A 115343-nucleotide genomic window follows, 5' to 3' on the forward strand; every position below is an offset into this window, starting at 1 on the left:
CGCCCCAGGCGGCTTCCTGGCGCAGCTTGGCAAATATCTGACGCACTGAATCGGCATTGATGCGTGACAGCTCGGCGGCAATTCTGCCCTTTAGAATGGGTGTATCCGGGGCTTCTTCAGTCAACAGGGTATCACCAATGACAAGCTCGCCTGTGACGCTTAACTCGCGTTCATCCAGATGCATTTCACTATGCACATCAATGGGTTCAACTTTAAGGTTAAGATCCGGGTGAGCTAGGTTCAAGGTGCTGATATGCAGATGGTCGCGCTGATTGAAGTGGTAGGCATCTTCAATGTAGGTATAGCGGCTTTTAAGTTCGACAGGGCCAATCTTCAGGCTGGCATCGCGGTCGGTAAAGGTGAGTTGATCCAGGCTGGCGTTCAGACGCCAATCGCCATAGACGCCTTCAATACCCATTCTGGCACCACGCACATTCAACTGACGGCCATTTTGTTCAACAATCAGCGGCGCCAGCGCAAGGCGCAATTCGGTACGCCCCCCCAGGGTGTGATAGCGCCCCTGCCAACGTGGGTAAGAACGCACGGATACATCCCCCACTGCCCGCTGCAACTGGGTATCCAGCCTGGGCAGCAAGGCGCCTTCAACGTCGGTGCTCAATAACCCATGGCGAGCCTGATAAGAGACTTCCAGGCGCCAGGGCCGTCCCAGTAGCGGCGAAATCACAATTCGCCCGTGGGAATTAAGCCAGCCCGGGTGGCTTTCCACCCGCTGCATCCGCCATTCTCCACGGGCATTCAGGCCATTCAGTGCCTGGCGAAGGCTATGTTCAAACAGGATGCTGGAAAGCAACTGGGCTGCCATCCATAAAGCAGCCAGCGAGGCAATTATCGGGACAACAAGTCGTTCCTTGCGCATGATGCCACTCCTGGGAACACCGCCAAGACGGCAAAACGAATCAATGCAGCCAGAACCATAGATGCATGGTACTCCAGGCATACAAACCGGCCATCACATCATCAATCATGATGCCAAAGCCGCCCGCTACACGACGGTCAGCCCAGCGGATCGGCCAGGGTTTGAACACATCAAAAACGCGAAATACCACAAACCCCCATAGCGCAGACTCCCAGGAAAACGGTACCGCTGCCATGGTGATCCAATAGCCGACAAACTCATCCCAGACAATCCCGGAATGATCATGAACCCCCAGATCCCGGGAGGTCTTTTCACATAGCCATACACCCACAATAAAGGTGACGACGATAATTCCCATGTACCAGCCAAAGGGCAGATCTGCCATCAGCCAGTAAAAGGGAATAGCCGCCAAGGTACCAAAGGTACCCGGGGCAAAAGGCACGGCACCACTGCCCAAACCAAAGGCAAAAAAATGCGTGGGGCGCCGCCAAACGCTCGCGGGCGCTTTATTCATGGCGTTTCTCCCACAAAGTGTTGCCAGCCATCCTGGCTTTCAGACATTACACCGCTGACCCCTGGCGTGTCGATACATTGGCCAATCGCCGTCAAGGGCACGCCCAGGCTGGCTAAGGCTGAACATGCTTCAACCCAATGGTTTTGCGGGATGCTGACCAGCAACTCATAGTCATCGCCGCCGCTTAATGCCGCCTGCCGTGCGCCTGAAAGCCCCAGTGCTTCCGGCAGGCCTTCGGCCAGGGGGATGGCATCCGCATCAAGCTCGGCGCCCACGCCTGACGCTCGGCGCAAATGGCCCAGATCCGCCAGCAGGCCGTCAGAGATATCCAGGGCAGCGGAAGCCAGCCCCGTCAGCGCCTGACCTGCCGCCAGACGTGGCGTGGGCAGCAGGTAACGCTTCAATAGAGGATGTTCAAGGTCACGTTCGCCCTGCTGCCAGAGCGCAAGCCCTCCTGACCCGCCCCCCAGGGCGCCGGTCACGGCAATGATATCCCCCGGGCGAGCGCCGTGACGAGTCAGCGCCTGCCCACTGGCCACTTCGCCCATCACGGTCACACTGATCGCCAGCTGACCGGCGGTGATATCGCCACCCACCAGCCCGGTGTCATGCTGTCTACACAGTGCCAGAAAGCCGTCTGAGTAGGCTTGCATCCAGGCGCTGCCACTAGCGGTATCGTTCCAGGTGCGCTGATCAAGCGCCAGCGCCATCAGACACCAGCGTGACTGCGCGCCCATCGCCGCCAGATCAGAAAGAGCCACAGCCAGCGCCCGGTGGCCCACTGCATGGGCCGGCGCATCGGCGGGGAAATGCACATCCACCACAGAGGTATCCACGCTGACCACCAACTGCTGGCCAGGCGAAGGAGTCAACAGGGTGGCATCGTCACCCACGCCAAGGGCAACGCCGTCCCCCGCAGCGGTCGTAAAGAATTCTTGGATCAGATCAAATTCGGCTAGCACCTTGCCCCCTTGATCATCCAGGCAGGTGACGATCAGCGCCGACGCGCGCTGACCTCAGCGCTGCGCAGACGGCTTGCCAGTTTATCCAGAATACCATTGACGTACTTGTGACCGTCCGTGGCGCCAAAGGATTTGGCCAGCTCGACCCCTTCATTGATCACCACGCGATACGGCACCTCGTGGCGCTTGGCCAGCTCATAGGCACCCAGACGCAGAATCGCCAGTTCGACCGCATCCAGATCGACCAGGCGGCGATCCAGCAGCGGCGCGATATCACGATCCAGCTCTTCCTTGAAGCGTGCCGTGTTATGCAGCAGATCATGGAACAATGCCTGATCGGCGATCTGCATCACCTTGGCCCAGTTCTCGTGATCTTCCAGGTCATCATCCGGCTTCTGGCTGCGAAACTCGGCTTCAATCGAGGTCATCGACTTACCGGTCATGTGCCATTGATAGAGCCCCTGCACTGCCAGCTCACGCGCCGCATGGCGGCCTTCCTGAGCGGCAGTCGGTTTACGGGGTTGGCTCATTGCGCCGCCTCCGGAGAGAGCGCGCGCAGCAGAGAGACCATTTCCATTGCCGCCATGGCCGCTTCGGTGCCTTTATTGCCTGCCTTGGTGCCCGCGCGCTCGATAGCCTGTTCGATGGATTCAACGGTCAACACACCGTTGGCAACCGGCGTATCAAACTCAAGCTGCAGAGAGTTCATCGCGGTATTGCAGCCACCGGCAACGTATTCAAAATGCGGGGTTCCGCCACGAATGACTGCACCTAGCGCAATCACTGCATCCGGCTTGACCGTCTTGAGCACTTTCTTAACCGCCAGCGGCAATTCCCAGGCGCCCGGTACGTGAACAATCTGGATCTGTTCGCTGTCAACGCCATGGCGCACCAGGCTGTCCACGGCGCCTTCTACCAGGCTATCGACCACATGATGGTTGAAGCGGCCAACCACGAGCACATAACGGCCATCAACATCGAAAAAGTTGCCTTCAACTTGAGAAAGGGGTTCCATCAAACGTTACCTACCTAAAATGAATCCTGCTAAAAATGGGTCTGACTGAACGTCAGCCTTACTGCTACGTCTATTCGCTGGTGTCGTCCGGATTCAGACGCTCAACCACTTCAAGGTCAAAGCCTGAAAGCGCTGAAAATTTCCACGGCGAGCTGAGCAAACGCATCTTGCCAACACCCAGGTGACGCAGAATCTGCGACCCCGTACCAATGGTCAGATAGTTGCCCGCACCATCCGAATCGCTGGTACGCGGCTGGCGCATCCGGTCAAGCAGGATATCCAGCTGATCTTTCAGATCCTGATGCGGGCGCGCATCATCAATCAGCACAAAGACACCGGGCGCTGAACCGGCAATCTCGGCCAGTGAGCGCTGGGCATCCCAACGCACCTTGCCATCCTTCATCAGCCCCATGATATCGCGTAGGGTATCCGCCAGGTGCACGCGCACCGTGGTGGGCTGATCTGGAGTTGGCTGGCCATTCACCAGCGCAAGGTGGTGGGCACCCTGAATGCGGTCACGAAAAACATGCAAGGTCATATCACCGTAAACCGTCGGCTGGGGCAGTGCTTCCAGGTGATCAACCGTCTGCTCGTTGACGATACGGTAATGAATCAGATCGGCAATCGTGCCCATCTTGATACCATGGGTCTGTGCGAAAACCTCAAGCTCGGGGCGCCGTGCCATGCTGCCATCGTCATTCATGATTTCACAGATTACACCGCTGGGGTCACAGCCGGCCAGCGCTGACAGGTCACAGGCAGCCTCGGTATGCCCTGCGCGCCGCAAAACGCCGCCTGGCTCTGCCATCAGCGGAAAGATATGCCCTGGCTGAACAATATCCGTCGGTTTGGCATTGGCGGCAACGGCTGCCTGCACGGTGCGTGCACGATCTGCGGCAGAAATACCCGTCGTCACCCCTACGGTTGCTTCAATCGAAAGAGTGAACTTGGTGCTGAAACCTGAGCCGTTGTCCCTGACCATCAGCGGCAGGTTCAACTGCTCGCAACGCTCACGGGTCATCGGCAGGCAGATCAACCCGCGGGCATGACGTGCCATGAAATTGATATGTTCGGCCTGAACCTTCTCAGCCGCCATGATGATATCGCCTTCGTTTTCGCGATCCTCATCATCCATGAGAATCACCATCTTGCCCTGGCGAATATCGTCGATTAGTTCTGCGATAGGGGCCAAGCCCCCAGAGGAGTGCGCCATGAAATCTCCCAGTCTGAGTCGCATTAGTGCGATGTGCGCGTCAGGGTACCTTGCCTCGGCCCACTGCGCTAGGCCCTAGTGATTTGAGCACCATTGCCTGGATCACCATCTTGAATAACGGGCGAAGCAATAATCCGCCAATCGCGCCCTACCGCACGAATATCATGAATAGTCAGTTGCCGCTGATCCGCCATACGCGCAATACCCGATAAATTGAACAGGCCGCGGGCATCTCCGCCTAACAGGGTCGGCGCCATATAAAGGTGCATTTCATCGACCAGGCCAGCATCCAGAAAGGCACCGGACAGGGTGGCACCGGTTTCCACCAGCAGTTCGTTGATCTGTTCGTGTTCAGCCAACCAGGCCAGCATGCCAGCCAGTTCAACGCGGCCATCCTCACCGGCGGGCAACACCTGCACCTCGGCACCCGCCTGCTCAAGCTTGGCGCGCTTTTCAGCACTGCCCGCCTGTGTCGTCATGATCAGGGTGCGGCCCGGTGCCATCAGGCAGGCAGCAGCCAGTGGCAAGCGTAAATGGGTATCAAGAATGACCCGCAGCGGCTGGCGACGCACAATATCATCGGCGTCTGCCAGCCCTAGCTCTGCGCTACGCACCGTCAGGCGTGAATCATCCATGATCACCGATTCCACCCCGCTCAGAATGGCGCTTGAACGTGCCCGCAGCTGTTGCACCTGGCGGCGTGCCTCGGGGCCAGTAATCCATTGCGATTCCCCCGAGCCCATGGCCGTACGGCCATCCAGGCTCATCGCCATCTTAAGGCGCACAAAGGGGCGTTGGCGTTCCATACGCGACACAAACCCCGGATTAAGGCGGCGAGCATCGTCTTCCAGCAGCCCGACATCCACCGTCACACCGGCATCCCGTAACAGCTGGATACCCCGTTCGCTCACCTGCGGGTTAGGGTCTATCATGGCCACCACCACTCGCCGGATACCCGCCTTGTGCAAGGCCACCGCACAGGGGCCAGTGCGACCGGTATGCGAGCAGGGTTCCAGCGTCACATAGGCGGTTGCCCCTGTAGCGCGCTCACCGGCGTCGTTCAGGGCATGGACTTCAGCGTGAGGTTCGCCTGCGCGCTGATGATAACCCTCTCCGACAATCTCACCGTCACGGGCAATCACACAGCCAACCCGAGGGTTAGGGGCCGTTGTGTACAGGCCACGCTCTGCCAGATGCAGTGCCCGGGCCATATAGGTATGATCCTGCTGGGTAAAGGTGGTCACTGGGTACCTCGCGGCGCCTTTCCAGAGGTGCTTTCCTCCTCTTGCGGCTCCTGAGAGAGGCGGTCTATTTCAGCGCGGAATTCATCCAGATCCTGGAACTTGCGATACACCGAGGCAAAGCGGATATAGGCAACCTGATCAAGGGTCTTCAGCGCCTGCATCACAAACTCACCGATATCCAGTGCATTGATTTCCCGATCGCCCCGCGCACGCAACACCTGGCGAATGCGTTCGATCGCCGCTTCGGTTGCCTCAGCGCTGACCGGGCGTTTTTCCAACGCCCTTAACATGCCAGCGCGCAGCTTACGCTCATCGAACATTTCCCGGGAGCCGTCGGATTTCACCACACGAGGCATGATCAGCTCAGCGGTTTCATAGGTTGTAAAGCGTTCATGGCAGGCCGCGCACTGGCGGCGGCGGCGAACCTGGTCGCCATCAGCGACCAGGCGGGAGTCTGTGACTCGGGTATCGTGAGCACCACAAAAGGGGCAATGCATGGCATCAACCTGTTATCGAAAGTTGCGAACGGATGTCGCTGACATCCAGGCATACGCGACTGGCAAACCAAATATGACCGTATTGTATCGATTTAGCCGCTTTAATGCAGTCTTTAGCATTGACGACGTGATAAACGCCTCTACATATAATCGGCACATAACCTCACATTGGCACAATAAGATCATTAACGAACCCTAACCAAAATACTGATCAGCCAGCGCCCACATGCTGTATCTTGATTTACACACTTGCAGATTCCATTGATGAGCAACCACCTCATGCTGATATCGCTTTCATCGCTTTTCCGAACATCACCGCTGCTGATATCTTTCAGCTTGCTGGCAGGCCATGTGGCTGCCAGTGAAACGTCACTCCCCGCCCCCGTTAAAGCCCTGACTGAAAAAGGCATCGAGATACACAGCCAGTTCAGCGCCCCCGGCGGATTGAAAGGCTTTGGTGCCAGCGCTCAGGGGCGCGAAATGGCTGTCTACCTGACCCCTGACGGCGAACACGCCATCGTTGGCACCCTGATGGACAGCGCAGGCAATGACCTGACCGCCCCCCAGCTGGATGAACACGTACGCGCCCCACTGGAAGCCCAGACCTGGCAACTGCTGGAAGATAGCCACTGGATTCAGGATGGCGACCCACAGGCACCACGGGTGGTGTACACCTTTACTGACCCCAACTGCCCTTACTGCCAACAGCTATGGGAAGCCGCACGCCCCTGGATTGAGGCAGGCGAAGTACAGCTGCGTCATATCATGGTCGGCATACTCAAGGCCCAGAGTCCCGCTCAGGCGGCTGCGTTATTGGGTGATGACAACCCTGCTGAAGCCCTGAAGGCACACAAGCTGGGTGAGGAAGTTGCCGCCAGCGCCCAGCCCCGTGATATCGAACAGCAGGTATTGGACAATAATCAGCTGTTTGAGGAACTGGGCCTTTACGCCACGCCAACCAGCGCCTTTCAACGCCGTACGCAGGAGGGCGTCATACGCATCGAACGGATTGAAGGCATGCCAAGCCAGCAACGCCTGGAAGAGATGATGGGTGGAGCGAGGTGAGTGGTGAGTGGTGAGTGGTGAACCAAAAACGCCTGGTGGGTTGCCCCGCCAGGCGTTTTTTCTGGCTTATTCTTAGCGTTTCGTGATCAGTCTTCCAGGTCTTCAAAACGTGGCACGCCGACATTCCAGGGCACGACACTGTCGCCTTTCTCGCCCCAGTTGGCGTGATCCGCCAGGCGATGATTATCTTCCTCGCGAATCTGTCCGTAGCTTGAGTTCTTGTGGAAGGTCGGGCCAAAGCGCTCCAGCACTTCGTCAACATCACCCGCATAGCGGGGATCCTGAGGACGTTCCTGCTGCGTCATGTAATAGGCCACATCCCAGGCGTCCTGATCAGACAGCGATAGCGGCTGCCCCAGCGGCATGTTGTTCTTGATAAAGCCAGCCGCTGTGTGGGTACGTACGATGCCAGCCCCCCAGTTATTGGAGCCATCTCCCCACGGGGCTGGAAAGACGTACTTGCCGTCTTCATAGTGCCCTGAGCCATCTTCCTGATGACAGATAACGCACTGGTCCTGATAAACCGCTTTACCGTTGGCATAGCTGAGTTCTTCCGGTCGATCAGGTGCCGGGAAACCACGCCCGTAGATGGGCTGATCAGGATACATGGGCGCACCGGTCGCCAGCCACTGATGGTAGGCAGATAGCGCCAGCATGTCATCACTGCCGTATTCCGGCGGCGTACCGTTCATCGAGTAGGCGAAGCAGCCGGCAATGCGCTCCTCAAGGTTGTTGACGTGCTGATTCTTGCCACGAAAATCCGGCAGGGTGACCGCAGCAGGCCAGATCGGTGCGCTGAACGGCTGGCGGCCTTCACCCAGGTGGCAGCTGGAACAGTTCATGTCGTTAAAGACATTTTTACCGCGCAGCTGTTGGGTGTCGGTAAACAGCTCATACCCGCGGCGAATGACTTTCTTGAGCTCAGGATGAATATCCGCTTCTTCCAGGTCTGCCATGGTAGGCGGCACATGCACCAACTCGTTTTCCTTGGGCGCCGGGTAGCCCAGCTCCACCAGCGTCTGATAAGGCGCCTCAGCTTCCTGTTGCTCACTGTCATCAGCGGCTTGTGCCATCATGCCGGTTGCCAAGGCAACAGATACCCCGGATACGGCCAGCGCCAGGCTTTTCTTGGATATATTCATTTTTTATTACTCCCCCTCTTCTACGTCTGGCGCCTGGCTGGCATACCAGGCCGATACGGCGGCGATGTCATCATCGCTCATACGCTTGGCAATCGCCCCCATCAGATTCTGAGGGTCATTGGAGCGCTCGCCGTCTTTCCAGGCATGCAGTTGGGCGCTGATATAACCGGCATGCTGACTGGCAACCCCTGGAAAATCACTGCCTACCCCAGTGCCCCCCGGGCCATGGCAGCTGGCACAGGAAACAATGTAATCATCCCAGTCGCCGCGGTTAGCCAGTTGCTCTCCGCGTGCCAGGATGGCATCGCTGGCTTCTTCGCCCCCTGACGCCGGCGTTATCTCCATCTGGCTGTAATAAGCTGCCACATCGGCAATCTGCTGATCGTCCAGCATGTTGGCGAAAGGCATCATGCTAGCGTTCTGGCGGCGGCCCGACTTGAAATCATGCAGCTGCTTTTCAATGTAACCAGCATCCTGGCCTGCCAAACGCGGCCAGGATTCCCCTCCGGGTACATTCATCCCGCTACCGTTGGCCTGATGGCAGGCAGTGCAAGTCGCCGCTGCTGCCTGACCACGCTGTGGGTCGCCAGGTTCCAGTGCCAGTGTGCTGCCTGCACTCAAACCAGCGCCGAGTAGCAGGCCTAGCCCGCCTAATATCCTCTTGCTCATCACGGTTTCCCCTGTGGTGTTATGATTATGAACCCCTTGAAATTCCCTACCTGCCTTATGAACATAGCCCATAGCAGCGCATCAAGGAGTGAACTGTGCCTTTCACTCGCGGGCAGCGAGCAAAGACGCAGGCACAACAAATTCGGCAACCAGACCGCCGCCCTGGTCATTGTGAAACGCCAGACGACCGCCAAAACGCTCGGCAATGGCCGCCACTATCGCCAGGCCAAGGCCGCTACCCTGCTCCTTGCTGGCACGCCAGAAACGCTGGGGCAGTTGCTCCAACGTTTGCTCAGAGACACCTTCGCCCCTGTCTCTTACCCGAAAAGCCACGGCCTTTTCTCCCTCAAGCCAGCGGGCATCCACATCAATCGGTTGGTCTTTCGGGCCATGGCATAGGGCGTTATCCAGCAGATTACGCAGGGCGGTGATGGCAAGCTCCCTGGGCATTGCCAGCACCGCCCCAGGCCACTGGCCGAGCACCACAAAACGAGTGGCATCCGGCGCCCGAGAATCCGCCATGGCGCAAGTTGCCACATCGGCCACATGGCTTTCCTCGCCATCATCAAAGCGTAGCCGACCTTCTACCCGTGCCAGCATCAATAGCTGATCCAGCGTTCGGCTTAACCGCACAACGCCCTGCTCGGCATGGGCCAGCGACGCTGCTGCCGCCTCCCCGTCTACCCGCCGCGCGACCTGAAGGTGCGTCTTGATCGCCGTCAGCGGTGTGCGCAACTCATGGGCAGCGTCGTTAGTAAAACGCTGCTCACGAATAATCGTCTGCTGCACTCGGGCCAGTAGCCCGTTCAAGGTTTCAATCAGTGGCTGGATTTCAGCGGGCACGCCATAGGTAGAAATCGGCGCCAGCGCATCCGGATGGCGGTTTGCCAGCGATTCGCGCAGGCGCGTCAAAGGAGCAAGGCCGCGCCAAACCACCAGCCACAGCGCCAGAAGGCTGCCCACCAGGGCCACCACAAAGGGCACGACGGCAACGCGCATGACATCACTCAGCAGCATGTCGCGCTCGTCCATACGGTCGGCGGTGGTAATCGTCAGCCCGCCCCTTTCATAGGTGAACACTCGCCAGGTCATGTCGCCTTCCTCGCGGTAGGCATGGCCACGCTCACCTGGGGTCAGAATGTCTTCCATATCGGTATGAGTGCGTGCCATGATTTCTCCACGCGGGGAATGCACCTGACAGGCCAGCCCTTCAATCGGTGGAATCGACAGCGCCCGTTGATCCGCCTGTTCCCATACTTCAGGCGGGAGTTGCAGCATCAGCCCGGCCACCATCCGTGCCGACTGGGCCAGACGCTGATCAAGGGTTTCTACCACCTTTTCTTCCAGATCCCACATCAGCCAGGCCGCCGCGCTACCCCACAGCAGCAGCAGAGTCGCCCCAAGGGTCAACAGTAGACGGACGCGCAGGCTCAAGGGGTATCTCCAGGAACAACAGATGCCTTGCCCAGGCGGTAGCCGAGGCCACGCACGGTTTCAATCACACCGGCGCCTAACTTGCGGCGTAAATGATGGATGTGAACATTCAGCGCATTGCTTTCCACATCGTCATTCATGCCATAAAGGCTGTCTTTCAGCTGATCGGCGGTGAGGACACTGCGGGGCGCATGGAGGAAGGCTTCGAGCAAAACCAGCTCACGACGGGACAGGGTGACGGGTTCTCCGTTGAGCATTACCTCGCGGGCCACCGGGTCCACTGCCAGCGCGCCGTGCTGGATGATACCGCTACTGCGCCCTGACGCCCGTCGAAGCAAGGCATGTAAACGTGCCACCAGCTCATCAAGATCAAACGGCTTGACCAGGTAATCATCAGCCCCGCTGTGCAACCCGTCGACCCGATCACGCACAGCATCCCTTGCGGTCAGCACCAGTACCGGGATCTGCACGCCCTTGCTGCGCCACTCTTCCAGCAGCTGCAGGCCGTCACCGTCAGGCATTCCGCGATCAAGCACCACTACATCGGTGGTCACCGTGGCCAGTGCCTGGCGCGCTGCCTGCAGGGTTACCACATGGTCGACCACAAAATCATAGGTCATCAGGCCAGCGCGGATGCCAGCGGCCACCAGAGCATCATCTTCAACCAGCAAAACATGCATAACGGATCCTTTCTGTTAGCTTCAAGCATGACAAGGCGGCATTAACCAAACGTTAAGTCTTGGCCCATCATTTGCCTCACAACAAAAAAAGCCCCTGCTAACAAGGGTCAGCAGGGGCATGATTACGACTAAAGAACCAATTATCGGCGGCGCAAAAGGCTATTTTGCAGCCCGCGCAATCCTCGGCATAGGCCTTAACGGCTTAAACGCTGTGCAGCAAACCAGCCCACCACCATGGTCACTAGCATCGCCGCCAGAGGCAAGGAAATGCCGCCAATCGAGGCAATCGCAGGACCAGGACAATACCCGGATAACCCCCAACCAATCCCAAACAGGGCGGCGCCTCCCAGCAGTTTGCTATCCAGATCCTGTCTGGTTGGCAACTGGAAACGCTCACCCAACAGAGGAGCATTCTGCTTGAACACCAGACGATACCCCACAAAGCTGGTCACCACGGCCCCGCCGAGAACAAACATCAGAGTGGGATCCCAGGCACCGGCAATATCCAGAAACCCCAGCACCCGGGCCGGGTCGGTCATTCCAGATATCGCCAGGCCTAAACCAAACAGCAACCCGGCCACATAGCCCATCACCATCCTCATGCGCCACCTCCAATCACATGGCGAACCACGTAAACCGTAATGATGGCCGTGACCAGGAAGGTCACGGTGGCTGCCAGTGAACGCACGGACAGGCGCGCCAGGCCACACACACCGTGACCGCTGGTACAACCACTGCCAAGGCCTGTCCCTACACCCACCAGGAAACCGGCAACCAGCATCAACAAGACACCCCCGGCCGGTTCGCCGATGACCATTCCCGGGGCATTGGCCACGTTACCCAGACCACCACCCAACGCCATCACCAACAGTGGCCCACTAATCAGGCCCAACAGGAAGGTGATACGCCAGGCGCTGTCGCCTTTCGGCCGCTGGGTAATCAGGTTACCCACGATGCCACTAATGCCCGCGATACGCCCCATGGTGCCCATCAGCCAGACGGCTGACAGCCCAATCAGAATACCGCCGACCAGCCCTTGCAGGGTTGCCGTCCAGTCCACTCTGTTCTCCTTGACTTAAATGCGTTTTGCTAAGCGGCTTACTTGGTTTTACAGGTGTTGATACCCAGCAAGGAATACGCCGGGCAGGTGTTCAATAAACCGGTTGCCAAGGGCACCACACCAATCCAGCCCCAGACACCGATCGTGCCGGTCAGGGCGAGAACGATCAGCAAAGCGCCAATAGCGATACGTGCAATCTTATCAATACCACCAACGTTAGTTTTCATAGTTAACTCCTTGATTTTATGACGTTATAAAACGTCGACTTGATATCACTCCGGGTAGCCAGTACACCCTGGCCCCTAAAGCGAGCGTGTGTGTACCGGTTCTGCTGTCACGCCCTTCACCGTCAATCCCGGAGATTTGGGCGGATTACTTTCAAAAGAAAGCGGCAAAGATGTCGCCTGCGGGCAGATTGCCTGTTCAGGGTAAAGTGCATTTGAGGGCTGAGTGAGGGCTACCCAGGCGCTGTAGGTGCTTAAAAATACAAAGCCAGTCAATTCCTTACAGAAAGCCGTCGTCTGCAGACGATCCATCACCGGCCCCTTGACCTCCGCCAGATGCAGAGATACACCCGCATCCTGCAAACGATGGTTGATGGTCTCAAGGCTTTCCAGTGCCGAGGCATCAATCACATTGACCGCCTGACAGGCCAGCACCACGTGCTTGACGTCAGGCTGGCGGGTGACCACTTCCATCACGGTATCTTCAAGATAGCGCGCATTGGCGAAATAGAGGCTTTCATCGACGCGCAGAATACATAGAAAAGGCACGGTCTCGACGCTATGGCGCTCCACGTTCCGGAAATGCTCGCTGCCCGGCACCCGGCCAATCACCGCACTATGCGGGCGGCTGGTACGATAAAGGTGTAGCGCCAGCGATAACCCGACACCAGCAAGAATGCCGCTTTCCACCCCGTTACCCAGAGTTACGACGATAGTGGCGAACATGGCCGCAAAATCGCTGCGCGAATAGCGCCAGGTACGCACAATAATGGGCAGATCCACCAGGCTGAGCACGGCAATGATGATGGTCGCGGCCAGGGTTGCTACCGGCAGGTAGGCAATCAGAGGTGTGAGCAGCACCGCCGCCACGCCAATCCCGACGGCCGTGAAAGCCCCGGCTGCAGGCGTCTGGGCGCCCGCATCAAAATTCACCACCGAACGGGAAAAGCCGCCGGTCACCGGCATGCCTCCGGAAAACGCTGCTGCCAGGTTAGCGCTACCCAGGCCGATCAACTCCTGGTTGGGGTCGATACGCTGGCGGCGCTTGGCGGCCAGCGTCTGGCCCACCGATACTGACTCAACAAAGCCGACAATGCTGATCAAAAGCGCCGCCATCAGCAACTCCTGCCACAGGCCAACTTCAAACCCCGGCAGGCTGATCGGTGGCAAGCCAGCCGGAATCGAGCCGACAACCGCCACTCCCTGCTGATCCAACTGAAAGCCCCAGGTCACTAGCGTAGTGACAGCAACCGCAACAATTGGCGCCGCCTTGGTCAGCAGGTCTGCCACCATGGCAGGCGCGCCGAAATTGAGTAAAATCCCCTTCAACCAGCGCCGGGTGGAGTACAGGAAAACCAGGGTGCCTAAGCCAATCAGAAACGTCGCCAGATGAATATTGCCAACTTCGCGACCCAGCCCGATCAATAGTTCAATCATGTTATGGCCGCTTGCCTCAACGCCCAACAGGTGACGCAACTGGCCAGCGGCAATGATCAGACCCGAGGCAGTAATAAAACCGGAAATGACCGGATGGCTCAGAAAATTGGCTAGAAACCCCAGACGTGCCAACCCCATCAGAGTCAGGATCAAGCCGGACAGCAATGCCAGCACCAGGGCAGCGCCCACGTACTCAGCGCTCCCCGGCGTGGCAATATTGCCTAGGGCAGCCGCCGTCATCAGTGAGACCACGGCAACCGGGCCCACCGCCAGCGTTCGGCTGGTACCAAAGACGGCATAGGCCACCAGTGGCAGCACACTGGCATACAGCCCGACTTCCGCAGGCAAGCCCGCCAACATGGCATAAGCCAACGACTGGGGGATCAGCATGATGGTAACGATCACCGCAGCCAACAAGTCGCGCGTCAGCGTGTCCCGCTTATAATGCGGTAGCCATTGCAGGATGGGTAGATAGCGTTTCACGTTCACTCTATCTCCTTATCAGGGCTTGAGAAACCAACACATAAAACGCTCAACCGCGTTACCTTTTGATAAAAACCTATGATAAAAACCTATGGCGAAAGCCTGTTATCTGGTTAACGCTTAAAACTTGTTGATAGGAACTTTCAGATACACTTGGCCGTTATCCTCGGCCGGCGGCATATCGCCTCCGCGCATGTTGACCTGGACTGAAGGGATAATCAGCTTGGGCATGGCCAGGGTGGCATCACGCTCGGTGCGCATACGCACAAACTCTTCCTCGCTCACCCCGTCGTGTACATGAATATTGGCAGCGCGCTGTTCGGCAACCGTGGTTTCATGCTGATACACATCACGCTGCGGTGCCTTATAGTCGTGGCACATAAACAAGCGGGTGTCAGACGGCAGAGCCAGGACTTTCTGAATGGACTGATAAAGCGCTCGCGCGTCCCCACCGGGGAAATCACAGCGTGCGGTGCCAAAATCCGGCATGAAGAGGGTATCGCCGACAAAGGCAGCATCACCGATCACATAGGTCAGACAGGCCGGAGTATGCCCAGGCGTGTGCAGCACGCGGCCCTCAAGCCCACCAATGGTGAAGGTATCGCCGTCCTTGAACAGCGCATCAAACTGGCTGCCATCCCGGGCGAACTCGGTGCCCGCATTAAATGCCTTGCCAAACACGTCCTGAACAATGGTGATATTGGCACCAATCCCGGTCTTGCCACCCAGGCACTCATGCAGGTACGGCGCCGCTGAAAGATGGTCGGCATGAACGTGGGTTTCCAGAATCCACTCAACGTCCAGGCCGTTCTCACGCACATAGGCGATGATCTCATCGGCTGAACGCACATCCGTACGGCCTGCGGCGTAGTCGAAATCCAGCACTGAATCCAGAATTGCACAGGCTTTACTGCCTGGGTCTTGAACCACATAGCTGAACGTATTGGTAGGCTCATCAAAAAAGTGCGTTACCAGCGGGGAAGTCATTGGCGTCTCCATAAGAAACCGAACCCTGGGTGTCATGCCACCAAGAAAGTAAACATTGTCTTTAAGGGCTGTTCGTAAAAACCGTTCTTAAAGACCATCGACCTTAAAAACCATTAGTATGCTGACAGGATAACGCAAAATACGTTATATATTTATATTTTTTTGAAATATAAAACCCAATGATTAAAACATTGGTAACTGGGTGCGAGGTGAAGAGCGGAGAGTGCGACGTGAGGATAGCTACATTTGTTTACAAAAAAAGTGATACAAAGCCTTGGCAACAGTTCATAAATAGCTATACTCGAATTGTACCCATTGGCGATCTTGTACACCCCTCCCCCTTAGCCAATGGGCTGCAGTGAGCCAAGCCCTTTGATGCCCGCCTCCCCCCGGCGGGCTTTTTTTTATTCTGGCTTTTTTTATTCTACATTGATCAAAACTTCTACACGGCGGTTTCTAGCGCGCCCTTCCTCAGATTCATTGTCCGCTAGCGGCTGGGTAGCAGCGCGTCCTACTGCCCTTAGGCGGCTCGGTTCCACCCCGGCTTCAATCAAGGCCTCAACAATGGCAATCGCCCGTGCACTGGACAAAGCCCAGTTGGAAGGGAATTCCGGCGTATTGATCGGACGGCTGTCGGAATGCCCCTCAACGGAGACTTCCCCCTGATAGCGCTGGATTGTCGATACCAGCGAATCAACCAGCCCGCTGCCGTCCTCGGTCAATTCAGCCGCTGAACTGGGGAACAACAGCTGATCCTGAACGCGCAGATTAATACCTTCTGCCACCCGGGAAACCTCTACTCCATTCAGGTCAGGCAGATAGGCAGACTCTTCCACCCGCTGGGAAAGCACCTGTTCCAGCGCCACCGCCGACGCCACCGCATCATCGTTAATTTCTTCAACATTCACCGGCGGCCGGTCGGTCAGCACCACCATGAACTCCGCCAATGGCTGCTGCAGATCAAACCCGGAGGGCAGCATCAAGCGTGGCAAGATAAAAGGCTGCGTCTCATCAACGAAAACGTCCTCTGACTGAACCACCGACGGTTTAGCCAACAAAGGCGGAACACTGCTGAGCGGCGCAGGCCGTGGCGGCAAGCCTGCCACGCCCAGTGCTGCACTCACCGCCACTGGGTTCAAAACACCAGGGTCAACGTAGCGGGATTCATGCCCCTTTCGCCATTCACGCAGCTCTGCCAGAGGCTCGGGCAAGGGCACTTCAAAATATGGCGTGGGTGGCTCTACCGGTTCCGGCTGACGCGATTTTACCAGCCAGCCGGGGTTTGCTGCTTCAGCCGCTACGATTACAATCACAAATAGCGCTACCAGCAGGGTCATAATATCGATGTAACTAACCATCCAGGCACTATCACTGTCATCCTCACCTTGCACCTTGAGCAGTGAGTCATGACGCGGGCCACCACGGTGATCTTCAAGCATCCGGTTTATTACTCATTCAAGAAAAGCGCCTCATAGCCGATGGGTGACAAGCATGACACACTGGCTGTCACACTGAGACACCATTAGAAGTTCTTCATGCATTGAGCCTACAAGCCATGACCTCTTTACATGACTTCTTTAATCGCCGATTTTTTGTTTCACCCAAGAGATGACACCCATTGGATAATGCCGTTCACTCACAGGCGCAAACCGTCCTGATTACCGGAGCAACAGGGGCGATTGGCAGCGCGCTGGCCATGGCCTATGCGCAACCTGGCGCCCAGCTGATTCTCCATGGCCGCCGCCATGGCGTGCTGGCAAACCTTGCTGAACGCTGCAGAGAAAAAGGCGCTCATGTCGAGACAAGCGGCGTCGATTTGACCGATGATAAGGCACTGGCCGAATGGTTAGTTCAAATCAGCACCGATAGCCTGCCGGATATCGCCATCTTCAATGCCGGGCAGAATGCCCACCCTATCAGCACTGGCTACCTGGAACCGCAGGATAGCGTGACGGCCCTGATTGACATCAACCTCAAAGTACCCATGGCCATGGCTCAGCATCTGGTGCCTGCCATGCGTGCGCGGGGTAGCGGGCAACTGGCTTTTATCAGCTCACTCGCGGGTTGGCATGGGCTCCCCAGCACACCCGCCTACAGCGCCACAAAAGCCGGCATCAAGGCCTATGGAGAAGCCTTGCGCGGCTTGCTGGCACCGGTGGGCATTGGTGTCAGCGTGATCTTGCCTGGCTATGTTACCTCCCCCATGTGCGACGCCATGCCTGGGCCAAAACCGTTCGAGATGCCTGCACACAAGGCGGCTGCCCTGATCCAGCGCGGTATTGCTGGCAACAAGGCGCGCATCAGCTTTCCTTTCCCACTTAATTTTGGCACCTGGTGGCTGGCGGTGCTTCCTGCCGCCATTTCGCAGCGAATTATCCGCTTGCTCGGATTTGGTCGTATTAAAAGAGAGGCCAAATGATTGAAGCTTTGTCTGTTGTAAGCCTTCCTCTTCTTCTGGGAGGATTGGGCACCCTGCTGATCGAATATCTGCTGCGTCCTCGGCCATTGTCTCCCTGGCGGCGTGGTACTGCGCCGGGTTTGATTCATCTGGGCAGCTGGCTACTGCTTTTCGGTCTATTTACCCTGATCCTGCAGCGCCCCTGGTTTGCGGTCGTCTTTATTTTATCGCTTCAGTTGGTCGTTGTGCAGTCCAGCAATACCAAGTCGCGGACACTCAACGAACCTTTTATCTGTCACGACTTTGAATACTTCTGGGATGCCATCAAGCACCCAAGGCTCTATGTACCCTTTTTCGGCATTGGCCTTGCCATCGCCGCCAGCAGTGCAGGCGCGCTGGCCATCGGCGCCTTCCTGTTCTGGGAGCCATCGTTAATGACTCAGACGGGAGTAACACATTTCATCACTCTCACCCTGAGCATTGCAATCACAGGTGCCTTGATACTGGCAGGTACCTTGCGAGCGCTGCCGCCGCCCAGCCTGGCGCCTCAGCAGGATATGCACCAACTGGGGCTGTTTGCCAGCCTCTGGGCCTATGGCATCGCCCTGTTTAGCGCCCCCTCAACACCGCCGCCCTCACCCTTCACTCAGCGCCTGAACCGCCAAGGTCAGGCAACTGATTCCCAGCTACCTAACGTCGTGATGGTACAGAGCGAGTCATTTATGGACCCCCGCGGCTGGTGCGCTGAGATTAGCCCGCAGTTGTTACCCCACTTTGATGTCACCTGTCGGGAGGCCTTGCAACTCGGCCAACTAAAAGTCCCCGCCTGGGGCGCCAACACGGTGAGAACCGAAGCGGCGGTGTTGACCGGCATTGCACCTGAAGCCTGGGGAGCCTGTCAGTTCAACCCTTATCGTCGCCTGGCCCGTCAGTCGGTTGCCAATCTGGTTCAGACATTTCAGCAGGCAGGCTACCGGTGTATCTGTGTGCATCCTTATCCTGCCAGCTTCTATCTGCGCGACCAGGTAATGCCTAAGATGGGGTTTGATCAATTCCTCGATATCGACGCTTTTGAGGGGGCTGAAAAGGCAGGACAGTACATCGGCGATGCCGCTGTGGCGAGAAAGGTTGGACGACTGCTCAAAGATGACGATAATAGGCCACTGTTTATTTTCACGATCACTATGGAAAATCACGGCCCGCTACATCTCGAATCACCGTCCCGTTCAACGCTGGGAGAGACATTACCCGAAGCACCATGGCCATTATCTGAACATCAGCGCGACCTGGCGGTTTATCTTAATCATCTGCGCCAGGCTGATGACATGCTGGGCAGGGTCAAACGGCACCTGCAATCATCGACACGCTCTGGTGTACTGTGCTGGTATGGCGACCATGTTCCCATACTCCCTGACGCTTACAGGGTTTATGGTGCCCCTGATGGCACGACCCCTTATGTGATATGGTCGACTCAAAACACCCTGGACAGCGAGTCACACCACTCGCCACCAGCAGTGTCTTCTTCACTTTTCAAGGAAGGTTCCCAGGAACGTCCTGAACTGAAGACAGCGCTACCGGCCGAAGAACTGGGCATCCAGCTGTTTAAACAGGTGTTCGAACGCGGTATAAAGTAGAGATGCGAGCAAGGCGATACCAGAACATCAGGAGTAAGAATGACTAAACGCGTTGCCATTATCGGTGCCGCCCATCGTTTCCCTGGCACGACCCCTGAAACGTTCTGGCAAGATCTGCAAGCAGAAAAGGACTTTGTGACCCAGGTTGCCCCCGACCGTTGGGGCCAGGAAGCATTCTGGCACCCCAACAAGCGCAACCCAGGTACCAGCGTCAGTTTTGCAGCAGGCAGCTTGGGCGATATCAGTGGTTTCGACCCCGAATTCTTTGGCATTTCACCCCGTGAAGCGGCCAATATGGATCCTCAGCAACGCATGTTGCTGGAGCTTACCTGGGAAGCCATGGAAGATGCGGGAATCAAGCCTGGCAGCCTGCGCGGCAGCCAATGTGGCGTGTTTCTCGGCGTTGCCAGCCTGGATTACTCCTATCGAATGGCCGATGACATGGCAGCCATCGATGCCTCAACCGCGACGGGCAATACCTCAAGCATTGCTTCCAATCGGGTTTCCTACGTATTTGACCTGCATGGGCCAAGCATGTCGCTGGATACGGCCTGCTCATCGTCCATGGTGGCCTTTCACCAGGCCTGTCAGGCGATTCGCAGCGGTGAAACCAATATGGCACTCGCAGGCGGCATAAGCCTGCACCTGCACCCCTATGGCTTTATCATTTTCTCCAAAGCCAGCATGCTTTCTCCAACCGGGCGCTGCCAGGTGTTTGATGAAGCGGGCAATGGCTATGTGCGCTCGGAAGGCGCCGGTCTGTTCATGCTCAAGGACTACGACGATGCCGTGGCCGATGGCGATCAGATTCTGGCCGTTGTGGCAGGCTCAGCCGTCAATACTGATGGCCACAAGTCCGGCCTGACAGTCCCCAACCCCAGTGCCCAGATTGACCTGATGCGCCGCGCTTACCAGCAGGCAGGTATCACACCGGACGAAATCGATTATCTGGAAGCCCACGGCACCGGCACCGCTGTGGGAGACCCGATAGAAAGCCGCGCCATTGGCGAGGCCCTTGGCATGCATCGCCAAACACCGCTGCCGATTGGTTCCATCAAAAGCAATCTGGGTCACCTTGAAACCGCCTCTGGAGTGGCAGGCCTTGCCAAGGCGCTTTACAGCCTCAAGCACCGTGAGGTGCCCGCCACTATTGGCATTCGCAAACTTAATCCCAAGATCAAGTTTGACGAATGGAACATTAGCGTTGTCACCCGGGCCCATGCGCTGAAAAAACACGGCCGTCTGGTGATTGGTGTCAACTCCTTCGGCTTTGGGGGCGCCAACGCCCACGTTATTCTGGAAAGCCCGCCTGAACGCGCTCCGCGCTCGGCTCCTGCACCGCAACCCTCAGCACAGAGCCCTTATCCTATACGCATCAGCGGGCGTAGCGACGGCGCATTGACAGACAACATTGCGCGTCTGATTGCCCAGCTGCGCGATGGCAGTTCAGATGCTTTCTACGATATTGCCCATACGCTCTATCGGCATCGAGAGCATCACACCAAGGGTGCTTTGGTATTTGCTCATAGCGCCGAGCAGGCGGCTGATGCTCTGGCATGCTTTATTGAGGCTAGTGACAATGAGTCGGCCTCCGCGCCCCTGCCATCAGTCACTGCTTTTGACAGGCTCAGTGATGCGCAAGGCCCAGTGTTTGTCTACGACGGTAACGGTTGCCAGTGGGAAACCATGGGGCGTGACCTGCTCGACAACGACGCGATTTTTGCTGCGGCGATTGATCAGGTAGACCAGCTTTTCAAGCCATTAGGTGGTTTTTCTCTCGCGGATGAATTGCGCGGCAATAACGGTGCAGAGCGTTTAGAGCGCACTGAAATTGCCCAGCCAGCCCTCTTTGCTCTACAGGTCGCGTTAACTCAGTGGCTCGCCGCTCACGGCGTGCAGCCGGTGGCGGTGTTTGGCCACAGCGTTGGCGAGGTGGCAGCAGCCTGGGCGTCAGGCGCGCTGTCGCTTGCGGATGCCGTCAAGGTGATTCACTACCGCAGCCACTTCCAGGGCCAGACGCGCGGCCAGGGTGAAATGACCGCCGTTGCCCTTGGCGCCGGAGAGATTCAACCCTGGCTTGAGCAGCCCGCCTATGATGATGTCCATCTGGCGGGTATCAATAGCCCTAACGGTGTGACGCTGGCAGGTAACCCCGCTCAGCTGGCGTTAATGGAAGCCGCCCTGGCTGAACAGAGCATCTTTGCCAAGCGCCTGCCGCTGGACTACGCCTTCCATAGCCCTGCCATGGATGCGATTGCGCCAGGCGTCATTGATGCCCTGGCTTCCATTACCCCAGGCCCGACCCGGATTGCGTATATCTCCACCGTGACCGGTCAGCCATTGGAAGGCACTGCACTGGACGCCACCTACTGGTGGAAAAATATCCGCGAACCGGTGCGTTTCCATGCCGCCGCCGCCGATCTGATCGCACAAGGTTTCAATGTCTTTGTTGAAATAGGCGCTCACCCGATTCTGCGCCGTTACCTGACGGAAACCCTGCGCGAGCAGGACATCAACGGCATTGTGCTCAGCAGTGTAGAGCGCGCCAAGTCGGGCCCTGATTGCATGGCAACCGCCTTGGGCAACTTGCTACTCAGCGGTGTCGATGTTGATGAGCAGGCCTTTTTCCCGGTAGAGGGCCAGCGGGTATCATTGCCGCGTTACGCCTGGCAGCGCCAGTCGCTCTGGGTCACGCCGAGTAGCGATAGCCAAGGGCTGCTTGACCGCTACTACCAGCATCCATTACTTGGCTACCCACTGGCTCAGCAGGAGCGTACCTGGGAAAGCCAGTTGGATATTCAGCGCCAGCCCTGGCTGGCGGGCCATGTGGTCGGCGAAGGAGCGGTGTTCCCCGGTGCAGGCTTTGTCGAACTGGCGTTGGCCACCGCGCTGCAGCGTCAGGATGCGCCGGTGGTAGATATCGAAGAGCTGGAAATTCGCGCGCCTTTATTGCTGGACACACCCCATGGCCGCTTGATGCGCCTGCATATGGGTGAGCACGATGGGCGCATGGAAATACGCTCCCGGGAGCCTGCCGTCGGTCAGGAATGGCAATTGAACGGCGTGGCCCGCATGCTGCAGGAAACCTGTGGCTCACTGCTTGAACGCCCAGCGCCAAGTCGCCCGAAGCGAACACCGGACTACACGCTTGAGCACCACCTGGCCATGGCAGAACGCCTTGGCCTGCATTACAGCGGTGCGTTCCAGGCCATAGCTCACGGCTGGATCGAGGGTAACCGTGTGATTGGCGAGATCATTGCCAACGATGCACTACTCTCCTCTCAGCAAGGTCTGCACTTGCATCCCGGCATTCTCGACAGCGCTTTCCAGATGTTTATCCCGCTTCTGGCGCATCAGGCGGATGCCACTCCCCTGGCGTTCGTGCCTGTGCGCGTCGGGCGCATTCAGCTGGATACCCAGGCCGGCATGCCCGCACTGGCTCATGCGGTCATGGGCAAACGCTCGCCACACTCCTTTACCGCCGATTTCGAGCTGTTTGATGCCCAGGGCAAGGCCGTCGCCATCCTGTCAGAAGTGCGTTTCAAGGCCATTCGTCTGAACCGCTCCCAGGATCATGGATTAAGCTATCTCGATATCCAGCTGACACCGGCCCCCCTGGAAAGCAGCGGCTTTGCCACCCCGGATGACGCCATGGCCCGCCTGGGCAATCTGGTCAGCGCCTACGGAACGCAAACCGGCGAGCGCTATGCCAATGAAGTCGCCCCATTACTTGACCGCCTGAGCGAAGCGTTCAGCGAGGCACAACCGGACGAAGAGCAGCCGACACCACAGGCCATCTGGCAGTTGCTGGTGCAGGATTACCCTGATTACTTTGCGCCGATCCACCTGGTGGGCCGTCTGGGTTTACACCGTCAGGCGTTGCACTCAGGTGCCACCGATATTGATTCCCTCGGCATCAATGACGAACAGCTCAGCCGCCTTAACCGGGTACTGGTGGGCGAAAGCGGCTGGCAAAGTATCGCCCAGCAACTGACTGACCTGCTCGACATCCTGCTGGCCAGCCAGCCTGCAGGGCAGCGCCTGTGCCTTTTGGAAGCTGGCTGCTGTGTCCCCGCCCTTGGCGAGCGGTTGCTTGAACATTTGGGCCATTCAATGCAAGGCTCCATGCTGGAGGATGTCTTCCATCAGCGCATTCTGCCCATCACTGAGGCAGGTATGCATCAGGCAGAGCAGTTGCAGGAAGCCTATCCGCTACTGGATATTCATCCTCTCGATGCGGCCATGCCCTGCTTGAAGGATGGTGAAAAAGCCCAACTGGCGCTGGTCAGCCTGGATGTCACTCATCCCGAACGTACCTTCCAGTTGCTTGAAACGCTGCCTGCGCTGCTGGCACCCGGCGCACAGGTACTGTTGTTGGGTATTCACCCCAGCCGTTGGCTGGATGACCTCCTCGCCACCCCAGGCATTGATCGTCAGGTGCTGGAACCGGCCATGCTCAGCCAATGGCTGACGGATACCGGCTGGCTTGCCACACCAGCCACTGCACTTGAAGGCAATGACAACGGCGCCTACCTGATTCACGCGACCGCCTTGAGCAGTGGCCAAGCCAACCAGACGGCTGTGCCAGGTCGTCGTCACCTGCTGATCACGGATCACCCGGATGACCCACTGGCCCAAGGGCTGGCAGCTCTGCTTGAACGGCGCAATGAAGCAGTTTTACTGATCGATACCCAGGATTCACCGGCCAGCCTGCTGAGTGAGGCACTTGAACAGCCAGTACTGGCCGAACACGCCGAGCTGGCTCTGAATGTGGTTGATCTGCGTGGCATGCATGGCATCAACGCTCAATACCAGACAACCGTCGACACTCAGACACAGCGCTGTAACCTCGCCAGACAATGGACTTTGGCCCTGGAGGCTGCCCGCATTGAGGCCACCCTCTGGCTGATCACGCAAAGCGTAGGCGCGCTATGGCAGCCTGATTCAGTCACCCAAGCGACTGACCATGCCGTCGCTGCTGACGCCGCCCTTTGGGGGTTTGGGCGCTCCCTGGCCAACGAGGCAGTCGAACATGACGTTCACCTGGTTGACCTGCCTTACGAGCCCAACACGGTTGCCTTGGCCTGCTGGGCCGCCTCACTGAGCAGCCCGGACGCTGAGAGCGAACTGGTGATTACGCCGCAAGGCCAGCGCTTTGCCACGCGCCTGCGCACCCTGCCAGCGCCTAACCCCGATGCTACCGGGCAGGCAGCGGAGAACGCTGATGATTTAACCCATCAGGCCATGACCCTTGGGTTTGCCATGCCGGGCCAGCTTCGCCAGCTGCAGTGGCGCCCTCGCGCCCTGCCTGCTCTGGGCGCCGATGACGTGGAAATCAAGGTCAAGGCGACCGGGCTTAACTTCCGTGATGTGATGTATACCCTGGGTCTGCTGTCTGATGAAGCTATTGAAAACGGCTTTGCGGGCCCGACACTGGGGCTGGAGTTTGCCGGTGAAGTAGTCGCGGTGGGTGATGCCATCTCCCATCTGGCGCCCGGCGATGCCGTGGTGGGCTTTGGCCCGGCCAGCTTCAGTGATCGTCTGATTGCCAGCCAACATGCGGTTGCTCCCTTGCCGGAAGGCATCAGCTACGCCGCTGCCGCGACGATTCCGACCACCTTCTTTACCGTCTACTACGCACTCAAACACCTGGCCCGCCTGGAGCCTGGGGAAAAAGTACTGATTCACGGAGCTGCAGGCGGCGTGGGTATTGCCGCTTTGCAGATTGCCCAATGGCTGGGTGCCGAGATCTACGCCACCGTCGGCTCTCAGGAGAAGCGCGATTTCCTGCGTCTGATGGGCATTGAAAACCTCTACGACTCCCGTTCGCTGACCTTTGCCGAACAAATCCTTCAGGATACCGGCGGTGAAGGGGTCGACGTGGTGCTCAACTCCCTGGCCGGTGAGGCCATCAACCAGAACCTGCGCGCGCTACGCCCCTTCGGGCGTTTCCTCGAGCTGGGCAAGCGCGATTTCTACGAGAACACTCACATCGGCCTGCGGCCCTTCCGCAACAACCTCAGCTACTTCGGGATTGATTCCGACCAGCTGATGAAGGTACAACCCGCCCTGACCCAACGCCTGTTTGGCGAGATGATGGCGCTGTTTAACGATGGCACCTTAAGCCCGCTGCCGTTTACCGCCTTCAATCATAGCCAGATCATTGATGCCTTCCGCTATATGCAGCAGGCACGCCAGATCGGCAAGGTGGTGGTCACCTACGAACAGCCGATTGCTGCCCAGACCAAACAGCCTCTGGGTAGCGGGGAGCTGTCCTTGTCCAGCGAGGCCAGCTATCTGGTCACCGGCGGGCTGGGCGGCTTCGGGCTGAAAACCGCCCAATGGCTGGTAGGTAAAGGTGCTAGGTCTCTGGTACTGGTCAGCCGCAGCGGCCCCACCAGCGAGGAAGCGCAAACAGCGATAGCCAAGTTTGAGGCCCAGGGTGTCACTGTGCTGGCTGCAGCCTGCGATATTACCGATCGTCAGGCACTGGCAGAAGTGCTGGCCGATGCCAGTCAGGTATTGCCACCCCTGCGCGGTATCGTGCATGCCGCTACTGTGATTGACGACAGCCTGATCCGTAACCTGGACGCTGAACGCATTCAAAAGGTGCTGGCGCCCAAGATCGACGGGGCGCGCCACCTTGATGCCCTGACCCGCGACTGCCCGCTGGATTTCTTCGTGGTCTATTCGTCAGCCACGACCCTGTTCGGTAACCCCGGCCAGGCTAACTATGTGGCCGCCAACCACTGGCTGGAAGCCTTTGCGGCGACCCGCAGGCAGCAAGGCCATCCGGCGACCTGTGTCCGCTGGGGAGCGATTGAGGATGTTGGCTTCCTGGCCCGCAATACCCGGACTCGAGATGCGCTGCAGGAGCGCCTGGGCGGCTCTGCTCTACGCTCCGACGATGCCCTGAAGGTGCTGGAACAGATGCTGCTGTCACCCCTGGCAACGCCCAGCCTGGGCGTGCTGGAGCTTGACTGGAATGCCTTGGCACGCTTCCTCCCCACAGCCAACACACCGCGCTTCAAGGAAATTGCCCGCACCAGCGATGATGATGGGCAGTCAGACAGCGACAGTAGTGATATTCTTGCGCTGCTCGAAACGCTCTCGCCAGACGAGTTGCATACCGCTGTTGTCGATCTGCTGCGCGCTGAATTGGCCAGCATTCTGCTGATCGAGGAAGACAAGATCGACCCTCAGCGCTCTGTCTACGAAATGGGTTTTGATTCATTGATGGGCGTTGAGTTGATGACGGCCATCGAAAACCGTCTTGGCATTGCCATCTCCGTCATGGTATTGAGTGAAGCCTCTACCTTGGACAAACTCGCTGCCGTGCTGATTCATAAATTGCAGCAAAATGACGAAGATGTTGAAGAAGCCCCGCAGGATGCGTTAGCCTCTCTCGCCGCTCGTCATGGAGCGGAGGGCCTGGAAGCCGATCGAACCACTGCCACCCGAGAAATAACATGACCGCGAAGCGCTCAGAACTAAAACGGCAATTGCTTGAACAGGCTCGACAACGGCCCACTCCTCGCACCGCAGGCAATGTGGGATTGGGGCTGGCCGGGCAATCGTCGCGGCCTGCATCGCGCAAGGTGCCTGAGCGCTACACCCGCTTTGATGCCCACCCTGGCTATCAGCAGATTGCACTGATGCGCCAGGGCGCCGAACAGCTGGGTCTCAAGGACCCTTTCTTCAAGGTTCATGACGGCACGGCAGGTGCCACCAGCGTGATTGACGGGCGCACCTGCATCAACTTTGCCAGCTATAACTATCTTGGCTATTCCGGCGACCCAAGAGTCAATCTTGCCTCAACCGAGGCCGTACAGCGTTATGGCACCTCGGTATCCGCCAGCCGGGTGGTATCCGGTGAGCGCCCGATTCATCAGCAGCTTGAGCAGGCCATCGCTAAGGCCTATCAGGTCGATGATGCTGTGGTATTCGTCAGTGGTCACGCCACCAATGTCTCAACCCTGGGTTACCTGCTAGGGCCAAAGGATCTGGTCATTCACGATGAATATATCCATAACAGCTCACTGGTAGGCGCTCAGCTATCGGGCGCCAAGCGGATGTCTTTTAGCCATAACGACCTAGCGTCATTGGATGCCTTGCTGGAACGTCATCGCCACCAGTTCGAACGCACCCTGATCGTCGTCGAAGGCCTCTACAGCATGGACGGCGACATTCCTGACCTGCCCGCCCTGATCGCATTGAAAAACCGCCATCAGGCGTGGCTGATGGTTGACGAAGCCCATTCATTTGGTGTGCTGGGAGAAACCGGTCTCGGTTTGCGTGAGCACTTCAATATCGATTCTGGCGATGTGGATATCTGGATGGGCACCATGAGCAAGACGCTCTCGGGTTGCGGTGGCTATATCGCCGGCAGCGTGCCTTTGGTCGAGACATTGCGTTATTTCGCCCCTGGCTTCCTGTATAGCGTTGGCATGCCCGCTCAAGTAGCGGCACCCTCGCTCAAAGTGCTGGAACTGATGCCCGAGGAACCCGAACGGGTCGATAAACTGCAGACTATTTCACGCTATTTTCTCGAACAGGCCAATGCCCGCGGCATGGATACCGGCCACAGCATTGGTGCGGCCGTGGTACCAGTGATTGTGGGCAGTTCGCCGCTAGCCGCCCATCTCTCCCATGCATTGTTCGAGCAAGGCATGAATGTTCAGCCCATTCTGCACCCGGCAGTGCCTGAAAAAAGCGCTCGCTTACGCTTTTTCATCTCCTGCGAGCATACCCAAGCCCAGGTTGACCAGACCCTGGATGCTTTGGCAGATTTATTAAGTAACGCTTGAAACCACAAGGATTGTCCATGTCCGTGTCTATCAATAACCCGGAACCCGCCTGGTACGTGATTCAGTGCAAAGGGGGAGAATCATTCCGGGCGGCGGAAAATCTGGGCAACCAGGCCTACGACGTTTTTCACCCGGTGCTGAATACCCAGCGAAAACGCAGCGGCAAACTGACCACCGTCTGTGAACCGCTGTTTCCGCATTATCTGTTTATCCGCCTGGATCAGATTGCCAGCAACTGGCGTCCGATTCGCTCAACCCGAGGAGTCCTCAGGCTGCTGACCTTCGGCGACACCCCGGTGCCCGTGTCCGATGCGCTGATTGAAACTCTCAAACAGCAACCCCACAAGCAGGAAGGCATCCACAGCTACTTCTCCCCGGGGCAAAAGGTCACCATTACGGAAGGGCCGTTCAAGAACCTCGAAGCCATCTTCAAAAGCACCAAAGGCGAAGAGCGCGCCATCGTGCTGATCAACATGCTCCAACGTCCCCAACACATCGAAATGGGTGTACATCAACTGAGCAAGGTGTGAGGCGGATAAAACCGCTATTCCCGATACCTGCCACACCCCACTCGTCATTCTCGCTACTCCCCACCCCCGTCATTCCCGAAGGGGGTTATCGGGAATCCACCTTCGAAAGGTAACGACAGGTCAGTTAGCCACGAACCCTCACAGACGGCACGGACAAACCCTTTTCGTTTTTTATTGGTATTTTTAGTTTTGAAATTGTTCGTGTTTTCCGTGAGAGTCCGTGGCCATTTTTACTCACCATGCCGCCGCAACGTCTTGACATCCGATTCGCTGAGCCCTGAGGCAGTGGCAATCTGGGCATCAGTCAGCAGCCCCATATCAATCAGGTTTCGCGCCACTGTTTCGCGTCCTTGTTCCAATCCTTGTTTCAAGCCTTCTTGCCTGGCATCGCTCAGCAGCGAGACTTCATCATGTAGGGCCCGTTCCCGCACAAAAGCAAGGCGACGGGTTTCTTCATCTGCACTCAGTTCTCGGATACGGCTCATGGCCCGTTTAACCGGTTCATGCGACACATTGGCCATGGTAAGTTCCTCCTGCCAGTGTTTGAAGAAAATGATCCAAGCGCCGAGAGGGCCTTCTGCCAGACCCAGACGATCCGCCTTATTCAATTCGATCAGGTTCATCTGCAGCGTGTTCCCAAGCGTTACCTCAGGTTGGTGTTCATCACGCATTTCAAACCGCCAGATGGCTTGCGCCTGCTCATTTTCATTCGCGGTAAACAGATCAAAGTCGAGCAGATGTAAACCCACTGAGGCACGCAGATCCTGATAATTCTCACCGGTGCTCAATTGGCGGCTCAAGGTACGGGCCAGATAGAATAAGCCGCGTTTGTGCCAGGCGTTATATCGGCGTACCTGCACCTCAACATTATAGCAGTCCCCCGCATTATCACGCGCCAGCACATCGAGGATAATGTATTTCCCCGTCAACTCGACCGGCTCAATGTTGGGATTAATGATCTCGACGGAAACAATACCGGGCAGATCAGGGCGCAAATCGTTAATCAGCTCGACCAATAACGTGGGAGCCTCAGCAAATAACCGCTTGAAGACATAATCATTGGTAGGGTCCAGTAATTCGTTCATACGCATCCATACTTTTATAGTTTTCACTAATATTAACACAATACCGTATGATAACGGCACCAAACCGTCATTCCCGAACACCCCCAGTACCCGTCATTCCCGAGTGGGGTTATCGGGAATCCACCTTGACCTTTTCAGCCTAAGCCACCAAACCCAAGGTCAAAATGGATTCCCGCTAAAAGTCTGCGGGAATGACGGGGCGGCAGCAGTCTACGGGAATGAAAGAACGGCGGAGTATGCTGGAATGACATAGGGCGGGGCATACTCACCACTCACCATTTACCACTCACCCTTCACGCCTCACCACAGCCCCATACAATAAAATGCGGGTTGAGTTTTTCAGCGGGTGTGGCGTAGCTCAGTGGCGTGCCTTGCAGGGTTTCTACCCGGCCACCGGCCTGTTCGACGACGGCGTGGGCGGCGGCAGTATCCCACAAACAGGTGGGGCCTAAGCGTGGGTAAACATCTGCTTCCCCTTCGGCGATGGCGCATAGTTTAAGCGAGCTGCCCATCGGCACCATTTCATGCGCACCGAGCTGATCCAACCAGGCGGCCAGATCCGGGCTAGGGTGAGAACGGCTGCCAACCACACGCCAGGAGGAGCCAGCGGCGGGCTTGCCTGCCACCTGAATCTCATAGCGCTGGCCATTGTCATCCACCTTGACGGCACCAAGGCCCTGAGCGGCCAGGTAGGCGGTTCCCAGAGCAGGCGCGATGACGACGCCCAGCACCGGCTTGCCATGCTCAATCAAGGCGATATTGACGGTAAACTCACCGTTACGCTTGATAAATTCCTTGGTGCCATCCAGCGGGTCAACCAGCCAATAGCGGCCATCGTTATCTACCCCTGTAAAACCCGCTTCGTCTTCTTCCGACAGCACGGGGATTCCATGAGGCAAGGCGTTCAGGCCTTTAACGATAATCTCATTGGCGGCTTTGTCAGCTTCGGTCAAGGGGCTCTTATCTTCTTTCTCTTCGACACTGAATTCCCGCGCGTAGACGGTCATGATCGCCTCGCCTGCCTCGCGGGCAATCGCTTCAATGCTTTCCAGCAGCGCCTGGTCAATTATTGCCATGTTCTTGTCCTTGCGATGGTGTGTCGCTCAACCCATAAAAAACCCGCCAGCCAGGGGCCAGCGGGGAAAGTCAGTCCGCTATCAGTTAATCAGACCGCGTTCACGCAGCGCCTTGATAACCGCATCTGCGGCTTCTTCCGGCTGCATTTTTTCCGTATGCAGGTGAATTTCCGCAGACTCAGGTGCTTCGTAAGCAGAATCAATCCCGGTGAAGTTCTGCAACTCACCGCGACGCGCCTTCTTGTACAACCCTTTGGGGTCGCGCTCTTCAGCAACATCCAGCGGCGTATCAACGAAGATCTCGATGAATTCACCCTCGTCCAGCAGGTCGCGCGCCATACGGCGTTCGCTGCGGAACGGTGAAATAAAGGCTGTCAGCACAATCAGGCCAGCATCCACCATCAGTTTGGCTACTTCAGAGACACGGCGGATATTCTCGACCCGGTCTGCGTCGGTAAAGCCAAGATCGCGGTTCAAGCCATGTCGCACGTTATCGCCGTCCAGCAGATAGGTATGCTGACCCTGAGCATAAAGCTTCTGCTCAACCAGGTTGGCAATGGTTGACTTGCCTGCCCCAGAAAGGCCGGTGAACCACAAGACCGCTGGCTTTTGCACCTTGGCTTCAGCGCGCTGCGGCTTGCCGATATCCACGTGCTGCATGTGAATATTCTGGCTGCGGCGCAGAGCAAAGTTGAGCATGCCCGCCCCGACCGTATTGTTGGTCATACGGTCGATCAGGATAAAGCCACCGGTGTCCTGATTTTCCTTGTAGGGGTCAAACGCCACCGCCTTGTTCAGGCTCAGGGTGCACACACCAATGGCATTCAGATCCAGCTGCTTGCTGGCGGTATGCTCCAGGGTATTGACGTTGACCTGATACTTGATGTCCGTGACGGTCGCCGACACCGTCTGAGTGCCCAACTTCATCAGGTAAGGGCGGCCAGGCAGCAGCGGCTCGTCATGCATCCATACCAGCGAGGTTTCAAACTGATCAGCAGTTTGCGCGGGCGAATCCACACCAGAAATGATATCGCCACGGGAGATATCAATTTCATCTTCCATCAGCAGCGTGACCGACTGCCCCGCCACGGCCTGCTCCAGGTCGCCATCATAGGTATAGATGCGCGAGACCTTGCTGGTACTACCTGACGGCTGTACGCGAATTTCATCGCCCGGCGTGATCACACCGCTGGAAATCATCCCGGTAAACCCACGGAAATCCAGGTTCGGACGATTGACCCACTGAACGGCCATGCGGAAGGGGTTGCGCTGCAGACGCTCGTCATCCACTTCCACGGTTTCCAGATACCCCATCAGGGTCGTGCCGTGGTACCAGGGCATTTTCGCGCTATGCTCGATAACGTTATCGCCCTTGAGCGCCGACATCGGGATGAAGGTAATATTCTCCAGGCCCAACTGCTTGGCAAACTCGCGGTATTCTTCAACAATTTCATCGAAGCGCGCCTTGGAGTAATCGACCAGATCCATCTTGTTGATGGCCACAACCACCCTGCGCATCCCCATCAGCGACATCAGAAAGCTGTGGCGACGGGTCTGGGTCATGATGCCGTGACGCGCATCCACCATCAGGATGGCGGCATCCGCATTGGAGGCACCAGTGACCATGTTACGGGTGTACTGTTCGTGCCCGGGCGTATCCGCGACGATAAACTTGCGCTTATCGGTGGAGAAAAAGCGGTAGGCAACATCGATGGTAATGCCCTGCTCACGCTCTGCCGCCAGGCCATCCACCAGCAGAGCAAAATCCATATCCCCGCCCTGAGTGCCATACTTTTTGGAGTCCGCTTCGATGGAAGCCAGTTGGTCTTCAAATAGAAGCTTGGATTCAAACAGCAGGCGGCCAATCAGGGTGCTCTTGCCGTCATCAACGCTGCCACAGGTGATAAAGCGCAGCAGCCCCTTACTCTCATGGGACTTCAGGTAGCCCTCGATGTCGGCGGCGATCATATCGGATGAATGTGCCATTAGAAGTAGCCCTCCTGCTTTTTCTTCTCCATCGAGGCCGCGCTGTCGTTATCGATCACGCGCCCCTGACGTTCTGAGGTATTGGTTAACAGCATTTCCTGAATAATCGCCGGCAGCGTGTCGGCTTCCGACTCAATGGCGCCGGTCAGCGGGTAGCAGCCCAGGGTACGAAAACGCACCTTGCGCATCATCGGCACCTCGCCCGGCTCCAACGGCATACGCTTGTCATCGACCATGATCAGGGTGCCATCACGTTCAACTACCGGACGCTCGGCAGAGTAGTAAAGCGGCACAATCGGAATGTTCTGCAGATAGATATACTGCCAGATATCCAGCTCCGTCCAGTTGGACAGCGGGAAGACGCGAATCGACTCACCCTTGTGCTTGCGGGTGTTGTAGATTTTCCACAGCTCAGGGCGCTGGTTTTTCGGGTCCCAGCGATGCTGGGCGGTACGGAAAGAGAAAATACGCTCTTTGGCGCGGGATTTCTCCTCGTCGCGGCGGGCGCCCCCAAAGGCCGCATCAAAGCCGTATTTATCCAGCGCCTGCTTGAGGCCCTCGGTCTTCATGATTTCAGTATGAATGGCCGAACCATGGGTAAACGGATTGACGTTTTTCTCAACCCCTTCAGGGTTGATATGCACAATCAGCTCCATGCCGATATCACGCGCCATATCATCACGGAATTCGTACATGGCACGGAATTTCCAGCGCGTATCGACGTGCATCAGCGGAAAAGGCGGCGGGGAAGGCGCAAACGCCTTACGTGCCAGGTGCAGCATGACCGCACTGTCCTTGCCAACAGAATAAAGCATCACGGGATTATCGGTCTCGGCGACCACTTCCCGCATGATCTGGATGCTTTCTGCCTCCAGACGTTGTAAATGGGTAAGGGATGTCATCGTTTTACCTGCTTGCTATTGGAATCAGGGTTGTTGGAAGCCCGGTTATTAGAAACACAGCCATTGGAAATACGGTTATTAAAAACAGCACTTTTTGAGCCAGCGCGAACAGATTCGCCAGGCACCAGGCCAATATCGGCGGGTACAGGCACCAGCCAGAAATCCCGCTGAGCGGCCAGCCACGCCGTTAGCTCAGGGGCAGCGCTCAAGGCAGCACCGTGAAACACCAGCGCAGCCGGGCCATTGGCGGCCAGTGCCTTCAGCGTTGTCAGATAATCCTCGGCCACCGGCGGACGCCTGAAACAGCGCATCCACAACCGGCCACGAGAACCATGTAAATAAATTTGATAGAGGGAGCCATCAGGATGTGACAGATGGCGTACCCCGCCTTGCCAGCGCTGCGCGGCGCTGTTGAGCTGTTTGAACACAGGGGCGACCGCCTGGCGATACCAGCGGCCACGTGTTGAGCGCTCCTTGCTCAAGGAACCCAGCGGCCAGGCCTCGCGCTTCAGATGCTCTTCCTCCCACCAGTGCTCCACCGCGCGCTGGCTAACCGGATGGCCATGCGCTTTTTCCAGGTACTGCGCCAGATCGGCACTATTCCAACCGGGTTCGCCTACAGGTGGCAACTCATACAGGCGGTGCCATAGCGTTGCCTTCAATGCAGCCGCCAGCACATTGGCCTGCCCTTTATGGCGACCGCGAGGCTGAACGGGTACCGCCGCCCATCCTCCTTCACGAAACGCTTTCCAGGCAGCAGAAACCGTTGGTGCAGAAAGCCCCGTGCGTTCACATGCCTGCACTACAGTGAGACCGTCCAAGCGCAGCTGAACCGCTTTGATGCGGCGCTCATTCAGCTTTTCAGGCGGTAAATGTTTAGTCATTTAAAATTCTTTAACTTACTGTTATGCGTGCATAAAAATTACAAATAAACGCTATTTCAAATCAACTGTTAGACACCATCATAAAAGGCTGCGTAAAATTGAGCAAGTCACTCGTTTACATGCAAGGATAATGACCAATGACGCCCTGGGCGGTTCTCGTTTCCATCGCTGTGCTGCTTGCCAGCCTGATCAGCGGAAAAGTCAAGCCAGCGACAGCCTTTGTCAGCCTGGCAGGCGCCTACCTGGTCGCTGGCCTGGTGGATACCTCCGTTCTGCTGGCCCAATACACCAATCCGGCGTTGGCAACGCTATTGCTCTTGTTGCTGGTATCGCTGGCCCTGGAACGTTCCCCGCTGCTTGACTGGCTCTCCAGCCACCTGCTCAAGGGCAGCCCACGCTTTGCAACGGCGCGCCTGATGGGCACCACAGCGGTGCTCTCTGCATTTCTGAATAACACGGCCGTGGTAGCGGCCTTTCTGGGGGCCATATCGCGCCAATCGCGTATCGCCCCTTCGCGTTTGCTGATTCCGCTGTCCTATGCCTCCATTCTCGGCGGCGTCACCACCCTGGTCGGTACTTCCACCAATCTGGTGGTCAATTCTTTCTATCTGAACGCCAACGGCAGCGAGCTGGGCATGTTCCAGTTTGCACTGGTCGGGCTGCCCGTGGCCCTGATCACCTTTGGTGTATTACTCTGGCGCGCTCAGAAACTGCCTCACCATCACCCTGAAGACACCGATGAAAAGCTCTCCTATTTTCTGGCCGCCGACCTGCATGCCAACTCCCCTATGGTGGGTAAAAGCATTGAGGACAACGGCCTACGCCGCCTGGAAGGGCTTTACCTACTGGAAATCGAGCGCAATGGCCGCCTGATCAGCCCAGTGGGGCCGGATGAACTGCTGCAACCCGACGACACCCTGGTGTTTACCGGCGAAACCAACAAGGTTCAGGCCCTGCAGCGCTTTCCCGGCCTGACTCTGTTTGGGCATCAGGCCGACGATGTGCTGGCCACCAACCTGGTGGAAGTGGTGATTTCCCATGAATCAGAACTGCCCGGCAAAACCCTGCAGGATGTGGATTTCCGCAGCATGTTCAGCGCAGGCGTGGTGGGCATCAGGCGGGGAGAAAAGCGTCTTGAAGGGCAGCTGGGCAAGATTCCACTGCGCGTGGGGGATTGCTTACTTCTAGCAGTCAGCGCCGACTTTCGCCAGCATCGCAATCTGGACCGCAACTTCCACCTGCTCAGCGGCAGTTTCAAACGCCCCCAACTCAATCGGCGTGAGAGCCTGCTGACGCTCAGCGGTTTTATGGCCGTGATCGGGCTTGCGACTTTCAACCTTTTACCGTTATTCCACGGCCTGATGCTGCTACTTGGCGGTTTACTGGTAGGCAAGGTGCTCAGCGTCACCGAATTGCGCCGCCGCTTTCCGTTTGAGCTATGGCTAATCATTGGCTCAGCACTGGCCATCGCCCAGGCGCTGGAAGCCTCAGGCGCTGCGGCCCTGCTCACGGAAGGCATGCAGGCCATGTTCAGCGGCTATGGGATCTATGCGGCCTTTATTGGCTGCTACCTCCTCACCCTGCTATTGACCGAAACCGTCACCAACAACGCCGCTGCAGCATTGGCGTTTCCCGTGGCCTGGAGTACCGCCCAAGCCTTCGGCGCCGACCCGCTACCCTTTGTCATGGCCGTTGCCTACGGTGCCAGCGCCTGCTTTCTGATTCCCTTTGGCTACCAGACCCACCTGATGGTCTACTCGCCGGGGCGCTACCGCATCAGCGACTTTCTAAAAACCGGTTTGCCCGTCAGCCTTGTCTACTCCGCCGCCGTGCTGATCCTGACCCCACTGGTGTTTCCGTTTTAGTGAAAACCTTATTGGCCACGGATGAACACGGAAAAAACCGGATAAGGTCAAAATCTAAAAATTAAACGGTTTTAAGGATTTAAGGTTTTATCCGTGACTATCCGTGTTCATCCGTGGCAAAAAATCCGTGGCTAAAAAAGTTTGCGTGAAGGCTAAACATGCAAACCACATTCACGCTGCAGGCCGAAGAAGCGGGTATCTTCTTCCTGCATGCCGGGGCGTAGGGGCTGGCTGGTGTGCCAGTCGCCGACGGTCACGTAGCCTTCTTCCCACAGTGGGTGGTAGGGCAACTCATGGCGGGTCAGGTAACGGTGGATATCGCGGTTATCCCAGTCAATCAGCGGGTAGACCTTATAGCGGCCATCCTGACGCTGCTCTACTACCGGGCGGGCCTGACGGGAACCGGATTGTTGGCGACGTAACCCGGCGAACCAGGTGCCCACCTGAAGATCTTCCAGTGCCTGCTCCATAGGCGTAACCTTCATCAGCTGGTTGTAGCCGTTAATCCCCTCGGCACCCTGCTCCCAGAGTTTGCCGTAAAGGGTTTCCAGCCGCGCGGGCGACATCTGTGGGGTCACGACCTTCAGATTCAGCTGCAAGCGCTCAGTGAGGGTATCAATAAACTGATAGGTCTCTTTGAACAGGTAGCCGGTGTCCACCAGTAACACCGGCAGGTCTGGCTTGATCCGAGTCGCCAGATGCAAGAGAACAGCTGACTGGATACCAAAGCTGGAACTCAGTACAAAAGCCCCCGGCAGGTGTTCCAACGCCCACTCAACCCGCGCCTCGGCAGGCTGCTGTTCCAATGCTGTATTAGCAGCAGCCAGCTCAGCGGACGATGGCTCAAAACGGGTGATGCCAGAAACAGGTAATGCATGTTCAGTGTGATGGGCGGAAAACGCCATGATCGCACCTCCTCTGTTGAAAGATGGAGAATGCCACCATCATAGACCGCCAACACAAAGAACATAAAAGAATAAAAAATAATTTTATGATTCTTTTAAAGAATATAAATAAATGGGGTCAGATCCGAATTAATTATCTTACGTTCTTTGCCAGAGCTAAAGTCTTTAAATTAATTCGGATCTGACCCCATTTATTTCTTGCATTTATTTCCTTTATTTCCGCCACCCAAGCGGTCTGCCACGCTTACCCTCACTTAATTTTTTACCGGTAAGAGCTTCAACTTCTTCAACAAAACGCCCATTGCCTAACACTAGCCCTTTGTTTGAGGCATTTCGAATATCCTCCAACAACTTGCCCTCTACCTGATACCTGAAAAGCTCCCGATAATTTTGCTGCCGCTGTTCGTCTGTGTTGCCTAACGTCAGGTACAGCGGATGAGGTGTCAGCAGCTTTATTCGCTTTCCCAAACCATTACCTTGGTAGCTTGACCAGCGGTAATCAGCGGGATCCACCACCATTCCTGCTCTAACCGGGTTTAGCTCGATATAACGGTAAAGCTGTAACAAATAGGATTCTTCCTGAACCAGGCAAGACCTGAAACGCCCTTCCCACAAGGTCCCCGAACGCTGATAACGGCGGTTGAAATACTGAACATAACGACGCCCAACAAATTGCATTAATTGCGAAACAGCATTCGGTGTTTGAGGAGTGCACAGCAGATGGACGTGATTACTCATCAACACCCAGGCATGCACTGCCACATCAAACTGCTTTGCATAATCCTGTAACCAGGCTGCATAAGCCTCCATATCCTCATCGCTGGTAAAAATAACCTGACGGTTATTGCCCCGCTGGATAATGTGTTCCGGTACTCCCGGCAATGACACCCTTGGCTTTCTTGGCATAACGCTCAACCTCCATTACAAAAAATAAAGAGGGTCAAAATAAATAGAAATAGAAATAGAAATAAATAGGGTCAGATCCGAATTAATTTAAAGATTTTAGTCCCGGCAAAGAACGTGAGATAATTAATTCGGATCTGACCCTATTTATTTTGCTATTTATTTTCTCCCCAAACGCTGCCAGAAATCTGCGGCGTGGTCTGGGTCACCCAGGCGTCTGGCGTCCGCAGCGGCGGTGCGGGCCATTTCAGCGGTCGCAACAGGATTATCCAGTAATTCCTCAATGGCGGCTTGCCAGGCGACTGGGTCATCCTCCACCAGGAGCCCATTTTCAGCATGCCTGACGATCTCAGTGTAAGGGTAACGCTTGGAATAGATCCCCACCCCGCCCATGGCTGCTATATCCAGAAACTTGATAAACGACTTGCCTTGGTTGAAGGGCGAGTCCAGCAGCGGCGCCAGCCCAATATGCACCTGATGACTGGCCTGATAGCGACGAAAAGCAGGCCAGGGAAGTGGCTCAGGGGTTGCTACACCTGGCAGCTCACGCAGCGCCTTGGGCGTATATTGGCCCAACATCACCTCCAGCGCGGTATCTTCCCGCTGTTGCTGAATATTCTCTAACCCAGGCGCAATATGCTCCAGGTCACCAAGGTGGGCACGGGTGCCATAAAAACCAATACGCCAGGGTGTCTGCGATGAAGGCGGCTGTTCAAGATGTGTCTGGTAAGGCAAGGCAGCAATCAATGGCGGCGTCAGCACGGAGACCGCCCCGTGGCGCGCACGAAAGCGCTCAGCCAGCTTTTCACTACAGGCAACCACCTCATCACACAGCGCCAGCAAATCAGGCTGGCACCGGGCAATGCCTGCCATACGCCGGCGATAATGCTCAGGCAACTTAACGTCGTTGGCCGCCGCTTCGATATCATCATCAATCAGATACACCACACGCCCGAACTGCTCCCGGTGTGCCTGAAGCCAGGCGATCCAGAGCATCGGTAAAGAACGGCAGATAATCAGGTTGACACCCCACATCCTGCGCATCAGCTTCTTGGCCAGAAAGCCCCGCCAGCCGCGCACATCCAGGCGCCCTGCGTCTATTTCCCACGCACGCAAAAGGGGCGCGGCTGATTCAAGGAAGTAGATATCCTCGGTCGGCCGCGCCCCATCGCTTAACACTAACCAGCGCTCACTCCTCACTCCTCACTCCTCACTCCTCACTCCTCACTCATTATCCAGCCTAACGCAGCGAAAAATCCTCATAAGCCAAGGTAAGATTAGGGTTATAGGCAGGATCATGATTCAACAGATCACTCCAGGTTCGACGCATATAAGCCATTTCCCTCAATCTTCGAGTGCGCTTTTTAGGCGTATTATCAGCCCCACGCGAAATCGATTCATGATGATAAAGTTCCGCATAGGGCGTCCACAGATTTCGATATCCCGCTTTGTAAACCTTCAGGCATAGGTCCACATCATTGAAGGTAACCGCCAGTTTCTGCTCATTTAGCCCGCCCACTTCTTCGAATACGTCCCTTCGCACCAAAAGACAGGCGCCGGTAACCGCCGTCAGATTCTGGGTCAGTTTCAGTCGGCCGCAATAACCCTCCGCCTGACGCGGGAAGAAGCGATGCGCATGGCCAGCCACGCCACCCAATCCAAGAATAACGCCACCGTGCTGCAGGGTTCCGTTCGGGTAATACAGCTTTGCCCCGACACAGCCTATGTCAGGGCGTAATACCTGCCCGACCATCTCGCTCAACCAATCGCCATTGATCGGCTCAATATCGTTATTCACCATGCCAATGATGTCACCATTAGCGTGACGTACACCGAAATTATTAATCGCCGAATAGTTAAACGGATGATTCCAGCGCAATACCCTGACACGTGAATCTCGCGCTTCAACATCAGCCAGATAAGCCAATGTTTGCGGGCAAGTGCTCTGGTTATCAAGAATTAAAAGCTCGAAGTGACGATAGCTTGTCAGTTGCAGAATACGATCAACACAGGGCCTGAGGATATCGACACCATCGCGGGTAGGCACCAACAAGCTGACCAGCGGTGGCCTTTCACCGAGGGGCCAGCGGACATGAGCGCTGAAAGGTAACTGGCCATTACTCACCCTGGCATTACATCCTGGTAAAACGAGCTGTACCCAGTCTTCTACCAGTGAAGGCGTATGATCCGAGCGCTTCTGGTCTGCTTCATGATGAGCAATATGGCGATGATACAGCATCCAGGGTAAATGCTTGACCGCTCCCACTGTCGAGGTTTCCCGTTGAGACAGCCAAGCCAAAAAACGCAATGCCCGAGCATAGTCCAGATCATCACGCCGCATATCACTACGCACACGCCCACCGATCTCCTGATAAACTTCAAGGCGCCATAAGATACGTCGTTTATAGACCGTCATTCTGCCAACGTAATGGGTCGAGAGTAGCAGATCGGGATTCCATTCAGGCTTGAAGGACGGCTGGGATCGCCGCTCTTCATTATCGACAACATCCTCATCGGCATAGAACAGCTGGCAGCTCGGCGCTTCAAGCCAGGCATCCGCTACACGGCTAAGTGCCTGCGGTGCAAGAATATCACCCGGCGATAAAAACAAGGTGCCTTCACCAAAGGATTGAATAAATGCATGACGCGTCAAGGCAGCTAACGAGGCTTGCTGACAAAGGCTCACATAGGCCGCGCTGGCGCATATATTGTGAGCCAGCAGACGAATGGCTGCTACCTGTTTGGCATTCAGCGTAGCAGGAAGCGCAATGCTGACCTCCCACTTGGAATAACTCTGAGCCATCAACGAAAGCAGTGTTTGCTTAAGGCCCGCCATACCAACGCGCTCAAACTCAACTTCATGCAAAGGCAAAAGAATGGCGAATGTAGGAAAAGTCTCCTTATCGAAACATAACCAATTTTCAGTCAATCGACATAAATCTGGCTCAACGTTGCTAATCCAATGGGTATAGCTATATTGGGTACTGGCACGCATGAAAGTCTGGGTATGTTCCGCCAGCGCCACACTCTTCCACCTACAGCCGCGCGCAACAGATTCACGGTGCAAGGCGCGTTTAACCTCACTAACCCCCATGCCTTTGTAATCAGGATGAATACTTGATAAACGTCGCGCCAACCGGTCATGAGCAAACCATGGCGTCAGCCACACCCAACGCAGGCGCTTCATCTTCAAGGTATTTGAAGCATTAGAGGTCGCCAGTGAAATACGCTTCACACCTAAAGGTATGAAAACAAGCCGTTTAGCTATTTTCCCCGGCTGAACAGGAATACCCAGTTGGAACTTTTTGTGGCGCGTTTCTACCAGAATGATAGCCACGCCATACATGGCACCTTCATCAACATGCAGTTCAATCATATTCCAGCCTGGCCAGGGCCGCTCGCCAACCAGATCAAATTGTAACTGATCCCCCGGCTTGCCAGGCTGAAGCGCAGGCTCACGATGCCAGAAAGGCTTTCCGGAGAATTGCTTGCTCAACCACCACTGTGCCACATCAGATGCCTTTACCGCCGTTCTAACCAAGCCATTTATAGCGATTTTTAGCATCGTCTGTGTTTACTCACTTCATTGCATAGTCAATCGATAAGCGTAACTCGCTCTATTTTGCAGGAAAGACTTCCTCGCTGTCACTCCACCGTCACACTTTTGGCCAGGTTACGGGGCTTGTCTACGTCAGTCCCTTTAACCAGAGCAACATGGTAAGACAATAGCTGTAGCGCCACCACATGCAATACAGGTGACAGCAAGCCATAATGCTCGGGCATCTGCAGCACATGGATGTTGTCACTTATCGTTACCTGACTGCCGCCATCGGCAAACACATACAGTTGACCACCCCGAGCGCTGACTTCCTGCATATTGGCCTTGAGCTTTTCAAGCAACTCATCATTAGGCGCCACGACCACCACCGGCATATCCGCGTCCACCAGCGCCAGCGGGCCATGCTTGAGCTCGCCAGCCGGATAGGCCTCCGCATGAATATAGCTGATTTCCTTCAGCTTAAGCGCACCTTCCAAAGCAATCGGATAGTGGCGACCACGCCCCAGAAACAAAGCATGGTGCTTGTTGGCAAAATGCTTGGCCCAAGCCTTAATGCTGGGTTCCAGTGCCAACACGTTTTCCACTGCGACCGGCAGATGGCGCAATTCATCAAGGTAGGCCTTTTCGTCCTGTTCGCTCAAACGCTGATTGGCCTTGGCCAGTAGTAGCGTTAACAGGAAAAGCGCGCTTAATTGAGTGGTGAACGCCTTGGTGGAGGCCACGCCGATTTCCGGCCCTGCGCGGGTAATAAAACGCAGCGCGGTTTCACGCACGATCGCGGATTCCGGCACGTTACAGATCGCGAGCGTGTGCGTATGCCCTTGCGCCTTGGCATGTTCAAGCGCTGCAAAGGTGTCGGCCGTTTCACCGGATTGGGAAATCACCACCACCAGATGGCGCGGGTTGGCCACACTCACCCGATAGCGATATTCACTGGCAATCTCGACATTGCATGGCAAGCCCGCCACCTGCTCAATCCAGTATTTCGCGGTCATGCCCGCATAGCTGGAGGTACCACAGGCAATAATCAGTACCGAATCTACCTGCTGAAACACCTCAGCGGCCTCAGCGCCAAAAATACCGGGCTCCAGCTTGCCCGCCCCACTGATCATCTCAAGCGTATTACCCAGCGCCTGAGGCTGTTCAAAGATCTCCTTCTGCATATAGTGGTTGAACTCACCCAGTTCGACCGCATTGGCAGAAAGGCTGGAAGTAACGACCTCACGCTCCACCGGCTGGCCATTAGCGTCTATCAGATAAATGGAATCGCGGGTCAGTTTGGCCACGTCGCCGTTTTCCAGGTACATCATGCGCTTGGTCACCGACAACAAAGCCGACGCGTCCGATGCCGCATAATGTCCATCGTCTGCAACACCCAGCATTAACGGTGAACCTTGACGGGCCACTATCAGGGTATCCGTTTCATCCTCACTGATCACCGCCAGTGCAAAGGCCCCCTGCAAATGCGCCACAGCACATTGCACCGCAGAGAAAAGATCAGCCACCGGCTCTGCCCCTTCAAGCTCACCTTTCAGGCAGGCACGGATCAGGTGCGCGATGGTTTCAGTATCCGTATCAGAGGTAAATTCATACCCCAGCGTTTGCAGCATGGTGCGCAGCGCTTCGTAATTTTCGATGATGCCGTTATGCACCACCGCCAGGCCAGCAGAAATATGCGGATGCGCATTATGCTCTGCCGGCACACCATGGGTGGCCCAGCGCGTATGCGCAATACCCACCTGCCCCTGAAGCTGCTGCTCAGCTACACGCGCCTCAAGCTCAGCCACACGCCCCTTGGCTCGGGCACGCTGCAAGCCGTTGTTAAGCACCGCAAGCCCTGCAGAATCATAGCCACGGTATTCAAGTGTTCTCAGGCCCTGAAGCAAAAAGGGAGTACATTCCGTTGCGCCGATCGCGCCGACAATGCCGCACATAGTTATTCCTGTTGGTAGTGAATGGTGAATCGATAATTAATGTGGATCTGACCCCTTTTACTTACAAGTGTTCTCAGCCCCTGAAGCAGAAAAGGAGTACATTCCGTTGCGCCAATCGCGCCGACAATGCCGCACATAGTAATTCCTGTTGGTAGTGAATGGTAAATAAAAGGGGTCAGATCCACATTAAATTTTTCAGTCTCTTTCCTGGCTCAGCAGCATCCATTAATTAATGTGGATCTGACCCCTTTTATTTAGAGAACAGCACCTTGCCGACGCGTTGGATATGCGTTCTTAGTTCATTGTTCTCAATCTGATCGTAGATAGACAGATCAATTTTATAAGGTAGCAGCAAGTCATCAAGCTCCATTTCCAAGCGATTAAATGCCTGCCAATCCAAGTTTCCTATCAAGGTGATGTCGATATCTGACGAAGCACGGTAATTACCCTTAGCACGTGAGCCATAAATCACTGCCTTCTGAATGCCCGGGTACCGTGCGAGTACGGATTGCAGTTTTTCAATATCGCCGAGCGATAGGCCAAAGCGAGAAGTCATGATGGCTTTCCTTTAAACCTGTCTGGCCACGGACTCTCACGGACGACACGGACAAGGACAAGAACAAAAAAGGTTTTTAGGTTTTCGTCCGTGTTTTCCGTGAGGGACCGTGGCCAAGAACCGTGGCTAAAACATTATCACCCCAGCGCATCGGCAATTTCACGGGCGCAGCGGTGCGCCATCTGGGCATCTTCGGCTTCTACCATGACCCTGATAAGTGGCTCGGTGCCCGATTTACGCAACAGCACACGCCCCGTTTCTCCCAGGTGCTTCTCAACATTGGTAACGGCTGCTTTAACCGCCTCGACATCCAATGGATCAACACCCTGTTCGGCCTGATAGCGTACGTTGATCAATGTCTGTGGCAGCTTGCGCATCCCCTGCTTGGCGGTATGTAGGTTAATGCCGCGCTTCTGCAACGACGCCAATACGCGTACTGAAGCAATAATCGCATCCCCGGTTGACGCATGATCCAGGCTCAACAGATGCCCTGAACCTTCCCCACCAATCCGCCAACCGGTTTCATTTAACTGCTCCATCACATAACGGTCGCCTACCTTGGCTCGCTTGAACGGAATGCCACGCTCAGCCAGCGCCAGCTCAAGCCCCAGGTTACTCATCTGGGTGCCTACAATGCCACCGGTGTAACCTTCTGCCTGAGCCTCACGCGCCATCAGAAACAGCAGTTCATCGCCGTCTACCTCGGCACCAGTGTGGTCCACCATCATCAGGCGGTCAGCGTCACCATCCAAGGCAATGCCCAGGTCCGCGCGCTTTTCGATAACTGCAGCCCGCAGGCTGGCCAGATCTGTCGCACCACACTGATGATTGATATTCACGCCATCCGGATGGTCGTGCAGGCTGATCACCTCGGCACCCAATTCACGATAGACGGCCGGCCCGACTTTATAAGCCGCTCCATTGGCGCTATCCACCACCACCCGCAAGCCGTTAAGATTCTGCTGGCCTGGAAAGTGGGATTTGCAATACTCGATATAACGGCCAGCAGCATCATCAATGCGCCGCGCCTTGCCCAGTTTTTCAGAGCTGACGCAGGTCATGCCCTCTTCAAACGCACGATCCAACCACAGCTCGATTTCATGCTCCTGCTGATCGGTCAGTTTCAGGCCAGATTGCGCAAACAGCTTGATGCCGTTATCGTAAAACGGGTTATGTGAAGCACTGATCACCACCCCCGCATTGGCACGAAAGGTGGTGGCAAGGTAGGCAATCGCAGGCGTCGGCAGCGGCCCGACCAAGGCGATATTCACACCAGCGGCAGAAAAGCCCGACTCCATGGCCGACTCCAGCATATAGCCACTCGCTCGGGTATCCTTGCCGATCAACACCTCACTAACACCTTCCGCCCCCAACACCTGGCCTGCCGCCCAACCCAGCTTCATGGCAAAATCCGGCGTCATCGGAAACTCGCCAACACGCCCGCGCACACCATCAGTACCAAAATACTTACGCATAAAAATCTAGCCTTAGAGTATTTTTGCTAATTGTAAACAAGTTTTGCAACGGATACACACGGAAAACACGGACGAAAGCCTAAAACCCCAAAAAATCTTTTAGTGAATTGTTCCTGTCCGTGTCGTCCGTGAGCGTCCGTGGCATAAAAAAAGGTTTTATCCGTGGTTATCCGTGTTCATCCGTGGCTGAACTAACGGTCACTCGCTACCCAAGTTCCCAGCCGATAACGAAGCTGATGTAGACGCGCATCGGAAAGTGTTCCTAACTGCCCCAACAGGAGAGCACCGTCTAACACCGCAAGCCGCGAGAGACGGAATACGCTAGCGACCTTTAAACCCGATGCAGAAAACGCTTCATCATCGGGCATCAGCACCCAGTCCAGGCTTGGATTACCCTGATGTAACTGAGACGACACCATGCACACCAACCAGTCATCCCAGGTGTCATTTAATTGACGCAGTAGAAGTACGGGGCGCTTCTTACTGCTTTTCAAATTCGTGTAAGGAAACGGCATCAACTCCGCAATCTGTCCGGCACGCTTCATTGCCAGCGTTCCTTCAAGTCATACTCGGAGTAGAGTTCTGGCTCCTCTTCAAGCCCACGCATGGCTTGATCCAAGCTCATGGCTTAAAACTGGTTCTCCGACCAATCGGCTTCGGCACTCTCAGGGTCTTCTCCATAGCGCTGCTCCAGAAAAGCGACAAAATCCATCACCTCTTGTTGGCGAACAGCGGGAAGACGGCTGACCTTAGCAATAAGCTCTTCAAATCGCATGACAACGACCTCGAAACGATATCACTTAATTAACATCAGAATAGCATAGCGGTAGCGCCTTCCGCAGACTCCACATGGCCGCGCTTAAGCCATAAGTTAGAGGTTTATGGCCGAGTGGACATAGTTGACATTCAGCCGCCTGCCAACTAGAGTTGACACATGATTGAGCTTATCAAAAGTGATGTCTTTGACCGATGGCTGCACGGCCTTCGAGACACTCAGGCCCGCGCCAAGATCTCGGTGCGGCTAAGACGCCTGAGCCTCGGCAACCCCGGCGATGTCAAACCTGTGGGTGAAGGCATCTCAGAAATGCGCATCCCTCATGGCCCCGGCTACCGAATCTACTACCTCAACAGAGGCCCTATCGTGGTGGTACTACTTTGCGGAGGAGACAAAAGCAGCCAGCCTAGCGACATTGAACAAGCCAAAGCCATTGCCAAGCAATGGAAGGAGTAAGCAATGACAGCTCAGCATCATGTAACATTTAGCCACTACGACGCCGCCGAGTACCTCCAAACGGAAGAGGAGATTGCCGCCTACCTGGAGGCCGTGATGGAGGAAAATGACCCTTCACTGCTCGCTGCCGCTTTGGGTGACGTCGCTCGGGCACGCAATATGAGCCAGCTGGCCAAGGAAGTTGGCATGAGCCGCGAGGGTCTCTACAAAGCACTCTCTGGAGAGAGTAACCCTGCCTTCTCTACCATCAACAAGGTTGCCAATGCACTGGGGCTGCAACTAACCATAAAACCGATGTCCCAGCCTCCGATTTCTTAAAGAGCCTCTCCCTTCCTGTCATCCCCACACCCGTCATTCCCGCAGGCTTTTAGCGGGAATCCATCTTGACCTTGGTTTTCGGGCTGCGGCTGGTAAGGTCTATATAGCCACGGACCCTCACGGAAAACACGGACGAAAACCTAAAACCCTAAAAAATCTTTTAAGGTTTTGTTTTTAAATTGTTCTTGTCCGTGTCGTCCGTGAGCGTCCGTGGCATAAAAAAAGGTTTTATCCGTGGTTATCCGTGGCAGGGTTGATAAGGGCTACACCTCGTACCCGGCCTCGCGGGCCAGCAGCGTATTTGCCTGCAGCCAGCCTTCGATATGGCCGCAATCAAAAGTGCGCCCGAGCATGCGGAATGCCTGCACGGTCTGGCCTTCCTGCATCAAGCGGTCGATGGCATCGGTCAACTGGATCTCGTTACCCGCGCCGGGCGGCTGATCGCGTAACAGTTCCATAATGCGATACGGTAATACATAGCGGCCAATCACAGAAAGGCAGGAAGGTGCTTCCTCAGGCGTGGGCTTTTCAACCACACCGCGCATATCAGCACTTTCACCGGCGGCAGGTTCATCACAATCCACAATGCCATAACGCTGAACGTCTTCTTTCGGCACGGCTTCCACCATGATCTGAGCCGCCTGATGAGCATTCCAAAGCCCCACCATATCGCCCAGGTCACAGGCGCTGCTTGCCACCTGAGGCTTGACCAGCACATCGGGCAAGATCACCGCAAAAGGCTCGTTTTCATCCAGCAAGTGAGCCGCACAGTAAATGGCGTGCCCAAGCCCCTGAGCATTAGGTTGACGCACGCTAGTCACTTTCAGCTGTTTGGGCGAAATGGCCGACAGCGTTTCAAGCAGGGCATTCTTACCCTTGCTGGCCAGTGAATGCTCAAGCTCAAAATGCGCATCAAAATGATCCTCAATGGCAGACTTGCCCGCCCGAGTCACCAGGATAATCTCGTTGATACCCGCTGCCAGCGCTTCTTCCACCACGTGCTGAATCAAGGGGCGATCCACGACCGGCACCATCTCCTTGGGAATAGCCTTGCTGATTGGCAATAGCCGAGTACCAAAACCGGCGACTGGGATAATGGCTTTACGCACTTTGGTCATGTGAACACCCGTCATTCAGCTACATCCTTTTTTCATCTGCTGTATTGCGCCACGCATTCACCTTGTCAAGAAGCTGAGTCGTGCCGGTATCGTTTATGTTTTCATGTATGACTGGCTCATCTGCCAGCGTCTGATAGAGGCTCGTCGCCAGTTGCTTTCCTAGCTCTACTCCAGGCTGATCAAAGGGATTCAGGTTCCATAGTACCGATTGCACAAACACCTTGTGTTCATACATCGCCATCAAGGCCCCCACCGACCAGGCATCCAGGGTTTTCAGCAGCACCACAGAATTAGGCTGATTCCCTCTATACCCCTGTGCCATATAGCCGCGCAGCGCCATAGGTATCGCATCATCACCCAGCGCAAAAAGCTGCGACTGCGCCAGACAATGCGCCAGCGTCAGCTGCTCCTGAGCCTTCAGCCTGCGGCTAATCTCTTTATTAGTTGTTACATCATCAACTGCATAGCCACGTTCTGCCACCGCAATAAAATCAGCGCTCACCGTGTGCTTGCCTTGATGCAACAACTGATAAAACGCATGCTGGCCATCAGGGCCAACATCCCCCCACAAAATGGGACAGGTGGCATGATTAACGGATCGTCCATCCAGCCCGACACTCTTGCCGTTGGATTCCATCTCCAACTGCTGAAGGTAGGCGGGCAAATGCTTCAAACGGCCATCGTACGGCAAGACCGCATGAGTCGGAATGTTCAGAAACTGACAGTTCCATGCCCCCACAAGCGCCATCAACGCCGGAAGGTTTTGCTCAGTGGGAGCATCCAAAAAATGCCTGTCCATGGCATGTGCGCCTGCCAGCAAAGCATCAAAGGTATCCATCCCCAGCTGAATGGCCACACTCACGCCAATCGGTGACCAAAGCGAAAAGCGCCCGCCAATCCACTCCTTGAACACCAGCTGCTGAGTCTCAGGAATACCAAAGGCCGTCATCTTATCCGGCTTGGTCGAAACACCTATCATCTGATGCCGGCAGATCGTTGCTTCGTCGATTTCCAGCGCATGACTTAACCAGGCAAGCGCCGTGCGGACGTTGAACTGGGTATCTGCCGTTGTGAAGGACTTTGACGCCAACACCAACAAGGTGGTTGCCGGGTTCAGACGCTCCATCAATGGCAACAGCTGAGAACCATCCATCGTCGATACATAATGCACGGCCAGCCGGGTACTGCTTGGCCGGTTCGCCAGCGCCTCACTGACCAGTTTTGGCCCAAGATCAGAGCCACCAACGCCAATATGCACCACATCAGTGATTGCTTGACCCGTTGCACCATACCATTGGCCAGCGTGTATGCAATTAACCATTTCTGTCATACGCATACGCTGCTGCTGGCAAAAAGCCACAGCCTCTTGCATACCGGCAGGTGGCGCTTCATCGTTTGGCCATCTGGCCGCCATATGCAACGCAGCGCGCTTTTCTGACGTATTGACCTTTTCACCGGCAAACAAAGCACTACGCTTTGCGGCCAAACCGCGGCTTTCAGCCCACTCCTTTAAAAGCGCAACGGTCTCAGCGGTTAGTCGCTGTTTACTGAAATCAATATGCAAACTGCCAAACGTAAATGCCAACGCCTCTGCACGCTGCTGCGCAGAAGCCGAGTGACTATCCAGCAAATCACTTAACGAGTGCACCTGCATCTTTTCAGCATGAGCTTCTAATGCCCTCAAAGGGGTATAAATATGATCGCCGGAGGCGGAGATTGAACTCATAAACTTTCCGTAAATGTCATATCAGTGTGCTGGGCCATCTAAAGACCGTCCATACATCATCAATAGCCCCATAAATCATCTATAAGGACACGCAATTTTCAGGCCACAGCCACTATCAAGGCTAAATATTTCAGCCGTATTGACGCTATCAAGAAAACCGCAGGAAGCTTTGCCTATAAGGATGCAAAGACGCTATCAAGCAGCTCAGTGGCACTTTCAATTAGCTCATTCAGGTGTTCTTCGCCTTTAAAGCTCTCTGCGTAGATTTTATACAAAGCCTCAGTGCCACTGGGGCGAGCGGCAAACCAGCCGTTTTCAGTGGTGACTTTCAAACCACCTATAGCAGCGCCATTGCCTGGCGCGTTCACCAGCGCCTGAATAATCAGCTCTCCCGCCAGAGTGGTTTGGGTAATACGCTCAGCGGTCAGCTTTTTGAAGGCGGCTTTCTGCTCAAGGGTGCAGGCTGTATCAACGCGTTTGTAGCAGGGCGCAGCGAAGCGCTGTGTCAGCATGTGATAATACTCACTGGGAGTCTTACCGGTGACAGCCGTCATTTCAGCCGCCAGCAGGCACAGCACAATGCCGTCTTTATCGGTCGACCATGGCAGGCCATTCAGAGTCAGCAGGCTTGCCCCGGCACTTTCCTCACCTCCGAACGCCAGCCAGCCCTCATGCAGGCCCTCAACAAACCACTTGAACCCTACCGGTACTTCATACAATTCACGCTGATGGGCCGCCACGATACGATCAATCATCGAAGACGACACCAGGGTCTTACCTATCTTGAGCGTTGTGGGCCAGTTCGAGCGGTGCTGAATCAGGTAATCAACGCACACCGCCAAAAAATGATTGGGGTTCATCAATCCCGCCGCATCGACAATGCCATGGCGGTCTGCATCAGGGTCATTTCCAAACGCCAGGCTGAAATGATCCTTGATAGCGAGCAGGTTCGCCATGGCGGCAGCACTGGAACAATCCATACGAATCTTGCCGTCATGGTCAGGCGGCATAAAGGCAAAACGGGCATCTATGGTGGTGTTGACCACATCAATATCAAGGCTGTACGCATCTGCAATCGCCTGCCAGACCGGCAAGGCCGTTCCGCCCATCGGGTCTACCCCCAAGGTAAGGCCAGCCCGCTGAATCGCCGCCATATCGATGACATCAGCCAAATTGGCTACATAGACAGCCGTAAAGTCATACCCCTGTACAACCGCCAGTGCCGCTTGCAGATCAACAACCGCCACCCCTTGCAGATCATTGAGCAGATAATGATTGGCGCGCTGTTCAATCCAGGCAGTGGCTTCTGAACCAGCAGGGCCACCGTGAGAGGGGTTGTATTTGATGCCGCCATCTTCAGGCGGGTTATGGGAAGGCGTAATAATCAAGCCATCTGCCAACTTAGCTTCCGGCTTGGCGTTGTGCTGTAAAATAGCGTGGCTAACCAGAGGCGTTGCCGTTACACCCTGATCTTTTTCAATCCGCACCGACACATTATTAGCTGCCAATACACATAAAGCCGACTCCCAGGCAGGGCGAGACAGCGCATGGGTATCAAAGCCTAAAAAAAGCGGCCCCTGGTAACCTGCTTCATTGCGATAATCCACCACCGCCTGGGTAATCGCCATGATATGGGCGGCATTGAAGGTATGTTCCAGCGAACGTCCACGATGGCCAGAGGTACCAAAGGCCACACGTTCCGCAACAACATTCGCATCCGGTGATTCTTCAAAAAACGCCCTGATGACAGCTTCCATGATCCGTTTCCTAATTGATTATCAATATCCGCGACGACCTGCCTAAAGCGTTACAAAAAAGCACCTCAACGCAGCGAAAAGTCCTCATACACCAACGTCAGGTTCGGGTTATAAGCAGGATCATTATCCAACGCCTCTTCCCAGGTTCTACGCATATAGGCGGCTTCCCTGGCGGCACGTTCGCGCTTCTCTGGGTTATCTTCTCCGCCACGAGAAACAGACTCATGATGATAAAGCTCAGCATAGGGCGTCCACAGGTTACGGTACCCTGCTTCGCGCACTTTCAGGCAGAAGTCCACATCATTGAAGGCAATGGTCAAATCCTGTTCATTTAAACCGCCCACCTCATCAAACACCTGTTTGCGTACCAGCAGACAAGCGGCCGTGACCGCTGAGAGATTATGCGCCAAATGGAGTCTTGAGAAATACCCGATGGCATGGCGGCTAAGGTATTTATGCGCATGCCCGGCGACCCCACCAATACCCAGGATAACGCCAGCATGCTGGATGGTATCGTTCGGGTAATACAGCTTGGCGCCGACGCAGCCAATTTCCGGGCGGCACGCTTGGCGCACCATTTCTTCCAGCCACTCAGGGTTAATCGGCTCGATATCGTTATTAATCAGGCCGATCAGCTCCCCCTTGGCATGGCGAATACCAAAGTTATTAAGCGCCGAATAATTGAATGGATGATCCCACTCAACCACACGCACTCGATCATCACGGGCTTGCACCTCCTGCAGATATGCAAGCGTCTCCGGGCAACGGCTACCGTTATCCAGAATCAGCACTTCAAATAGGCGATAAGAGGTACGGGCCAGTATGGCTTCTACGCAAGGCTTAAGAATTTCCACCCTATCTCGAGTGGGAATCAACAGGCTCACCAAGGGCATAGGTGACGGCAACGGCCAATGAACCCGATAGGTATTGGCAAAGGCCCCATGGCTTGCCTTGGCATCAGGGCGATTAACCGCCAGATAGTCAGCAACAGCTTTAAGGCCAGCTTCAGCTGTATAATCTTTTTCACCGCTGTTCTTGGCAGTAGATCCTTCCCCGGCCCGCCAGTGATAAAGCACCTTCGGCACGTGCACAATCTGCTCAGCCGTTAGCCTTGCTGTTACGCGCAGCACCAGGTCGTGATCTTGGCTGCCCTCAAAACCTTCACGGAAGCCACCCACTTCGCGTACCAGATCAGTGCTATACATACCGAGATGAGAAATATAGTTCTGCGCCAGTATAAGATCCGGGTTCCAGTCCGGTTTGAAGTGCGGATCAACCCGGTGCCCAAACTCATCCAACTTGTCTTCATCACTGTAGAAGAGCTTGGCCTGCGGGTTCTTGACAGCGGCTTCAGCCATTTCAAGCAAGGCGTCTGCCGTTAACAGATCATCATGATCCAACAGGCAGACGTACTCCCCCTCCACAAGGTTCAAGGCGCTATTACTGGCCGCACAGATATGACCATTGGTTTGGCGGGTCACCACATGAATGCGACGATCCTGCTCAACGTAGTCAGCCAGCACGCGGGCAACCTCAGGGTCGGTTGAGGCGTCATCGGCGATACATAACTGCCAGTGCGGGTAGTGCTGCTCTATTGCCGAATCCAGGCAAGCCTTTAGCCACTCAATACGCGGGTTATAAACAGGCACCAGCACAGAAATAAGCGGTGCGCTGGCCATCAACTCCAACCGCTTGGCAGACTCTGCCTGGCTGGGTTCGCTCTGCTCAGCCAGCCATTCATGGTAGCTACGCTGAATGACAATGCGCTCAAAGGTTTCATCATAGGCGGCCATGGCAAAGTTGCGCCAATCTTCGTTAGCTTCTGCCGCCTTGGCTTTCAGGCTCGCCAACAGAGCACCTTTTTCGATGCTGCGCCATTGGAAATGCATGCTGGAAAGACGCTGAGCCAGCCTATCATGAGCAAACCCTGGCGTTAGCCAAACCATACGAAAATGATCAATAGTGAACTGACCAGCGCTATCGATAGGGTCAAGGCGAATCGCTTTCACACCCCAAGGCAGCCAGAATAAGCGTTTGGTCTGCTGGCCATTTTTTAACGGCAGGTAAACACTGCCTTCCTCCTGAAAACCCTTGCCCTTATCCAGATAAAGCTTTACGGCAGCACTGGGCTGATCGTGCTTGATATTCACTTCAAGCATATACCACCCCGGCACACGGGGTGGCTTCTTAATCATGAACTGGGGATCGTCACCTATGGCTAGCCATTCAAAAGATGCATTGACATTGTTAGCCTCTAGTTGACTACCAGGTAGTAAGCGAGGAGCCTTGTTTAAAAAATACATTACCATACTATAAATTCAGCTCCTGAAAGACTATCCATATCATTGCATCTTTTTTTCATTTAAAAGCTTTGCATCAAGGCGTTTTTTTATCTGAATCAACCCCTTTCCAGTTGGACGAATACCTAGAGCCATATCAATTAGCACTACAGATTCATTCAGATAGCCAAGACGCTCTAATACTAACGACATTTCACGCAGATAATCTGGGCCAGAATTCTTTGGCCTTTTTAATCTTTGCAGAATATCATTATCGAAAACGCTAATGGGTATATCCACTTCATCAAAGTCGAGTCCCAAGACATCCATTAGCTTCAAAAAAACATAATCACGGCGGCCCTGGGTATGCTGCCTCAATGCCTCCGTACTCACCAATCGCAACGTATCCGGAAGCTCTTCTGCCAATGCGGCCAGCGGACCTTGTAATCCAAAGCCGTTTTCTAGCTTGCCAAGGTGTAATGCCTTCTGATTCAACGTAGCTACTTCTGATAATTGAGGAAAGCGCAAACTAACCTCTTTCATCTGTTCAGAAAGATGGCTTGAAAGCTTTAACATGAGTGTTTCTGGAACATCAGAGTGTTGATAAGGATATTCATCAACCGCTCGATCAGAGTATCCTTGCAAACACCAATCCACTTTATTAGCATGGCTGACTGGCAACTCCGATAAAACAGTATTCAAGAGACGTTTAAACTCAAGAGCTGATTTAACGTAGCTTCGATTGGTTACTAAAACATTGGTTACTTTGTTTTTTGCCTCCTGCTCACTGGTACCCAGCGCTTTCAAAAAAACAGTTTCTAGAGGCAAGCCGCTTCCTGGCGCCTGATAAGCTGCAAAATAACAGTTATCGTCTCCAAACTGGTTAGCCCAATGTATAAAAGGCTTACCCACAAGATGCGGCGTGGGTTTTGAAACCATCTCGGCAACGGCTTGATTAAGCCGGTGTGTTACCATATGCCGCTTAATACCTTGATTATGGTTGCCTAGCAAATAATCAACAGGGTGGCGCAAGAAACCAATAACTTTAACGGATAGCCCTTGGCATAACTCAGCCATGCTTTCATGCTGACCATAAAAAGCTTCTGCTGATAACAACAGTGTCATATCATTTTTTTTAGCTTTTCCTAGGTAACGGTGAAAGCGCTGTCCGGCAGTTGATTTATCGTTATTAATCAGGGCCCCTGCAATTTCAGTATGCCCTCCAGAAACACCATTCTTATCAAGCGGATGCTCTGGGTAATAAAAACCTAATGTCTTAAGATAGCTACGATTTTCAACACAAAAACGCTGAATAGCAGAAGAACCGGTTTTGGGGGCACCTATATGCACGATAACATCATAACTACCGACTTTCTTCTTTTTAGACTTCAGCTGAGACATAGTACGTTTAATCATCATTAACCTTACAAAAATTTATTGGCTTTCGAACACTCAGCAATACACTAATACAAAGACTACCTCTGACCAGATAAAATTTTCTAAAAACCACTTTAACCATTCTTTCAAAACTGGGATATATGTTTTTCCCACGCCCAGGCATGTTGAACAATCGTTTCGAGCGAGGCAAATTGTGGTTGCCAGTGCAGCTCCTTGCGAGCCAGTGTGGCATCCGCCACTAATCGTGCCGGGTCGCCTACCCTTTTGGCACCTTCTTCAACCACAAGTTCGCATTGATCTTTGGCGACAACTGATTTAACGACGTCAATCACTTCCTGAACGGAATAGCCCTGACCATTACCCAGGTTATACGCCAATGCACCTTGTTTGTCTCCCGATGCCAACGCTTCCAACGCCAGAGCATGAGCACTGCATAAGTCTTCGATATGAATGTAATCACGGATACAGGTGCCGTCTTCTGTAGCATAATCACGCCCGAATACGGTAATGGACTCACGCCGTCCAGACGCTGCTTGAAGAATCAACGGAATCAAATGGGTTTCGGGGTCATGGCATTCGCCTATCTTTCCTTCAGGATCCGCGCCACAGGCATTGAAATAACGCAACGCCACTGAATTAAGCCCATGCGCAGCATAAAAATCCTGAAGCATTCTTTCGATCATCAGCTTACTGGCACCATAGGGGTTGATAGGCCGCTGAGGGTGCGCTTCATCAATGGGTACATATTCCGGCTCACCGAACGTCGCTGCCGTAGATGAAAAAATAAAGTTTTTAACGCCATGACGTACCATAACTTCCAGCAGGTTTAACGTATTCACCACATTATTGCGGTAATACTTACCCGGGTTCTGCATGGATTCGCCCACCAGGCTGGCGGCAGCAAAGTGCATAACGCCATCAAAATGGTACTTACTGAAAAGCCTTTCCAGTAAGCCAGTATCCGCCAAGTCGCCCACTATTAACTCACCGTTGCAGGCCAGCTCACGGAACCCAGTGGTTAAGTTATCCAGTACCACAGCATTATGCCCGGCATTTGAAAGCTGCTTGACCATATGAGAGCCGATATAGCCCGCGCCGCCTACCACCAGAATTTTCATGGCCTACTCCGTTAATGCCTTAATATTGTGCTGTAGCGATATGTCTTCAAACGCTACCCAGCTTGCCCAATCCGCTACCTCGCTCCATCCACTCAAGAACAGAAAATCCAGCCCAGCGGCATCAGCGGCCTGGTAGTCGTATTTGCTATCACCCAGAAAAAGCGCAGGCTGCTGGATATTATCAGAGCAAAGTTCTCGTGCCAGAATCTCGTCTTTTGTATTAGGGCTGCCAAAGATGCCCCCATCAAACCAGCCTGCGATGTCGCGTTGTTGAAACACGTCACGCAGTTCAGCTTGGTCACCGCCAGAGACAATCAGCCAACGGGCTTCGGGTGTCTTCTTTCGCAAGGTTTCTAAGCCAGGAGCTATATCACAGTTCAACAGCCCTTCGCGTACATGGATGGCATAGGCGTGCAATAGGGCTTCCAAGTCGGGCCCTTGTTGTTGACTGGTGTAAGCAGGAACGATCTGCTCCAGAAAGTAAGCGAACTTTTTGTAGCGCGATATGCCGCCGTTGGCGACGTGATAATCGACCATGGCTTGGGCAGCGGCTTCACCATAGGGCAAGGTGGCCCGATAGAAGGCCTCGGTCTTGACCTTGTTGGAATCCAGCACCACGCCATCACAGTCGAAAACCAGGGTCGCGTACTCGATGACAGGGTATTTCATTCGGACACCCGCCCGGTACGACGCAGCGCGTTTTCGACCTTGGCCACATCCTCAGGCACATCAACGGCCAGGCTACCCGGCTGGGTTTCCACCATACGCACGGTCTTGCCCAGTTCGAGAAAGCGCAGAATCTCAATATCCTCATTGTGCTCCAGCGCACTTTTGCGGCCAAAACCGCGAAAAGCGCTCAGCTCCTCTCTGGTAAACGCGTAGATGCAGACCTGCTTCTTGTAGCGGCTAGGGGCGTACTTGGCGTCCTTGAAGCCTGGCAATGCTACGCGCGACATGTAGACCAGCTCGTTACACTCGTTGGTGATTACTTTGGGAATATTAACGCTATGCGGGTCTTCGTTATCGCCGACCCAGCTAAACCCGTTAATGATGGCATCCATATGAGCCCGCTTGGCGTCACGCACCTTGAGAATATCCGTAGGGTCTGCCAGCGGTTCATCACCCTGTACGTTGATATAGATATCTGCCTCGATCTTTTCGGCCGCCTGGGCCAGGCGGTCGGTGCCCGTCAGGGCGTCATCGGATGTCATCACTGCCTGAAACCCCGCCGCTTCAACCACATCAGCAATGCGTGGGTCTTCGGTAGCAACATAAATATTCTCGGCGCCGACGGCGCGGGCCGAAAGTTCTGCGACCCATAGCACCATCGGTTTGCCTAAAAGTGGCACCAGGGGTTTTCCCGGATAGCGGCTCGAGCCATAGCGGGCGGGAATCATCACAACACTGCGCATAGTGAACTCACTGTCAATATTGATAAAAACAGGACCCTTGATAATGCTTAAAGCGCGTAGACCGAAGCGCTATTTATGGCATAACGGGTGGGCGTGATGGCCGTCATGGGTAAGGCATTTTCTGCTTGCTGATATTGTTCAAAGAGCTGGTGCATCTCTCGGCTACGCGGATCGTCAGCACTGTAACCGTCAAACCCTGCCATGACGACTCGCTCTGCCTGGCCGCTGCTGGCAACCGCAAGCGCATAGGCCACCACCAGCGACGTGGGGGCAGTACAGTGTGTCTCAGCAAAGGCAAAGCTATTTGCTTGTACGTTCAAACCAAAATCCAGCACTTCTTTACTGGCCAAGGAGTCACGCACATCGGCTGGTAACATCGAATAAGGTGTGATCAACGGCTGGGGTAGCTGGGTATGCGCCTCACAGTCTGCCAGCAGTCGCACCGGGTGACAGGCCACACGTAGATCAATCAGCTCGGCGTTAATCGCACTCTGGGTGTTAAGCGCCAACACCAGCGGTTTATGCTCGTGGATGTAGCGCTCAAGCGCCAAACGGTGGCGAGCAACGCCAGGCCCGGTGCCCAACAGCAGCACCTCACGCCCGGCAAAGCGCTCCTTGGGTGACCATTGGCCCTTGGGCTCGCCGTGATAGAAATGACGCGCTGCATCCAGGGTGTTGAGGTTGAATTTCTTGCCGCCTTCTACTCTCAGGTGCTCAATCACTGCCAGTACGTCTTCCTCACTGTAGCGCGAATCGCTGAGCATCTCCTGGATATAGGTGGGGTGGATGCCGTACTTACCTGCCAGGTAATAGTAGGGGTTGGTGCCCCAACCGTAATGGGCCTGCATGGGCTTGAAGTGCTCACGCAGCAGCGCCATCAAGGGCACCATATTGGTGGGCTTTCCACGCCGCTCAGCCATTTCGATGGCCAGTTCCTCGGTACGGGCATTACCTGGCCCCCGGCCCATGCCTGTCACGGTGGAATCTACCCAGGTCACGCCTTCATCCAGCGCGCGAAGGGTGTTAGAAAGTGCCAGCCCCAGATTGTCATGGGTGTGAATACCCATAGCGCCGCTCCACTCACTACGGAACCACTGAATGATCTGCGCCGCCTGATCTGGGTTCATGCTGCCCATGCTATCGGCGAAGTAGAGCGCATCCATCGGGTAAGCCTTGGCCACGCGCGCAAGGGCTTTCACCTCCTCTTCGGTGCGGTCTGCCACCTGCATCAAGTTAAAGCCGACCTGATAGCCACGCTCTTTCAGCCAGGTAACGGCTGGCAGTGACTTTTCAAATTCATGCACATGGCAGGCAATACGTACCAAGTCTACCGGTGAATCTGCGGCTGCATTGGGAAAAAGACGTTCAAGCGCTTTTTGCTGAGGTACCTCTCCAACTAACTCGCTGCCGTTGACCATCACGCCCACAATCAAGCCAGCAGGAATCGTCAGACCGCGAATAAAATCATCCGTAGTAAACGCGCAAGGGCCTTGGAACCCCTGGTTCTTCAATGAGCGAAGGCCCAGTTCTACAATATCAACTCTTGCGGCTTGCATGGCATCAAGGTATTGATTAATTAACTCGAAAGAAAAATTCCAAGCGTTATAGTAGCCGCCGTCTCGCAAGGTACAGTCAAGGAATAAAACGGTCATAGTTTACGGCCTCTTTCTTGAAGAATTTGGTGATATTTATCAATTTTCTTTTTTATGAAAGGCCCTTCAGGTCTTAGCTCCAAAGCCTTTTTCATCACCTTTAAGGCTGTTTCGATTTCACCAGATTCCTCAAAGGACAAAGCCACCTCTCGTAATATATCGGGACTTTTTTGACCGGGTTTGATACGCTGCTCTATATTATAAAAAGAATTAATCTTTTCCCTTCTTACACTTTCTTGCGCACTGTAAGACTTTGCAACTTCATCTACAGAAGGCACTTTTAACATTTCAATTTCAATTCCTTTAACTTTGTTAATCACTTCGACAACGAGATTGAATATGTGCTGCCAAGGAATGTGGTAGCTAGCAAAATCAGCTCTAGATTTCTCCTCCCCTAGAACATTAATAGTATATCTTTTATCAAATTTTTTTACTGTGCTTGGATATTCATCAGGAAAAGAGAAAAGTTTTGTATTTGAATGCAACACACCTGGTTTTTTACAGAAGCGAAGTGGCACCATACAACCAGTACCTGCATTTGCTATAAATACATCAGCGCAGCTACATTTCTTTATTTTATAGCGGTAATCTTTTCCAATTAATGAATAAACTTTACACCTACTGTCAACATTTTTTTCTATTTGACAAAAAATGGCTTCATCGTCTGAATTTCTAATTTCTTTACCATCAGGAGCTGTCACGCCATCCACATACAGCTCAATATCATCAAAATAGCTCACCAAGATAGCAACAATATTTTTTACCCCTTCAACCTGTTGCAACCAACTTCTCTTTTGACCTGTAATAGAAAACCAAAGCTTTAAGCTATGCGGTTCATGTGAAGCTAAGGTGCAACTTTTAGCCGCATTATTATAGATAAAACTTTCCATATTTTCGTTCAGCTCTTTAGCAACACCACTACGAAGCTGGTTGTTACCTACTGTAGTAGGAAACAAGTAAACGCATTCATTATCTATAGGCAAATCACACTTACTTAAACAAAAAAAAGATTTATCGAAACTAACCTTTTTTGCGCTGCGTTTAAAATGGATATAATTTTTTAATTGGTCGTAAAAAAAATGATAGGGTGTTGATTGGGAAAGTAAAAATCCATATTTTTTAAATTTTATAATTCTCTGTGGGTCTAACTTACTTAATTTATTTATCTGATCTAAAATAGGCTTTTTACTAGATAACGAGGTGCGGTAAATTTTTTCCTCAGTGACAACTATATCAATCATGCCCTCGCATTGACCGAAAACCCATATAAGATCTTTATTTTCACTAAGCATAAAGACAAAATTTGTCATATTAAGCTTGATACTAAAAACTGCTTTAGTTGCAATATCAGGATATTCTGGATGCGGTAAAATAAAATAGTCATCTTCTATTTTAACATTCCAAATACTCAACAGGCCTTTAATATCTTTATCAAGCTGCATCCTTACAATATCACTAAGCTCGTCAAAACCAACCGGATTGAAATCTTCAACTTCTAATTCTTCAGTTACGTTTTCAAGTCTACTTAAAAATCTCTCAACCAATAAGCTCATATCACCTGCCTATAGATTTATAAAACATGGAAAAACTTTATTAACCATTACCTCTTGAAAACACTTTAAAGTAGCACTCAAAATCAACCTTTAACAAAAAGAAATCTAAAAATCTATAAAACAACCAAATACCAACCACAAATTAATTTTTTTCAGCATCCATGTTATCTTTATACTCTAGCATTTTCTTTTTTAGCAAAGCACCATTAGGCCTTAATTTAAGCGCAAGCTGCATAAGCTCAGATGCCTGTTTTACATTTTCTGACTCCAAAACTATTGCTGCGTCTCTAATAACATCAATTTCTTTTGGCATAACATCTTGATAACATGAGAAGAAGGTCTCAAGAGCAACCTTATATCCATCTTCTAGCTTTCTCCCTTCACCATAATATTCAAAATTAAAGTCAAAAAGCTTTTTTCTTTCAAACCATTTTTCTGCAACATTTTTATTTATTTTTTCAAAATATCCTTGTATCTCTTTTGCTAAATTAGAACTAGGGGAACAGCCTTTACCAATAAACTCTTGATCTACTAACTGCAATAATCTAACTTTAAATGGCACACCGCTAATATTAAAACCATAGTTATATTTATTTGAAAGCCGAAGAATTTCCTGCCCAAAAGGAGTTAGTGATTCATTTAAATTTTTTACTTTATCAAAGTGGTAAAGATCGCCATCAAAACCAACAACATCAAAAAAATCATCAACAATGTCTCCATTTAGCATTGTATTTCTATCGAAAATACGCACACTTATATCACTTCCCCCAAAAACCTGACTCCACTTATTAAGTAGATCATCGTAATTATAATAGGGGTTGCTTGATTGACAATGTCTTTTCAGAAAATCGTAAAACTCTGAACTACTACCTGACCTTAGATTAGTAGAATACAATGAGACTGCCATATCTACCTGAGGGCGTAGATACACAACAACTTTAATCTCTTCAAAAAGCGGCCTTAGTATTTTTCTTACATTTTCCACTTCGTTTTTGCTTACACATCTAGAATGAAAGTGCTCACTTGATAGAATAACTGTGTGGTAACCGTCCTCTAATCTTTCAATCTCTTCCGTAAAGCGCGCAACTAACTCCTTATCAAAACGCCCTCTTTTTTCTTGTGAATCAATACCTTTATCATAATAATAATCATCAAGCTTTCCAAACTCCATTGAGCAAGAAGCAAGACCACGATTGTTACCAACTCCTACACTCTCAGGTATATAGTAACCTTTTTCCAAAAAAGCAGGTCTGTTTTTCACAAGAAAATTCTGGAGTGTAGTTGTGCCTGTTTTCTCTGTGCCTATGTGAAGTATCGCTTTCATAGTTATACTGAACACTCCATATAAATTCTTTTATACTCATCTGCACTTTCTCTATACGTCAAAGGAGCCTGAATATTTTCATACAGAGTTAGCCACTCCTCATCCTGCATACTGGCGGCTTTTTGCAGCACCTGTGCCAGGCTAAGCGGGTTGCGTGCTTCAAAATGCAGACCATCAACGCCGTGAGTAACTTTTTCCTGCATGCCGCCGATATCAGACGCTATGACGGGCCTTCCGTTCACAAAGGCTTCCTGAATCACCATAGGGGAGTTCTCCCACCAGATGGAGGGGATCAGCACCCAATCAACATTGCGCATCCGCTCGGTCACCTGGAACGGCTCATAAGGGCCCACCCAGCGAAGTACGCCTTCTGCAATCAACTTGTTGGCCATTGCCTGCACACGCTCTTTGAATTCACCTTCCTGATGCTCAAAGTTGGCGCCATGCACTTCCACCACGATGGCCTTGCGCTCTTTCTTCTTCATCGCCAGCAGGGCTTCCATAAGGATATCAATTCCCTTGAAAGGGTTGATCTGACCGAAGAAGGCAATGCGTTTGCGGGTTTCTTCTTCCTGCAGCGGGCGCGGCGGCAGTTTTGGCTCGGGTGACTGACCATTCTCAATCACGCTGATCTTGTCTTCTGGCAGCCCCCATTCAACATAGCGCTGTTTAAGAAAATGGGAAGGCGATACAAAATGATCCACATAATCAAAATGCTGGCCAATAAAGCTGCGCCTGAGCCAGAACTGCTCTTTTGAAAACTCCGGCATGCAACGGTGGCAATCCTCAATGGAAGAGCGAAAGCACAGCTTGTTAGAGCCACGCTTGACCATCTGCCCCTGCTGATGACAGATCGCCATATACTCATGCAGGGTCAGCACCACACGAATCGAAGGATCTTCCTCCTTGATGATGCGCAGCAGCTCAATACCCAGATGAAAGTAGTGATGTAAGTTCACCACGGTCGGCTTCAGGGTGCGAATCAGCTGACGAAAGTCATTCCATATCGCATAGCTGTTAGCGGCTTTCATCAAAAAGGAGTTACCCAATGATTGCTGCCACAGGTATTCATTTTCACGCCTGACGGTAAAAGCGCCGGTTGGCCCATTGCCGCTATCATGGCGAGCGATAAACCAAGCCTGTTCAACACTGGCATCATCACGCAACGCCTTGAACAGGTTGTAGGCGGCCAGCTCACCGCCACCCAATGAAAAATCCGGATGGCCATGCGCCATTACCAATACACGCTGCGGGCGAGCCTGGCTTGCGATTGAATCCATGAAAAAACGCTCCTTAACTAAATGACTGCATGACGGAATGGATCTTCTCGCCCCAACGCTTGGTGTGTCGCCAGGCATTGAATCGTACCACTAGTGTACGGAAAGACGTATCACCCAAGGATGAGAAAGACTGGCGCTCAAGATGCACCAGAGAGACACCCGGTACATAGCCAATCTGATAGCCTGCATTCAGCACCTGCAAGCAGAGATCAGAATCCTCAAAATCACCAATCAGGTAACCTTCATTCAACCCGCCTAGCTCATCATACAAAGAACGCTGCATCATCACGCAAGCGCCAGTCACTGCTGGTTTATCAATAATATCCACGCCCTCGGGCACATTATCCAGTTCCGGGGCAAGGCCCGCCATAGGGTGCTTATTCAACCACACCTGCCAGGACTGCGAATAGAAAAACACCATGCCCGCATGTTGCAAGCCACCTTCCGGGTTCAACAGCCGCGCACCCAGCAGACCATAACGCGGGTTTTCATCCAGCAGGGTGCTCATCTGGCCCACCCAACCCGGAGACGTGGGAAAAGCATCACTGTTCAGCAGCAACACCTGGCGCCCCTGGCTGACACTCACCCCCAGATTGTTGGCACCGGAGAACCCGCGGTTGCGATGCCCCCATACCACCTTAAACGGCACGTTATACAGCCGATGCAGGTTTTCCACTTCATTGGAAATGGCAGTCAAGATCCGAGGGTCATCCACTACATAAATAATCTCGGTGGATGCCAGCAGCTCCGCATCCTGGGAAAATGCCAACAACTGGTGCTCAACAAAATCCCAGCGGCTGTATAGCGGAATAATCAGGCTAACGTCTGGAAACGCTGGCGGGTTACCCAGGGTCATGATGTCCGGGGCTTTCTGATTATCCGCAAACGCCTGATCACGCTCTGCCAACAGCGTTTCAATCAGCTCGCCTTCCCAACCATTGAACCGCTCATTAATCTTCTCAGCAGGCGTTGCCACACCAAATGCCCAGCGTGCATAGCCTTCAGGGTCTGCGGGAACTTCATCGGCATCACACTGTGCCAACGTCATCGCTTGCTGCGTTTGCGGATGATAAGCCACCAGACGAAGGCTGGATGGCACAGGCAACGCAAACGGCCAAGGTGCCACAAAGCCCGCATCAACAGTGCGTTGGCCAAACGTATCGCGGAACAGGCTCACAATATCTTCACGCTGATAACGCAGGGAGTTTTCCAGGTTCACGCCATTACCCTGACTATCGACACCCCAGACCTGCCAACCAGGTTGGGTAACCGTCCAACCCGCTATTAAGCCACTGCGGTGGGGGATCATCCCAAAATCATCCAGATGCGCGACGGCTTTCAATGGGTCTGGCGCTAACCAGGTGGCAGCTGCCAGAAAGTCGGGCTGGGCATGCTGCGCAGCTCCTGGCCGAGCTGAAGGCCTGGAACTCGCGATATTCACGCCATCTTGATCAGGTGAGGCCATAAAGCTTTCTAACGCCGGTAGGGTGAAAACAACCGGTGCGCCCTTCTCTTGCAGATGACAAACCAGTAAAGGCGTATCGTTGCCATCATGCTCGCTGAACCATTCAAGGCAAAAACCCTGGCTTGTAAGGCCAGGGTTTGAATCTTGCATACTGATGGCGACATCTTCTCTCACATGGAAAGTAAGCGATGCCTCTACCGCACCACGATCCATGTGCAGCTCTATAGCCGGGGCATCACTATAGGTTGCAATCCAGCCTTCCACCCAATAGCAACCGCCACGCCTTTTAAGTTGATCCACCTTGACCGCTGCCTGAGGCTTACCCTCCCTGGAAACGACGTAAGGCGCACGAGTCACATCATGGAGCTGCGCTTGCGACGCCTTAGCGGCTTTTTTTGCTGACATACGCTTAAGCATAAATCCTTTTCAACCTCATTATTCAAAAAGGCACCGGCAGCCAATGTAGCTTGCGATTGCCTATCAACCAGCTGTTTTACTTAGCCAAAGGGTACGCTGTACGGCCTTCCTCAATACCGCGCATGATAAAATGCAACAATGGGTTTAGTTGGTTATTGTACACATCCGGGTATTCAAGGTAATACGCCATCGAGTTGAATAACGGCCCAGCGGGGCGCCCCTCAAAACCACCAAACAAGAGGTAATGCATGGCAGGGTCATCAGCAAAATCGCTATCCTTGAGGTCAGGGTACTGTTCAAGATACCAGGCACCATCAAAAAATTCAGAATCACGAATCATCTGGATGTAAGGCAACAGGCGCTCGCGCTCTTCCTGAAGCACCTTCAATACCACAAAGCTATCCAGCTTCTCTTGCGGATAAGGCGCATCACTGACGATGGCCACAGGCTTCTTAGCCTCCTCGCCTGCCTCACCAGCACCGGCCACGGCTTCTTGCGATTGGCCTGCCAGCGCATTGATTTTCTCTTCCAGCCCAGCAAGTGTTTGTTGCAAAGTAGCCATGGAATCCCCCATGGCTTGCTGCTGAACCTGCATTTGCTTGAGTGACTCTTCTTTACTGGCCAACTCAGCCTTTAAGGTGGCAGCCTGCTGCGTCAGAGCTTCAATACTTTCGGACATCGTTATACCTTTTTGCTTTAATGTTTGAGTGGCTACAATTGCTGTTTAGTAATCAAGACACAATCATGAGTAAAAAACTTCCCTTAAGCCTATTTATCGTCTAATATCCCGGTTATTATCTTTGAAAATAACATTTATAAAAAACACGCCTAAAAATAAATACCAATAGTTTTCTAAAACACAGTATAAAATGCGTTAAACATGGAGCATAAAAAATAAAAAGATATTATTTTACTATATTTTTTAAATACGTGGCAGCATAACATTTTTTATTAGTTATGCAAAACACCACCCTGGATACTTATAAGCAAGACTGCTCCTGCTAGTTCTGGATAAATATTTTCTGGTAAATTTAGGACAAACTGAGGGTCGTTACCGGTACTAACAAAAGCCACATGATCATTATCTAAAGCAGAAATTTTCAACTGGCCTATTTGAGTTAGTATAGAAGTACTAAAATCCCATTGCCAAATCACTTCATCAGCTTTGTTCCTAAGCAACATACTACTTACTAACAAATAAGCGGGGCAATTAGTGAAGTCAATTCGCAGACCTGTAAATGTCCCTTTCAAATCAGGCAACTCAAGAGAGACTCTCGCCTTTCCACCACTTAGCAACCAGCTGCTTTTTACAGCATTCGCTTCACTAAACCCTTTATTCTCAATTGACCAATACAAAGTAATATTGGTAGACTCACTTATAGGAGAGCCTGTTTTTCGAACTTTAAGGGAACTAAATTCATAAGGGTTGTTCGGCATTTTATCAGGCTGAGGTTGACCTTGAGCTTGGTTTGACAAACGCTCAATCACTGGCATGAAGTAGAAATAATCTTTTTCTGACAAAGACATCTTTAGTTCATCCATGAGTTTATCAATAAGCACATTAGGCTCTATAAATTTACTAAGCTCAGGCATAGAAATACTTGTTAATGTAGAGAGCGTAACTACCAAGCCACGATAAACCACTAAAGCTAAAGGCAGCGGTTGTTCTTCAACCCACTCCAAATCAATAAAAGACCAAGTACCATCAGACTGTAGAATTAGATTTCTAGGTATGGCATCAATAAAGTGACCTGGAAGCCATTCGCGATAATCTGTACCAAATAGATTAAAAGACATTTCATTAGGTTCAACTCGATGATCACGTAAGGCTTCTACCCATGGCAAACACCAATGAAGTATATCTTTTAAAGACCAGTTTGGTCGTTGAATTACACGATGTAATAAATCTGAATGTAGCGAGCCTGGCAAGTAAGTTTCTGGAGTTTTGGTTTCAAGTGCTAGTGTAGCCAATGTATTCAATAAAGATTGACGACGAATAGTAATCTTTTTCTTCTCTTCAACTACAAAATCAATTTGTTGACTATATTCACCGGCACGATTGGGAGAAAAATAACTAGCTAAGACCTTTTTATCTACAAAACTTGAAGTTTCTAAACTAGCAACGAATAGGTGTGAGTTAGCCAAATCTGCTGTTAGTCCATTTCGAACTACAAGCGGCCAAGCGCGCTCAAGGCTAAAAGTAGGGTCTGGTATTTTCTGTTTATCATAAGGTGCGGAGTTAGATAGCAAGGTTCCTAAATTCCAGCCAGGGATTTTTTTCTTATGACCTGAAGGATGAACTACTAACATTGGCAGCTTGTAGTCAGGGAAAGGTAGAAAAGTTTCAACCTGACTAAAGCCAGCTTCCTGAATGCGCTCTTTTAGCTCTTGATGACCAAAAGTAATTGCAGACTCATCTGTATAAAGATCATTAATCCCTGACATAATGCCAACGCCATGATCTTCAGGTGCACCTGCAAAATATTTAAGGCCTAGTTGGTTTTCAATGGCTACCAGTAAAACGCCGCTAGGTTTGAGATAAGACTTTGCTCGCTCTAACACAGCCTGTATCGGATCTTCTGCATCAACAAAGACTTGCGAATACTCCAGTACACCAATCAATGTAACCACATCGAAAGCCCCTTGAAGGGGTAAGTCTTGCAGACGGTCAGCAACTATCGTCACTGTATTCAAGTCTCTGGTGCGTGCTGCTGCAATCTCCGCACGCCTTAGAGATCCTTCCAAAGCCACAACTTCCGCACCGAGCTCACCTAAATAACGCGTGATTGCACCACAGCCACAACCTAGCTCTAACACTTTAGAAGAGGCCAGCGTTGAAGCTAAAGGACGTAAGAGATTTACACGGTCTGCTGAGAAGTGATAGGTGGAAGGCCAATCCGTTTGATGTTGAATCAAATCCTTAGAAAAGAGACTGACATCAGTAGAGGTATGCACCACATTAAGCAAGCGATCCTCAATCTCATCACCATCTGAATAATCTATGCTTTGGGCAGCAGGCCGGTGCCAAAAACCTAAAGCATCATTAAAGACATATTGCTTAGACCATTCAGGATGGCTCTTAGCCCATTGATAATTTGGCGCCTTAAACTCAATCGGTAATAGCGCAGTAGAGTTTGAGCGTTTATCAACCAGCGCTGGCAAAGCCAAATCACCTAACGCCAACTCAGCAGACGTCTTATACCAGCTCTGGGCAGCGTCAGATTTTACTGAACCATCAACAAGATCACGAGCCCGGCCTAAGCTAAGTGCAGCACCACTAAGCAACATTGCTGCGAGCTTCTTATTATCCATTTTTTTTGAAACTGATTTTATTAAATTTTCAGCCTCCTGAATTTTTCCTAACTGAAAAAAACTCAATCCTCGATAACAAGATATCAGATCATATTGTGTTGAGTCACAACATTCATTGCTTTCCAGAGAAGCTAGAGTCTCCCAAGCACCCAACTGCCAGGAAGCACTCTCAAAATCAGATAAAATCAAAGCTACTTACCTCACACTTGGATGATAACACTTGGATGATAACTTTATTTTCTTTATCATTTATAAGGGCGGATAAAGACTATGAGTGAGACACTTGTTGAATGTTTGGTGGCTATCACGATAATCAGCCATTAGATAATTCATCATTTCTATCAGATATTTAAAATCAAGGCGTATCCGAAGCCGCATATTCAGTTCGAAGACGATAGCACCCAATTCTTCCTGGCTATGCAACTGTTCGTACAAAACATACGCTTTTAACCCTTTTATCGCCTTTGTGTTAGCCATCTACAGTATAGTTTCAATAAAAATCACAACGAATAACCGAATACATTAAAGTCAAATTTGTAAATATCATAAATTTTGTCTATAACGTTAGCATCAATATCAATCTCTATATCTAAACTCATACTTTTATTTACATGTTCTAAACACAGCTCATCGGAAGGTATCTTCATTTCTTTACTTAACACTTCAACAAGATGATTAAAACCATCTTCAAACTTGAACACATCAAAATCCTGATCTAAAAACTCCACTTGTGGTCTAAGATGATTATCTAAATGAAAATTATTTTTTTCAAAAAGTTTTAAATTATTCAAAGCCCACAAGTTAAAAGGAATTATATCCAATTTTTTTAATTCTCATTGTCATCAAGAATTTATACTCGCTTATAAATCTATGGAGAGGGTGTCTTACAACAGCAAACTTGTAAGAAAAGTTACTCATTGGAAATATTTTATCAACAATATCTAAGTGAAAATGCTGTGGTGAGCATGGGAATTTTTGCTGAGTTACGCCATGTAGATAAGGTGATCTGAGTGCTATATTTGCATGCTTTTTAAGCATGTTTTCAATCGACATACCACCACACTTTGGTATATAAGAGAAATAAAACAATTCGCCTTCTTTTAAAAAAATTGGCATAAAATCAATCTCCAGGTAAAAATATATTCTCGAAAAAATCTTCAAACTTGGAAAAGTTAATTTCAAAAGATTTTGAAAACATTGACACTTTTTTAGAAGAAGCTTCTCCTCTAAATTCATAATAATTATTTTTGCAAATAGAGGCTAGCTGGTAAAAAAAAAGGTTTGGCATTGATGAAGGTACAAGATGCAAGATCTTCGCTTTTTCTTCCATAAAAACTGTATTAGTCATTGCAGCACCCGCTATTCCCACAACTACATTTGAAGCTGAAAATAACTTTATTTGCTCTGAAAAAACTAATTCGCCAGGATCAACAACCTCAAAACCTTTGCTTACTAAGTATGACTCAACTAGCTTTGCTCCCTCTAAGAACCGATTATTAGCGCTTCTACGAGTTACAAAAAGCATCTTTTCTGGTTTAGATTTACTAAGATTAGCAGATTTAAGTTCAAAAAATAGTTCTGATATCTCTGGACGCATCTTAAACGGATGCTTTGTAATTGGTGTACAATAAATTGCACGTTTAATACTTACAGGTCTATCTATTGCGACTAAATCTGGTTCAAAACCTAAAATCATTCTTAATGAGTCACGTACAACCTTGTCTAACTTAGTATTAGTGTGCCCAACTAAGATAGAAACATCACGCAAATTAATCCCAGATTCGACAATAAACTTTATTTTGGGCATTATCTCGATCAACCAATGTCCGTAATTTCTATAACCATACTTAGACAATATTAAAACTGGTTTTTCAGAGCTAATACGATCAAATGATTGAGGTTTTTGTAAACTTTCTTTATTCTTTAACGGAAAATCATGGACTGACTGAGCTACAACATTTTCATTTATAAAAAAAACACCATTAGGCATAACAATACAATCATTAATTTCAAACACAGAGACAGGATCACTACTGACACTGTAAATTTTATGATTTTTTGACACTACATCCCTAATTGATGGATCAATATCTTCATAAGAACTAATTTTAGGATTAATAGTATTGTATTCTTTTGAAGCCCACGAACCTATTAATGGAAAATTGTTTGAACTCGAAAAAAGATCAAACTCTCCTTTCGTAATCTTTTTTTCTCTGCGCGACATATCATTACCTCAAAAAAATAACACCTAACTTGCTTCAAATCTATCATAGTTGTGTAAGTCAATATACTTATCGCATATTGAGTGAATGATTTCAAATTCCTCATTCGAAAAGTATTGTCCATAATCAACATTCTTATATTTTAAATGACTAAAATCAAAATCAAATGAAGTATCTAAACTTAACTTTTCAACTATTTCACCAAAAACCTCTTTGGGATTAGTCACGAGACTTTCATACTTTATTTCAACTAAACGCTCACCTAGAAAAGGCTTAAGTGTCTGAACAATAGCAATTGATTCAGCCCAATAATTTGCGGCTCCCACTATTTCATCTACCTTTATTACTTTACCTACCATTAAACTTTTTATAACATCATATGGGTGACGAATTATATGTAAAATTTTAGCATTTGGATACTGCTCCGCTATTAGTGGAAGACCATATATATTCTGCGGAGTTTTCTCAAACCAATATTTTTTTCCTTTTATTTCTGCAACTTTCTGACAATACTTATCATTAAAATTTTTCCTTGATATTGAAGAGTTATACAACTCATAGAACAATTCATTTGAGATACCATCCAGTTCTCTATGATACTTCAATGTTTTATTGTTTGCATAAATAGAATCATACTCGCCACCTCTAAATGGTGCCGCCCATCTAAACACATGCGTTTCCTCCGGGGAATACAAATCATCAATCTGCTTGAATAAGTCCCTTAGCATAGTGGTACCAGACCTAGGTGCGCCTAGTAAAAAAAATGGTTCAATTTTATTTCTTAACATTAGACTATCCTTCCTTTTAAAACTTCAAGTATTTGACTTGGATCATTTTGAAAACCAAGATCTAAAACCATACCTTTTTGATAATCTTTAACCCTTTCAGCTGGTGCTCCTAAGTTAAAAACAGCTAAAGGATAGCCAAGCTGCATTACCTCATCTGTCGTATAAGAAAATGTTTCAGGCCATATTGAAGGTATAAAGAAAAGTGTTACATTTTCTTCTTTGACCATATTTGGAAGTTTCTCAATATTATACCGGCCCGTTGCTTTTAAAGCAGAGGAGTTAATTTTTATCGAAGTGTCACCAAATACAACAATTCTCGCATTAATACTATTCTTCTCAATATACTCTGCAAGGTCTTTCAGAACATAGATGCCCTTGGCTTCATTTATTCCGCCTAACACTCCAATAACTAATTCTTCGTGTAGTTGAAGGTTCTGAGGTTTATAAATTTTATCAAACCGTCCAGCAATATCATGAGGTAATAGCTTTATTTTCGACTGCAAACCGTCAAATGCCTTTAGAAGTATATCAGTGCTAGCTTGAGAAAACGTTAAAATTTCATCAGAAGCTTGAAGTAATTGATTCCAAACTTTTCTCCACGTGTAAATATCTTGATTTTTAGTAAACTGCTTGAATTCCTTATCGCTGTTTTTTAGGCATTTCTGACAGATAGAAAGGTCTAAAGGAACGCCACAGTATTCCCCCTCGTCATTAAGTAATGTGAATGAAGGACATATCGGGTAGTAGTCATGTATAGGGACTACGATTTTTTGCTTTCTTTTATTTGTAAGGATGTCCTCTATGAGCCCTTCTATTCCTCCATAGCCAACTATAGAATTGATAAAAATTTCATCAACATCTATTACATTTAAAACAAATGGTATTATTCCATCTAGTGATTCTGATTTAATATTACTCAGGTTTTCTGAGAAGTTTAGCTTTATATTGTAAAGCTCTTCATGAAACTCATGTTTAACCACGATAGATAAAATATTTTTTTCCTTTAATTTTTCTATCTTGTTTTCCAAATACTGAGCAGCTCCACCACCCAAGCCATGATCGAAAAATAAAACTACTTTTTTGCCTTGCGATTGAATTTGAAAATCTATAACTTTTCTTATTGGACTCAATTCATTTTTATGTATCGTTTTTGCAACATCACGATCATAATAAGGGTACCTTTCGTTAATTATTTCTAAATTTTTTTGTATTAATTTTAGTTTTTCTTCAGAAGGGAATGAACCCCCGTGCTTATGATAAACATAAAGATTCGGCACGTGTATATTTTTAAAACCTAAATTCACAGCGCGTTGACAAAAATCGTTTTCCTCCCCGTACCCTTTGCCAAATGCCACATCAAACATTCCGATTTTTTCAACTAAATCTTTATTAACACCCATACAGAAACCAATACCTGTAGGAATTTCAATATAGGCATCTTCAAGTGAAACTTTTTTAAAGAAACTATCTATCTCATCAACATTAAAGCCACTAGGTATTTCATTGTCATTTAGATATTCCGGAAAGCTACAAATTGTTCCAGAATTTGTAAAAGGTGTCGTTGTAGCTATATCATCTATTTTAAATAATGGATACATCAGTCTTTCTAACCAACCTTTTGGCACTTCAGTATCTGTGTTTAATAAAACAAAATGATTTTCTGCTAAGTCAGATAGTTTATTAACAGTGCCCACAAAGCCCATATTTTTTTTATTTTCAATAAGCACTAAGTTTTTATGCTCATCCTTTAAAGATTGAAGATAAGGTAGAACCCTTTTGTCAGTGCTACAATCATTTGCAACAAAAACCCTAAAAGGAATTGTAGTATTCTTATAAACGCTTTTAAAAAGAGGCTCTAAATATTCGTATCCGTTATATACAGGTATTAATATATCAATTGGTTTTTCAGGAAAAAAATTATGGCTTTCTTTTGAATTAAACTTTTTTTGCAACACTTTAAAATCTACAAGACCATAGTCTTCATCTGCAATTTTCAGACCTTGAGCCTTACCCTGGGTAATAAAGTGTTCAATCGGATTGGAATTTAGCAGTGATCCCACTTGTTCAACATAGAATGATGTATCAAAAGACTTTGATGGTTTCCGATTTTCTCTCCATCCATACTTAGTATAATGTTCATAAGGGTCAATTTTTGCATTTTTTACATCTTGATATGTTTTTAAATAAAATTCTGCATCCCATATTCCTTCTTTTTTTGCTAATTCTTTTATTTTATTTTTTGTGTGTTGAGAATCGATAATTTTAGAATTATTCTTACCAAGATTCTTTTCTGCTAGCTCAAGATTAAACTGAAGAGTCTCTTTTAAGTTAGAGTTTTCTTTTATTGCTTTACTGTACTGCTTTATCGCTTTCTCGAAATCTTTATCTTTGAATGCCTTATTACCTAGTTCTAGGTAACTATAAGACTTATCAACCATTTCCTTACTCCAGTAACTTTATATCTATAGCCATTGCAAACGGCTAGATTGTAGGTTGAGACTCACCTGAGCGCATGCGATTTATATAACTTAGCCTGTCTATAAGTTTTTAATAACTTGGCAGCAACGCAGTCGGTTTCTAACCGTTCAAGCGCACTCTAAAAGCTATTCTTTATCAAAGAGCAGCTTTTAGATTCAACAGCCCGTGATTAACTTTAGAAAACAAATATCTGATTTTCACTTATAGAAAACTGAAGCTAAAGCCAAAACAATAGAACTTAAAAATATTGAAAGCAAGTACTTTATACCCCGACTACTGCAAAATTGTTCTGACTAGACCGATGGACAGATCTTATCTTAGGTTTTCTCACGGCTAATTTGTAGACTCTTATTTTACATGCTTTTATTTTTAACTTTTTTACCTAAATTAGATCGATACATGTCTATTAGTAGTAAAAGGTGACTTAAGACATCAAGTCTTGCGCACTTGCAGACCTCTTAACTTATACGCTACTACTAATTAACATGAAGCGACAAACGTGAGTACATAAGACAGAACTGCAACAAGAACGGTCGCGCTGTGCTGTTTTGATGATCAGTTTATAGACCTTGAATTCCAAAGGATCGCTTAAACAGGTGCTAACTGTTTCTAGATGAAATTAATTAGTCATAACTTCAAACTTCGGACATTCTTTCCAGCTCTGCGCCTGGCCTTCATCATCCTTACCAGAAAGCTGAGGTGGCTTGCCATCCACCAGCGGCCATTCAATGCCGACTGTGCTGTCGTTCCAAAGCAGTGAGTACTCATCACCAGGGTTATAGTAATCAGTACACTTGTACTGAAACTCAGCTTCATCACTGGTTACATAGAAGGCATGAGCAAAACCTGGCGGCACCCATAGCATCTGTTTGTTCTCTTCGCTGAGCATGGCGCCTACCCATTGGCCAAAGGTGGAGCTGCCTTCCCGCAAGTCTACCGCTACATCAAACACTTCGCCTTTGGTGACACGTACCAGTTTGCCTTGCGGCTTTTCCAGTTGGTAATGCAAGCCGCGCAGTATGCCCTGCTTGGATTTGCTGTGGTTATCCTGCACGAAGGTGTAGTTACCGCAGTGCTGTTCAAATTCTGACTGGCGGAAGGTTTCCATAAAGAAGCCACGCTCGTCGCCGAAGACTTGGGGAGTAAGGAGGACAACATCTGGAATAGCGAGTTTTTCGTAGTTCATATAAGGGCCGTGAATGGTGAATGGTGAATGGTGAATGGTGAATGGCTCAATCGTTGCTGAGCAGTCTGTCTTTGAGTAGCAGATCCTTGATCAACTCCAGCTGGGCTTCAGCGCGTTCAAGCTCAATATTCAGCTTATTCTGGCGTTCGTCGGTGGCTTTTACCTCTTCACGCAGCTGCTGGTTTTCCTGCTGCTGTTCACGATGCTGTTGGCGTAGCGTTTCCTGCTGCTTATTGAGCTTGTCACGTTCCTGCTTCAGCTGTGCTACTTCTGCCTGTACTTTTTCTTTAGCAGCAGCCTGATCGTCGCGCTGCTTTTTAAGCTGGTCTATTACTGCCTGCGCTTTATCTTTAGCGGCTGCTTGCTCATCACGTGCTTTTTTGAGCTGGTCTACTTCTGCCTGGGCTTTCTCTTTCGCTGCTGCTTGTTCATCATGCGCTTTTTTAAGCTGGTCACGTTGCTGCTTTAGCTCGCTGACTTCGGTGTGGGCGGCTTCCAAAGCTTTGCTTTGCTCAGCATGCTGTTGGCTTAGCTTTTCATGGTTCTGCTTTAGCTGCTCTATTTCTGTCTGCGCTTTGTCTTGCGCAGCGGCTTGTTTATCGTGGGCTTCTTGTAGCTGGTCACGCTGTTGCTCTAACCTGTCGGCTTTTTCTTGCTGTGCTTTTAACTGAGTGTAGAGTGGATTGCGTGTGTATTCCAGCAGGATGAAATCTGGGTCATCGGCCAGAGTATCTTCCAGCTCGAAACCAAGCTCGGCACAGCTTGCTTGCAAAGCTGCCTGGTTTGGCATGCCTTCATAAAGTGCTTCTTCACTGGTGCGTACCCAGAGCCTTTGAAGGCTGTGTAAATGCCCCTGTGCTTCCAGGCTTTGTAGCAGGGCTAGGGCACTTTCTGGCTGTTCTAGCACTAAATGGGTAATTGATGCCTCTTCCAGCTGATGCGCTTTAAGGGCTGCGTCAAGCGGCTGTGTTTCAAGCGCTACCTGCTGCGTCTCTTCTAGGCCGGGGTAAAGCGCTTTTAACCCCGTAGCCGGGGCAAGGCTGTTTAGCTCAGGGAGGTTATATTGGTAAAGAACCGCCTCCACTCCTTGTGGCGTAATAGGGTGTTCCGCCAAGTAACATGCAGATACTGACTTGTTTAATGCTTTTACACTAGCTGCATCTTGACCCAGTGAGGCAACTAGCACTGCTTGATCCGCTTGGGCTTGCTGAATCAATGCCCGGCTTTCATCACGCAATGCGCCGATATGAACCCATAGAAGTGTTTTCGCAGATGCCATTAGCGAGTCTCCTCATCTTGAGTGGCTTGGCTGCTGGCATCAGTCGCCTCTTGGCCTGAGCTTTGCGGTGATGGAAGCTGTAGTTGCTCGTAATTTGTCTTACGCCGCTCCATCTGCCCATGGCGCAGAAAATGTATCAACGGGTTGTCACCTGCAGTGGCAACATCAGGGTACTGAGTGATATAGAACTCGGTATTGAAATGCGGGCTGGGGTTACGGCCTTCCAGTGCCCCGAATTTAAGATAGTGTTCTGCTGGGTTAGCTTTGGCCTCTGCCAGGTCAGGATACTGCTCTTGATACCAGTGGGCATCGAAATAAGAGCTTGCATTAATAAGCGATGACTGTTGACGAAGCGTTTTGCGGTAAGCACGGCTATAGCGGTAGGTGGCCGTAATAAAGCGATAGGCATGGGATTTAAGCCACTGGTTCCAGGCGTCGCGTTCATGCAATGCTTGCTGGAACTCTGACTTCAACACATTAAGCTGCTTCTGAGTGCGTTCAAGGCGCTGCTTGAGTGCTTCTTGGTCAAGTTGTTGTGCTTTTTTATCCGTATGTAGCTGTTGCAGCTGCACCAGACGACGCTCAAGCTGTTGTAGTGCACTTTCACGCTGTTGTACGGCAACGTTGTGTTGATGAGTCAGCCTGTCGCGCTGTTTAACCAGTTCATCACGCTCGTATAACTTACTTTCCAGAAGCTCCTGCACGCGGTGTAACTCAGCGATGACCATGGCATTTTCTTCTTGCAAGCCGGCCATTGAGGTCTGGGTTTCTGCTAGCTTTTTCCGCGTTTGTGCATGTGCGTCTTTTTCAGACTGATTCTGCTGCTTAAGTGCTTTAAGCTCTTTCTCAGTGCTTTCATGAAGCGGCTTTAATTTGGCCAGCTCTTCCGCTTTCTTATTGGCGGCATTGCGCTCATTGAGCGTTTTTTCCAGCGCCTCCTGCACGCGGTGCAGTTCAGCGATGACCATGTCGTTTTCTTCTTGCAGTGCCGATAACTGCTGCTCTTTTTCCTGCTTTAGGTTATCGCGCTGCTTGGTCAGCTCATCCAGCTGTTTTTTGCTGGCGGCATGTTGCTGAGTCTGCTCCTGGCGTAGGTTGTCACGTTGTTTAGTCAGTTCATCCAGCTGCTTTTTGCTAGCGGCCTGCTGCTCAGCCTGCTGGTGTTTAAGCTGCTCTAGATTCTGCTGGAGGTTAGCTGTTTGCTGGACATGCTGCTGGTGGTGCAATAAGGCACCGTTAACCTGATCAGTTAGCGCTTCGCTCGTTTTATAGGCTAACTCGCTGCTGGTGAATAGCCGTGTGGCTGTTTGCGTTAGCGTTTCACTAGCGTCTACCAACTGCTTTGCTGCCAGCGTATAAATTGGCGAGTGCTCCGGCACTGGCAAGGTGGCCAGTGTCATGTCATCCATGGCCGGTGACTCACCGCCGGGTTCTGCTGCTACTAGCTTCAACTGGCGGCGATGCGAACGAAAGAGCTTCAGCAACGCAGTGGCAAGCTGTTGCCAGTCTTCAAGTGCTTCATCACTTTGCTTACCATCGGCCAGCAGCGCGGCAATATAGGCTACCGGGCTTGGCCATACGATAATCGCCTTATTCATCGTGGCATCTTGATTCAACCACTGGCTAACGCTTTCAAGCACTTGTTCAGAGAGTGATTCTAACAATAGCGCTTGCTGGTTTTCTTCTGTTTTTTCTGCTTCGTCGCTGTGTTCTGGCTGTGGGGCTGCCGCAGGCGATTCTGCCTTTAATGCCTCTAGCGTCAGCATTTGCGTTCCTGCAGGCAGTCGTAATTCTGGCTCACGCGTCATGGCGTGTATGCCGGTATAAATCACCAACGGCATGGTTTTTAAGCTCCGTTTTTAAATTTAGGCCACGAATGAACACGGATAACCACGGATAAACCCAAACCCTTTTTTTAAAAAAATATTTTTGGTTTTTCGCTTTTGACCTATCCGTGGTTATCCGTGTTCATCCGTGGCAAGAGAGGTGTTTTTATGAGTGCCCGTGGCTAAAGATTAGCGTTGCGTTGTTACTAAGCGCTGGAGGTATTGGCCGTATTGGGTTTTGGCCAGGGGCTTGGCGAGTTCCAGCAGGCGTTCGTTAGTGATCCAGCCGTTTTGCCAGGCGATTTCTTCCAGGCAGGCGATTTTCAGCCCTTGGCGGTGTTCAACCGTTTGCACGTATTGGCTGGCTTCCAGCAGGCTGTCGTGGGTGCCGGTATCCAGCCAGGCAAAACCACGGCCTAGACGTTCAACGCGCAGGTCGCCGCGTTCCAGATAGGTGTTGTTGACGCTGGTAATTTCCAACTCGCCACGCTCGGAGGGCTGCACCTTTTTGGCAATTTCTACTACGTCGTTATCGTAGAAATAAAGGCCGGTAACGGCATGGCTGGATTTAGGCTTGGCAGGCTTTTCTTCAATGGAAATGGCTTTGCTGTCTTCACAAAATTCCACCACACCAAAACGCTCTGGATCTTTTACCAGATAGCCAAAGACACTCGCACCGCTGGGCTGATCGCTTGCGCGTTTTAGCTGCTCTGAGAAGTGCTGGCCATGGAAGATGTTATCGCCCAGCACCAGGCAAACGGGGCTATCGCCAATGAATTCTTCGCCAATGATAAACGCTTGTGCGAGGCCATCCGGGCTTGGCTGTACGGCGTATTCGAAATGTACGCCAAAATCGCTGCCGTCACCAAGCAGGCTTTCATATTGGGGAAGATCTTCCGGGGTGGAGATAATCAGGATCTCGCGAATACCGGCCAGCATGAGTACTGAGACGGGATAGTAGATCATCGGTTTGTCGTAAACAGGCAAAAGCTGTTTGGAGACACCGCGGGTAATGGGGTGCAGGCGAGTGCCGGAACCACCGGCAAGGATAATGCCCTTGCGGTTTGGGGGGGTACTCATACTTATCTCCTTTTGAGGGATTTTTTTGCCACGGATAAAACCGTTTTAGGCCACGGACACTCACGGACAACACGGACAAGGTCAAAACCAAAAACCAATAAATTAAAAACCAAAAAGAATTTAAGGTTTTGTCCGTGTCGTCCGTGAGTGTCCGTGGCAAAACAGTTTTTTTATCTGTGGCGAATAACGTTTTTTAATTACTGATAGCTTGTTGGTGCTCTATGAGATGTATCAAAGAGGATAATGCCGACTCGTTTTATATTTTGGCGTAGTGCATCATTGCTGAGTGTATTCTCATTCAGCACATCGAAAAAGTACGGCAAGGGAAGCACTTCATTTAACTGATCCGCAAGTTGGGTAACGGTATCATCGGTTACCGCATGCCCTTGAATCATAAGATCCACATCAGACCCTTGCCGGTAGCCTCCCTTGGCCCGCGACCCAAACAACACCACCCTTTCAATAGTAGGAAAGTGAGCTGCGGCTTGGCGAATTAGCGCAATATCATCGTGCTTCAAGCCGGTTTGCTTATTAAGACTCATAAGTGACTTTTTCTGCGAAGTTATCGTACAGTTTGCTTAATAGCGGGTAATAAGCTGTGCGAATTTTTTCCTCCACAAGCTGAGCGGTGGTTTCATTATAGGTATGTGTCGTGAGGTTGCGGTCTTCCAGTGCCTGGATCCAAGCGTGACCGTCTTCAATCAGACCTGATTGGAAAGCCTGTTTAATGGCCGAACGGGGGCTATTTACCTGAAAGCCTTCCGCCTGCTGATAGTCCTTGAGCAATTTCCAAGACAGCTCGAACGCCATTTCAAAGAACTGAATAATACCGGCTCGTTCAACAACGCTGGGCTTCTGTATTCCGATAGACTCTTTAAGCAACGCGTAGGCACTACCAAATTGCTGGTAACGTTGCTTCCAGCGTATATCGTGGTCACTCATGTCGTGGCCTCCTGCAGCGTCAGCACCAGTTGTGCTTGCCAGCTGGGCAAGGTAATGCCCAAGGCATTTTCCAGCTTATCTAACGCCATGCGTGAGTTAAGCGGGCGCTGAGCGGGGGTTGGGTATTCCGCTGTGGGGATGCCGCCGGTGTTTTCTGGGGTAATCGCCAGTGCTTCACCCTGCTCGCGGGCTTGTTTGAAAATCTCGCTGGCGAAGCCGTGCCAGCTGGTTTCACCTCTGGGGGCGAGGTGGTAGATCCCTGTTGGGATGTGAATAGTGAACGGTGAATCGTGAATGGTGAGTGGTGAATGGTGAACAGTGAATGCTAGTGCAGTGATCTGGGCGATCAGGCGGGCGGGGGTGGGCGCGCCGATCTGGTCGTTGACGATGTTGAGTGCTTCCCGCTCACGCCCCAGGCGTAACATGGTTTTCATGAAGTTGTTGCCACGGGCGGCGTAGACCCAGCTGGTGCGGAAGATAAGATGCTGGCAGCCGCTGTTGACCACGGCGTCATCGCCTTCCAGCTTGGTTTGGCCGTAAACGCTGAGCGGCCCGGTGGGGCTGTCTTCCTGCCAGGGCGTTTCGCCATCGCCTGGGTAGACGTAATCTGAGGAGTAATGCACCAAGGCGGCGTTGTTGGCCGCAGCGTATTCCGCCAGCTGAGCGGGCAAGCCGGCGTTAAGGCGCTTGGCCTGTTCTGGCTCGCTTTCGGCTTTATCAACGGCGGTGTAGGCCGCGGCGTTGAGAATTAAGCCGGGTTGATGCTTGGCCAAGTAAGCGTCTACTGCTTGGGCGTTGGTTAAATCGAGCTCTGCGCGCCGTGGTGCCATTACATTACCCAGCAAGCAGAATTGGCGTTCTAGCTCGAAGCCAACCTGGCCGTTACCGCCAGTGATGAGAATATTCATAGTAAACCCTTTTAGGCCACGGATGAACACGGATAATCACGGATAAGGTCAAAAGCGAAAAACCAAAAATATTTTAAAAAAAGGTTTTGGGGTTTATCCGTGGTTATCCGTGTTCATCCGTGGCTAATGTTTTACGTGGCTAAAATTTAAATAACGATTCTTTTGATAGATACTTTTGGGTAAGTGAAATTGACAAGCAAACCAATCGGCATGCCAGTAGCACGCAAGTAGTTTATGACCTGTGCTTCGGCTGATGCTGGCATCTGTGATTGAGCTTTAAGCTCGAGAATTACTCTATCCTCTACGAGAATATCCAGACGGTGCTTTCCCACCAACTGATGCTTGTAATAGATATCAACAGGCCTTTCAGTTTCAACTTTTAACCCTTGGGATGATAGCTCTATGGCTAGCGCTTTTTGATAAACACTTTCTAAAAAGCCTGCCCCCAACTGGTTACTGACTTCGAAAATGGCGCCTCTAACTCTATACGTTAACTCTTCTTCCTTGAGCATTTTTTATCCTTTACGGCTACGGATAAAACCGTTTTTGCCACGGATGAACACGGATAACCACGGATAAGGTCAAAAGCGAAAAACCAAAAATATTTTTTAAAAAAAGGGTTTGGGGTTTATCCGTGGTTATCCGTGTTCATCCGTGGCCCAAATGGTTTTTAGCCGTGTTCATCCGTGGCTGCTTTTATTACTTCCTACAGACTGCCGAGGCGTTGGCCTTGGTAGCTGCCGTCTTGTACGCGTTGCCACCATTGGCGGTTTTCCAGGTACCATTGTACGGTTTTGCGTAGGCCGGTTTCGAAGGTTTCTTCTGGCACCCAGCCGAGTTCACGTTCTATCTTGCTGGCGTCGATAGCGTAGCGTACATCGTGACCGGGGCGGTCGGTGACGAAGGTAATCAGTTCTTTGTGTGAGCGCTGCGCTTGTGAGGCGTGAGCGCCCTGCGGGCTGGTGAGGGGTGCGGGGGTGCTCCTAACTCCTAACTCCTCACTCCTCACATCTAACTTCTCACTGGGCACCAGCTCGTCCAGTATCTCGCAGATAGTTTCCACAACGTGCAGGTTCGTTTGCTCATTATGCCCGCCGATGTTGTAGGTCTCGCCGATTTCGCCTTCGCTGGCGACCTTGATCAGGGCGCGGGCGTGGTCTTCCACATACAGCCAATCGCGGATCTGCTGGCCATTGCCGTAAACCGGTAGCGGCTTACCGGCCAGGGCGTTGAGGATCATCAGCGGGATCAGCTTTTCCGGAAAGTGGAAGGGGCCGTAGTTGTTGGAGCAGTTGGTGACTAGGGTCGGCAGGCCGTAGGTGCGCTGCCAGGCGCGAACAAGGTGATCGGAACTCGCCTTGCTGGCGGAATACGGTGAGCTGGGCGCGTAGGGCGTTTCTTCGGTGAAGAGATCGTCGGTGCCTTCCAGGTCGCCATACACTTCATCGGTGGAGATATGGTGAAAGCGGAATTCAGCGGCCTTGGTGGCATCGATTTCCTGCAGGGCTTTCCAGTAGGCGCGGGCGGCTTCCAGGAGTACCGCCGTGCCAACGACGTTGGTCTGGATAAATTCTGCGGGGCCGTCGATGGAGCGGTCTACATGGCTTTCAGCGGCCAGGTGCATAACGATATCCGGCTGGTGCTGTTCGAACAGTTGCTGCATGGCCGTGGCGTCACAGATATCTGCCTGCGCAAAGGTATAGCGCTCGCTGTTTTCAATGCTGGTCAGCGATTCAAGGTTACCGGCGTAGGTCAATTTATCAAGATTGATAACTCGGTGAGCGGTATTGTTGATCAGCTCGCGAACAACGGCTGAGCCAATAAAACCGGCGCCGCCGGTAATCAGGAAAGTCTTTGCTGCCATGGATTCCAGTTCCTTGCTTTATGCTGTTTTTAAATACTGTGTTAAACAACGTCGTGTATTTGTATGTCAATGTGTTTGCTGTGAATCACCCGCTTCTTCTTTAAGCGCTTCAATATGACGATGTACGTTTTCCAGCTGTTTGTTACGCTTTTCGATATCGTCTCTGAAGTGCTTGCGGTAGATCGGCAATAGTTCATGCTGTTTGGCGACTTCGAGCGCCCTTTCTGCTTCAGCCCGCTTTTCTTTTACGTGTTCGAGAAACTGGTACGCTTCGGGAAGTGTTCCCGGCATGCTGGGAAAACGTTGTGATTGCGGGGCTGAAGATGCTGTTTTGGCGGATGTGGCCACTGCCGTTTTTTTATTGGCTTTGGCGTTATCGACATCTGCGTGGTAGTGCTCGATGGCTTCGTTCACATCGTCATACCAGGTTGCCTGGCCATCCTGTAGGTAAACACCTGCCTCGCATAGGTCTTTCAGAATACCTTCGGAGTGCGAGACCATGATAATGGAGGCCTGGCCAATCTTGGACTTGAACAGCTGCGTGGCTTTTTCTTTGAAGGCGCGATCACCTACAGCAGTCGCTTCATCCGAAATATACACATCAAAGTTAAACGCTAGGGATAAACCAAACGAAATGCGTGAGCGCATACCTGAAGAGTAAGTACGGATAGGTTCATCAAAGGCGTCACCGATTTCCGCGAAGTCTTCAACAAACTGAATGATTCTTTTCACGTCATCGGAACCACTGCCCTGGGCACGCGCTACGAACTTGACGTTCTGGCGGCCAGTCATATTCCCCTGCATGCCACCGGCCAGCCCCACCGGCCAGGAAACACGGCTATGGCGAATGACTTCTCCCCTCTCAGGGGTATCCATACCGGCAATCAGCTTCAGTAGCGTGGATTTGCCCGCGCCGTTAGCACCAATCAGGCCGACACTGACGTTTTTGGGGAAGGTCAGGTTGATGTCTTTCAACACCCAATCGCTGCCGTGGTGGTTGTGGTAGCGCTTGTAGAGGTTTTTGACTTCGATCATTGGGTTACTACGCAGAATATATTGGGCTTTTTGGCCAAGAAAAACTTGTTTAGCCACGGACAACCACGGATAAGGTCAAAAGCGAAAAACCAAAGATATTGTTTTTAAAAAAGGGGTTGGGGTTTGTCCGTGGCTATCCGTGTTCATCCGTGGCCAAAATGATTACTTTGCGGTGTTTTTGCTGATACATGGCTTCTAGCTGTGTTTTCAGTGTCTGGCGGGCGTGGGTTTCGCCGTGTACCAGATGGATTTTGCTGGGCCAGCGGCGCATGCGTTTAACGAAGTTAAGCAGGTCTTTCTGGTCAGCGTGGGCGGAGTAGCCACTCAGCGTGATGATGCCTGCCTTGATATCGATGCGTTGCCCGTCGATTTCCACCCAGCCGCCTTGAGGGCCGTATTGCTGGATATCCCGACCTGGGGTGCCTGAGCCCTGGTAGCCAACAAATACCACTTGATGGCGTGCGTCGCCGAGCATGGCTTTCAGGTAGTTCATTATGCGCCCGCCTGCGCACATGCCGCTGGCGGCGATTACTACCGCTGGCCTGCCGGTTCTGGCCAGGTAATCCACCGTCTGCAGGTGTTCTTCGTGGCTATCCACCGTGTAGAGGTTTTCGAAGCTCAGAGGGTGGCGGCCTCGGCGCAGGTGGCGTTGGGCTTCGGCGTCCCAGTAGGGTTTGAGTTCCCGGTAGACTTGGGTAAACCGCGCGGCCAGGGGTGAATCCACAATGATTTCCAGCGTTTTCCATTGCGGTGCTTTTGCAGCGTGAATAATGCCTTCCAGTTCGTAAAGTAATTCCTGAGTGCGGCCAATGCTGAACGCCGGGATCATCACCGTGCCGCCATTGTGGAGCGCCTGTTCAACCGCCTGCTTCAGGCTGGCTCGGCGCTGGCGGCGGTCCGGGTGGCGCTTGTTGCCATAGGTGCTTTCCAGCACCAATTGATCGCATCCATACGGCGATTTGGGTGCAGGCAATAACGGCGCGTAAGGGGCGCCAAGATCCCCCGAGAATACAATCCTTTCTTTTCTGTCGGCATCCTGATGAGCAATTTCAACGTAGCTGGAACCGAGGATATGCCCGGCCCGCTTGAGTTTTATCCGGGTGGTAATGCCTTTCACATCTGGCGCTTGTGCTTTTTCGTTGATCACCGTATGCCACTGGTCATAAGGCAGGCTGACGATCTGCGATTGTAGCTGGGTTTGAAAGCGTTGGATCAACTGGGCATTGCGGGTGAAGCCGATTTTCAGGGCGTCTTCAATTACCAATGGCAATAGCCGGGCTGACGGTATGGAGCAGATAATCAGCCCTTTGAAGCCTGCCGCAAGCAGGTAAGGCAAGCGGCCCACGTGGTCGATGTGTACATGGGTGATAATCAACGCTTTTAGGGTGCTGATATCAAAGGTGACCTTGAGCTGTTCGAACTGGGCGCTTTCATCCTGCTCGGCGTCTTCGCCTTGGAAGAGGCCGCAATCAATCAGCAGAGAGTGATGGTTGTTCAATACCAGCTGGTGGCAGCTGCCGGTCACGCCTTGGGCGCCACCGTGGTGGATGATATCAGCCATGAAAGTTCCTTTTTTGGCTACGGATAAAAGCTGTTTTGCCACGGATGCACACGGATAACTACGGATAAGGTCAAAATCAATAGGTTTTGTCCGTGCCGTCCGTGAGGGTCCGTGGCAAGAAATACACCACTCACTACTCACCGCGATTCAAGAATGCACCTACTTCTTTTTCTAAGCGTTCGGCAAAGTACGTCAATGTTTCGATATTTTGGTGTGCTGTGATCAGAGCGTTATGTAATACAGGGGCTTCTTCAATGTACTCATGAATCATCTGATTTCTGAGCTGGCGTAACTCTACCCACTTTTCTGTAGAAACCAACCAGCCAAATTTTTCGGCTTTATCCAGGTTGATCAGCAATGCTTTATCCGGCTCACCTAAAGCACGCAGCAACGCAGGAAGTAGCTTATCGCCCAGAGTATCCTGTAAGCGACAAAAACGGCTCGCAAAAGCTTCTAACTTCAGGGCTAATTCAGGCTTTTGATCAAGCGTTTCAATATCGGAAAGCTGCAAGCTATTGCCAAAAATCTGTTGGTCAGCATATTGCAGGTGCATTATTTCCTTACTGACAACACGCAGCAGAAACTCAAGTCTGCTTTGAACATGAGGCTCAAGCGTCATAAGACAATCCCTTGGGCTTTAGCTATCTGATGAATGCTGGTATGAGTAAGATTGGGGGCATCCAACACAACATCAATTTTTCGATCACCCAGCGCCATTATCATTTTTGCCTGTGCCCTGGCGATACACCTGGCAGGTTCTTCTATAGGCGCATCAAGGCTGACCATTAAATCGATATCACCACCTTTTGCGGTGTCATCCATACGGGAGCCGAACAACCTAACGGATGCGTGATCACCAAACACATCAGTAATAGCGCCTTTGATGACATTGATTTCGTTTGGCTTCAGACGCATGTTTTTACTCTATCTATATGTTGCCTGAGGCAGAGGTAATCCGGTTTTCAACCCTTAGACTGCCATTGAATAAAAAGGGGTCATTTCAGAAGCTTCCCCCGAACTGTCATTCCCGAGTGGGATTATCGGGAATCCCCCTTGACCTTTTCAGCTGCTGCCACCAACCCCAAGGTTAAAATGGATTCCCGCTAAAAGCATTCAGGAATGACGGGGTTGGCTGGTGGCTTACTTCGTGAAGCCGCCCTACGTCACGGCTCGCCGGCGCCCAACAATTCCTTCAGGCTGCTGGCTGTCAGCAACTGCTCCATCCACACTTCTAGTTGCGCTGTGCTGGCGTTTTGAGTTTTTTGATTAACCCACTCGGGAAGCTCACCAAACTTTAGCACCATTAGTTTATGCAGCATATTTCTGGCTTCCCTCTGCATGCCCTGCTGCATACCTTGTTGCATGCCTTTCTGCATGCCTTCGCTGCGGAGTCGTTCTGCTAAACCAGCCATTTTGCTTTCCTCCTGCGGATAGCGTTTCTGGTAGTCGTGTCGTTCATCTTCCGTGAGATTGGCATAGATATCGACAAAATCTATATATTTGAGCTGCTTTTCCAGCTCAGGTTCCAGGGTCAGCAAACCGTGTATCGCGCTGGCATAAATCTCAATTTTTTCAGATGCTGGCCATTGCATATTAGGCAAATTAAGCCGCGCTACGAGATTATCGCTTTGCATGTATTCAGCGGCAGGTAGCTGACTAAGCTCGGTTTTCAGATAGTTGAACTGCAGGTAGCTATATCGTTCGCTTTTGATATGCAGGTGTTGCGGTAAGTTCTCATGCCCGTGTAAAAATACCACCACTGGAACAACGCGCTGGGTATTGAATAATTCACTAAGGTGCAGGGTGTAATGTGCTAGGCGATGAATGGAAAAACGTGCCGGGTTGGTTTCTTCCTCAAGCACAAACAACAAGGCTTCACGCTGACCATCGGGCCACTCCACTAGCAAAGGCACGTCCAGTTCGTGAAACCGATCACCTAGACGCTCTTTGAGCTGCTCCTGACGGATGGGCGTAATGCGAGTTTCTGCCTCAACCTCACCTGCCTCTTCCGCTGCGAAAAAGCTTAATGCTTCATGTGGGTAGTCAAGAATCAGGTTTTTGAAATTCTGGTCATGGCTTGTTCTATCCGTTTTGGTCTTCATGGCCACCTCTCCTTTGGTTGGCCTGGCAGAATAAAGAGGCTCACTCCCAAAGCTACCCCCGAACTGTCATTTTTTGCCACGGACACTCACGGACGGCACGGACAAAACCTATTTATTTCTATTGTTTTTGTTTTTGACCTTGTCCGTGTTTTCCGTGAGTGTCCGTGGCAAGAAATACACCACTCACTACTCAATCCCTGTGATCCTTGATGATCATGATCATCATGCTGAGTATCAGCGCGAGGAAGAGCGTGATGATGGCAAAGACGGCGCTGTTGTAGAGGCGATCCGGCTCAGTGGGATATTCCGGCATCAGCGGGCTTTGCAGCACGCTGACCTGCTTGAGCTGGCGGGCTGCTTCGAGACGGGTGTTTTCAAGGGCGGCCAGGGCGCTTGAGTAGGTTTCCTGGGCGAACTTTGCGCGTAATTCCAGCATTTCATATTCTGCAGATACGCGGTTGAGCGAGTCTCCCGCTGTCTGGGCCAGGCGGTCTCGCTGACGGATGATCTGGTCGCGCAGGGCTTCAATTTCCCGCTCAACACTGCGTAGCTGTGACGACTGGGCGCTCTGGTAGCTGGCCAGGGCATTACGCTGGGCCTGCAGCCGCGCCAGGTCACCTTCCAGAGTGGCGACTACCTGGTTGATATTTTCTACTGTGGTAGTGGGCGATACCAGGCCATATTCGTTCTGGAACTCAAGTAGTTGGTTCCTGGTTTCCTCAAAGCGTTCTTCAAGGCGCACCATCTGGTTTTCCAGAAAGGTGACCTGTTCTTCAGCAAGACGATGACCCATCTCGTTCATATGGTTTTCGCCGGCCTGCAACAATTCAGTTGCAAGCGCATGAGCAAAGTCCGGCGTGTAGGCCTGAACGCGGATATTCAGCACACCGGCGTATTCATCCAGCTCAACCTCGATACGCCGGAGGTAGTAGGTATGCAGATCCTCAATCGGGCCGTCCGGCATACGCAGAGTAGCGAAAATATCGCCGTGCTCACTGTAATGGGTGCGCAGATCGAGTTCTTCATCCAGATGCTTGAGCATATCCACCGATAGCAGATGCTCACGCAGCAGCAGCAGGTCAGCAGTGTTACCGCCGCCACCACCTAGCAGGGATGAAAAACTAAGCTCTGGCGTCGCCACCTGAGGGCTTTCCAACACTATCGTTGCATTGGAGACATAACGCGCCTGCGCCCAGATAAACCAATAAAAAGACACTGCGGCAATAGCGATCAGTGCTAGAGCCCAGTGTGGATTTTTGCGAATGAAACGAAACATTATTCAGTTTGCCTTTAACCGTTCAGCAAAGCGCAAATGAAGCAACAGCCCCAGCGCGATTGTAGAAAGTGTGAATAACCAGAAATACAGCATGCTGGTGCCGGGGACGACCTGGTATTTCTCGAAAAAGCCCAGACGCAAGGTTTCCAGCCCATGGGGAATGGGGTTGAGCATCAGGTATTCCAGCAGCCAGTGGGGCAGCTGGTTAAGTGGCAATATTACCCCGGAAAGAATCAGCAGCGGCAGCGACAGCATACGAATGATTCGCCCCACTTCTGGCACCATGGTGGCCACTACTGAGGTTACCAACCCCAACCCCAAACCCAACGACCATAACGACAGCCAGGCCCCCATGGCATGCACGGCGTTATCTGGGTACATATCCAGCCCCAGCATCAGGCCGCCCAGAATAAATAATAGGAAAACAAAGGTGCGCAGCATTCCCTCAAGGAAATTACGCACCAGTACTGGGTCTACCGGGCGTACCTGGCGGTAAGCAAACAGCGCACTGTTAGCATTGATAGCCCCCATGCCAAGTAGCATGCCTTCACGTACGAGAAAAAATCCCATCATCCCGATAATCATCCAGGGGATAAAATCGGCATTGCTGATGAGAGAGTCACTACTAATAAAACCACGAATGGCTGCCATAATGGCAATCAAGGCGGCTGGCTCGAAAATCATCCAGAACCAGCCCATGCGGTCGGCCATGGTGCGTGAAATGGCTTCGCGCATAAACATGGCATACCAGACGCTGCGGGTAACCTGCCAGGGCGTGCGGGATCTTCTTACATCAGCCATAGAAGTGCTTTTAGTGAGATTTTATTTGGCCACGGATGAATAAAACATCTGGCCACGGATGAGCACGGATAACCACGGATAAGGTCAACAACAGAAAACCAAAAATACTTTTTTAAAAGGTTTGGGGTTTATCCGTGGTTATCCGTGTTCATCCGTGGCAAAAGAGGTTTAGTCCGTGATCGCAGTTACAGATCAACCGCGACGCGAGTGGCGACGGCGATCTGGAAAAGTATCTGCGTGAGCGTTGAGGCCAACTGCAGGTTGTGGGTCGGGGCGGCGGGCATCACCAGGATTTCATCCCCTGGGCGCAGCGCAGACGCGCTGGCGTTGATGACGGCACCGTTCTGGCGTACTAGCAGGATCTGGTCATCATCTGCCCGGTTGGTAAATCCACCAGCACTCATGATGTAGTCCATCACGTTCATGCCTGGCTGGAAGACGGCGGCTTGAGGCACCACGACTTCACCGCTGATCAGTACGGAATCGCTGATTTCCGGGATGGTAATCACATCGCCATCCTGCAGGCGGATATCAGCAATACCGTTTTTACTGGCAACGACCAGACGGCCGCTGGGTTCCAGCTCACGGGCGCGGTTGACGAAATCCTGAATCAGCTCCGCTTCCTGAGCGCGCACCTGGGCTTCTTCGTTGGTACTGGAAGGCGCACTGAGATAGGTGGTTTCCAACCGGCGCAGGCTGTCTTCCAGCGACTGCTCCTGCTGCTTGCGCACGCTTTCGCGCTGCAATGAGATGCTCTGCACGGCGGTCATGCTTTCTGGCACGGCGATGGCATCGAGCAACTCGTTCAGGCGCGCATCGCGGGGCAAGGCGTAGCGGGAAGGTCCGTAGTAGCTGCCTTCCACCTCAACGACGATGGTTTCATTGCGCTTATCGGCACTGAACATGACTTCGTCGCCGCTACGTACCGTCTGCCCGGCAAACAGGTTTATCGGGAAATAGTTAGCAATTGGGCCGCTCTCACGATCACCGCGCAGCAACACATGGGAAACGCCGCTCTGGGTACGTGCCAGGTTAAGTATCTCAGCGCCGCTGAGCTGATTGCCCACCAACTCGTAGCGATGTTCACGGTGTACATCACCCGTCACGGCGATGGCCGGGCCACGCTCTTCCACCACGATGGTATCGCCATCGCGGAACTGCGGGCGTGGAATACTTCCGGACAGCAGGAAATCGTAGAGATCGACAGTGGCGATGGTCTGCTCATTGCGCTTGATCAGAATCTGGCGGTAGCTGCCCAGATCCTGGTCAATGCCGCCGGCCTGGTCGAGGAAGTAAAGCAGGGAATCGTTCGGCGTACCGGCGTAGCGGCCTGGATTCTCCACATTGCCGGTGACAAATACCGCGACAGGCTGAACGCCCTGAAGGTTGGTGTAAACCTCGACGCTATCCGAATAGACTCCTGTGATAGCCCTGCGCACGGCGTTATCTACCTGCTGGCTGTTCTGGCCTTCAATATTGATCGGGCCTATGCCGGGCAGGAAGATATTGCCCTGCGCATCCACCGGCAAGGCGCGGTCAAGCTCGATGGCGCCCCAGGCGCGTACGGTGACCTGATCACCCGGCTTGACCTGATAGGCCGGGTTCAACCCCTCACCCATGGCGCCACGAAAACCACCGGTAAACAGGTTGGCACCGAAAGGCGGCAGGCCGTCGATCATGGCTTCACGCTCGCCCTCGGGCACTGGCCCGTAGGTGCCGCTGCGCCAGTCGGCGCGGGGTGTATCTTGCACCTGCTGTGAAGACTCGCCGCTGTCTTCGGGCAGAATATTATCCGGCAGGCTGATGGATTGCGACCAGGCGGGTGAGCTGAGAATGGCCATGCAGCTGACTGAGGCGGTAAGCGTCAACCTGACAAGCCGGGTGCGAAGCAGGCTTGTATGTTCCTTTATATTCGGCATCTTTATAGCGTCCGTGAGGTTGATTCAGTGATAACCCGCTGGTTCACCCAGCCGTTGTCTGCTCGGCAGACCAGCGCTTCCCGCTGGGGCTGCTGGCCACCCATGATTTCCAGGCGGCGGCATTCGCGACCGCTAGCCGCCATATAGGGCTGGCCAGCAGCAACATCAACGCCCGGCCCCCAAGGGCTTGCCGCCAGATTGATCACACTACCCGCCGGTGCCTGCTCCAGAAAGCCGTTCAGATTGGTGTCTTGAATCGGCGTGGCGGAATCCTGGTTAAGTACATAACCAGTGGAGGTTGCATCACCATAAGGGTATTGGGTGGCACAACCACTGAGCAAAACAACGCCGGTGGCTACCAGCCACATGGGTGCTGATGGCCATGAAAGACGTAATTGTAAACAATTGGATTTTGACAAGCTGGATTTTAAAAATTTAACGGGAAGTGACATTACGGTATCCTAGATTCAGGCACGCTACCGCCCCGGGATTGAAACGGGCGTATTCCCTTGCCCAATCCATGCGCGCTGTAAAAAATCAAAAATGGCCCTGAAACAACAAGCCTGAGCGGTTATTGTAGGGCATTCACTGCCCAGCCTCTACATGGACAAGGCTTATACATCTATAAACCGCATAGCGCTGGCATTCCGCTTGCCTTGCGGGAAGGTTGCTTTAAACAACTTTCAAACAAAAGCTAGCACTAATATAAAACAAAACGTTAAGTAAACTTAACAATTGCGACAATAAAGTACAATAGCTACTTGAATTTCATTCAGACAGCCGCCCAATAAAGGGGGTCAGATCCATGCCAAATCTTTTGCGTTATCTGCCATGGCTGTTGCTACTTCCCGCAAGCGTCAATGCGGACACAGAGGCACTGGAACAGCAGCATGCCGACCTTGAACGCTTTCAGATGATTGCTCATCGAGGTGCCAGCGGCCATGCTCCGGAAAGCACACTGCCCGCTCTGGAGCTTGCCCACCGCTCTGGCGCGGATTACCTGGAGCTGGATATACAGCTCAGCGCAGATGGGCACCTGGTGGCGTTTCATGATCGCGAGTTGCAACGCACTAGTGATGGCCAAGAGCGTATCAATGATTACGCCCTTGAAGCGCTCCAACAGCTCGATACCGGCAGCTGGTTCAATGCGGCCTACCCTGACAAGGCCGATGAAGGTTTTGTAGGGCTTACCATGCTGACTCTTGAAGAGGTATTCGAGCGCTTTGGGCATGATGCCCGCTACTATCTGGAAACCAAGGCGCCTGACCAGAACCCTGGACTGGAAGCGGCCCTGGTAGATATGCTGGAACGTTTTGAGATGATCGCCAAGGGCCGGGTAATCGTACAATCCTTCAGCCAGGAAAGCCTTTTGGCCATGCGTGATCTGCACGCTGATTTACCCCTGGTGCAATTGCTCTGGCTACCCGCTGACGATGCCCCGCTTAACCTTGAGGCATTGGGTGATATCACCGACTATGCCCTGGGTGTTGGGGTTAATTTTCGCGCCGATGAAGAGACAGTCTTGACGGAAAACTTTATCGAGACTGCCCAGGCCCACGGCTTGAAAGTGCATGTGTACACCGTGAACGAGCAGGAAGATATGCAGCAGTTGATTGATTGGGGTGCAGACGGGCTATTTACCGATTACCCTGGGCGCCTGCTGGAACTCACAGAATGAACCTATTACTGATGGCTGATAATATGGCGATTGACACTGTTCAAATGGTCAACCCTGAGCGGACTCGCCCGCTTTCCCCCTGCGTACAGATTTGCCGTATTGATTCGGCCAGCCAACGCTGCGAAGGCTGCGGTAGAACCCTGGATGAAATTGCCTGCTGGAGCCGGATGAGCGAAGCGGACAAAGCCCCTGTATGGGAGCGATTGGAGGCCGAGGGGTTTGCGAATAAAAGGGGGTCAGATCCAAATTAATTGATAGACATTTTTACCAAGCAAAGAAAACGGCACAATTAATTTGGATCTGACCCCTTTTTATTTTATAAGCTCAAAACGGCTCATCCAGTGCCTGTTCAAGGGCTTGGCGTAGAGCTGGGCCGTGATCCTTGGGGCCGAAGCGGGCAATCACCCGGCCATCGCGGCTGACCAGGAACTTGGTGAAATTCCATTTGATGCTGCGGGTGCCCATCACGCCTGGCGCTTCTTTCTTGAGGTGTTCAAACAATGGATGGGTGTGGCGACCGTTAACGTCGACTTTTTCCATTAGTGGAAACGTCACCCCGTAGTTTTCCTCCCCAAAAGCGCAGAAGTCCTTGGCACTTTCCGGTGACTGGCGGCCAAACTGATTACACGGAAAACCCAGCACGGTGAACCCGTGATCACGATAGCGCTGGTAAAGGGCTTCCAACTCCTTAAGCTGCGGGGTAAAGCCGCACTTGCTTGCTACATTAACGATCAGCAAGACCTGTCCGCGCAGCACGCGCAGGTTGAAAGGCTCGCCGAGATGGGTATAACAATCCTGATCGTATAGCGACATGGCCACCTCGTTAGCGTTGACAGTACCCCAGGGCACAAGAAAATCATCTGTTGATACCTTGCCATGCAGCACAACACGGCGCCACCTCTGATTCTTACCAAAGCGGGCCAGTGACTACACGCAGCGCCAACGCTATCAGCATGACGCCGGTGATCCGGTTGATCCAGTGGGCGCGCTGCTGCAGCCAGGGCAGCACTCGTGAATGCGAAAGCACCAGCGCCACCAGCACATACCAGCCGCCATCAATGATCATTGCCGTCAGTACGATAATTGCTTTTGCAGTGACGCTCATCTCCGGCGATACAAATTGGCTCAAAAGCGCCACAAAAAACAGGATCAGTTTGGGGTTGCCCAATGCCACCAGCACGCCTTCACGGGCGGCCTGAGCCGTAGTAGTGAGGGCAGCTCCGGCCTGAATGCCCCCCGAACGCCCTGCCTGAAGGGCCTTGATGCCCAGCCAGGCCAGGTAGGCCGCCCCACCCCAGGTCACCAGCTGGAATGCCAGCGGAAAGCGCGCCATCAGGGCGCCCAGCCCTAATACGGTCAAAAGCGCATAGAAGCCCACGCCGAAGGCATGGAAGATACCGGCGGTGACGCCCGGCAAACGCCCGCCACCCAGGGTGTGGCGTAGCACCAGGGCCAGGCTTGGCCCGGGTGACATAGCCCCCATGGCACAGATAGCGGCCAGCGACATCCATAGGGTAAATGGCATGGGGTATCTCCTTGGGTGATGGCAAACGGGTCGCACAGTCTAGCGCAAAGCACGCGCAATAACGCTGTTAGCCTAACCGCTTGTGGCGTAAAATCGTGCTTTTTAACGTGGCGCCCCAGCAATATTTGATACGACCGGGCAGCGATAAATCAACCAACACAGGACTGTACTATGGGTAGGGCGTTTCAGAACCGTAAAGAATCCATGGCCAAGACGGCCGATGCGAAAACCAAGGTTTACAGCAAATACGGGCGCGAAATTTACGTCTGCGCTAAGGCGGGCGGCACCGACCCACAGGCTAACCTGAGCCTGCGCGGCCTGATCGAGCGCGCCAAGAAGGATCAGGTGCCTTCCCATGTGATTGATAAAGCCCTTGATAAGGCCAGCGGCGCCGGCGGTGAAGACTTTTCACCCGCCCGCTATGAAGGCTTCGGGCCGGGCAATGTCATGGTGATTGTGGAGTGCCTGACCGATAACCCCAACCGTACCTTCGGGGATGTGCGCGGCTGCTTCACCAAGACCAAGAGCAAGATTGGCACCCCCGGCAGCGTCAGCCATATGTTTGATCACTGCGCCATTTTCACCTTTGCCGGTGAAGACGAAGAGGCGGTGCTGGAAACCCTGATGGAAGCCGATGTGGATGTTACCGACATCGAGCAAGAAGACGGAAAGATTACCGTCTACGCGCCGCATACGGATTACGCCAAGGCCAAGCAGGCGCTGTTGGATACCTTCGGTGAAATCGATTTCGAGATGGATGAAATCCAGTTCCTACCGCAAACCACTACCCCGGTGGAAGGCGATGACGTGGCCATGTTTGAGAAGATGCTCGATATGCTCAACGATCTGGATGATGTCCAGAACGTTTATCACAGCGGCGAGTTTCAGAGTAATTAACCCACTGACTGGAGTTTGGCCACGGCTGGTGAACCCTTATACAAGATAGATCCACTGTGAGGTGATTATGTATTGGGATGTAATAGATGTCCGTCCAATGGATAATTATCGAATTTATGTTGAGCTGAAAGATGGCCGATGCGGCTATTTTGACGTGTCGCCTTATCTTGAACATGGCGTTTTCAAAGAACTTAAAAATACCGCCTACTTTGCTCAGGTAGGCATCGTTTTTGGTGCGGTCACCTGGCCTAATGAACAAGACATAGCACCAGAGACATTGATTTCAGGGTTACAGCCTATTGATGGCGAATGCCATTCAGCCTTCGCATAACGTTAAAGCAACGCATCCTCGGGCACAAAGATCCAGCCTTCTGCGTTGGGCATGTTAGTGGGTGGCCAGGCCAGGTTGTCGGGGGCGTGGTTGAGGCTCCAGGCGACCAGGGCGCATAACCAGGCGTCCTGGAGGTCCTGCTGGCGGGGTTTGGGTGAGTGCAACGCTTCTTCCCAGTCGCCCAATTGGCAGCGTTCTCGCAGCGCCTTGAAGTGCCGGGAACGCTTGGCTGGCGAGGGATAGCCTTCCACCGCCGTGATGGCCCCGCAGTGGCTCTGCCACTGGCCGCAGGTAATGATTTGCGGTGCAAAACGCGCCAGCAGATGCATTCCCTTGGTGGCCTGGCTGCCAATCATGTCCTTGATCGGTGATAGCGGCGTCACGCCACGGGCAAACAGCCAACGTTCCGTTTCGCGGTATAGGTAGGGGTTATCCTGTGAGCTGCCCAGTTCCGCCACCGGCTTGCCTTGGCACAGCGCCAGCAGGGCTTGAGGAAACGCCAGGGGCGTATCAATCGCCATCACTAGCTGTTCGTCGCCACGGGCTGGCTGCTGGCAGAATGCCAGCAGCCGGTTAATCAGCTCCCGCGGCGTGGTGGCGGCGTTCAAAGTTTCGCGCAGGTTGCCTCGCCAGGGCTGGCCGACCAGTGCTAGCGATTGATCGACAATCACCAGCGCATCCCGGCTGGCCGGGTTTTTGTCGCAGTTCCAGCCGCCCACATCCCAGCCCAGGTAGAGTATCTGCGCGGGCATGCTCAGAACGTCAGGCAGATCTTGCCGAAGTGCTTGCCGGATTCCTGATGGCGGAAGGCATCGGCGATTTCAGCCAGGGGGAACTCACGGTCGATGATCGGTTTCAGGCCGTTGGCGTTAATCGCACGAATCATCTCTATCTGGTCGCGACGGCTACCGACAATCAGGCCTTTCAGAGTGGCCTGCTTGGCCATCAGCTTGATGGTCGGCACATCCCCCTGGCGGCCGGTGAGAATGCCGATCAGGGCGATGTGCCCACCAATTTTCACCGCATCAATGGATTGCGGCAGTGTGCCAGGGCCGCCCACTTCAACGATGTGATCCACGCCTTCGCCGTTGGTCAGCTCAAGCACCGCCTTGCCCCATTCAGGCGTAGTCTTGTAGTTGATGACGTGCTCGGCACCCAGTTCTTTCAGGCGTTCAAGCTTTTCATCGGAGGACGAGGTGGCAATCACCCGGGCGCCCATCATCTGGGCAAACTGCAGGGCAAAGATCGAGACGCCGCCGGTGCCCAGCACCAGCACGGTGTCACCGGCCTTGATACCGCCATCCACCACCAGGGCGCGCCAGGCAGTCAGTCCTGCGGTGGTCAGGGTCGCGGATTCGGCGTGACTATAGCCTTCGGGCTGATGGGTAAAGGAAGTGACCGGTGCCACCACCTGCTCGCGGGCATAGCCTTCAACGCCATCCCCCGGCGTGGTGCGAAAATCCGCCACCCGAGCCGGGCCTTCCAGCCAGCCGGGGAAAAACGTCGAAACCACCGCATCGCCGACGGCAAATTCACTGACGCCCTCGCCCACAGCGTCGACGATACCCGCACCATCCGACATGGGAATGCGGTTTTCCTCGGTGGGAATCATGCCCGCGGCGACAGCGTAGTCATGAAAGTTGAGCGAACTGGCATGCAGACGAACGCGGATTTCCCCTGGGCCTGGCTCACCGGGGGCGGCGATATCGGCAAGGGTCAGGTTGTCCAGCCCGCCGGGCTGCTTGAGATGAATCGCTTGCATGCTTGATCTCCTGTTGAACGTTTATGCATCTGTCTGACTTACATGGGGACTATCGTCGCTCACATCAAGGCCGATAAAGCCACCGGACTGGCGCTGCCATAGGCGCGCATAGATACCGTTTCTGGCCAGCAGCTCCTGATGGGTGCCGCTTTCAACCATGCGCCCTTCATCTACGACAATCAAACGGTCGAGCATGGCAATGGTCGATAGGCGGTGAGCAATGGCGATAACGGTCTTACCTTCCATCAGGGTTTCGAGCTGCTCTTGAATAGCGGCTTCGACTTCGGAATCCAGCGCGGAGGTCGCTTCATCCAGCACCAGAATCGGCGCGTTCTTGAGCAGCACTCGGGCAATGGCAATCCGCTGGCGCTGGCCGCCAGAGAGCTTGACGCCCCGCTCGCCCACGTGGGCATCCAGGCCGCGCCGCCCCTTGGGGTCAACCAGCTCATTGATAAAGCTGTCAGCGTGGGCGCGGCGCACCGCCTGCCAGATATCCTCATCCGTGGCTTGCGGGCTGCCATAGCGGATGTTGTCGCGCAGCGAACGGTGCAGCAGCGAGGTATCCTGAGTGACCATGCCGATCTGGTGGCGCAATGACTCCTGAGTGACTTCGGCAATATTCTGGCCATCAATCAGGATGCGCCCGCCCTGCAGGTCGTAAAAACGCAGCAGCAGATTGGCCAGGGTCGATTTACCCGCACCTGAGCGGCCAATCAGACCGATTTTCTCACCGGGTGCGATGCTCAGGCTGAAGCCATCAAAGACGTTCTTGGTCTCGCCCTTGGCCTGGGCGTACTCAAAGCGCAGGCTGTCAAAGATGATCCTGCCCTGGGGCACCTTTAACGCCTGGGCATTGGGCGCTTCCTTGACCGTCGGCTCCTGGGCGATGGTATTCATGCCATCCTGCACGGTACCGATGTTTTCAAACAGGCCCGCCACTTCCCACAGGATCCAGTCGGACATAAAGCGCACCCGCATCACCAGGGCAATGGCGATGGCCAGCACGCCCAGCGAAATCACCTCAAAATACCAGGTGGTGATCACCATGGCCGCCATACCCACCAGCAGCAGCGTATTGAGCAGCGTCATCACCACACTCAGCAGGGTGACCAGACGCATCTGGCGATGCACCGTGTCCATAAAGCCCTGCATGGCGTCCTTGGCGTAGCCGAGTTCACGCTGGGTATCGGCAAACAGCTTGATGGTCTGGATATTGCTGTAGCTATCCACCACCCGGCCGGTCATCTGGGCGCGGGCATCCGCCTGGGCCATGGAGATATCGCGCAGGCGGGGGATGAAATAGCGCATGATGGCCAGATAGCCCACCAGCCACAGACCCAGGGGCAGCACCAGCCACAGGTCTGCCTGGGCCAGCAGGTAGACCGCGCCAGTAAAATAGACGATGGCGTAGACCATCAGATCCATCACCTTGGTGACGGTTTCGCGGATCGCCAGGGCTGTCTGCATGACCTTTTGCGAGACGCGCCCGGCAAATTCATCCTGATAGAAAGCCAGGCTCTGGCCAAGCATATGGCGGTGGGAAAGCCAGCGGCCAATCATCGGGTAGTTGCCGAAAATGCTCTGGTGGGTAATCAGTGCCTGCCCGAGCACCAGCAGCGGCAGGCCAATCAGCACGGCAACCCCGGTGCCCACCAGCCAGCCACCGTTGGCGGCCCAAAAATCCGCGCGCTCCACCTCGCCCAGCCAGTCCACCAGCTTGCCCATGGTGCTGAAGAACACCACCTCGGCGGCCGACACCAGCGCCGTCAACACGGACATGATCAGCAGAAGCGGCCAGACTGGGCGGGTAAAGTGCCAGATAAATGCAAACAACCCCTGGGGCGGGGTTGTCACTTCATCATCCGGGTAGGGGTTGACCCGCGATTCGAAGTAATCGAAGGCGGCGGTCATCAGGCGTTTGAGCATGCTAGTGCCTCGTGTGGATGCGTGTTGACAGGGCTCGCTTGCCGCTCAATAGCTGGGGGCATCCGGGTCATCGTCGCCGCCGCGTATGCGCGCCTGGCGTTCGGCTTCTTCTTCCTTGGCGTCGTCAATCACTTCCATCAGTTCGTCAACGTCGGCGATATGGCTATCCAGCTCGAAATACCCGGTCAGCTGGCGATCGGGGTGCAGCTCACCGGATTCGTACAGGGCCCACATTTCCTTGGCGTAGTGGGTGTCGAGCAGCTCCGGCGCGAAGCGGCCAAAATAGGCGCGCATATTGTTGACGTCGCGCTCCAGCATGGCTTCGGCGCTGTTATTGCCGGCGGCATCCACGGCCTGGGGTAAGTCGATAATCACCGGGCCATCGGCATCCACCAGCACATTGAACTCGGACAGGTCGCCATGGATCAGCCCGGCGCAGAGCATCTTGACCACATCCTCAATCACCTTGGCGTGGTAGGCCAGGGCCTGTTCATGGGTCAGGATGACATCATCCAGACGCGGGGCCACATGGCCATCGGCCTCGGTGATCATTTCCATCAGCAGCACACCATCCACAAACCCATAGGGCTTGGGCACTCGCACATCCGCAGCGGCCAGCCGATAAAGGGCGTCCACTTCGGCGCTGAGCCAGGCCTGTTCCTGCTCTTTCTGGCCGTAACGGGTTTTCTTGGCCATCGCCCGCGCCCGGCGGCTGTTGCGCTCCTTGCGCCCTTCCTGGTACTGCACCGCCTGCTTGAAGCTGCGCTGCTTGGCCTCTTTGAACACCTTGGCACAGCGCACTTCATTGCCACAGCGTACTACGTAGACCTGGGCTTCCTTGCCGCTCATCAGCTGGGTCAACACTTCATCAATGAGGCCATCATCCAAGAGTGGTTGTAATCGTTTCGGGGTTTTCATAACGTGCTGAGATAGCTCCTGTATGACAGCGTGAGCATTAATGGCGTATGCGGCGCACGCGGAAGGCGCGGCCCTTGATTCTGTCGCGTTCCAGCTTGTCCTGGGCCTGTTGAATGGCGCTGCTGGCCACGGCCACATAGGCACTGCGCGCCAGCACCTTGATCTTGCCGACCTGATCGCCGCGCAACCCGTCCTCACCGGTCAGGGCGCCCAGAATGTCGCCGGGGCGCAGTTTGTCTTTTTTACCGCCCGCCAACTGTAGGGTCGCCATGGGCGGCTCAAACGGCACTGAGCTTTTTGGTTTGGGCAGGGGCTCGGTGGTAATCGGCTGTTCCAGCAGGCCTTCCAGGCGCTCCAGACGATACTGCTCCTTGGGGGTGACCAGGGTACAGGCAATACCGCTGGCGCCTGCGCGGCCAGTGCGCCCTACCCGGTGGACATGGATATCCAGTTCGCGGGCAATCTGATAGTTGAAGACCGCATCCAGCTGGGCAATATCCAGCCCGCGGGCGGCCACGTCGGTGGCGACCAGAATCGAGGCGCTCTGATTGGCAAACAACACCAGTCGGCGGTCACGGTCTTTCTGCTCCAGATCACCGTTAAGCGCCACGGCGCTGAAACCAGCCTGGGTCAACTGGTCGGCAACCGCCTGGGTTTCACGCTTGGTGTTGCAGAACACCACGCTGGTGGCCGGTCGATACACCAGCAGCAGCTGTTTTAGCGCGGCAAAACGCGCCTCTTCGCTGGCTACTTCGAAAAAGTGCTGCTCTATGGTGGTGGCATCGTGCACCTCTTCCACCTTGACGCTCACAGGGTCACGCATCACGCCGCGAGTCATGGTCGCCAGACCGCCTGAAGCCTGCTCATCCGGGAAGGTTGCGCTGAACAGCAGCGTCTGACGGTCGGGCGGTGTCTCGGCAATGATATCGTCGATGGTGACCTGAAAGCCCATATCCAGCATGCGGTCGGCTTCATCCAGTACCAGGGTAGCCAGCGAGCCAAGGGTCAGCGAGCCCCTGCGTAAATGCTCGTCAATCCGCCCCGGGGTGCCCACCACAATATGCGCGCCATGCTCCAGAGACGCCAGCTGCGGCCCAAAGGCCGCGCCGCCGCAGAGTGTCAGTACTTTGACGTTGGGCAGACCGCGGGCTAGCCGGCGCAGCTCCTCAGCCACCTGATCCGCCAGCTCCCGGGTGGGGCACAGTACCAAACCCTGCACGGCAAAGGCATCAAGGCGCAACCCTTCCAGCAGCGCAAGCCCGAAGGCCGCTGTCTTGCCCGAGCCGGTTTTGGCCTGGGCCAATACATCACGCCCCGCCAACATGGGTGGCAGACTCTCGGCCTGTACCGGGGTCATGGCGTAATAGCCGAGGGAATCCAGATTGGTTAATAGCGCAGAAGATAGCGCAAGCGATGCAAAAGAAGAGTCAGACACGAATTTTCCTGAAGGGGTGGTTGGCCCAGCAAACCGATAGTATAAGGCACCATACCAGAAAGTGGTGGCGTCTGCTGTGCTGACAGGATCAATTACTGCAAGCAGAACTTGACGTTGTGCGAAAGCCGACAGCTGACATCGGATCGTCAACTTTATCTGACAAGGTCATAGATGCCGTCAACTTAGGAGTCACGCCCGCAATGGTAAGATTCGATAAAAAAGCGATTAGGCTCTACGTATTAGACACCAACGTGCTTATTCATGACCCGGGTTCACTTTATCATTTTGATGAGCATGATGTCGTTATACCCATGACAGTGCTCGAGGAACTGGACAAACACAAGAATGGCACCCGAGAGATTGCCCGCACGGCAAGGCAGATCAGCCGCACCCTATCTGACCTGACCAGCCAAGCCACTTTCAGCCAGATAACAAAGGGAATCCCGATCCCGCGCATCAATGGAGATCCGGGACGTCTTCACTTTCTGTGCTACAGCGATCTGAAAGCCATTGACCCACTCGAAAGCAGCCCGGATAACAAGATTCTGGCTGAGACCTGTCGGCTACGCGATGAACGTCCGGATGCCTCTGTCATCCTGGTGACCAAGGACATCAACCTACGCATTAAAGCAACGGCGCTGAAAATTCCCGTTGAAGATTACTTTAATGATCGCGCCTTTGCAGACAACGATGCCATGATCGAGGGGGCCGAAGTGTATACCGCTTCTGGCCAGCCAGGCACCCGACTCTGGGAAAACCTTAATGTAGATGTCAGTGTGGATCGCGTTGAACACTCGACGTTTTATCATTTGACTGGCGAGATTCCCGATCACTGGCATCCGGGTATACTGATTTCAGACAACGAAGGTGATGCCAACTTCGAAGCCATTGTACGCGAGGTTTTACCTACTTTTGCGCGCCTACAGCTTCTCACCAATTTCCGCCATCATGCTACCGTGTGGGGCGTACATGCTCATGATAGCCGCCAGAATTTCACCCTTAATCTGTTGATGGACCCAGCCATTGATCTGGTCACCATTGCCGGTAATGCAGGCACAGGCAAGACCTTCATGACCCTTGCTGCTGCGTTCCAACAGACTCTGGATACTCGCCAGTTCGAGCGCATTGTGTTCACCCGTGCACCTATACCCATTGGCGAAGATATCGGTTTTCTACCTGGCACTGAGGAAGAGAAGATGTCGCCATGGATGGGCGCCTTCCACGACAATATGGATAACCTGATGCGCAACGAAGAGGGAGAGTCCAGCTGGGACAACGGAGCAACCCGGCAGTTGATCGGCTCACGAGTACAGATACGTTCCCCAAGCTTTATGCGTGGACGTACTCTTAACGATACGTTTCTGATTATTGATGAGGCGCAGAACTTCACCCCGAAACAGCTCAAATCACTGATCACCCGTGCCGGTCGTAATACCAAAATTGTCTGTCTGGGTAATGTTGGACAAATAGATACGCCTTACCTGACTGCTAACACCTGTGGGCTGGCGGCGGTGGTTGAGCGCTTTAAAGAGTGGCCTCATGCCGGCCACATTACCCTCAAGGGGGTGGAGCGTTCACGCCTGGCACTGGCTGCTGAAGACCTTCTATGAATCAACGCGGGTAGGCGGCATTAATTCATCGCCAGTGGCACAAAGCGTGCATCGGTCAGGGCGGCCAGGTCGCCCGGCGCCAGCTCGATTTCAAGCCCCCGGCGCCCGGCGCTGACGTGAATCGTCGCATGCTGCTGAGCAGTTTCATCTATAAAGGTGGCAAGGCGCTTTTTTTGCCCCAGCGGGCTGACGCCCCCCAGCACGTAACCGGTGACGCGCTCTACTTCAGCGGGGTCGGCCATCACGGCCTTCTTGGCACCAGCTGCCTTGGCAATCTGCTTCAGACTGAGCTGCTGGGTCACCGGCAGAATACCAACCGCCAGTTGCTTGCCATCCAGCTTGACTATCAAGGTCTTGAACACCTGCTCCGGCGGCAGACCGAGCTTCTCTGCGGCTTCCAACCCGTAGGAGGCAGCGCCTGGATCATGCAGGTATTCATGCAGGGTACAGGCAATTCCAGCAGTTCTGGCTTGCTCTAGGGCAGGCGTCATGATGGCTGTTCTCCGACAGGCAGGCGTCAATAACCTTTAGCTTAAACGCTGCGTCAGCCATTGGCCAATATCACTGACCTGTTGGGGGCAAAGCGCATGGGCCATGGGGTATTGGCGATAATTGACACTATAACCCAAGCCCTTGAGACGGTCTGCCCCACTGCGGCCCAGGCTTTCGGGCACAACCGGGTCGAAGTTGCCATGATGCACTTCAATCTCGATATCCCGGTTGGCATCGGCCAACTCGATGCTGTCAGCGGTCGCCAAATACGTCGACAGCGCCAGCAGACCGCCCAGCGGTTCCGGGAAAGACAGGGTTGCATGATAGGCCACCGCCCCGCCCTGGGAGAACCCGGCCATGATGATGCGGCGACTATCAATGCCCTGCTCCATCTGCTCGCGAATCAAGCCCTGAATGCGTTCAGCAGATGCCTTGAGCTGACCTTCATCCACTCGCCGATCCAGATCCATGGCGAGAATATCGTACCAGGCGGGCATCACCATACCACCGTTGATGGTCACCGCCAGGCGCGGCGCGTGGGGCATAATAAAGCGGACATTGGCATCCTTGGGCAGCGAAAGTGCTGGCACCAGCGGTTCAAAATCATGCCCATCGGCGCCCAGGCCATGCAGAATAAACACACAGGCATTCGCAGGCTGCCCGTTTTTGGGTTCAATAATCAACTCACCCGGCTCGCTCATTTCCAACTCCTTAAAAATCAAAGGCTACAGATTAGCGTAAAGTGACACCAACAGCGAGCCGAAGACTGATCGCTGACATACAGTTAATTGGCTGTATCCCATTGATGAAAAATCAAAAAGCACAGACACAAAAAACCCCGCCTTAGCGGGGTTTTTGACACGCTAGCCTTGAAGCTAGCGAATAACGTCTGGATTAGAGCTTAGCTCTCAACCTTGACGTTAGAAGCCTGAAGGCCTTTCTTGCCCTGAGTCACGTCAAAAGAAACCTTTTGGCCGTCCTGCAGAGATTTGAAGCCGTCAGCCTGAATTTCGGAGAAGTGTACGAACAAGTCGTCGCCGTTGTCTTCCGGAGAAATGAAGCCGAAGCCTTTAGTGTCGTTGAACCACTTGACGGTACCAGTTGCCATGATCGAAATCCTCGATAAAGCGAATTAATTAAGCCGGGGTAATACCCGAATTGCAGTGGGTAGAACAAGAACCTTTCACCAGACTCAACGCTAAAGGCGCCTTAATACTGCTGACAACGTTTGACTTGCTAACCTACTTCACTCATGGTGCGCTCAAATAAAACGCACGTCAACATCAAGGTTAAAAAATGTCAGGCAGGTGAAGCGTCATCCATCATCCACCCCGCTGCTTTTTCGGCGATCATCAAGGTCGGCGAGTTGGTGTTGCCACTGGTAATGGTGGGCATGATGCTGGCATCTACCACCCTTAAGCTAGTCACTCCTCTCACACGCAGTTTTGAATCCACCACGGCTGTCGGGTCGTCGTCGCGGCCCATTTTCGCCGTTCCCACCGGGTGAAAGATGGTGGTGCCAATATCCCCCGCCAGCTTGGCCAGGTCGTCGTCACTCTGGTATTCAAGCCCTGGTTTGAACTCTTCCGGCTGGTACTTGGCGAAGGCCTGCTGCTCGGCAATGCGCCGGGTGACCCGCAGCGAGTCTGCGGCTACCTTGCGGTCTTCGGCGGTGCTCAAGTAGTTAGGCTCGATGGCCGGCGCAGCTTGCGGGTCGCGGCTTTTAATCTGCACGCGGCCACGGCTGGTGGGGTTGAGGTTGCACACGCTGGCGGTAATCGCTGGAAAACTGTGCAGCGGTTGGCCAAACGCCTCCAGACTTAGCGGCTGAACGTGGTATTCGATATTGGCATGCTGGTAGTCATCCGAACTGCGGGTAAAGATACATAGCTGGGAAGGTGCCATGCTCATCGGGCCTGAACGCTTCAGCACGTATTCCAGGCCGATCTTGGCTTTGCCTACCAGGGAGTTGGCCATGGTGTTGAGCGTTTTGGCCCCTTTTACCTTATATACCGAGCGAATCTGCAGGTGATCCTGGAGGTTTTCGCCCACCCCGGGGAGCGCTGACACCACGTCAATGCCGTGCTGCTTTAATAGCTCGGGCGCACCAATCCCGGAAAGCTGCAGAATCTGCGGCGAGCCGATGGCGCCAGCGCTCAATACCACTTCCTTGCTGGCGGTCACCTTCAAGGTGTTGCCTTCACGCAGCAGCTCTGCCCCTGTGCAGCGCGGTGTGTCTTCGTGAGACTCGAACAGCAGCCGGTTGACGTGAGTGGAGTGCCAGATCGTCAGGTTGGAGCGCTGTTTGATCGGCCGTAGAAATGCCTTGGAGGTATTCCAGCGCCAGCCTTTGCGCTGGTTGACCTCGAAGTAGTTGACGCCTTCGTTGTCACCGCGGTTGAAGTCTTCGGTGCGCGGAATACCCGCTTGCACTGCCGCCTCGGCAAAGTCATCCAGCACTTGCCAGCTTAAGCGTTGTTTCTCAATCCGCCATTCACCGCCGTGGCCGTGATAGCGGCGGTGCTCGCTATCGCCATCGCCTTCGCCATCTGCGTCCAACCGGTAGTGATTCTCGTGTTTCATGAAGTCGGGCAGACAGTTATCCCAGCGCCAGGCGTCATCACCGGCCAGCTCGGCCCAGTGGTCGTAATCCCGCGCCTGGCCGCGCAGATAAAGCATACCGTTGATGCTGGAGCAGCCGCCCAGGGTTTTGCCACGTGGGTAAATCAGTGAACGGCCGTTGAGCCCTTTGTCGGGCTCGGTACGAAACAGCCAATCCGTGCGCGGGTTGTTGATGCAGTACAGATAACCCACGGGAATATGAATCCAGTGGTAGTTATCCGGCCCACCCGCTTCAATCAGCAGCACTTTATTATCCGGGTTGGCACTCAGGCGATTGGCCAGCAGACACCCCGCGGTGCCTGCGCCGATCACGATATAGTCAAAATTATTGTTGGCAGAATGAGACATGAACAGGCTCCCGTAACGTAGCGGCGTTACTTAGCCGTTGGCATCACAAATTCAGCACCCGCGTCAATGGAATCTGACCAGCGCTGCATGATGGATTTCTGCTTGGTGTAGAAACGCACGCCCTCTTCCCCATAGGCATGCATATCGCCAAACAGGGAACGCTTCCAGCCGCCAAAACCGTGCCAGGCCATGGGTACCGGAATGGGCACATTGATGCCAACCATACCCACCTGGATGCGGCGGCCAAATTCACGGGCGACGTTACCGCTTTCGGTAAAGCAGCTGACGCCATTGCCGAACTCGTGATCGTTGATCAGCTGAATCGCCGTGGCGATATCCGGCACGCGCACACAGACCAGCACGGGGCCGAAAATCTCTTCTTTATAGATAGTCATCTCGGGGGTGACGTGGTCAAACAGGGTACCGCCCATCCAGAAGCCATCGGCACAACCTTCGCCGGTTTGCGCGGCATCAAAGTCGCGGCCATCCACGACCAGCTCGGCGCCCTCTTCCACGCCCTTGTTGATGTAGCCGGTAATCCGCTCATGGGCCTGACGAGTGACAATTGGGCCCATTTCTGCATCCAGCTGCATGCCGTCTTTTACTTTCAGCGCCTTGGCACGCTCCGCCAGCTGAGCCACAACGCCATCGGCGACATCGCCGACCAGCACCGCCACGCTGATCGCCATGCAACGCTCGCCTGCGGAGCCGTAGGCAGCGCCAATCAAGGCATCCACGGCTTTATCCATGTTGGCATCCGGCATGACGACCATATGATTCTTGGCTCCGCCCAACGCCTGAACGCGCTTGCCATGCTTGGCGCCGCGCTCGTAGATCAGATTGGCAATCGGGGTTGAGCCGACAAACGACAGCGCTTTGACATACGGATGATCAATCAGCGCTTCAACGCTGTCCTTGTCGCCCTGCACCACGTTGAAAACGCCATCCGGTAGCCCTGCCTGCTTGAGCAGATCAGCCATCATCAGCGAGGCGCTGGGGTCCAGGGGGCTGGGCTTGAGGATAAAGGTATTACCGGTGGCAATCGCGACCGGGAACATCCACATCGGCACCATAACGGGGAAGTTGAACGGCGTAATACCCGCTACTACACCTAGCGGCTGGCGCATGGTCCAGTTATCAATCCCGGTGCTGACCTGCTCGGTGTAGTCACCCTTGAGCAATTGCGGAATGCCACAGGCAAACTCGACAATATCAATTCCGCGCGCCACTTCGCCCTGAGCATCGGTAAACACCTTGCCGTGCTCCTTGGTGATTGCTTCGGCCAGCTCATCCTTATGAGCGTTCAGCAGCTCCAGAAAACGGAACATCACCCGCGCCCGACGAATGGGTGGGGTATCCGCCCAAGCAGGAAAGGCAGCCTGAGCAGCGTTAACGGCGCTGTCCACATCCTGGGGGCTGGCCAACACCACCTGACCGCTCACTTCACCTGTAGCAGGGTTGAACACCGGCTGCGTCTGGGCATTTTCACCTGCGCTACGCTGGCCGTCGATGTAATGGTTAATGGATACTGTCATGGCGCCCTCTTATAAAATTTATTTAAGCCTTGCCTGAAACCTAGCGACAAAATGCCGCTTTATGGCTAGATTAGCCGACTTAACGCCACGATCAATTAAGTTATTCAAAAACTAGATATAAGATTTTCTAATATCACTGACTTAGAGGAGATGCGATGCATGATTTAGGCAGCTTACGCGCCTTTGTCGCCGTCGCGCGCACCGGCAGCGTCTCTCGTGCGGCCCTACAACTGCACCTGACCCAGCCAGCGGTTAGCCTCAAGCTTAAGCAGTTGCAGGAGCAGTTGGGGCTTAGCCTGTTTCAGCGCCGCCCCCAAGGGTTGGCGCTCACAGCAGACGGTATGGCCCTGCTGCCCGCTGCGGAGCAGGCCCTTGCCAGCGCCAGCGCCTTTTTGCAAACCGCACAGGCCCTTCATAACACGGTGCGTGAACAGCTGAAAATCGGCACCATTGTTGACCCGGAATTCATTCGCCTGGGGGGCTTTTTACGCCGTCTGATGGCCCGTGCGCCCCAGCTTGAAACCGAGTTGCATCACGGCATGAGTGGCAACGTGCTGGGCCATGTGGAAGCGGGTCGCCTGGACGTCGGTTTCTACCTGGCCCCACCCGGCGAGGGCACTGGGCACCAGCACCCGACGCTTGCCCACCGTGAGCTGACCCACTTTGACTATCACGTCGTTGCCCCACCTGGCTGGGAAAGCCGCCTGGTGGATACCCGCTGGGAGCAAATGGCCCGCCTGCCGTGGATTGTCACTCCGGCGGATTCAGTTCACCACCGCCTGCTTGGCAAGGTGATGGCCGCCCATAATGCCGTGCCCAACCGGGTCGCTCAGGTGGATCAGGAAGCCTGCATGCTGGATCTGGTTCGAGCGGGTGTCGGACTCAGCCTGGCGCGGGATGCTCTGGCTATGGCCGAGCGCCAGGAAAGCGGTCTGTGCGTTGCCCAGAATGTGCGCTTACCCTGCGCGCTCAGTTTTATCTGGAAGCGCGAACGTCAGGCAGAGCCGGCTATTGAAACGGCCCTCAATACGCTTGAGGATGTCTGGACGCTTAGCTTTTCTGGCGCTGGCGGGAACTGTCAGCCATGAAACTTATCCATAAGCTGTACGCATCTTTCATATCAGTGGAGCTCATATGATTTTTTCTGCCACAACGGCGCTATCCCGTCGCACGCTGCCCGTTATTACATTGCTTTCCGGTGCATTTGTTGTGCCTTCCCTGGCAGCCGATGAATCAAGCAGCGCCGAAGCCATTTTTGCTGGCGGCTGTTTCTGGTGCATGGAGCCACCCTATGACGATCAGCCCGGCGTTGAGGCCACTATTTCGGGCTATATCGGCGGCGAGCTGGAAAACCCCACCTATGAAGATATTACCGGCGGCGAAACCGGCCATGCCGAAGTGGTCAAAATCAACTACCAGCCGGACGAAATCAGCTACGAACAACTGCTGGAGATCTTCTGGCGCAACATTGACCCCTTTGCGGTTGATCAACAGTTCTGTGACGTAGGTGATCAGTACCGCTCGGCCATTTTCTATCTTGATGACGAACAGCGTGAGCTGGCTGAAGCCTCAAAAGCTGAGATGGAAGAACGCTTTGGGCGGGAAATCGCCACCCAGATTGTTTCAGCGGATACCTTCTGGGAGGCAGAGGAATATCATCAGGATTATTATCAGAAAAACCCGGTACGCTATAAGTTTTACCGCTTCAGCTGCGGGCGGGATGATCGGCTTGAAGAGATCTGGGGCGACGAGGCCGGCGGCCCCTCGTTCTGACGGATCAGAAAGCCTTGAACCATGCGGCGGGCAGCCATTTGAGCAGCAGCGCCAGTACGATAAAGCTCACGGCTGCCGCCAGAACATCATCAAGCACGATACCCAAACCGCCGCTTGCCAACTCAGCCAGATGAATCGGCGGTGGTTTCAGGGCATCAAAAAAACGGTAGATGACAAACGCCAGCACCATGACCCAGGGCTTTCGCGCCATACTCAAACCCATCACCACCAGCGGAAAGGCGACAATTTCATCGGCCACAATGCTGCCATGGTCACTGCCACCTAACTGCGCAGACACCACCTGACAAAGCGGTATTGCCAGCACAATCAGCCCGCTTAGCGTTAGCCATCCCACCGGGCGCGACTGTTTCAGCAGCCACCATGCCAAGGGAATGCCCAACAGCGACCCTATTGTGCCGGGCGCAACTGGCGAAAGCCCTGTTCCTAAACCAATAGCTAACCAATACCACAGTGACTCCACCATTACTTACGCCTTCCCAGCAGTTGAAAACAAGCAATTGAAAGCATAAGTATATCCAATTTGCTGACGTTTCAGAGGCTATCCGGTTCTTGATACGCCTATTAGTTTTTCATTCGTAAGGATTGTTCACTGTGATGCACTGAACATTGCCACCGGTTTTCCCCTATCTATCTACAGGAGCTGCCATGCTGGATCGCTGGACCATGCCGATGACCCAAAGCCCGCTACAAACATTAGCCACCAAGCTGGCAGGCCGAATGTCGCCTGATCAGGTCACCCTGCTGGGATTCATCTTGGGTATGAGTGCACTGCCGCTGCTGGCCTTTGAGTATTACGTCCTGGCGCTGGCAGCCATCATCATCAACCGTATCAGCGATGGTCTGGACGGCGCCCTGGCCCGCCTGACCGGTAAAAGCAGTGAGGCCGGTGGTTTTCTGGATATCGGCCTGGACTTTGTTTTCTACGCCGCGGTCGTGCTTGGCTTCGCCCTGGCGCGGCCCGAGGAAAATGCCCTGGCCGCCGCCTTTCTGCTGTTTGCTTTCATTGGCACCGGCACGTCTTTTCTGGCCTTTGCCATTGCCGCCAAAGATCAGCACAGGATACGCCCCGACCTGCCCAACAAGGCGTTCTATTATCTGGAAGGCCTGACCGAAGGCACCGAGACAGTTGCTGCCTTGGTGCTTTTTTGCCTGTTGCCAAGCCATTTTGCCTGGCTGGCCAGCCTGTTTGCGATCGCTTGCCTGATCACCACGGCGACTCGGCTATGGGGTGGCTACCGCGCTCTAAAAGCCCAGGGCGCGACGGCGGAGCGGGCGCAATGACACCAGCGCCAGCACCACCAGAGCAGCCCACTCCAGCCATTCAGGCAGCAGTTCCTGAACCTCGCTGGCCTGTTGAACAATATTCCACCCGGTCAGGCCTAGCAGCGCATCCAACCCCCAGCCCAGCAGCACGGTGACCACCAGGATACTGCTTAAATAGATGGCCACGGCCCGGCTGCCCATTTCGCGACGCAGAATTGCCAGCGTTGCCAGGCTGGTCAAAGGGCCAGCAAGCAAGAATACCAGTGCCATTCCCGGCGAGATGCCTGCCAGCAACAGTCCGGCAGCAATCGGCGTGGCGGCGGTTGCACACACGTAGAGGGGAATGCCGATCAAGGCCATCAGCACCAGGGCCAGCAAACCGCCCGAAAATCCTACCAGGGTATCCGGCGGTACAAAGGTCACCAGCACCCCGGCCAGCAATAGCCCGACAAATACCCAGCCGCTGATATCATCCAGCAAGTCACTAAAGGCATATTTCAACCCGACGATAACCCCGGGAGCGGTTGCTGTTTCCTTATCGCTATCGCCACAGCCTTTGGAAGCGCAGCAGCCCTGTGACGCACAGCTGCCAGCTTCTGAAACAGGTGCGACTTTTTTCTCTACGCTGAACCCGATCAGAATGCCGGTCACAATGGCCGTCACCATGGCCCCCAGCACCCGCGCCACCGCCACCAAAGGGCCGAGCAGCACGCTGGTCAGCAGAATCGAATCCACGCCCACACCTGGCGTGCTGATCAGAAAAGAGGTCGTTGGCCCGCGCCCGGCACCGCCGCGGTGTAAGGCTAAGGCAGTCGGAATCGCCCCGCAGGAACACAGCGGCAAGGGCATACCGATTACAGCGGCACGCAGGATGCTGCCCAGACCGTCACCGCCCATCCAGCGCTGCAGCAGGCTTTGCGGCATCCATGCCTTGATCAGGCCAGCAATGAACAGGCCTAACAGCAGCCAGGGGGCTGCACTCAATGCAATACTTAATAGCTCTTCAATCATGTTCATGGCAATCGCTAAAACCCCGGGTATTTTGGCAGTTCAGACTAGCGCCTGTTCCTGCACAAAGGTCAAGACTTGGAAAATAATCAACAAACCCTTTGACCTGAAGCGCTAATCATGTCACTTTAGGTGACAGTTGGTTAGCAAGAAGCAAGTCCTCAGCAGTGTACGATCTATTTCGGCAGCCTGATATTGTGTTCTTTGTTCTACCCGCTACTCACTCTGGGTAACACCAGGAACTTTATTACGGCGCGCAAGCGCGAAAGGATCTACACATGGCTACTGGCACAGTTAAATGGTTTAACGATACTAAAGGCTTCGGTTTCATCGCTCCTTCTGACGGCGGCGACGACCTTTTTGCTCACTTCTCTGAGATTCAGGCCGACGGCTTCAAATCTCTGCAGGAAGGCGCTAACGTCTCTTTCGACGTTACCCAAGGCAAGAAAGGCCTCCAGGCTTCTAACATCAAGCAGATCTCTTAATCTTTATAGATTAACTGCTTGCTCAAACCTGTAAAGGTTTGATTACAAGGCCCGCTTAGGCGGGCCTTGTTGCGTTTGGGGATACCATAATTTATTCCCATCCCCAGCATTCATTAACCCTGCTGATTAGCTGCGCTCCCACTGAATCAGGCGCACATCAACGGTCAACGCCAGTTGATCCAGCGCTGCTGCACGGGCGCGACCTTCAGCGCTGGCACGATACAGATGCGGCGTCATAGCAAGCAGATCCGCAATAGTCTCCTGCCCTTCCAGTCTGATTGGATAGCTGAGGGTTTCCTCGCCAAGGTAAGCAAAGCCCTCTGGCGCTGCCAGTGCCGCCGAACGTTCTGGTTTGAGTTGCGGGTAGATAACCTCTCTCAACTCGCGCAGATGCTGTGGCCCTGCTTCCACCTGCAGTAATACACCTCCACTTTTTAACACTCGGGCAAATTCGCGGTACACCGGAAAGCCAAACATGCACAGCACACAGTCCAGCGCTGCTGGCTGCACCGGCAAATGCGCATTGCTGCCAACTACCCAACGGCTAAACGGCAAGTGCTTATTGTCCTGCCTGGCTGCCGCCATTACCGCCCACTTGGAAATATCCAACCCGATCAGCGCCAGATCAACCGGCACTCTGCTGGCCAGTTGGCGCAGGTAATAGCCTTCACCGCACCCCGCATCCAGACAGCTGAAACCCTCAGCGTATGATGGCTGTTTTTCTGCCCAGGCGGCAAGGTAACGACTTATAGCCTCTGCCACCGGCTGGTAGTGGCCTGCTTGAAGAAAACGCTGACGGGCCGCCACCATCGCCTTGCTATCCCCCGGGTCTTGAGAGCGCTTTTGCTGTACCGGCAGCAGATTGACATACCCCTGGCGGGCAATATCAAAACTGTGGCCTGCTGCGCAGCGCCAGGCATTATCAACAAGGGCAAGCGGCTGGCCATCCAGCGGGCAAGCCAGGGCCTGAAAAGGAACACTAGGCATAGGGAAGGCTCCGTTGGGTGGAAGGTGAGTCGTGAGTCGTGAGTCGTGAGTGATCACTATTCACCATTCACTCTTCACGCTTGACTAAAACATCATCC

The 115343-nt window shown here is 52.9% G+C and carries 104 protein-coding genes (2 of these 104 cut by a window edge); 18 read left to right on the forward strand and 86 right to left on the reverse strand.

Features of this window, described 5'->3' with window-relative positions:
* The 8 genes from OR573_11730 to nrdR all read right to left on the reverse strand — a co-directional run.
* On the reverse strand, window positions 1-877 hold the 5' portion of the coding sequence (locus OR573_11730; protein ID XGA79165.1) for a DUF945 family protein. The gene continues 371 nt to the left of window position 1, outside the view; only the first 877 of its 1248 coding nucleotides appear in the window; it begins with the start codon at window positions 875-877; the stop codon falls past the left edge of the window.
* 40 nt (window positions 878-917) lie between these two features.
* Window positions 918-1391 (reverse strand): phosphatidylglycerophosphatase A, encoded by a 474-nt coding sequence (locus tag OR573_11735; GenBank protein XGA79166.1) that lies wholly within the window; start codon window positions 1389-1391, stop codon window positions 918-920.
* Window positions 1388-2353, reverse strand: coding sequence for a thiamine-phosphate kinase (thiL, locus tag OR573_11740; GenBank protein ID XGA79167.1), 966 nt, complete (start codon window positions 2351-2353; stop codon window positions 1388-1390). The genes OR573_11735 and thiL overlap by 4 nt, the downstream gene beginning before the upstream one ends.
* A 32-nt stretch (window positions 2354-2385) precedes the next feature.
* Window positions 2386-2883, reverse strand: coding sequence for a transcription antitermination factor NusB (nusB, locus tag OR573_11745; protein XGA79168.1), 498 nt, complete (start codon window positions 2881-2883; stop codon window positions 2386-2388).
* Window positions 2880-3368, reverse strand: coding sequence for a 6,7-dimethyl-8-ribityllumazine synthase (gene ribE, locus OR573_11750; protein ID XGA79169.1), 489 nt, complete (start codon window positions 3366-3368; stop codon window positions 2880-2882). The genes nusB and ribE overlap by 4 nt, the downstream gene beginning before the upstream one ends.
* A 70-nt stretch (window positions 3369-3438) precedes the next feature.
* The gene (ribBA, locus tag OR573_11755; protein XGA79170.1) at window positions 3439-4581 is read right to left on the reverse strand and encodes a bifunctional 3,4-dihydroxy-2-butanone-4-phosphate synthase/GTP cyclohydrolase II; all 1143 of its coding nucleotides are present in this window, start codon (window positions 4579-4581) and stop codon (window positions 3439-3441) included.
* 68 nt (window positions 4582-4649) lie between these two features.
* Window positions 4650-5825, reverse strand: a complete 1176-nt coding sequence (gene ribD / locus OR573_11760) for a bifunctional diaminohydroxyphosphoribosylaminopyrimidine deaminase/5-amino-6-(5-phosphoribosylamino)uracil reductase RibD (protein ID XGA79171.1) — start codon at window positions 5823-5825, stop codon at window positions 4650-4652.
* Complete coding sequence (nrdR, locus tag OR573_11765) at window positions 5822-6322, reverse strand: transcriptional regulator NrdR (protein ID XGA79172.1); 501 nt, start codon at window positions 6320-6322, stop codon at window positions 5822-5824. The genes ribD and nrdR overlap by 4 nt, the downstream gene beginning before the upstream one ends.
* Before the next feature lie 264 nt (window positions 6323-6586).
* On the opposite strand from nrdR, the gene dsbG reads away from it, so the two are divergent.
* Entirely contained in the window at window positions 6587-7387 is an 801-nt protein-coding gene (gene dsbG / locus OR573_11770) for a thiol:disulfide interchange protein DsbG (protein ID XGA79173.1), read from the forward strand.
* An 86-nt stretch (window positions 7388-7473) separates the two neighbouring features.
* Here the strand turns inward: dsbG and OR573_11775 are convergent, their stop codons facing one another.
* From OR573_11775 to OR573_11820, 10 genes are all read right to left on the reverse strand, one after another.
* Entirely contained in the window at window positions 7474-8529 is a 1056-nt protein-coding gene (locus tag OR573_11775; GenBank protein ID XGA79174.1) for a c-type cytochrome, read from the reverse strand.
* Between the two features lie 6 nt (window positions 8530-8535).
* Window positions 8536-9198 carry a c-type cytochrome gene (locus OR573_11780; protein XGA79175.1) on the reverse strand — a complete coding sequence of 221 codons (663 nt, stop codon included), beginning with the start codon at window positions 9196-9198 and terminating at the stop codon, window positions 8536-8538.
* Between the two features lie 102 nt (window positions 9199-9300).
* The gene (locus tag OR573_11785; GenBank protein XGA79176.1) at window positions 9301-10632 is read right to left on the reverse strand and encodes an ATP-binding protein; all 1332 of its coding nucleotides are present in this window, start codon (window positions 10630-10632) and stop codon (window positions 9301-9303) included.
* On the reverse strand, window positions 10629-11312 hold the full coding sequence (locus tag OR573_11790) for a response regulator transcription factor (GenBank protein ID XGA79177.1): 684 nt from the start codon (window positions 11310-11312) through the stop codon (window positions 10629-10631). Before OR573_11790 ends, OR573_11785 begins: the two co-directional genes overlap by 4 nt.
* Window positions 11313-11506: 194 nt before the next feature.
* On the reverse strand, window positions 11507-11914 hold the full coding sequence (locus tag OR573_11795) for a YeeE/YedE family protein (GenBank protein ID XGA79178.1): 408 nt from the start codon (window positions 11912-11914) through the stop codon (window positions 11507-11509).
* Window positions 11911-12372, reverse strand: coding sequence for a YeeE/YedE family protein (locus OR573_11800; GenBank protein ID XGA79179.1), 462 nt, complete (start codon window positions 12370-12372; stop codon window positions 11911-11913). The genes OR573_11795 and OR573_11800 overlap by 4 nt, the downstream gene beginning before the upstream one ends.
* Window positions 12373-12410: 38 nt before the next feature.
* Window positions 12411-12599, reverse strand: coding sequence for a DUF2892 domain-containing protein (locus tag OR573_11805; GenBank protein XGA79180.1), 189 nt, complete (start codon window positions 12597-12599; stop codon window positions 12411-12413).
* A 75-nt stretch (window positions 12600-12674) separates the two neighbouring features.
* A complete protein-coding gene (gene sulP, locus OR573_11810) occupies window positions 12675-14522 on the reverse strand; it encodes a sulfate permease (protein XGA79181.1) in 1848 nt (615 codons plus the stop codon).
* Window positions 14523-14636: 114 nt separating this feature from the next.
* A complete protein-coding gene (locus OR573_11815) occupies window positions 14637-15503 on the reverse strand; it encodes an MBL fold metallo-hydrolase (GenBank protein XGA79182.1) in 867 nt (288 codons plus the stop codon).
* Window positions 15504-15922: 419 nt separating this feature from the next.
* Entirely contained in the window at window positions 15923-16942 is a 1020-nt protein-coding gene (locus OR573_11820) for an OmpA family protein (protein XGA79183.1), read from the reverse strand.
* Window positions 16943-17121: 179 nt separating this feature from the next.
* Between OR573_11820 and OR573_11825 the strand changes: the two genes are divergently transcribed.
* The 5 genes from OR573_11825 to rfaH are packed head-to-tail and all read left to right on the forward strand — an operon-like array spanning window position 17122 to window position 28872.
* Window positions 17122-17922: an SDR family NAD(P)-dependent oxidoreductase gene (locus tag OR573_11825; protein ID XGA79184.1), complete on the forward strand. Its 801-nt coding sequence runs from the start codon at window positions 17122-17124 to the stop codon at window positions 17920-17922.
* Window positions 17919-19535, forward strand: coding sequence for an LTA synthase family protein (locus OR573_11830; GenBank protein ID XGA79185.1), 1617 nt, complete (start codon window positions 17919-17921; stop codon window positions 19533-19535). Before OR573_11825 ends, OR573_11830 begins: the two co-directional genes overlap by 4 nt.
* A gap of 39 nt (window positions 19536-19574) precedes the next feature.
* Window positions 19575-27008 (forward strand): SDR family NAD(P)-dependent oxidoreductase, encoded by a 7434-nt coding sequence (locus OR573_11835; protein XGA79186.1) that lies wholly within the window; start codon window positions 19575-19577, stop codon window positions 27006-27008.
* Complete coding sequence (locus OR573_11840; protein XGA79187.1) at window positions 27005-28342, forward strand: aminotransferase class I/II-fold pyridoxal phosphate-dependent enzyme; 1338 nt, start codon at window positions 27005-27007, stop codon at window positions 28340-28342. The genes OR573_11835 and OR573_11840 overlap by 4 nt, the downstream gene beginning before the upstream one ends.
* Before the next feature lie 17 nt (window positions 28343-28359).
* Window positions 28360-28872: a transcription/translation regulatory transformer protein RfaH gene (gene rfaH / locus OR573_11845; GenBank protein ID XGA79188.1), complete on the forward strand. Its 513-nt coding sequence runs from the start codon at window positions 28360-28362 to the stop codon at window positions 28870-28872.
* A gap of 230 nt (window positions 28873-29102) precedes the next feature.
* Here the strand turns inward: rfaH and OR573_11850 are convergent, their stop codons facing one another.
* From OR573_11850 to OR573_11870, 5 genes are all read right to left on the reverse strand, one after another.
* Complete coding sequence (locus OR573_11850) at window positions 29103-29957, reverse strand: Rpn family recombination-promoting nuclease/putative transposase (protein XGA79189.1); 855 nt, start codon at window positions 29955-29957, stop codon at window positions 29103-29105.
* 293 nt (window positions 29958-30250) lie between these two features.
* Window positions 30251-31033: a 3'(2'),5'-bisphosphate nucleotidase CysQ gene (cysQ, locus tag OR573_11855; protein ID XGA79190.1), complete on the reverse strand. Its 783-nt coding sequence runs from the start codon at window positions 31031-31033 to the stop codon at window positions 30251-30253.
* Window positions 31034-31114: 81 nt separating this feature from the next.
* Complete coding sequence (gene cysN, locus OR573_11860; GenBank protein XGA79191.1) at window positions 31115-33019, reverse strand: sulfate adenylyltransferase subunit CysN; 1905 nt, start codon at window positions 33017-33019, stop codon at window positions 31115-31117.
* Window positions 33019-33921, reverse strand: a complete 903-nt coding sequence (gene cysD / locus OR573_11865) for a sulfate adenylyltransferase subunit CysD (GenBank protein XGA79192.1) — start codon at window positions 33919-33921, stop codon at window positions 33019-33021. Before cysD ends, cysN begins: the two co-directional genes overlap by 1 nt.
* Window positions 33918-34805 (reverse strand): helix-turn-helix domain-containing protein, encoded by an 888-nt coding sequence (locus OR573_11870; protein XGA79193.1) that lies wholly within the window; start codon window positions 34803-34805, stop codon window positions 33918-33920. The genes cysD and OR573_11870 overlap by 4 nt, the downstream gene beginning before the upstream one ends.
* 137 nt (window positions 34806-34942) lie before the next feature.
* Here OR573_11870 and OR573_11875 point away from each other — a divergent pair, with 137 nt between their 5' ends.
* Window positions 34943-36670 (forward strand): SLC13 family permease, encoded by a 1728-nt coding sequence (locus OR573_11875; GenBank protein ID XGA79194.1) that lies wholly within the window; start codon window positions 34943-34945, stop codon window positions 36668-36670.
* 152 nt (window positions 36671-36822) lie between these two features.
* On the opposite strand, the gene OR573_11880 is transcribed toward OR573_11875, so the two are convergent.
* The 9 genes from OR573_11880 to OR573_11920 form a co-directional block, all read right to left on the reverse strand.
* Window positions 36823-37575 (reverse strand): phosphoadenylyl-sulfate reductase, encoded by a 753-nt coding sequence (locus OR573_11880; protein XGA79195.1) that lies wholly within the window; start codon window positions 37573-37575, stop codon window positions 36823-36825.
* A gap of 213 nt (window positions 37576-37788) precedes the next feature.
* Window positions 37789-38481: a transposase gene (locus OR573_11885; GenBank protein XGA79196.1), complete on the reverse strand. Its 693-nt coding sequence runs from the start codon at window positions 38479-38481 to the stop codon at window positions 37789-37791.
* A 156-nt stretch (window positions 38482-38637) separates the two neighbouring features.
* Window positions 38638-39678 carry a glycosyltransferase family 1 protein gene (locus OR573_11890; protein ID XGA79197.1) on the reverse strand — a complete coding sequence of 347 codons (1041 nt, stop codon included), beginning with the start codon at window positions 39676-39678 and terminating at the stop codon, window positions 38638-38640.
* Window positions 39679-39718: 40 nt separating this feature from the next.
* A complete protein-coding gene (locus OR573_11895) occupies window positions 39719-41989 on the reverse strand; it encodes a glycosyltransferase family 2 protein (GenBank protein XGA79198.1) in 2271 nt (756 codons plus the stop codon).
* A 134-nt stretch (window positions 41990-42123) separates the two neighbouring features.
* Window positions 42124-43971, reverse strand: coding sequence for a glutamine--fructose-6-phosphate transaminase (isomerizing) (glmS, locus tag OR573_11900; protein XGA79199.1), 1848 nt, complete (start codon window positions 43969-43971; stop codon window positions 42124-42126).
* A gap of 250 nt (window positions 43972-44221) precedes the next feature.
* The gene (locus OR573_11905; GenBank protein XGA79200.1) at window positions 44222-44527 is read right to left on the reverse strand and encodes a nucleotidyltransferase domain-containing protein; all 306 of its coding nucleotides are present in this window, start codon (window positions 44525-44527) and stop codon (window positions 44222-44224) included.
* Between the two features lie 137 nt (window positions 44528-44664).
* Entirely contained in the window at window positions 44665-46002 is a 1338-nt protein-coding gene (gene glmM, locus OR573_11910) for a phosphoglucosamine mutase (protein ID XGA79201.1), read from the reverse strand.
* A 191-nt stretch (window positions 46003-46193) separates the two neighbouring features.
* Complete coding sequence (locus tag OR573_11915; protein ID XGA79202.1) at window positions 46194-46547, reverse strand: type II toxin-antitoxin system PemK/MazF family toxin; 354 nt, start codon at window positions 46545-46547, stop codon at window positions 46194-46196.
* Between the two features lie 83 nt (window positions 46548-46630).
* Window positions 46631-46777 (reverse strand): DUF2281 domain-containing protein, encoded by a 147-nt coding sequence (locus OR573_11920; protein XGA79203.1) that lies wholly within the window; start codon window positions 46775-46777, stop codon window positions 46631-46633.
* Window positions 46778-46936: 159 nt separating this feature from the next.
* On the opposite strand from OR573_11920, the gene OR573_11925 reads away from it, so the two are divergent.
* Window positions 46937-47233, forward strand: coding sequence for a type II toxin-antitoxin system RelE/ParE family toxin (locus tag OR573_11925; protein ID XGA79204.1), 297 nt, complete (start codon window positions 46937-46939; stop codon window positions 47231-47233).
* A gap of 3 nt (window positions 47234-47236) precedes the next feature.
* Window positions 47237-47551 carry a putative addiction module antidote protein gene (locus tag OR573_11930; GenBank protein ID XGA79205.1) on the forward strand — a complete coding sequence of 105 codons (315 nt, stop codon included), beginning with the start codon at window positions 47237-47239 and terminating at the stop codon, window positions 47549-47551.
* A 263-nt stretch (window positions 47552-47814) separates the two neighbouring features.
* Here the strand turns inward: OR573_11930 and OR573_11935 are convergent, their stop codons facing one another.
* The 38 genes from OR573_11935 to OR573_12120 all read right to left on the reverse strand — a co-directional run bounded on the left by OR573_11935 (window position 47815) and on the right by OR573_12120 (window position 92997).
* Entirely contained in the window at window positions 47815-48669 is an 855-nt protein-coding gene (locus OR573_11935) for a UTP--glucose-1-phosphate uridylyltransferase (protein XGA79206.1), read from the reverse strand.
* A 19-nt stretch (window positions 48670-48688) separates the two neighbouring features.
* Complete coding sequence (gene pgi, locus OR573_11940; GenBank protein ID XGA79207.1) at window positions 48689-50395, reverse strand: glucose-6-phosphate isomerase; 1707 nt, start codon at window positions 50393-50395, stop codon at window positions 48689-48691.
* A 173-nt stretch (window positions 50396-50568) separates the two neighbouring features.
* Entirely contained in the window at window positions 50569-52152 is a 1584-nt protein-coding gene (gene pgm, locus OR573_11945; protein XGA79208.1) for a phosphoglucomutase (alpha-D-glucose-1,6-bisphosphate-dependent), read from the reverse strand.
* Between the two features lie 65 nt (window positions 52153-52217).
* Window positions 52218-54347 carry a glycosyltransferase family 2 protein gene (locus tag OR573_11950; GenBank protein ID XGA79209.1) on the reverse strand — a complete coding sequence of 710 codons (2130 nt, stop codon included), beginning with the start codon at window positions 54345-54347 and terminating at the stop codon, window positions 52218-52220.
* A gap of 147 nt (window positions 54348-54494) precedes the next feature.
* On the reverse strand, window positions 54495-55832 hold the full coding sequence (locus OR573_11955; protein ID XGA79210.1) for a hypothetical protein: 1338 nt from the start codon (window positions 55830-55832) through the stop codon (window positions 54495-54497).
* 122 nt (window positions 55833-55954) lie between these two features.
* Window positions 55955-56947 carry a UDP-glucose 4-epimerase GalE gene (galE, locus tag OR573_11960; GenBank protein ID XGA79211.1) on the reverse strand — a complete coding sequence of 331 codons (993 nt, stop codon included), beginning with the start codon at window positions 56945-56947 and terminating at the stop codon, window positions 55955-55957.
* A gap of 3 nt (window positions 56948-56950) precedes the next feature.
* A complete protein-coding gene (locus tag OR573_11965; protein XGA79212.1) occupies window positions 56951-57616 on the reverse strand; it encodes an HAD hydrolase-like protein in 666 nt (221 codons plus the stop codon).
* Complete coding sequence (locus OR573_11970; protein ID XGA79213.1) at window positions 57613-58359, reverse strand: 3-deoxy-manno-octulosonate cytidylyltransferase; 747 nt, start codon at window positions 58357-58359, stop codon at window positions 57613-57615. The genes OR573_11965 and OR573_11970 overlap by 4 nt, the downstream gene beginning before the upstream one ends.
* Before the next feature lie 47 nt (window positions 58360-58406).
* Window positions 58407-60011 (reverse strand): aldolase catalytic domain-containing protein, encoded by a 1605-nt coding sequence (locus OR573_11975; GenBank protein XGA79214.1) that lies wholly within the window; start codon window positions 60009-60011, stop codon window positions 58407-58409.
* Window positions 60008-61564, reverse strand: coding sequence for a hypothetical protein (locus OR573_11980; GenBank protein ID XGA79215.1), 1557 nt, complete (start codon window positions 61562-61564; stop codon window positions 60008-60010). Before OR573_11980 ends, OR573_11975 begins: the two co-directional genes overlap by 4 nt.
* Window positions 61565-61706: 142 nt before the next feature.
* Window positions 61707-62888: a hypothetical protein gene (locus tag OR573_11985; GenBank protein XGA79216.1), complete on the reverse strand. Its 1182-nt coding sequence runs from the start codon at window positions 62886-62888 to the stop codon at window positions 61707-61709.
* A gap of 2 nt (window positions 62889-62890) precedes the next feature.
* Window positions 62891-64168, reverse strand: coding sequence for a glycosyltransferase family 4 protein (locus OR573_11990; protein XGA79217.1), 1278 nt, complete (start codon window positions 64166-64168; stop codon window positions 62891-62893).
* 13 nt (window positions 64169-64181) lie between these two features.
* Complete coding sequence (locus OR573_11995; GenBank protein XGA79218.1) at window positions 64182-66038, reverse strand: glycosyltransferase family 2 protein; 1857 nt, start codon at window positions 66036-66038, stop codon at window positions 64182-64184.
* Between the two features lie 88 nt (window positions 66039-66126).
* Window positions 66127-66729, reverse strand: a complete 603-nt coding sequence (locus tag OR573_12000) for a hypothetical protein (protein ID XGA79219.1) — start codon at window positions 66727-66729, stop codon at window positions 66127-66129.
* A gap of 272 nt (window positions 66730-67001) precedes the next feature.
* Complete coding sequence (locus OR573_12005; GenBank protein ID XGA79220.1) at window positions 67002-69551, reverse strand: class I SAM-dependent methyltransferase; 2550 nt, start codon at window positions 69549-69551, stop codon at window positions 67002-67004.
* Window positions 69552-69862: 311 nt separating this feature from the next.
* Window positions 69863-70183, reverse strand: coding sequence for a sulfotransferase family 2 domain-containing protein (locus OR573_12010; protein XGA79221.1), 321 nt, complete (start codon window positions 70181-70183; stop codon window positions 69863-69865).
* Window positions 70164-70478 (reverse strand): sulfotransferase family 2 domain-containing protein, encoded by a 315-nt coding sequence (locus OR573_12015; protein XGA79222.1) that lies wholly within the window; start codon window positions 70476-70478, stop codon window positions 70164-70166. Before OR573_12015 ends, OR573_12010 begins: the two co-directional genes overlap by 20 nt.
* 4 nt (window positions 70479-70482) lie before the next feature.
* Window positions 70483-71586, reverse strand: coding sequence for a glycosyltransferase family 61 protein (locus OR573_12020; protein XGA79223.1), 1104 nt, complete (start codon window positions 71584-71586; stop codon window positions 70483-70485).
* A gap of 24 nt (window positions 71587-71610) precedes the next feature.
* Complete coding sequence (locus OR573_12025) at window positions 71611-72372, reverse strand: sulfotransferase (GenBank protein ID XGA79224.1); 762 nt, start codon at window positions 72370-72372, stop codon at window positions 71611-71613.
* Window positions 72372-74810: a glycosyltransferase gene (locus tag OR573_12030; GenBank protein XGA79225.1), complete on the reverse strand. Its 2439-nt coding sequence runs from the start codon at window positions 74808-74810 to the stop codon at window positions 72372-72374. Before OR573_12030 ends, OR573_12025 begins: the two co-directional genes overlap by 1 nt.
* A gap of 659 nt (window positions 74811-75469) precedes the next feature.
* Entirely contained in the window at window positions 75470-76036 is a 567-nt protein-coding gene (gene rfbC / locus OR573_12035) for a dTDP-4-dehydrorhamnose 3,5-epimerase (protein XGA79226.1), read from the reverse strand.
* Between the two features lie 46 nt (window positions 76037-76082).
* Complete coding sequence (locus OR573_12040) at window positions 76083-77315, reverse strand: hypothetical protein (protein ID XGA79227.1); 1233 nt, start codon at window positions 77313-77315, stop codon at window positions 76083-76085.
* Window positions 77315-79156 (reverse strand): hypothetical protein, encoded by a 1842-nt coding sequence (locus tag OR573_12045; protein XGA79228.1) that lies wholly within the window; start codon window positions 79154-79156, stop codon window positions 77315-77317. The genes OR573_12040 and OR573_12045 overlap by 1 nt, the downstream gene beginning before the upstream one ends.
* A gap of 174 nt (window positions 79157-79330) precedes the next feature.
* On the reverse strand, window positions 79331-80221 hold the full coding sequence (rfbA, locus tag OR573_12050) for a glucose-1-phosphate thymidylyltransferase RfbA (protein XGA79229.1): 891 nt from the start codon (window positions 80219-80221) through the stop codon (window positions 79331-79333).
* 197 nt (window positions 80222-80418) lie between these two features.
* On the reverse strand, window positions 80419-80739 hold the full coding sequence (locus OR573_12055) for a nucleotidyltransferase domain-containing protein (protein ID XGA79230.1): 321 nt from the start codon (window positions 80737-80739) through the stop codon (window positions 80419-80421).
* A gap of 13 nt (window positions 80740-80752) precedes the next feature.
* A complete protein-coding gene (locus OR573_12060; GenBank protein XGA79231.1) occupies window positions 80753-81163 on the reverse strand; it encodes a nucleotidyltransferase substrate binding protein in 411 nt (136 codons plus the stop codon).
* The gene (rfbD, locus tag OR573_12065) at window positions 81160-82071 is read right to left on the reverse strand and encodes a dTDP-4-dehydrorhamnose reductase (GenBank protein XGA79232.1); all 912 of its coding nucleotides are present in this window, start codon (window positions 82069-82071) and stop codon (window positions 81160-81162) included. Before rfbD ends, OR573_12060 begins: the two co-directional genes overlap by 4 nt.
* A 146-nt stretch (window positions 82072-82217) precedes the next feature.
* A complete protein-coding gene (locus tag OR573_12070) occupies window positions 82218-82583 on the reverse strand; it encodes a GxxExxY protein (GenBank protein XGA79233.1) in 366 nt (121 codons plus the stop codon).
* Window positions 82584-82777: 194 nt separating this feature from the next.
* The gene (gene rfbB, locus OR573_12075; protein ID XGA79234.1) at window positions 82778-83935 is read right to left on the reverse strand and encodes a dTDP-glucose 4,6-dehydratase; all 1158 of its coding nucleotides are present in this window, start codon (window positions 83933-83935) and stop codon (window positions 82778-82780) included.
* Between the two features lie 66 nt (window positions 83936-84001).
* Entirely contained in the window at window positions 84002-84970 is a 969-nt protein-coding gene (locus OR573_12080; GenBank protein XGA79235.1) for an ABC transporter ATP-binding protein, read from the reverse strand.
* A gap of 133 nt (window positions 84971-85103) precedes the next feature.
* Window positions 85104-86531: an MBL fold metallo-hydrolase gene (locus tag OR573_12085; GenBank protein ID XGA79236.1), complete on the reverse strand. Its 1428-nt coding sequence runs from the start codon at window positions 86529-86531 to the stop codon at window positions 85104-85106.
* Between the two features lie 133 nt (window positions 86532-86664).
* Window positions 86665-87150 carry a hypothetical protein gene (locus OR573_12090; protein XGA79237.1) on the reverse strand — a complete coding sequence of 162 codons (486 nt, stop codon included), beginning with the start codon at window positions 87148-87150 and terminating at the stop codon, window positions 86665-86667.
* The gene (locus tag OR573_12095) at window positions 87147-87446 is read right to left on the reverse strand and encodes a nucleotidyltransferase domain-containing protein (GenBank protein XGA79238.1); all 300 of its coding nucleotides are present in this window, start codon (window positions 87444-87446) and stop codon (window positions 87147-87149) included. The genes OR573_12090 and OR573_12095 overlap by 4 nt, the downstream gene beginning before the upstream one ends.
* A gap of 248 nt (window positions 87447-87694) precedes the next feature.
* Window positions 87695-88633 carry a DUF4351 domain-containing protein gene (locus OR573_12100; GenBank protein ID XGA79239.1) on the reverse strand — a complete coding sequence of 313 codons (939 nt, stop codon included), beginning with the start codon at window positions 88631-88633 and terminating at the stop codon, window positions 87695-87697.
* Between the two features lie 190 nt (window positions 88634-88823).
* Complete coding sequence (locus OR573_12105) at window positions 88824-89909, reverse strand: chain-length determining protein (protein ID XGA79240.1); 1086 nt, start codon at window positions 89907-89909, stop codon at window positions 88824-88826.
* 3 nt (window positions 89910-89912) lie between these two features.
* Window positions 89913-90710 (reverse strand): ABC transporter permease, encoded by a 798-nt coding sequence (locus tag OR573_12110; protein ID XGA79241.1) that lies wholly within the window; start codon window positions 90708-90710, stop codon window positions 89913-89915.
* Between the two features lie 185 nt (window positions 90711-90895).
* Window positions 90896-92629: a polysaccharide export protein gene (locus OR573_12115; GenBank protein XGA79242.1), complete on the reverse strand. Its 1734-nt coding sequence runs from the start codon at window positions 92627-92629 to the stop codon at window positions 90896-90898.
* A 2-nt stretch (window positions 92630-92631) separates the two neighbouring features.
* The gene (locus tag OR573_12120; protein ID XGA79243.1) at window positions 92632-92997 is read right to left on the reverse strand and encodes a hypothetical protein; all 366 of its coding nucleotides are present in this window, start codon (window positions 92995-92997) and stop codon (window positions 92632-92634) included.
* Between the two features lie 437 nt (window positions 92998-93434).
* On the opposite strand from OR573_12120, the gene OR573_12125 reads away from it, so the two are divergent.
* Both OR573_12125 and OR573_12130 read left to right on the forward strand, forming a co-directional pair.
* Complete coding sequence (locus tag OR573_12125; GenBank protein XGA79244.1) at window positions 93435-94307, forward strand: glycerophosphodiester phosphodiesterase family protein; 873 nt, start codon at window positions 93435-93437, stop codon at window positions 94305-94307.
* Window positions 94304-94558, forward strand: a complete 255-nt coding sequence (locus OR573_12130; GenBank protein XGA79245.1) for a DUF1289 domain-containing protein — start codon at window positions 94304-94306, stop codon at window positions 94556-94558. The genes OR573_12125 and OR573_12130 overlap by 4 nt, the downstream gene beginning before the upstream one ends.
* Before the next feature lie 73 nt (window positions 94559-94631).
* On the opposite strand, the gene OR573_12135 is transcribed toward OR573_12130, so the two are convergent.
* A complete protein-coding gene (locus OR573_12135) occupies window positions 94632-95120 on the reverse strand; it encodes a glutathione peroxidase (GenBank protein ID XGA81736.1) in 489 nt (162 codons plus the stop codon).
* A gap of 94 nt (window positions 95121-95214) precedes the next feature.
* Window positions 95215-95832 (reverse strand): LysE family translocator, encoded by a 618-nt coding sequence (locus OR573_12140; protein XGA79246.1) that lies wholly within the window; start codon window positions 95830-95832, stop codon window positions 95215-95217.
* A 171-nt stretch (window positions 95833-96003) separates the two neighbouring features.
* On the opposite strand from OR573_12140, the gene OR573_12145 reads away from it, so the two are divergent.
* The gene (locus OR573_12145; GenBank protein ID XGA79247.1) at window positions 96004-96729 is read left to right on the forward strand and encodes a YebC/PmpR family DNA-binding transcriptional regulator; all 726 of its coding nucleotides are present in this window, start codon (window positions 96004-96006) and stop codon (window positions 96727-96729) included.
* Between the two features lie 67 nt (window positions 96730-96796).
* Window positions 96797-97060 carry a DUF2442 domain-containing protein gene (locus OR573_12150; protein ID XGA79248.1) on the forward strand — a complete coding sequence of 88 codons (264 nt, stop codon included), beginning with the start codon at window positions 96797-96799 and terminating at the stop codon, window positions 97058-97060.
* 2 nt (window positions 97061-97062) lie between these two features.
* Here OR573_12150 and OR573_12155 read toward each other — a convergent pair whose 3' ends face one another.
* Genes OR573_12155 through dbpA form a run of 5 tightly spaced genes read right to left on the reverse strand, consistent with a single transcriptional unit; the run spans window position 97063 to window position 103101 of the window.
* On the reverse strand, window positions 97063-97812 hold the full coding sequence (locus OR573_12155; GenBank protein XGA79249.1) for a DUF429 domain-containing protein: 750 nt from the start codon (window positions 97810-97812) through the stop codon (window positions 97063-97065).
* A gap of 2 nt (window positions 97813-97814) precedes the next feature.
* A complete protein-coding gene (locus OR573_12160) occupies window positions 97815-98822 on the reverse strand; it encodes an NAD(P)-dependent alcohol dehydrogenase (GenBank protein ID XGA79250.1) in 1008 nt (335 codons plus the stop codon).
* Window positions 98823-98843: 21 nt separating this feature from the next.
* On the reverse strand, window positions 98844-100748 hold the full coding sequence (locus OR573_12165) for an ABC transporter ATP-binding protein (protein ID XGA79251.1): 1905 nt from the start codon (window positions 100746-100748) through the stop codon (window positions 98844-98846).
* 45 nt (window positions 100749-100793) lie between these two features.
* Complete coding sequence (locus OR573_12170; protein ID XGA79252.1) at window positions 100794-101666, reverse strand: serine protein kinase RIO; 873 nt, start codon at window positions 101664-101666, stop codon at window positions 100794-100796.
* Window positions 101667-101703: 37 nt separating this feature from the next.
* Complete coding sequence (gene dbpA / locus OR573_12175) at window positions 101704-103101, reverse strand: ATP-dependent RNA helicase DbpA (protein ID XGA79253.1); 1398 nt, start codon at window positions 103099-103101, stop codon at window positions 101704-101706.
* A 200-nt stretch (window positions 103102-103301) separates the two neighbouring features.
* On the opposite strand from dbpA, the gene OR573_12180 reads away from it, so the two are divergent.
* Window positions 103302-104711, forward strand: coding sequence for a PhoH family protein (locus OR573_12180; GenBank protein ID XGA79254.1), 1410 nt, complete (start codon window positions 103302-103304; stop codon window positions 104709-104711).
* Window positions 104712-104731: 20 nt separating this feature from the next.
* Here the strand turns inward: OR573_12180 and ybaK are convergent, their stop codons facing one another.
* The 5 genes from ybaK to OR573_12205 all read right to left on the reverse strand — a co-directional run bounded on the left by ybaK (window position 104732) and on the right by OR573_12205 (window position 109708).
* On the reverse strand, window positions 104732-105202 hold the full coding sequence (ybaK, locus tag OR573_12185; GenBank protein ID XGA79255.1) for a Cys-tRNA(Pro) deacylase: 471 nt from the start codon (window positions 105200-105202) through the stop codon (window positions 104732-104734).
* Window positions 105203-105238: 36 nt separating this feature from the next.
* On the reverse strand, window positions 105239-105904 hold the full coding sequence (locus OR573_12190; protein ID XGA79256.1) for a carboxylesterase: 666 nt from the start codon (window positions 105902-105904) through the stop codon (window positions 105239-105241).
* Between the two features lie 200 nt (window positions 105905-106104).
* Complete coding sequence (locus tag OR573_12195) at window positions 106105-106311, reverse strand: cold-shock protein (protein XGA79257.1); 207 nt, start codon at window positions 106309-106311, stop codon at window positions 106105-106107.
* Window positions 106312-106502: 191 nt separating this feature from the next.
* Window positions 106503-108173: a GMC family oxidoreductase N-terminal domain-containing protein gene (locus OR573_12200; GenBank protein XGA79258.1), complete on the reverse strand. Its 1671-nt coding sequence runs from the start codon at window positions 108171-108173 to the stop codon at window positions 106503-106505.
* A 26-nt stretch (window positions 108174-108199) separates the two neighbouring features.
* Window positions 108200-109708, reverse strand: a complete 1509-nt coding sequence (locus OR573_12205; protein XGA79259.1) for a CoA-acylating methylmalonate-semialdehyde dehydrogenase — start codon at window positions 109706-109708, stop codon at window positions 108200-108202.
* 155 nt (window positions 109709-109863) lie between these two features.
* Between OR573_12205 and OR573_12210 the strand changes: the two genes are divergently transcribed.
* Both OR573_12210 and msrA read left to right on the forward strand, forming a co-directional pair.
* Window positions 109864-110796: a LysR family transcriptional regulator gene (locus OR573_12210; GenBank protein ID XGA79260.1), complete on the forward strand. Its 933-nt coding sequence runs from the start codon at window positions 109864-109866 to the stop codon at window positions 110794-110796.
* 46 nt (window positions 110797-110842) lie between these two features.
* The gene (gene msrA, locus OR573_12215) at window positions 110843-111481 is read left to right on the forward strand and encodes a peptide-methionine (S)-S-oxide reductase MsrA (protein XGA79261.1); all 639 of its coding nucleotides are present in this window, start codon (window positions 110843-110845) and stop codon (window positions 111479-111481) included.
* 4 nt (window positions 111482-111485) lie between these two features.
* Here msrA and OR573_12220 read toward each other — a convergent pair whose 3' ends face one another.
* Complete coding sequence (locus OR573_12220) at window positions 111486-111965, reverse strand: phosphatidylglycerophosphatase A (GenBank protein ID XGA79262.1); 480 nt, start codon at window positions 111963-111965, stop codon at window positions 111486-111488.
* A gap of 182 nt (window positions 111966-112147) precedes the next feature.
* Here OR573_12220 and OR573_12225 point away from each other — a divergent pair, with 182 nt between their 5' ends.
* Window positions 112148-112783 carry a CDP-alcohol phosphatidyltransferase family protein gene (locus tag OR573_12225; GenBank protein ID XGA79263.1) on the forward strand — a complete coding sequence of 212 codons (636 nt, stop codon included), beginning with the start codon at window positions 112148-112150 and terminating at the stop codon, window positions 112781-112783.
* On the opposite strand, the gene OR573_12230 is transcribed toward OR573_12225, so the two are convergent.
* Complete coding sequence (locus OR573_12230) at window positions 112745-113782, reverse strand: SO_0444 family Cu/Zn efflux transporter (GenBank protein ID XGA79264.1); 1038 nt, start codon at window positions 113780-113782, stop codon at window positions 112745-112747. The genes OR573_12225 and OR573_12230 overlap by 39 nt on opposite strands.
* 269 nt (window positions 113783-114051) lie before the next feature.
* Between OR573_12230 and OR573_12235 the strand changes: the two genes are divergently transcribed.
* Complete coding sequence (locus OR573_12235) at window positions 114052-114258, forward strand: cold-shock protein (GenBank protein XGA79265.1); 207 nt, start codon at window positions 114052-114054, stop codon at window positions 114256-114258.
* A gap of 126 nt (window positions 114259-114384) precedes the next feature.
* Here the strand turns inward: OR573_12235 and OR573_12240 are convergent, their stop codons facing one another.
* Together OR573_12240 and OR573_12245 are read right to left on the reverse strand one after the other, a co-directional pair.
* Window positions 114385-115245, reverse strand: coding sequence for a methyltransferase domain-containing protein (locus OR573_12240; GenBank protein XGA79266.1), 861 nt, complete (start codon window positions 115243-115245; stop codon window positions 114385-114387).
* A 67-nt stretch (window positions 115246-115312) separates the two neighbouring features.
* A protein-coding gene (locus OR573_12245) for an MFS transporter (GenBank protein XGA79267.1) crosses the window boundary here: on the reverse strand, window positions 115313-115343 show its end. 1343 nt of this gene lie beyond the right edge of the window; 31 of the gene's 1374 nt are visible here — the last part of the coding sequence; its start codon lies off the right edge, out of view — the gene reads right to left on this strand; it ends in the stop codon at window positions 115313-115315.

Origin of the sequence: Halomonas sp. CH40 (assembly GCA_041875495.1) — a bacterium.
Taxonomy (GTDB): domain Bacteria; phylum Pseudomonadota; class Gammaproteobacteria; order Pseudomonadales; family Halomonadaceae; genus Vreelandella.

Coding starts and splice junctions, on each gene's coding strand:
- OR573_12160 (XGA79250.1), bottom strand. CDS start 98,822: ATGCAAGCGATTCATCTCAAGCAGCCCGGCGGGCTGGACAACCTGACC.
- OR573_12165 (XGA79251.1), bottom strand. CDS start 100,748: ATGCTCAAACGCCTGATGACCGCCGCCTTCGATTACTTCGAATCGCGG.
- OR573_11795 (XGA79178.1), bottom strand. CDS start 11,914: ATGAGGATGGTGATGGGCTATGTGGCCGGGTTGCTGTTTGGTTTAGGC.
- OR573_12135 (XGA81736.1), bottom strand. CDS start 95,120: ATGTCGCTATACGATCAGGATTGTTATACCCATCTCGGCGAGCCTTTC.
- OR573_11875 (XGA79194.1), top strand. CDS start 34,943: ATGACGCCCTGGGCGGTTCTCGTTTCCATCGCTGTGCTGCTTGCCAGC.
- OR573_11805 (XGA79180.1), bottom strand. CDS start 12,599: ATGAAAACTAACGTTGGTGGTATTGATAAGATTGCACGTATCGCTATT.
- OR573_12130 (XGA79245.1), top strand. CDS start 94,304: ATGAACCTATTACTGATGGCTGATAATATGGCGATTGACACTGTTCAA.
- OR573_12205 (XGA79259.1), bottom strand. CDS start 109,708: ATGACAGTATCCATTAACCATTACATCGACGGCCAGCGTAGCGCAGGT.
- ybaK (XGA79255.1), bottom strand. CDS start 105,202: ATGACGCCTGCCCTAGAGCAAGCCAGAACTGCTGGAATTGCCTGTACC.
- OR573_12220 (XGA79262.1), bottom strand. CDS start 111,965: ATGGTGGAGTCACTGTGGTATTGGTTAGCTATTGGTTTAGGAACAGGG.
- OR573_12125 (XGA79244.1), top strand. CDS start 93,435: ATGCCAAATCTTTTGCGTTATCTGCCATGGCTGTTGCTACTTCCCGCA.
- nrdR (XGA79172.1), bottom strand. CDS start 6,322: ATGCATTGCCCCTTTTGTGGTGCTCACGATACCCGAGTCACAGACTCC.
- OR573_12030 (XGA79225.1), bottom strand. CDS start 74,810: ATGGTTGATAAGTCTTATAGTTACCTAGAACTAGGTAATAAGGCATTC.
- OR573_12100 (XGA79239.1), bottom strand. CDS start 88,633: ATGAAGACCAAAACGGATAGAACAAGCCATGACCAGAATTTCAAAAAC.
- OR573_12000 (XGA79219.1), bottom strand. CDS start 66,729: ATGTCCGAAAGTATTGAAGCTCTGACGCAGCAGGCTGCCACCTTAAAG.
- OR573_12045 (XGA79228.1), bottom strand. CDS start 79,156: ATGCCGTTGGTGATTTATACCGGCATACACGCCATGACGCGTGAGCCA.
- OR573_11950 (XGA79209.1), bottom strand. CDS start 54,347: ATGATTAAGAAGCCACCCCGTGTGCCGGGGTGGTATATGCTTGAAGTG.
- OR573_12090 (XGA79237.1), bottom strand. CDS start 87,150: ATGACGCTTGAGCCTCATGTTCAAAGCAGACTTGAGTTTCTGCTGCGT.
- OR573_12150 (XGA79248.1), top strand. CDS start 96,797: ATGTATTGGGATGTAATAGATGTCCGTCCAATGGATAATTATCGAATT.
- rfbD (XGA79232.1), bottom strand. CDS start 82,071: ATGAATATTCTCATCACTGGCGGTAACGGCCAGGTTGGCTTCGAGCTA.
- dsbG (XGA79173.1), top strand. CDS start 6,587: ATGAGCAACCACCTCATGCTGATATCGCTTTCATCGCTTTTCCGAACA.
- glmS (XGA79199.1), bottom strand. CDS start 43,971: ATGTGCGGCATTGTCGGCGCGATCGGCGCAACGGAATGTACTCCCTTT.
- OR573_12015 (XGA79222.1), bottom strand. CDS start 70,478: ATGCCAATTTTTTTAAAAGAAGGCGAATTGTTTTATTTCTCTTATATA.
- pgm (XGA79208.1), bottom strand. CDS start 52,152: ATGGAAGCTGTCATCAGGGCGTTTTTTGAAGAATCACCGGATGCGAAT.
- OR573_12110 (XGA79241.1), bottom strand. CDS start 90,710: ATGGCTGATGTAAGAAGATCCCGCACGCCCTGGCAGGTTACCCGCAGC.
- OR573_11965 (XGA79212.1), bottom strand. CDS start 57,616: ATGAAATACCCTGTCATCGAGTACGCGACCCTGGTTTTCGACTGTGAT.
- OR573_11835 (XGA79186.1), top strand. CDS start 19,575: ATGACTAAACGCGTTGCCATTATCGGTGCCGCCCATCGTTTCCCTGGC.
- OR573_12070 (XGA79233.1), bottom strand. CDS start 82,583: ATGCTCAAGGAAGAAGAGTTAACGTATAGAGTTAGAGGCGCCATTTTC.
- OR573_12120 (XGA79243.1), bottom strand. CDS start 92,997: ATGTGGCTGGTAGCCACCGGCGTTGTTTTGCTCAGTGGTTGTGCCACC.
- msrA (XGA79261.1), top strand. CDS start 110,843: ATGATTTTTTCTGCCACAACGGCGCTATCCCGTCGCACGCTGCCCGTT.
- OR573_11905 (XGA79200.1), bottom strand. CDS start 44,527: ATGACTTCTCGCTTTGGCCTATCGCTCGGCGATATTGAAAAACTGCAA.
- OR573_12155 (XGA79249.1), bottom strand. CDS start 97,812: ATGCCCGCGCAGATACTCTACCTGGGCTGGGATGTGGGCGGCTGGAAC.
- OR573_11990 (XGA79217.1), bottom strand. CDS start 64,168: ATGGATTCAATCGCAAGCCAGGCTCGCCCGCAGCGTGTATTGGTAATG.
- OR573_12040 (XGA79227.1), bottom strand. CDS start 77,315: ATGGCATCTGCGAAAACACTTCTATGGGTTCATATCGGCGCATTGCGT.
- OR573_12230 (XGA79264.1), bottom strand. CDS start 113,782: ATGAACATGATTGAAGAGCTATTAAGTATTGCATTGAGTGCAGCCCCC.
- OR573_11820 (XGA79183.1), bottom strand. CDS start 16,942: ATGCTTGAAGATCACCGTGGTGGCCCGCGTCATGACTCACTGCTCAAG.
- rfbC (XGA79226.1), bottom strand. CDS start 76,036: ATGAACTACGAAAAACTCGCTATTCCAGATGTTGTCCTCCTTACTCCC.
- glmM (XGA79201.1), bottom strand. CDS start 46,002: ATGCGTAAGTATTTTGGTACTGATGGTGTGCGCGGGCGTGTTGGCGAG.
- OR573_11870 (XGA79193.1), bottom strand. CDS start 34,805: ATGACTAAACATTTACCGCCTGAAAAGCTGAATGAGCGCCGCATCAAA.
- OR573_11955 (XGA79210.1), bottom strand. CDS start 55,832: ATGTCTCAGCTGAAGTCTAAAAAGAAGAAAGTCGGTAGTTATGATGTT.
- rfbB (XGA79234.1), bottom strand. CDS start 83,935: ATGGCAGCAAAGACTTTCCTGATTACCGGCGGCGCCGGTTTTATTGGC.
- rfaH (XGA79188.1), top strand. CDS start 28,360: ATGTCCGTGTCTATCAATAACCCGGAACCCGCCTGGTACGTGATTCAG.
- OR573_11925 (XGA79204.1), top strand. CDS start 46,937: ATGATTGAGCTTATCAAAAGTGATGTCTTTGACCGATGGCTGCACGGC.
- OR573_11880 (XGA79195.1), bottom strand. CDS start 37,575: ATGGCGTTTTCCGCCCATCACACTGAACATGCATTACCTGTTTCTGGC.
- OR573_11780 (XGA79175.1), bottom strand. CDS start 9,198: ATGAGCAAGAGGATATTAGGCGGGCTAGGCCTGCTACTCGGCGCTGGT.
- ribBA (XGA79170.1), bottom strand. CDS start 4,581: ATGGCGCACTCCTCTGGGGGCTTGGCCCCTATCGCAGAACTAATCGAC.
- OR573_12235 (XGA79265.1), top strand. CDS start 114,052: ATGGCTACTGGCACAGTTAAATGGTTTAACGATACTAAAGGCTTCGGT.
- OR573_11930 (XGA79205.1), top strand. CDS start 47,237: ATGACAGCTCAGCATCATGTAACATTTAGCCACTACGACGCCGCCGAG.
- OR573_11920 (XGA79203.1), bottom strand. CDS start 46,777: ATGCGATTTGAAGAGCTTATTGCTAAGGTCAGCCGTCTTCCCGCTGTT.
- nusB (XGA79168.1), bottom strand. CDS start 2,883: ATGAGCCAACCCCGTAAACCGACTGCCGCTCAGGAAGGCCGCCATGCG.
- OR573_11815 (XGA79182.1), bottom strand. CDS start 15,503: ATGACTTCCCCGCTGGTAACGCACTTTTTTGATGAGCCTACCAATACG.
- OR573_12115 (XGA79242.1), bottom strand. CDS start 92,629: ATGCCGAATATAAAGGAACATACAAGCCTGCTTCGCACCCGGCTTGTC.
- OR573_11980 (XGA79215.1), bottom strand. CDS start 61,564: ATGAGCTTATTGGTTGAGAGATTTTTAAGTAGACTTGAAAACGTAACT.
- OR573_12080 (XGA79235.1), bottom strand. CDS start 84,970: ATGATCGAAGTCAAAAACCTCTACAAGCGCTACCACAACCACCACGGC.
- rfbA (XGA79229.1), bottom strand. CDS start 80,221: ATGAGTACCCCCCCAAACCGCAAGGGCATTATCCTTGCCGGTGGTTCC.
- OR573_12190 (XGA79256.1), bottom strand. CDS start 105,904: ATGAGCGAGCCGGGTGAGTTGATTATTGAACCCAAAAACGGGCAGCCT.
- OR573_12240 (XGA79266.1), bottom strand. CDS start 115,245: ATGCCTAGTGTTCCTTTTCAGGCCCTGGCTTGCCCGCTGGATGGCCAG.
- OR573_12180 (XGA79254.1), top strand. CDS start 103,302: ATGGTAAGATTCGATAAAAAAGCGATTAGGCTCTACGTATTAGACACC.
- OR573_12020 (XGA79223.1), bottom strand. CDS start 71,586: ATGTCGCGCAGAGAAAAAAAGATTACGAAAGGAGAGTTTGATCTTTTT.
- OR573_11970 (XGA79213.1), bottom strand. CDS start 58,359: ATGCGCAGTGTTGTGATGATTCCCGCCCGCTATGGCTCGAGCCGCTAT.
- OR573_11850 (XGA79189.1), bottom strand. CDS start 29,957: ATGAACGAATTACTGGACCCTACCAATGATTATGTCTTCAAGCGGTTA.
- OR573_12085 (XGA79236.1), bottom strand. CDS start 86,531: ATGGCTGATATCATCCACCACGGTGGCGCCCAAGGCGTGACCGGCAGC.
- OR573_12105 (XGA79240.1), bottom strand. CDS start 89,909: ATGTTTCGTTTCATTCGCAAAAATCCACACTGGGCTCTAGCACTGATC.
- OR573_11735 (XGA79166.1), bottom strand. CDS start 1,391: ATGAATAAAGCGCCCGCGAGCGTTTGGCGGCGCCCCACGCATTTTTTT.
- OR573_12025 (XGA79224.1), bottom strand. CDS start 72,372: ATGTTAAGAAATAAAATTGAACCATTTTTTTTACTAGGCGCACCTAGG.
- OR573_11935 (XGA79206.1), bottom strand. CDS start 48,669: ATGACCAAAGTGCGTAAAGCCATTATCCCAGTCGCCGGTTTTGGTACT.
- OR573_11985 (XGA79216.1), bottom strand. CDS start 62,888: ATGAAAGCGATACTTCACATAGGCACAGAGAAAACAGGCACAACTACA.
- cysN (XGA79191.1), bottom strand. CDS start 33,019: ATGGCACATTCATCCGATATGATCGCCGCCGACATCGAGGGCTACCTG.
- cysQ (XGA79190.1), bottom strand. CDS start 31,033: ATGGCAATAATTGACCAGGCGCTGCTGGAAAGCATTGAAGCGATTGCC.
- OR573_11975 (XGA79214.1), bottom strand. CDS start 60,011: ATGACCGTTTTATTCCTTGACTGTACCTTGCGAGACGGCGGCTACTAT.
- OR573_11775 (XGA79174.1), bottom strand. CDS start 8,529: ATGAATATATCCAAGAAAAGCCTGGCGCTGGCCGTATCCGGGGTATCT.
- OR573_11885 (XGA79196.1), bottom strand. CDS start 38,481: ATGCCAAGAAAGCCAAGGGTGTCATTGCCGGGAGTACCGGAACACATT.
- OR573_12225 (XGA79263.1), top strand. CDS start 112,148: ATGCTGGATCGCTGGACCATGCCGATGACCCAAAGCCCGCTACAAACA.
- ribE (XGA79169.1), bottom strand. CDS start 3,368: ATGGAACCCCTTTCTCAAGTTGAAGGCAACTTTTTCGATGTTGATGGC.
- OR573_11840 (XGA79187.1), top strand. CDS start 27,005: ATGACCGCGAAGCGCTCAGAACTAAAACGGCAATTGCTTGAACAGGCT.
- OR573_11995 (XGA79218.1), bottom strand. CDS start 66,038: ATGTCAGCAAAAAAAGCCGCTAAGGCGTCGCAAGCGCAGCTCCATGAT.
- OR573_12210 (XGA79260.1), top strand. CDS start 109,864: ATGCATGATTTAGGCAGCTTACGCGCCTTTGTCGCCGTCGCGCGCACC.
- OR573_12145 (XGA79247.1), top strand. CDS start 96,004: ATGGGTAGGGCGTTTCAGAACCGTAAAGAATCCATGGCCAAGACGGCC.
- OR573_12170 (XGA79252.1), bottom strand. CDS start 101,666: ATGAAAACCCCGAAACGATTACAACCACTCTTGGATGATGGCCTCATT.
- OR573_12095 (XGA79238.1), bottom strand. CDS start 87,446: ATGCGTCTGAAGCCAAACGAAATCAATGTCATCAAAGGCGCTATTACT.
- OR573_12200 (XGA79258.1), bottom strand. CDS start 108,173: ATGTCTCATTCTGCCAACAATAATTTTGACTATATCGTGATCGGCGCA.
- OR573_12140 (XGA79246.1), bottom strand. CDS start 95,832: ATGCCATTTACCCTATGGATGTCGCTGGCCGCTATCTGTGCCATGGGG.
- OR573_12195 (XGA79257.1), bottom strand. CDS start 106,311: ATGGCAACTGGTACCGTCAAGTGGTTCAACGACACTAAAGGCTTCGGC.
- OR573_12060 (XGA79231.1), bottom strand. CDS start 81,163: ATGAGTGACCACGATATACGCTGGAAGCAACGTTACCAGCAATTTGGT.
- OR573_11790 (XGA79177.1), bottom strand. CDS start 11,312: ATGCATGTTTTGCTGGTTGAAGATGATGCTCTGGTGGCCGCTGGCATC.
- pgi (XGA79207.1), bottom strand. CDS start 50,395: ATGAGTTCAATCTCCGCCTCCGGCGATCATATTTATACCCCTTTGAGG.
- cysD (XGA79192.1), bottom strand. CDS start 33,921: ATGACATCCCTTACCCATTTACAACGTCTGGAGGCAGAAAGCATCCAG.
- OR573_11830 (XGA79185.1), top strand. CDS start 17,919: ATGATTGAAGCTTTGTCTGTTGTAAGCCTTCCTCTTCTTCTGGGAGGA.
- galE (XGA79211.1), bottom strand. CDS start 56,947: ATGAAAATTCTGGTGGTAGGCGGCGCGGGCTATATCGGCTCTCATATG.
- OR573_11915 (XGA79202.1), bottom strand. CDS start 46,547: ATGAAGCGTGCCGGACAGATTGCGGAGTTGATGCCGTTTCCTTACACG.